Source organism: Rhizobium sp. N731 (assembly GCF_001664145.1).
GTDB lineage: Bacteria > Pseudomonadota > Alphaproteobacteria > Rhizobiales > Rhizobiaceae > Rhizobium > Rhizobium esperanzae.
In genome coordinates this window covers 3,099,458-3,211,866 of record NZ_CP013601.1, presented here as the reverse complement: position 1 = coordinate 3,211,866, position 112,409 = coordinate 3,099,458, and the positions used below count along the sequence as shown (strand labels likewise).

Here is a 112,409-nt window from a genome sequence, read left to right as displayed (position 1 = left end):
GCTGCGGGTCAGTTCAAAAGGCTGATAGAGCCGGCCGAGTGCGATTTCGGCCGCGTAGAAGGCCGGATGGAGGATGGCGACGCCGTGACCGGCGATCGCCGCATCGGCTTCCACCGCCTGCGAGCCGAGCTGGTTGCGCGGGCGCCGGTCGAGATCCGTCTCCGTGACGCCGGCTGCCTCGAACCATTGTTTCCACCAAATGTCCCCGGCGTCGAAGAGGTCGAATTTCAGGAGATCGCGCGGCTCCCTGATGCCGCCTGCCGATTCCGCCAGTTTCGGGCTCAGCATCGGAGTGAATTCAAGTCCCATCAGCCGGTGCAGCGTCAGCCCCGGCCAGTCGCCGTCGCCCCAGCGGATGCCGACGTCGATCTGCTCGCGGGCGAAGTCGATGATGTCGGAGGTCGCCTGGAACCGAACCGCGATCGCCGGATGCTTCAAATGGAAGGAGCCGAGGCGCGGCGCCAGCCATTTCGACGCGAAGGTATGGGTCGAACTGATGGCGAGCGTGCCTTCGACGCTGTCGCGCGCCGTCGCCATGGCGTCATGCAGCATGGCGAAGGCTTCAGTCACCTTCGGCGCCAGCCGCTCGCCGGTCTCCGTCAGCGCGATCTGGCGCGGGCGGCGCAGGAAGAGCGGCTCGCCGACATTCTCCTCCAGCAATTTGACCTGATAGCTGACGGCCGTCTGCGTCATGCCAAGTTCGTTGCCCGCCTTGGTGAAACTGCCGAGCCGGGCGGCGGCCTCGAAGACGCGCAGCGCATTCAGCGGGAATTGTTTCGAGAGTTTCATGGATAAGTTCTCTTGATGCAGGCAGACGGTCGTTCGATTGGAATTGCAGCATTTTTAGCGACAGACTGCAACTCATACCATCAATCTGACGAGGTGATGTCATGGATTGCCATGCTATTGAAGAGAGCCGGCCGCAACAGATCAGCAGCGTTTTCCTGCGCCTTGCCGGCTGGTTGTCAGGCAGCGCGAACCGCTTCTGCCGTCTGCCGCGGCTCGATCTTTCCGCCACACCGGACCGCGTCAAACGCGACCTCGGTTTTCTCGACGGGCGTGATCCCTATTACGAGGACGAGCGCATGCGGTAGGTCGCGAGTGCCGTCAGGATCTCGGCGGTGGTCATCGCGGCGATCACTTCCGGGCGCTTGTCGCTGACCACGGAGCCGCCGATTGGCAGCGTCAGCCGCTCCATCCAGCCGCGCTCGCCGCCGCCTTCGCGCGAAAGCCAGCTTGCAAACGTGGCGCGTTTGGTCGCCGAACCGATCATCCCGGTATAGGCGAGGTCGGTTCTCTCCAGCGCCTCGCGGGCGATGAGGAAATCAAGCGCGTGGTCATGGGTCAGGATGACGACCGCACCGCCGGCGGGAATATCTTTCACCAACGCTTCCGGCATTGGCACGAGCCGGGCCTTGGTTTCATCCGGCAGGTTGGCGAGTTCTTGCTGTCTCGTTTCGACGACCGTCACCGACAGCGGCAGCGGCGCAAGGGCTGCCGCCAGCGCTCGGCCGACATGGCCGGCACCGAAGAGAAAGACCTCCGGCAGGCGCTCGATCTCGCCGGCAAGCCTTGCCTCGAGCTCATCCGTCAGCGCCTTCGTCAGCCGCCGAAACCGCAGTTGCGTGCGCCCGCCGCAGCACTGGCCGATTTCTGGGCCGAGTGGGATGTCCATGATAAGGGCTCCGCCGGTTCCAGCCAGCATCTCACGTGCATTTGCGATTGCCATGAACTCGAACTGACCGCCGCCGATGGTGCTCCACAATGCGGTTGGCGAGACGAGCATGAAGGCGCCGGCCTCGCGCGGGGTGGAGCCTTGCGTGCCGGTGATGTCGACGAGGACGCTCTCTGGGTGGGCGGCGAGGAAGGTGTGGAGGTCGGTCATGGGAAGACAACCGATGGGTATGTGGCTGCGGCACCCCCTCTCCGCAGGTCCTGCCCAAACAACAAATCAGCCGGACGCATCCTACACCCGCTTCATCCGCTCCACCGCCATCAGCACCCGCTCCGGCGTCGCCGGGGCGTCCAGCCTCGGGCAGACCTTGTAATCCGCGACGCTCGCCACCGCCATCGACAGGGCTTCCAGCACCGAGATCGCCAGCATGAAGGGCGGTTCGCCGACCGCCTTGGAGCGGCCGATCGTGGCTTCGGCATTCTCCGACCATTCGGCAAGCCGCACGTTGAAGATTTTCGGACGGTCGGAGGCGAGCGGGATCTTGTAGGTCGATGGGGCATGGGTGCGCAGCCGGCCCTTGTCGTCCCACCAGAGCTCTTCAGTCGTCAGCCAACCCAGGCCCTGCACAAAGGCTCCTTCGACCTGGCCGAGGTCGATTGCCGGATTCAGCGAGCGGCCGACATCGTGGAGGATGTCGGTGCGGTCGATCAGATATTCGCCGGTCAGCGTATCGATTGAGACCTCGGTGCAGGCGGCGCCATAGGCGAAATAATAGAAGGGTGTCCCACGCCCGGCTTTGCGGTCCCAGTGGATCTTCGGCGTCTTGTAGAAGCCGGCGGCGGAAAGCTGGACACGGGCGAAATAGGCCTGCTTGATGAAATCGGGGAAGGAGATCTCGATCTCGCCGACGCGCACGCGGTTCGGCAGGAAAACGACGTCGGAAGGCGCCACCTCCCATTTTTCGGCGGCAAAGGCCACCAGACGTTCCTTGATCTGCCGGGCGGCATCAAAGGCCGCCATGCCGTTCAGGTCCGAGCCGGAAGAGGCGGCGGTGGCCGATGTATTCGGCACCTTGGCCGTCGTCGTCGCGGTGATTTTCACTCTGGAGATATCGACCTGGAAACTATCGGCCAGCACCTGCGCCACCTTCGTGTAGAGGCCTTGGCCCATTTCGGTGCCGCCGTGGTTCAGGTGGATCGAGCCGTCCTGATAGATATGGACGAGGGCGCCGGCCTGGTTGAAGGCGGTCATGGTGAAGGAGATGCCGAATTTGACCGGCGTCAGTGCGATGCCTTTTCTGATGTAGCGGCTGTCGCGGTTGAAGCCGATGATGGCGTTGCGCCGCGCCCGGTATTCGGCGGTTTCCTCCAGCTCCTCGACGACGCGGGCAATGATGTTGTCCTCGACCTCCTGATGGTAGGGTGTCAGCGTGCGCCCGGAGCCTGGCTGGCCATAGAAATTCAACTTGCGGACATCGAGCGGATCCTTGCCGAGGGCGTAGGCGATCTCCTCAATGAAACGTTCGGCGCCGAGCATGCCCTGCGGCCCGCCGAAGCCGCGGAAGGCGGTGTTGGAGACGGTGTGCGTCTTCAAGGGTTTCGACTGCAGATGCACATGCGGATAGAAATAGCTGGAATCGGCATGGAAAAGCGCGCGGTCGGTCACCGGTCCCGAGAGGTCGGAGGAAAAGCCGCAGCGGGCCGCATATGTTGCATCGACAGCGTGGATGCGGCCTTCGGCGTCGAAGCCCACCTCGTAATCGACGAGGAAGTCATGGCGCTTGCCGGTGGCGCTCATGTCCTCGTCGCGGTCCGGGCGGAATTTGACGGCGCGATCTAGCTTCTTGGCGGCGATCGCCGCAAGGGCTGCGAACTGGTTACCCTGGGTTTCCTTGCCGCCGAAGCCGCCGCCCATGCGGCGTACGTTGACGGTCACGGCGTTGGACGGGATGTCGAGCACGTGACCGACGATATGCTGGATCTCGCTCGGATGCTGCGTCGAGGACCAGACGGTGACCTCGTCGTCCTCGCCGGGAATGGCCACGGCGATATGGCCTTCGAGATAGAAATGCTCCTGTCCGCCGATGCGCATCTGCCCCTTCAGCCGCATGGCGGCATTCGGCATCTCCGTTTCCGGCTCGCCGCGCTGGAGCGTCATCGGCGTGATGACCAGCGGGCTGCCATTGGCGAGCGCGCCGTCGATATCGCTCCAGTGCGGCAGGTCGCGATAGTCAATCTTCGCCAATCGAGCGGCGCGGCGGGCGGCCTCGCGCGTCTCGGCGATGACGGCAAAGATCGGCTGGCCGTGGAACTGAACCAAGGTTTCGGCAAGCAGCGGCTCGTCATGGCTGCCGTTGGAACTGGTGTCGTTGACGCCGGGCACGTCCTTGCCGGTGAAGACCCAGACCACGCCGGGATAGGCGGCGACCGCGGAAAGATCGATGTTGACGATTTCGGCATGCGCCCGGTCGGAGAGGCCGAGCGCGCCGTGCAGCAGGCCTGAGGGCTCGGGAATATCGTCGATGTAATCGGCGGTTCCGGTGACATGCTTATGCGCTGAATCATGCCGCAGCGAGCTGTGCATGGGGCTTGAGATGACGACTTTGGGATCTTCGAAGGTGGATTTGTCCATTAGATGCCTCCTTCAAGAGGAGATGTTCCGGCGTGCGGCCCCCTCATCCGCCCTTCGGGCACCTTTTTCCCGAGGGGAGAAGGGGGAAAGGCGACGGCGCGGCACTCCCTTCTCCCCAGCGGAGAAAAGGTGGCGGCAGCCGGATGAGGGCGGTGGTTTGCGCAAATATGAACCGTCTTCATCAAGCCACCTCCTCGAACCGCTTCAGCTCAGCCGGCGCGCCCACCGTTTCTAGATAGAACCGCGTCAACAAATTCTTCGCCGTCAGCTGGCGGTATTCCGCCGTGGCGCGCCAGTCGGTGAGCGGCTGGAAATCGGTGTCGAAGGCAGGGCGGGCGGCCTCGACCGTTGCTTCAATCCACGGCTTGCCGATCAGTTCGGCCTCCACCATACGGGCTCGTTTCGGCGTTGCCGCCATGCCGCCGTAGGCGATGCGGATGTCGGTGACGATCTCCGCGTCGTCGAGGGTCAGCAGGAAGGCGCCGAGCACGGCGGTGATGTCCTCGTCCCGGCGCTTGGTGATCTTGTAAGCCGCAAAGTGGCTGTTGGCGGGATAGGGCACGAAGACGCTTTCGACGAATTCGCCGGGTTTGCGGTCCTGTTTGCCGTAGGCGATGAAGAAGTCTTCGAGGGGGATTTTGCGCTGGCCTTCCAGGGAGCGCAGCGTCAGCGTCGCGCCGAGGGCGATCAAGGGCGGCGGGCTGTCGCCGATCGGCGAACCATTGGCGATGTTGCCGCCGATCGTGCCCATGTTGCGCACCTGCTCGCCGCCGATGCGGTCGATCAGCCGCCCGAGCGCCGGGATTTTCCGGGTGATCGCTTCGAAGGCCTTGGTGTAGCTGACGCCGGCGCCGATGGTGACACCGTCCTCGCTTTCGGTGACCGACTGCAATTCGCTCAGCTGGTTGATGAAGACGACCGGGCTCAGCCGCCGCATCTGTTTCGTCACCCAGAGGCCGACATCGGTCGAGCCGGCAACGACGATTGCCTCGGGCTCCTGCGAGAGAACTTCGGCCAGTGCCTGGACCGAAGCCGGCACGATCAAACGGTCTTCGCCTTTGGCAATCCGGATGGTGCCGCTCGCCTGCATGGCCCAGAGCCGCGCGATGATTTCCGAGCGCGTGCGCTCCAGCGGGTCGAACAGCGCGCTCGGCCGCATCAGGCTCACCTGCTCGGCGGCCTTGACGATCGGCTCGTAGCCGGTGCAGCGACAGAGATTGCCTTGCAATGCCTTTTCGATCTCGCGGCGGCTGGGTTTTTCCTTCGTCAGCCACAGACCATAGAGCGACATCACAAAGCCCGGCGTGCAGAAGCCGCATTGCGAGCCGTGGCAATCGACCAGCGCCTGCTGCACCGGATGCAGCGCACCGTCCCGGCCGGCCAGATGCTCGACCGTCACCACGTGCGTGGCGTGCAGCGACCCCATGAAGCGGATGCAGGCATTGACGGATTCATAGGCGAGCTTGCCGTCTGCTAGCCGCCCGACGAGCACGGTGCAGGCGCCGCAATCGCCCTCCGCGCATCCCTCTTTGGTGCCGGTGAGGCGCCGCTTCAACCGCAGAAAATCGAGAAGCGTCTCGGTTGGCCCGACATCGGTAAGGTCGATGTCCTCGCCATTCAGAATGAAGCGAATGCTGTCGTTCATGATATTCCCGGTTGTTTTTCCAATGGTTAAGCCGCCGTCCAGCCACCGTCAATCGAGATGTGGGTTCCGGTCACCTGGCGGGCGGCATCGCTCGCAAGGTAGAGCGACAGCGCGCCGATCTCCTCGGCCTTGACGAAATCACGCGTCGGCTGCGCCTTGAGGATAACCTCGCTCTTCACCTGCTCCTCGGTCATGCCGCGCGCCTTGGCGGTATCGGGTATCTGCTTTTCGACGAGCGGCGTCAGCACGTAGCCGGGGCAGATGGCGTTGACCGTCACGCCGAATTCGGCAAGTTCCAGCGCCGCTGTCTTCGTGAGGCCTAATATACCATGCTTTGCCGCGACATAGGCGGATTTGAAGGGGGAGGCGACGAGCCCGTGGGCCGAGGCGATGTTGATGATGCGGCCATGCTTCCTAGCCTTCATCAGCGGAATGGCGGCGCGCATGGTGTGAAAGGAGCTCGACAGATTGATGGCGATGATCTGATCCCATTTCTCGATCGGGAAATCCTCGATCTTCTCGACATGCTGAATGCCGGCGTTGTTGACGAGGACGTCCACGGTGCCGAAGGTCCTTGCCGCCGTTTCGATCAGGTCGGCGATCTCGGCGGGCTTGGTCATGTCGGCCGAATGGTAGATCGCCCCGCCTTTCGACAATGATTCAAGCCGCGCGCCGATCGCCTTGATTTCATCGGCGTTTCCGAAACCGTTGATGACAATATTGTCGCCGGCTTCGGCGAAGGCGGTGGCGATCGCAAGGCCGATGCCGCTGGTGGAACCGGTGACGACGACTGATCTGCTCATGCTGTTTCTCCCTGAATGCCGATGCTGCGTCGCAGCGTTAGCCGCGAGGTTATTCCCAAAGCCGGCTGGCTGGCAATTCCGCTTTATTGGCTTTTCTCGCTCGCATCCGTGTCCTATTGATTTGTCATGATAATCGGCGTGGAGCATTTCCGTTTTTCTCCGAATCACGGAAATGCTCTATCTCTTTGTTCCACGCAATTCCGAACCCAAAACTGCGGCGCACTTTTGCTGGAATTGCTTTAGGGAGAGGGATTTCATGAGCGGATATGTTCTGGCGATCGATCAGGGAACGACGTCGACACGGGCGATTGTTTTTGATGGCGACATGCAGGTCGTCGGCAAGGGCCAGACGGAATTCACCCAGATCTATCCGCGCTCCGGCTGGGTCGAGCATGACCCTGAGGAGATCTGGGATTCGGTCGTCGCCACCGTCAAGATGGCGCTACGCGAAGCGAAGCTGACGGCGAAGGACATCGCCGCGCTTGGCATCACCAACCAACGCGAGACCGTGGTCGTCTGGGAGCGCGAGACCGGCCGGCCGATCCAAAATGCCATCGTCTGGCAGGACCGGCGCACGGCAAGCTATTGCGACAACCTGAAACGGCAGGATCTGGAGCGGGTTTTTACCAGGAAAACCGGCCTCATCCTCGATCCCTATTTCTCCGGTACGAAGCTCTCCTGGATGCTCGCCAACGTGAAGGGGGCGCGGACGCGTGCGGCCAGAGGCGATCTCTGCTTCGGTACGATCGACACGTTCCTGATCTGGCGGCTGACCGGCGGCAAGAGCTTCGTGACCGACGCGACCAATGCATCACGCACGCTGATGTACAACATTGCCGAAAATGCATGGGACGAGGATCTGCTCGACATTCTGAGAGTGCCGGTCGCCATGCTGCCTGAGGTCAAGGACTGCGCCGCCGATTTCGGCATGGTCGATCCGGAGATTTTTGGCGCCGAAATCCCGATTCTCGGCGTCGCCGGCGACCAGCAGGCGGCGACCATCGGTCAGGCCTGCTTTGCCCCCGGCATGCTAAAATCGACTTACGGTACCGGCTGCTTTGCGCTGCTCAATACCGGCGCCGATATGGTGCGCTCGAAAAACCGGCTGCTGACCACCATTGCCTACCGCCTGAACGGCGAGACGACCTATGCGCTCGAAGGTTCGATCTTCATCGCGGGTGCGGCCGTGCAGTGGCTGCGCGACGGGCTCGGCGTCATCGGTAGTGCCGCCGAGACCAATGTGCTTGCCGAAAAGGCCGATCCGACGCAGGAGGTCTATCTCGTCCCGGCCTTCACCGGGCTTGGCGCGCCATATTGGGATGCCCAGGCGCGCGGCGCGATTTTCGGGCTGACACGCAACAGTGGTCCAGCGGAGCTTTCCCGCGCGGCGCTCGAAGCCGTCTGCTACCAGACCCGCGACCTGCTCGACGCCATGCAGAAGGACTGGAAGAACGGCGCCGAGGATACGGTGCTGCGCGTCGACGGCGGCATGGTCGCCTCCGACTGGACGATGCAGCGCCTCGCCGACCTGCTCGACGCCCCCGTCGACCGCCCGGTGATCCTAGAGACGACGGCGCTGGGCGCGGCCTGGCTCGCCGGCAGCCGGGCGGGGGTCTGGCCTGATAGGGACGGCTTTTCGGCGAAGTGGAAACGCGATCGGCGGTTCGAGCCCGACATGGACGAGAAGGCGCGGACGGCAAAGCTCAAGGGCTGGAAGAACGCGGTCAGGCGGACATTGAGCGAGGGGTGACGAAAGGACAGGTGTTCCTGTCAGCTCAACCAGTTCTCGACATCGCGGGCCGTATACCACTGCAGCGACGAAGATGCCGTAAGGCATGGGTTCGTAGATTGCGATATAGCGCCCTTCAATGAGAATCCGCGCTGTCGGACTCAACTCAGGGCGTGGCGAGCCCATGTGCGGGTGCTCGGCGGCAAGCTCCACCTTTTCCAGGATCCGGATGAGAAGGGCGTCGGCCGCCGGGTCATTGTCTGGCGCGATGGAACGCCAGATATCGCGTAAATCTTCCTCGGCGCGGGGGGACTGAGAATACATCTAGCCACGCTTACGGGCTTTCGCCTTCAACTCTGCCAAAAGCGTGGCTGCGTCGACCTCGCGGCCTTTGCCGCTTGCCATGCCCTCGTCATAGGCCTTCTTGAGGCGGCTCATTTCCATCTGCCTGGCTTCCTCTCGCTGTTCCCACAGGCGAAGCGCATCGCGTATGACCTCATTATTGGTGGCATAGGCTCCCGACTCCACCGCATTGTGAAGACGCGCGATTTGTTGAGGGGAAAGGGAAATCGTCAGGGTTCTCATGGCCTGAATTACAAACGCGTCTAACAAGAAATAACAATTTTTCTTAGCGACGGAGGCATCCTCATTCTTGCTGATAGCAGCATGATGGCGCTTCCACTTCGTCAATAATTTTTTGATGCGGTCTGTCGGGTAAGCGGTTACTCCTTCGTCATTCGGAAAGAGGAGTGACCGATGCTTTATGCAATCCTTTGTTACGCCCATGAGGAAACCGTCTTCGCCTGGAGCAAGGAGGAGGAGGCTGCCGTCATGGAAAAGCTTTACGCCGTGCAGGAGCCGCTTGCCAAAGCCGGCAAGCTGGGGCCTGTCGGCCGGCTGATGCCGACGACGGCGGCGACGACCGTGCGCAAGGGCAAGGACGAAGCTCTCGTCATCGATGGGCCGTTCGCGGAAACGAAAGAGGCGCTTCTCGGCTTCTACGTGGTTGATTTCGATACGCTCGACGAGGCAGTCGCCTTCTCGAAACAGCTATCCGCCGTCAATCCCGGCTCCACCTCTTACGAAATTCGGCCTTTCTACGTGTTCAGGCCGGGAGATGCTGCATCATGACCGACATTGCCTGGATCGACCTCGCGCTTGCCTCTGCCCGCCCGAAGGCGCTCGGCGCGCTGTTGCGCTATTTCCGCGATCTCGATACCGCGGAAGAGGCGTTCCAGGAGGCATGCCTCAGGGCGATCCGGACATGGCCGGAAAAGGGACCGCCGCGCGATCCGACGGCCTGGCTCATTTTCGTCGGTCGCAACAGCGGTATCGATGCGGTGCGCAAACGGTCGAAGCTTCAGGCGCTGCCGGATGAGGACGTCATTTCCGATACTGAGGATACCGAAAGCGACATTGTCGAGCGGCTGGATGATTCCAATTATCGCGACGATATCCTGCGGCTTCTCTTCATCTGCTGCCATCCCGATCTGCCGGCGACCCAGCAGATCGCGCTGGCGCTGCGCATCGTGTCCGGCCTTTCGGTGACGCAGATCGCGCGCGCATTCCTGGTCTCCGAAAGCGCCATGGAGCAGCGCATCACCCGGGCCAAGGCGCGTGTCGCGAAGGCCGGCGTGCCTTTCGAAACGCCGAGCCCTGAGGAGAGGGCCGAGCGTCTCTCGATCGTCAGCACGATGATCTATCTCATCTTCAACGAGGGCTACAGCCAGGCCGATCCCAGGCATGAGGCAGCCGCCTTCAGCGATGAGGCGATCCGGCTGGGACGCCTGATGCTGCACATCTTTCCGTCCGAACCGGAGTTGATGGGGTTGCTTGCGCTCATGCTTCTGCAGATATCGCGCCGCCCGGCGCGCTTCAGCGCCGAAGGCGAGATCGTGCTGCTCGAGGATCAGGACCGCTCTCTCTGGAACCAGCTTTTCATCAATGAGGCCCTGGCGCTCCTCGACAAGGCGCTGCGCCACCGCCAACCCGGCCCCTACCAGCTTCAGGCGGCCATCGCCGCCATCCATTCCCGCGCGAAACGCGCCGAAGATACGGACTGGGTGGAAATCGATCTGCTCTACCGCGCGCTGGAACGTGTTCAGCCGTCGCCCGTCGTAACGCTCAATCGCGCGGTCGTTGTTTCTAAGCTGCGCGGGCCGCAGGAGGCGCTGGATCTCATCGATCCGCTCGGAGAGAAGCTCGGGGGCTATTTCTATTATCACGGTCTGCGGGGCGGGCTGCTGAAGCAACTTGGTCTGACCAGCCAGGCGCGCGAAGCCTTCGACCATGCCATCGCGCTTGCCCATTCGGCGGCGGAAGCCGCCCATATCCGCCGGCAGATCGACAAGATGCAGGAAGAGGCGGCGCAGCCGATTGCAAATTAAGTCAGGAAAATTGGCGCGCTGTCGGAACGGCGAAGTTTGACACGTCCTTGTAGCAACCTGACAGGCAACAGCTTTCACCGAAACGGAGAGATGTCGAAATGACCGGAAGCACGCAACATGAACTCACCCTGGTTCGCGAATTCGATGCCCCGCGCGAGAAGATCTATAAGGCGTGGACCGATTCCGAGCTGCTGAAGCAGTGGTTCGTACCGCGCCCCTGGGGTGTCGCGGATGCGACGCTGGATGTCCGCCCCGGCGGCTCCAATGTCGTCGTCATGCAAGATCCCGAGGGCAACCTCTATCCAAATCGGGGTGTCTATCTCGAACTCGTCGAGAACGAGAAGATCGTCTTCACCGACGCCTATAGCAGCGCCTGGGTGCCTGCCGAAAAACCGTTCTTCACCGGTGTCATCCTGCTCGAGGACCTCGGCAATGGCAGGACGAAATATACGGCCAAGGCGCTGCACTGGCGCGCCGAGGACAAGGACGCGCACGAGAAGATGGGTTTTCACGAGGGATGGGGCAAGGCCGCCGACCAGTTGGCGGAATTGCTGGCGAAGATCTGAGTGTCGGGACGGCGTGGTGAAGGCCGCGCCGTCTTCAAGCTTCAAGTGCGGCGTGAAGCCGTTTGGAGGATGATTCCGCTGAGGCTTGTAAGTCGTTGAATCAGATTCGAATTGGTGGCTTGGGTGGGCCAGTGTCCCTGTCGACTGGCCACGCTGCCATTAGCCCCAGACACTATCGAAACTCTCGAACATTCTGTTCCAGACTTTGTATTTGCGTTCGCCGCCGCCGGTCCTTATCTCCGGATCGAGTTCAACAGGATGCCGACGATGGAACTGGGTCTTTACACATTCGCCGATGTCAATCCCAATCCCTCCCGCAGTAAGGGAGCTGAGGGGGCCGAGCGGCTGAAGCATCTGATCGAGGAGATCGAGCTTGCCGATCAGGTGGGGCTCGACGTCTTCGGACTCGGCGAACATCATCGGCCGGATTATGCGGTATCGGCCCCCACCGTGGCGCTGGCCGCCGCGGCCGTCAAGACAAAAAACATCCGGCTGACCAGCGCCGTGACTGTGCTCTCCTCCGATGATCCGGTGCGTGTGTTCCAGCAGTTTTCGACGCTTGATCTGATTTCCAACGGCCGTGCCGAGATCATGGCAGGGCGTGGCTCTTTCATCGAGTCCTTCCCGCTGTTCGGCTACAATCTCGAGGATTACGACCAGCTTTTCGAAGAGAAGCTTGATCTGCTCCTTGCGCTGCGCGACAGCGAGACGGTGGAATGGGAGGGCGAGCTTCGCGCGCCGATCCGTGGGCGCGGCGTCTATCCCAGGCCATTGCAGGATCCGCTGCCGCTCTGGGTCGCGGTCGGCGGCACACCGCAGTCTGTGGCGCGCGCCGGGGCGCTCGGACTGCCGGTGGCGCTCGCGATCATCGGCGGCGAGCCGCGCCGTTTCGCGCCGCTCTTCGATCTCTACCGCGAGGCTGCGCGCCGGGCAGGGCAGGATCAGGCGAAGTTGAAGACCAGCATCAATGTCCATGGCTTCATCGCCGACACGACGGAGAGAGCCGCTGACCAGTTCTACGGCCCGCAGGCCGAGGTGATGAACCGTATCGGCCGCGAGCGCGGCTGGGGACCGACGAGCCGAGCGCATTTCGATTTGTCGCGCGGGCCGAACGGCGCGCTCTTCCTCGGCGATCCGGAGGCGGTTGCGGAAAAGATCATCGCCCATCACGCGATATTCAAGAACGACCGCTTCCTGCTACAGATGGCGATCGGCCTGATGCCGCATGAGCAGATCATGCGCGGCATCGAGCTCTACGGGACGAAAGTCGCGCCGATCGTCAGAAAGGCATTGACTGAAAGGGGTGAAGGGGCGAAAGCCACGGCCTAATCAGCGCAACTCCTCAGCGCGTCCTCCCGGACGCGTGCTCCAAGACGGCTGCGGCCGTCCCGCGCAAGGCCGGAAGAGACGAATGGTAATCGCAAACGACGATGAACTGACAAAGCTCAAGGAGATCGGCCGGATCTGCGCCAACGCCATCCAGGTGATGGCGGCGGCGATGGAGCCTGGCATGACGACGCTCGAGCTCGACCGGATCGGCCGCAAGGTGCTCGAGGATTCCGGCGCGCGCTCGGCGCCGGAGTTCTGCTACCAGTTTCCCGGCGCCACCTGCATCAGCGTCAACGAAGAAATCGCCCACGGCATTCCAGGCGCGCGTGTCATCCAGGCCGGAGACCTGATCAATATCGACGTCTCGGCGGAAAAGGATGGCTTCTTCGCCGATACCGGCGCTTCCTTTGCGATGCCGCCGGTCAGGCCGAAGATCGAACGCCTCTGCCGCGACGGCAAGCGGGCGCTCTGGGTGGGGCTTAATCAGGTGAAAGCGGGCGAGCCGCTGGCAAAGATCGGCACCGCCGTCGGCGCATTCGCGCAGAAGAACCGCTACACGCTGGTCGCCAATCTGGCAAGCCACGGCGTCGGCCGCTCGCTCCACGAGGAGCCGGCCGAGCTCTCAACCTGGCCGGACCCTTCGGAAAAACGCGTGATGACGGATGGCCTCGTCTTCACCGTCGAGCCGTTTCTTTCGCTCGGCGCGACCTGGGCCGAAGGCGGCGACGATGCGTGGACGCTCTATGCCGATCCGAAGGCGCCGACCGTGCAATTTGAACACACGGTGGTTGCGACGCGGAACGGACCGGTGATTCTGACCTTGCCGGATGGGCGGGGGTAGGGTTTCATCGTCAGCGCACCCGCCTCGTCCTTCGAGGCCCCTACGGGGCGCCTCAGGATGAGGCTCTCTTGGAGGCTGTTCGCATACTCCTGCGTCCGCGGTTATAAGCGCGGCATCCTCCAAAGCCCCTCATGCTGAGGTGCGCAGCCCACAGGTCGAAGCCTCGAAGCACGCCGCAACGCCGCTCCTTGCATCATCGAACTCGGAGCGCTCGCCTCATCCGTCGACTTTCGCAGAATTGATCGATCGATCAGAAATACTCGTTTGTGGCGATCGTGCTGCGGCGCGATAAGCGGTGCATGCTTTCCCGCCCCCCTCGCTCCCCGCCGAATCTCGTCTCTACCGCCGCTGCCGGCGCCATCGCCATGGCGGCGGCCATGGGCTTCGGGCGTTTCTCTTACACTCCGATCCTGCCTGGCATGATGAGCGGTGTGCCGCTTTCTGCGGCGGATGCCGGATTTATCGCTTCGGCCAATTTCGTCGGTTATCTCGTCGGCGCCGTGCTGGCGGCCTATGGTTGGGCGGCGGGGCGCGAACGGCTGGTGGCGCTCTTGGCACTGCTTGCCAACGCGATCCTGCTCGCCGCCATGGCGGCCACCGATTCCGTCGCGATCTTTGCGGTCATCCGGTTCCTGGCCGGCCTTGCCAGCGCCTTCGCAATGGTTTTCACCTCGTCGATCGTGCTCAGCCACGGGACTGCTGCCGGCAATGACCATGTGCAGGCGGCGCATTTCGGCGGGCCGGGCGCGGGCATCGCGCTTTCGTCGGTCATGGTGCTGCTGATCGGTCTTGGCTTTCACGACGAGCCGGGCGGCTGGCGCGCCGATTGGATCGGCGGGGCGCTCTATTGCGCGGCAAGTCTCGCCATTGTCTGGTGGCTCTTGCCCATGGCGCCGGCGCAATCGCTGCGGACGGGCAAGGAACCGGCGCTCAACTGGAGCCGGCCGATGGTGCTTGTCACGCTCTCCTACGGCATGTTCGGCTTCGGCTACGTTATCACGGCGACCTTCCTCGTCACCATCGCACGCATGGCGGCGACGGGGGCTTTCGTCGAATTTCTCTGCTGGTTCATTGCCGGTGTGACGGCGGCGGTGGCGCTGTTTGCCTGGAAGCCGTTGGTCAGGCCGCTCGGGCTCGGCGGCGTCTATGTCGCGGCGCTCCTCATCGAGGCGGCCGGTGTGCTCGCCACTGTAGCGCTACCGCCTTCGGTCGCACCGCTGATCGGCGGCGCGCTGTTCGGCGCGACGTTCCTGGCGATCACCGCTTACGGGCTGCAGATCGGCCGCAAGCTTTCGCCCGAGAGTCCGCGGCGGATCCTGGCGATGATGACCGCCGCCTTCGGCCTCGGCCAGATCGTCGGGCCGATCGTTGCCGGCTGGATCGCCGAACGCTCAGGCAGTTTCACCGTGCCGACGGTGATCGCCGCCGCCGCCCTTCTGGTCTGCGCGGCGCTCGTAATGCCCGTCATCAGGAAAGTCGCCTAACCGGTTACATCTGCGTAACAATCGGCCAAACCCATTGCTGCTTCCTTCGAACTGCCGTAGTTTCCGGCACAATCAGTGTTGCGACACTCCCGAGACTCACAGTTCAGGAAAGCAAAGCCCCCCGTGTTTCATTCCTTCTTCCCCCAGCCGAAAACTTTCTTCGTTTCGCTTGTCGTCTGGACGCTAATTTCAATATTGGGCTGGTATTTCTTCGCAGCCGGTCTCGGCGCGTCGCTCGGCTTTGCGCCGGTTCCGGAAGAGCAGCAGCCGATCGATCTTTCCTTCTTCTTGCTGCCCGAGAATATCTGGTTCTACAGCTATTTCTTTCTATCGGCGATCATCTTCTGCGGCGTATGGCATCTGAGGGCGCTGCACCACCCGTGGAAGCTGTGGTCGATCTGGGGTTCGGCGCTCATCATTTTCGTGACTTATTTCGGCGTGCAGATCACGGTCGTGATCAACAATTGGCGCCGCCCGTTCGGCGACCTTCTGCAGAATGCCCTGTCGAAGCAGCCGGGCATTTCAGTAGACAATTTCTATAGCCTGATGTGGGTCTTCTGTCAGATCGCATTCCTCAGCATGTTCGTGTCGATCATGACCGACTTCTTCACCAGCCACTACATCTTCCGCTGGCGCGCCGCGATGAACGATTTCTATATGTCGAAGTGGGAAAAGCTGCGGCACATCGAAGGCGCTTCGCAGCGCGTGCAGGAAGACACGATGCGTTTTTCGAGCACGCTCGAAGGTCTCGGTATCAGCCTCATCAATTCGGTGATGACGCTCGTGGTGTTCCTTCCGATCCTTCTGGCACTATCACATTATGTGACCGAGCTGCCGGTCATCGGACCGCTGGCGAATTCGCTCTTCTGGCTGGCGCTCTTCTGGTCGGCATTCGGCACGCTGCTTCTGGCGGCCGCCGGTATCAAGCTGCCGGGCCTGAACTTCCGCAATCAGCGCGTAGAAGCCGCCTATCGCAAGGAACTCGTCTACGGCGAGGACCATGCGGAGCGGGCGCAACCGCTGACGGTCAGGGAGCTTTTCAACAACGTTCGGCGGAACTATTTCCGCATGTATTTCCACTACATGTATTTCAATGTCGCCCGCTATTTCTACATTCAGGCGGACGCGCTTTTCGTGATCTTCATGCTGGTGCCGACGATCGTGGCCGGGACGATCACCTACGGTATCTTTCAGCAGATCTCGACCGCCTTCGGCCAAGTCAGCAACTCGTTCCAGTATCTGGTCAATTCCTGGACGACGATCATCGAGCTGCTGTCCATCCACAAGCGCCTCAAGGCCTTCGAGGCAGCCATCGACGACGAGCCGCTGCCTGCCATCGATCGGCACTATCTGGAGCGCGAGGCGGGTGTCGTGCATGCGGATGGTTGATGGGATTTGGCTGGCGGGCGAGGTGGTGCCGTGCGGCCCCCTCATCCGGCTGCCGCCACCTTCCCCCCGAGGGGAGAAGAGACTCGTGGCAATGCCTCGCCTTTATCCATCGCTTGAGAGAATTTTCGTCGACTTTGCGATTCCCTCTTCTCCCCAGAGGGGAGAACCCGTCAGGGCGGATGAGGGGCCACACGGCACCACCCCTCGTTCTCAAAAGCTTTCGTCAGAGCCCTGAGGTCTGCTCCAATTTCCCACGCGCCTTGATCATCGGTATGGCTTCCGAATAGCTGACGCAGCCGACATCCGCCCGGTGGCAGACGTCGCTAACCAGGCGGTCGAGCGCGCGCCAGTAGGCGCCGCCGTTCATTTCCACGAAATGGAAGCCGAGCTGGAGGGGGATGCGGTCGCCATTATATTGGCGGTCGAAAGCCTGGGAGAACGCGGCGTAGGCGCGGTTTTCGAATGCCTTCGAATCCGCGCTGTCCTCCTCACCCTTGGAATGGCGGACGAAGAGATTGTAGTCCATGCCGATGATCGGCTTTTCGTTCGGACCTTCTGGGATCAGGGGAAGGCCGAAGCGGAGGATGCCGTCTTCTTCGACAGGCACGGCCGGACCCTTGGTGACGAGGCTTGCATCATAGGTGAAGCCCGCCTTCTTCTCGGCGGCGATCATGTCGGCGCCCGCCGTCGCCGAGAGATAGGGAGCGCGAAAGCCCTTGATGCCGTGATCGACCAGATCCTGCCAGCCGGCGGGTTCATCGAGGCCGACGCTCTTCCAGGCACTTTTCAATGTGGCATGGAAGGTTGCGTATTCGGCGGACCAGTCGGCCTCGCTCCAGAGGCGGCCGTCGAAATGGCCGCAGGCATGGCTTGCTATGTCGTGACCTTCGAGATGGGCGTGCCAGATATTGCCGAGGCGCTCGCGGATCTCGTCGTCGCTCCGGGCAAAGCCGACATTGGATTTCCCGCGTTTCTGGTGCGGCGCCTGGTATGCCTTCTTCGCCGCCTCGTTCATCAGGAAGGTGCAGGAAAGGAAATAGGTGAAATGGGCGCCGTTCTTCGCCGCCATCTCGCGGCTCTTCAGCCAGAGCGCGTTGTCGTGGGCGCCGTCAAAGGAGATGATGACGAGCTGCTTCGGCCGGTCGGCCGCCTCTGCCGCCGCGGGAAGAACGAGAGAGGCAACCAGACAGGTGGCGAGGAGAGGACGAGACATGGGCACCGCGACAATTTGTTCGCGGTTTCCCTCCGATAGAATTGCGGCGAAGCTGCGGTCACAACTGGCATTTTTTCCCGCCAACCGCTAAGTCATGTCAAACTGCACGGAAGGGACCGCAATGGCACTGCTTATCGTCGGCATCATACTTTTTCTCGGGGTGCATCTGGTGCGGGTGGTGGCTCCGGATCTGCGCCGCTCGATGATCGCGCGCCTCGGCGAGAATGGCTGGCGGGCCGGGTATTCGGTTGCGAGCATCCTCACGCTAATCCTGTTGATCTATGGTTTCGGGCAGGCTCGGCAGGTGACCGGCATGCTCTACAATCCGCCGGTCTGGATGGCGCATATATCAATCACGCTGATGTTGATCGCGATGATCTGTCTCGTCGCCTCGCTGTTGCCGGCGGGGCATATTGCGACCAAGACCAAACATCCGATGGTGCTCTCGGTGAAGATCTGGGCGCTGGCGCATCTGCTTGCCAATGGCGAGACGTCGTCGGTGCTGCTGTTTGCGGCCTTCCTTGCCTGGGGCGTGATCGTGCGCATTTCGCTCAAGCGCCGCGAGCGGGCGGGGGAAATCACGCTCCGGCCCTTCGTCTCGGCCAAGTACGACGTCTATGCCGCCTTTATCGGCATCGTCCTCTGGGCGCTGATCATCTGGAAGCTGCACGAATGGCTGATCGGCGTTTCGCCGCTCGCCATGTGACGAATCTTTCACATCCCCCTTACAACGGCGGCAAAATGGGGTAGAAGGCCGGAAATGTGCGTGTCATGCACATGCGTATAGGTATTTCCGCGGCCGGAGACGAGAATGGCATTCAACGACGACAGCTTCATCCGTGAAGTCAATGAGGAATTGCGGTCAGACCAGATGAAGGGCGTTTGGCGCCGGTTCGGCCGCTATATCATTGTCGTCGCCATTCTGATCGTTCTCGGCACCGCCGGCAAGGTTCTCTACGAATATTGGGACGATACCCGCTCCTCCGGCGCCGGCGACCGGTTTCTGGCGGCGATGAAGCTTGCCGACGAGAACAAGAACGACGAGGCGCTGGCCGCGCTTGAAAAGCTGGAGAAGGAGGGCCATGGCGCCTATCCGGTGCTGGCGCGCATGCGGGCGGCGACCGTCCAGGCGCAAAAGGGCGATGCTGCTGCTGCGATCGCCGCCTTCAACGAGATCGGCAAAGACAACAGCGTTCCGGCTGCCGTGCGTGATGTCGCCAAAATGCGCGCGGGCTGGCTGCTGATCGAGAACGGCTCTTATGAGCAGGTTTCGGCCGCGATCGAAGAAATGGCCGTGCCGAGCAACGCTTTCCGCCATTCGGCGCGCGAAGCACTCGGTCTGGCCGCCTACAAGGCCGACAACATGGCGCAGGCGCGGCAATGGTTCCAGTCGATTGTCGACGACGCGGGCAGCCCGCGTCCTGTTGCCAATCGCGCGCAGATGATGCTTGATCTCATTACCGCATCCGGCAAGGCGCCCGCCGCGCAGGGCTGAGTTTTAAGGAAAAAGCATGAGTTTCACGGTCGCCATCGTCGGTCGTCCGAATGTCGGCAAGTCGACGCTTTTCAACCGCCTGGTGGGCAAGAAGCTGGCGCTCGTCGACGATACACCAGGCGTCACCCGTGACCGCCGGCCGGGTGATGCGCGGCTGATGGGACTGACCTTTACGATTATCGACACGGCCGGTCTGGAGGAAGCCGACGAGGAGAGCCTGCAGGGCCGGATGCGCGCTCAGACGGAAGCGGCGATCGACGAGGCCGATCTATCGCTTTTCGTCGTCGACGCCAAGAATGGGCTGACGCCCGTCGATACCGCTCTTGCCGAAATGCTGCGCCGGCGCGGCAAGCCGGTGGTGCTCGTCGCCAACAAATCCGAGGCGCGCGGCTCCGACAGCGGCTTCTACGACGCCTATACGCTGGGGTTGGGCGAGCCGACGCCGATTTCGGCCGAGCACGGTCAGGGCATGCTCGACCTGCGCGACGCGATCGTCGAGGCGATCGGCAAGGACCGGGCCTATGCCAAGGAGGATGTTGCCGTCACGGACGTCGATATTCCCCATTCGGCCGATGAGGGTGAAGACGAGGACGAAGAACCAGCCTACGACGAGACCAAACCACTCCGGGTGGCGATCGTTGGCCGGCCGAATGCGGGCAAATCGACCCTCATCAACCGCTTCCTCGGCGAGGATCGGCTGCTGACCGGCCCGGAGGCAGGCATTACCCGCGATTCCATTTCGGTGGAATGGGACTGGCGTGGCCGTACCATCAAGATGTTCGATACGGCCGGCATGCGACGCAAGGCGCGAGTGACCGAGAAGCTGGAGAAGCTTTCGGTCGCCGATGCCCTGCGGGCCATCCGCTTCGCCGAAACCGTCGTCATCGTTTTCGATGCGACGATTCCCTTCGAGAAGCAGGACCTGCAGATCGTCGACCTTGTGCTGCGCGAGGGGCGTGCAGCAGTGCTTGCCTTCAACAAGTGGGACATGATCGAAGACCGCCAGGCGGTGCTTGCCGATCTGCGCGAAAAGACTGACCGGCTGCTGCCGCAGGCGCGCGGCATCCGCGCCGTGCCGATCTCCGGCCAGACCGGCTGGGGCCTCGACAAGCTGATGCAGTCGATCATCGATACCGACAGGGTCTGGAACAAGCGTATTTCGACGGCGCGGCTCAACCGCTGGCTGGAGACGCAGCAGATCCAGCATCCGCCACCGGCCGTTTCCGGCCGCCGCATCAAGCTGAAATACATGACGCAGGTCAAGGCCCGCCCGCCGGCCTTCATGATCTCCTGCACCCGCTCGGATGCGCTGCCGGAATCCTATACGCGCTACCTGATCAATGGGTTGCGTGCGGATTTCGACATGCCGAGCGTGCCGATCCGCATCCATTTCCGTTCGCCTGATAATCCGTACGAGTCGAAGAAGAGGCGGACGTAGGGCTGGGCTTGTGCTGATTGGGGTCTTACGCGGCATTGTTGCGCCGTCGTGTGGCATCCCCCTCTGCCCTGCCGGGCATCTCCCCCACAAGGAGGGAGATCGGATCGGCGGACCCGCTCGCTCTAACGTTGATTATTTGATGAGATTCCATCTCCGAGTTGATCTCCCCTTTGTGGGGGAGATGTCCGGCAGGGCAGAGGAGGGTGACCTCAGGCGCGACCGTTCTCCTGCTCGTCTAGCGGCGACGACACGCTTCGCAGCGCCCTGCACAGAAAGAACTGATCAATCTCCGGATGGGAGAGGCCCGGCGGTTTCGCCGGGCTTTCTGCTTCTTGGAAGCGACTTAGCGAATTGCCAAGCCTTTTTCCACTTGGGCGTGATGACCCCATTGGCAGCGCGAATATTGTTGATGAATTGCTGCGTTGCCGCTTCCCAGGAATATTGCATGGCAAGCTCACGCGCCTTGGTGCGCGAGGCGGAGAGAGCGGCCAGGCACGCGGCCTGCAGGTCGGCGTCGAGTGCTCCGACCTCGCTGTCCTCGCCGATGATATCGAGAGGGCCGGTGACCGGGTAGGCGGCGACCGGCACGCCCGATGCCAATGCTTCGAGAATGGTGTTGCCGAAGGTGTCGGTGAGCGAGGGGAAGACGAAGACGTCGGCCTGAGCGTAGATTTTCGCCAGATCCTCGCCGAATTTCACGCCAGTGAAATGGACGTTCGGATAACGCTGCTCCAGTTCGGCGCGCGCCGGACCATCGCCGACGACGACCTTGGAGCCCGGCAGCTCGAGATCGAGAAATGCCGGCAGATTCTTTTCCAGCGCCACGCGGCCGACGGTCATGAAAATCGGCCGAGGCAGGCCAAGGGGCTCCGGCTCAAGCGGCATCGGATGGAATTGCGTGGCGTCGATGCCGCGGGTCCAGGGCATCAGGTTCTTGATGCCTCTCGCGGACAATTCGCGAGCAAGGCTTGGCGTCGCCACCATGCAGCCGGCGCCGCCATTGTGGAACCAACGCACGAAGGCGTAGAGCCAGCTCTCCGGGATCGGCAGGCGGGCGGAAACATATTCCGGAAAGCGTGTGTGATAGCTGGTGGAGAAAGGCATGCGCTTGCGCAGGCACCAGCGGCGGGCGGTCAATCCCAGCGGACCTTCAGTCGCGATATGCACATAGGTCGGATTGTGCTTTTCGATCTCTCGCGCGACACGTCGGTAACTGGCAATCGACAGGCGGATTTCCGGATAGGTCGGGCAGGGGATGCTGTGGAAACGCTCCGGGGTCACCATCGCAACCTCGACACCCATTTTCGCCAGTTCGCGATTGGTGTTCTCGATCGAGCGGACGACTCCATTGACCTGCGGGTGCCAGGCGTCGGTAACGATCACTAGCCTTTCCGGCAGGTTTCCGGCGGCTGCGGCATTGGCCCAGCTCTCGCCGCTGTAAGTATTTGCCGGACGTTGCAGCATGTCGCGATTTCCATCCGCGTTGCAGTGATCTGTCAACGCTCAACCCCAAAGCGGGGTTCCGGAACGGCGATTCCCGCCCGCTTATTTTGAGGCATGACCATGATGGAAATATTACAGCCGCTTGCCAGTGTTTTCAGGCTTTTAGCGGCTCGATCGCGCGAATATGTCAGAGGCTGATCGCAGTTTTCAGGCAGAAAGAATGACGGCGCCGGTCGGGGACCGGCGCCGCTTGGGAGGTTAGGCGGCAGCGGAAGCCGAACCGGCGAGCGGAACTTCCGAGATCGTCTTCAGGACCTGCGAAGCGATCTGATAGGGGCAGCCCTGCGAGTTCGGGCGGCGATCTTCCAGATAGCCCTTGTAGTCGTTCTTGACGAAGGAGTGCGGCACGCGGATCGAAGCGCCACGGTCGGCAACGCCGTAGGAGAACTTGTTCCACGGAGCGGTTTCGTGCTTGCCGGTCAGGCGCTTGTCGTTGTCAGGACCGTAGACGTTGATGTGGTCCATCAGGTTCTTTTCGAACTGCGCCATCAGCGCTTCGAAGTAGGCCTTGCCGCCGACTTCGCGCATGTACTTGGTCGAGAAGTTGCAATGCATGCCCGAGCCGTTCCAGTCGGTGTCGCCGAGCGGCTTGCAGTGATATTCGATGTCGATGCCGTATTTTTCGGTCAGACGCTGCAGCAGGTAGCGTGCCATCCAGATCTGGTCGGCGGCCTTCTTGGAGCCCTTGCCGAAAATCTGGAATTCCCACTGGCCCTTGGCCACTTCGGCGTTGATGCCTTCGTGGTTGATGCCGGCAGCGAGGCAAAGATCGAGATGCTCTTCGACGATTTCGCGGGCGACGTCGCCGACATTAGAATAGCCGACGCCGGTGTAGTAGGGGCCCTGCGGAGCCGGATAACCCTGCTCGGGGAAGCCGAGCGGGCGGCCGTTCTGGTAGAAGAAATATTCCTGCTCGAAGCCGAACCAGGCATCTTCGTCGTCGAGGATGGTGGCGCGGGCGTTGCTCGGGTGCGGTGTGACGCCATCGGGCATCATGACTTCGCACATGACGAGCACGCCGTTGGTGCGGGCCGGGTCGGGATAGATGGCGACGGGCTTCAGTACGCAATCGGAGCTGCGGCCTTCGGCCTGCATGGTCGACGAGCCGTCGAAGCCCCAGAGCGGAAGCTGTTCCAGCGTTGGGAATGCGTCGAATTCCTTGATCTGCGTCTTGCCACGCAGGTTCGGTACCGGGGTGTACCCATCGAGCCAAATATACTCGAGCTTATATTTTGTCATCGTGACTCTCTCAATGCGACGAAGGTGAGCAAACCCGGAGACGATCTGGGCGCGCAAACGCATCCGACCGCCAGGGGATGCACCTATCGAAGCACGTAGCGTGCCAGTTTGATTGCCGACAAAAGAAAAATCTTAAATCGGCCTGTCGATCCGCACTTTTCCCTTTCTCGAAAGGAGCCCGTTTGAACGATCGAAGGCTGATTCATCAGGAGGATAAAGAGGTTTCCTGCCTCGGAACCGGATGAAAATTTGGGCGTTAGTTCGAAATGGTGAAGTGTTGAACAAATAGGCGGAAGCTTCAGTCATAGACAGCATATGGATCAATCATAGTTACTTCATGCATATATTTTGTGCAATTTGCATAAAGTATGTGCATCATGCTATGGTCGCAGTCCTGATATCGATGCGCCGAACGGAATGGAGGCGATCTCATGCCCACCGGTTTCCATCGTGAATCCGCGACGATCTACCAGTTTCCCGTTAAGCCGACGCGGGCCGCCAACCGATTCGAACGCGCCAGGCTGATGGAGCGCGAGGCGGCTGATGTCTGCGACGCCGCGCTCGACAGCTGCTGGTATCATGACGAGGCGGTTCGCGAGACGGATCGGCCGACGAAGTCCTGATTTTTACGCCCTTAACGGGGAAGAATGCCGATAAGGCGGGAGCGCCCGCGCATGGCATACCTGCGCCGTGGTCATGCGCGGGTTCAGCGATCGCTCAACCCGAGTTTTTCTCTTGCAACCAACGCGCCATGCTCGCTGACGACGCGAGCCGCCACGCCTGCGGCGAAGCGGGCGGCTGCCGGCGCGTCCTGACTCTCAAGATATCGTGCGAGGAAGGCACCATTGAAACTGTCGCCGGCGCTGGTGGTGTCGACGACCTTCTTGACCTTTTCGGCCGGAACGAAGGTCTCCTCGCCGCCGAAATTCAAGTTGACACCGTCCGCGCCATTCTTGACCACGATATTGAGAGCGCCCAGCGCGCGGTAGCGATGAATGGTCGCCTCGATGGAATCGTCGCCGAAATGAGCGGCCTCGTCATCAAAGCTCGGCATGACGAGCACGGAGGAGCGAGCGCCTTCGCTGATCGTCGTATGCATGACATCGTAGCTCGACCACAGGCGGGGACGGATGTTCGGGTCGAACACCACGAGCTTGCCGGCTGCCTTGGCGCGGCGGATTTCGGAGAGCAGCGTTGCGGCATCCTCCTGCGGCAGGATGGCAAGGGTGATGCCGGAGAAATAAACGAGATCGGCGCTCTCCACCGCCTCGCGCAGAAGATCCGGATCGGCAGCCAGGCTACGGGCGGCCGAACTGTCGCGCCAATAGCTGAAGGAGCGTTCGCCGTTCTTCAGGTTGATCATGTAGAGGCCCGGCGTCTTGCCCTTGATGCGGCGGATGAGGTTTGTGCCGATACCCGCCCCTGCGATAAAGGCAGCCATCTCGTCCGACATGGCGTCGTCACCGAGCGCGGTGAAATAATCGACCGACCAATCGGGTCCGAGGCAAGCGCGGGCATACCAGGCGGTATTGAAGGTATCGCCGGCAAAGCCCTTGCGCAGCAGGCCGTCGCCGGCCTGAGAGAGCTCCACCATGCATTCACCGATCGACAGAAACCGTCTTCCGTTCACCTTGTCCTCCCGGCATAGGAGCGCCGCTGATGCAACAGGTCGCTCTATCGCTTTGAATTAACGCTTCATCCGCTGATACGCGGAGCCGGGCGGAGTGACAAGCGTCGATATTGCGAGCGCCATTGCGACAAGGAACCGAAAGCCGCCTTCGCGGGCAAGCGAAGGCGGGCGAGCGCGAAGGGTGTTTATTCGTGGATGGTGTAGCTGCCGAGCTCGCAAAGATCCTGCGTGTCTTCGGTGGTGTCGAGGTCCGAGTCTTCGTCGAATTCGAAGCGCATGTCGTATTTGCAGACGGTGCGGCCGTCGGCGATGGTGATGTTCACGGTCTCGCCCGGATTGAGGACATCCTCGCCGAACACGTCTTCTTCCCAGCTGTTGACGCCTGTCGGCGAGCTGTAGAAGCGCGTCAGGACGGACTTGGTCCCGTTGGTGAGCTGGAATTTCAAATCTTCGGCATGCGACGATACGGCGGAGGTGGCGACGATCGCGGCGGCAAGCGCAATCAATCCGGACAGTTTCGATTTCATATATGCAGTTCCCCATAGCCTATGATTAGGCGGAGAAAGACATAGCATATCCGCATCTAAATCTTTCTTAGCGGAGACTATAGATTCCGAAGTAACTGTGTTTTGGCCGTTTCGCCGCGAAGGGGACGTGACAAAGCGTTTGGAAAAGGCGAAGGCCCCTTCATGCGACCCTCCCTCAATCACGGTCTGTCCATATGATAACAGGCGGCCTTCTGGCCGGGCCGGACTTCCTCGGTCGGCGGCATTTCGGTGCGGCAGATGTCGGTCGCCTTCCAGCAGCGGGGAGAGAAGACGCAGCCTTTCGGCGGATTCAGCGGCGAGGGCGGATCGCCCTGTAGGCGGATGCGGGTGCGCAGGCGCGCGAGCTTCGGATCCGGGATTGGGGCCGCAGAAAAGAGCGCCTGGGTATAGGGGTGGGCGGGATGATCGAAGACGGTGGCGCAGTCGCCTGATTCCACCACGCGGCCGAGATAGAGCACCAGCACATCGTCGGAGATCAGGCGCACGACGGAGAGGTCGTGGCTGATGAAGATCAGCGTCAGGCCGAATTCCTTTCGCAGCTTGCGCAGGAGCGTAATGACCTGGCCTTGGATCGAAACGTCGAGAGCCGAAACCGGCTCGTCGCAGACGATGAGCTTCGGTTTGGTGACGATTGCCCGCGCTATCCCGATGCGTTGCGCCTGGCCGCCGGAGAATTCGTGCGGATAGCGGTTGATCATCTCCGGCACGAGGCCGACGGCGCTCATGATTTCGCGCACGCGCTGGGTACGCTCGGCCTTCGAAAGCTTCGTTTCGAAGACGGTCAGGGGCTCGGCGATGATGTCTCCGACCGTCATGCGCGGGTCGAGCGAGGCGATCGGATCCTGGAAGATGATCTGCATGTCGCGCCGCGCGGCGCGCATTTCCTCCTCCGACAGGTCGAGAAGATTGCGGCCCTGCCAGAGGATGCGGCCCTTCTGCGATTTCAACAGCCGCAGGATGGAACGGCCGAGCGTGGATTTGCCGCAGCCGGATTCGCCGACGACTCCGAGTGTGCGGCCTTCGGCGAGATCGAAGCTGACATTGTTGACGGCGGTAAGGAAGACCGGCGGCTTAAAGAGGCCTTTCGCCGGCAGTTCGAACTGGGTGGTGAGGTTTTCGACCCTCAGCAGTGATCGGTCAGCCATGGTTCAGCAACTCCTCACGGCGTGGAAAGGGATGGTAGCAGGCCGCACAGTGGCGCGGTGCCAACGGTTCGAGGGGAGGCGGACGATCGATGCAATCGTCCTGGACCTGCGAACAGCGCGGCGAGAAATTGCAGCCCTTCGGCAGGTGCTGCAGGTTCGGCGGGCGGCCGGGGATGACGACGAGGTGGTCGACATCCTGGTCCGGGCGCGGGATAGAGGCATGCAGCGCCGCCGTATAGGGATGGGCGGGACTATCGAAGAGTTCGTCGACAGGCGCTTCCTCGACGATGCGGCCGGCATACATGACGGCGACGCGGTCGGCGAGGCCGGCGACGACGCCGAGATCGTGGGTGATCATGATGAGCGCTGTGTTCATCTCCGCCGTCAGATCGTTGAAGAGATCGAGGATCTGCGCCTGGATGGTGACGTCGAGCGCCGTCGTCGGCTCGTCGGCAATCAGGAGCTTCGGCTTGGTGAGCAGCGCCATGGCGATGACGATGCGCTGGCGCATGCCGCCTGACAGTTCGTGCGGATAAAGGTGGAAGCGCCGCATCGGGTCGGGAATGCCGACGCGTTTGAGCATGTCGAGGGCAGCGTCCGATGCGGCGCGCGCCGTCAGGCCGCGGTGAACCTCCAGCTGTTCCGTCAACTGCCGGGAAATCTTCAGCGACGGGTTCAGCGCTGTCATCGGGTCCTGGAAGACCATGGCCATGTCCTTGCCGCGGATCTGGTCGAGCCCGCGCGGTTTCAGCGACAGCACGTCCTTGCCTTCGAGCAGTGCCTGTCCCGTCGTTTTGCCGTTCTTGGCGAGAAGGCCCATGATGCCGAGGAAGGTCTGGCTCTTGCCGGAGCCGGACTCGCCGACGATGGCGATGCGCTCGCCGCGCCGGACGGTGAGGTTCATGTTGGACACCGCCTTCACGTCGCCGTCTGGGGTCGCAAAGGTGATCGAGTAATCCTTGAGTTCGAGGAGGATGTCTTTTTCTTGGAGCATTCTATCGATCCTTCGGGTCGAACGCGTCGCGCAGGCCGTCGCCGATGAAAAGCAGGCTGAGCAGCAGGGCGACGAGGAAGCTTGCCGGGAAGATCAGCAGCCAGGGCATGCTTTCCATCGCATCGGTCCCTTCCGCGATCAGCGTGCCGAGCGAGGTCAGCGGTTCCTGCACGCCGAAGCCGAGATAGGAGAGGAAGCTTTCGGTGGCGATGATTTCAGGCACGGTCAGCGCCGCGAAGATGACGACGGGGCCGACGAGGTTCGGGATGATGTGCTTGACAATGATCTTGAACGGCCGCTGCCCGGATGCGCGGGCCGCTTCGATGAATTCGCGATGCTTGATCGACAGCGTCTGGCCGCGCACGATGCGGGCCATGGTCAGCCATTCCAGCGCGCCGATCGCGGCAAAGAGCAGATAGACGTTGCGGCCGAAGATCACCATCAGCAGGATGACGAAAAGGATATAGGGAAGCGCGTACATGATGTCGACGAAACGCATCATGATGGCATCGAGCCTGCCGCCGATATAGCCCGAGATTGCGCCGTAAAGCACGCCGATTACGACCGAGACGATGGTTGCCGTCAGTGCGACTGCCAGCGAGACGCGGGTGCCGTAGAGGACGCGGGCAAGCAGGTCGCGGCCGTTCGGGTCGGTGCCGAAATAATGGCCGGTTTCGATCGAGGGCGGAATGCGGAAGGCGGCCCAATCCGGGTCCTCATAGTTGAAGGGAATGAACCAGGGACCGAGGAAGGCGGCGAGGATCAGCAGCGCCAGGACGGCGATCGACAGGACGGCCGCCTTGTTGCGTCCGAGCCGGCGCAGTGCATCCTTGGTCAGCGAACGGCCTTCGGGCGCGAGGCCCTCCGCCTGCAGCAGTTCCTCGGCGAGCAGCTCGCGTTTTGCGGGGTTGAGGATCATCGGTTTCTCACTTTCGGGTCGAGCCACGCATAGGCGATATCGACGAGAAGGTTCAGGAATACGATCAGCACCATGTAGAAGATGACCGTACCGAGAACCATGCCGTAATCGCGGTTCAACGCCGCATTGACGAAGTAGCGGCCGATGCCGGGCAATCCGAAGATGCTCTCGACAACGAGCGAGCCGGTGAGAAGGTAGCTTGCTGCCGGTCCGAGATAGGAGACGACAGGCATCAGCGCAGGCTTCAGCGCGTGGCGCATTACCGTCAGCCGCGGGCCGATGCCCTTGGCCTTGGCAGTGCGGATGAAGTTCTGGTTCATCACTTCGATCATCGAGCCGCGGGTTATGCGCGAGATGCGCCCGGCATGGGGCAGGGCCAGGACGACGATCGGCAGGACAAGGAATTTGAGCGAGCCGTCACCCCAGCCGCCAACCGGAAACCAGGCGAGATGGATGCCGAAGATCAATTGCAGGATCGGCGCGATCAGGAAGTTCGGCAGCACGACGCCGATCAGGATGAGGCTGCCGAGAATGTAATCCGGCGCCTTGTTCTGATGGAGCGCCCCGAGACAGCCGACGGTCACGCCGACGAGGATGGCGAGCAGGAAAGCGGCCGTGCCGATCGTGAAGGTATAGGGCAGACCGATCATGATCTGCTGAGCGACGCTAAAATCCTCGCTGGAGAAGGAGGGGCCGAGATCGCCCTTGAGCAGATCTCCGACGTAGAGCAGGTATTGCTGGATCAGCGGCTTGTCGAGATTGTAATGGGCCGCGAGATTTTTGAGGATCACCGGCGGCAATGGCCTTTCGCCATCGAAGGGGCCGCCGGGAGCGAGGCGCAGGACGAAAAACGAGGCTGTCACGGCGATCCACATGACGGGGATCGTCGACAGCAGGCGACGGAGAGCATATTTGATCATGGTCGTGGGCCGGTCCTTCCCGCAGTGTGCGGGAAGGACCGTTTTCCCTTACTCTTTCATCGACAGCCAGCGCGTGCGGTGGATGTCCTGAATGTTGTCGACGAAGCCTTCGATCTTCGGCGAAACGACGTTCTTCGAGACATAGTAATAGATCGGCAGGGCGGCGGATTCATCCAGCGCCAGCTGCTCGGCCTTCTTGAAGATTTCGGCGCGCTTCTTCAGGTCCGTCTCGGCGTTGCCGTCCTTGATCATCTTGTCGTAATCGGGGTTAGACCAGCGGCCGTAATTCATCTGGACGCCTGTTACCAGCAGGTTCAGGAAGTTGTCCGGATCGTTGTAATCGGCAAGCCAGCCGGCACGGCCGATTTCCACCTGGCCGCGCTGCATCTGGTCGTAGTGCACCTTCGTTTCGGCATTGACGAGCTCGACATCGACGCCAAGCGGCTTCCACATGGATGCGATCGCGACGGCGATGCGCTTGTGATTGTCATTGGTATTGTAGCTGAGGACCGCGTGGAGCGGCTTATCTGGGCCGAAGCCGGCGTCGGCAAGCAGCTTCTTGGCCTCGGCGACCTTGTCCTTATAGGGCAGGTCCTTCCAGCTGACATAGGCCGGCTCGCCATAGTTCGCAGTGCCCGGCGGTACCCAGGAGTAGGCCGGCAGTTCGCCGGTGCCGAGGATCTGTGGTCCGATCACTTCGCGGTTGATCGCCATCGATAGTGCCTGGCGGACGCGCTTGTCGCTGAAGGGCGGCTTCTGCGAGTTGACGACATAATAATAGAGGCCGGAGAAGGGGGCGACATGCGCCTGGCCCGGCAGGTTCTTCTTCATCCATTCGTACTGGTCGGTCGGGAAGTCGGTGAGGATATCGAATTCGCCGGCGCGGTAACGTTTCAGCGCGGCTTCCTGATCCTCGAGCACGAAGAACTTGGCGCCGTCGATCTTCAGATCCTTGGTGCCGTACCACTGGTCGTTCTTGACTGTTGTGACGTGCGATCCGGGAACCCATTCGACCGGCTTATAGGGGCCGTTGGTGACGATGTTGCCGATCTTGACCCAATCCTGGCCCTTCGCCTCGACGACATGCTTCGGCAGCGGATAGGCCGTGTAGTGCATCAGCGCATTGAGGAAATAGGGAGTCGGATTTTCCAGGGTGATTTCGAGGGTCTTGTCGTCGATCGCCTTGACGCCGAGCTGGCTGAGATCGGTGATCTCGCCCTTGTTGATCTTTTCGGCGTTCTTGATGGTGAACTGCAGATAGGCGTAGTCGGCGGCGTTTTTCGGGTCGACGAGGCGCTGGAAGGCGAAGACGAAGTCTTCTGCCGTTACCGGCTGGCCATCTGACCACTTGATGCCGTCGCGAAGCTTGAAGGTGTAGACCTTGCCATCGGGCGAAATCGTCCAGCTTTCGGCTTGGCCGGGGACCGGATTGTCCTTGGCGTCCTCGGTGACGAGGCCTTCGAAGATGTCGCCGGCGATGCGATTCTCCCAGTCGCCTGAAAGTTTCTGCGGATCGAGTGACTGCGGGTCGCCACCATTGTGAATGTTGAGCGTCGCCGCTTGAGCCGAAAACGCCAGCAATGTGCCAAGCATTGCGGAGGCGAGAAATTTTTTCGCGAAATGGTTCATCGTGGGTCCACCTTCCTAGGCTTTGCGCCTTTATTAGACATTTGTTCCCGGGTTTGACCTTTTACGTGCAGGTCAGTGCGCACCTTATCGCAAAGGCTTTGCGTTGCAACCCCAAATCCGGAGGCTGGTTTGCGGTTGTGGACAAGCCTATATACGGCTCCCTCTTGTTGGATCGCGACGAAGCGTCGCGGCGGTTTCGGCTCCATTCATAACGGCTTCACGTGGTTGTCTTTTGTTTCGTCCGCTTTAGTGTGTCGAGCGCAAACGAGGCAGGAGATGTAGCCGATGGCATTGCAGGCAGACGGGAATGCGGACTGGTGGCGCGGAGCGGTGATTTATCAGGTCTATCCGCGCTCGTTTCAGGACACCAACAGCGACGGGCTCGGCGATCTGAAAGGGATCACCCGCCGGCTGCCGCATATCGCCAGCCTCGGCGTCGATGCGATCTGGCTTTCACCCTTCTTCAAGTCTCCGATGGCCGACATGGGCTATGACGTCTCCGATTATTGCGATGTCGACCCGATTTTCGGCACGCTCGCCGATTTCGACGAGATGATGGCCGAGGCGCACAGGCTCGGCATCAAAGTCATCATCGACCAGGTGATCTCGCACACCTCCGACCGACATCCCTGGTTCGTCGAGAGCCGGGCGAGCCGGAGCAATCCGAAGGCGGACTGGTATGTCTGGGCCGATCCGAAGCCCGATGGGACGGCGCCGAACAACTGGCTGTCGATCTTCGGCGGCCCGGGCTGGGAATGGGATGGCGTGCGCCGGCAATATTACCAGCACAATTTCCTGACTTCGCAGCCCGATCTCAATTTCCACAGCGCAGAAGTGCAGGAGGCGGTGCTGGAGACGGTAAAGTTCTGGCTCGACCGCGGTGTCGACGGCTTCCGGCTGGACACGGTTAACTATTATTTCTGCGACAGAGAGCTCAGAAGCAATCCGCCGCACGAGCCCGATACCAGTGATGGGGGCCTTGATGCGCCCGACACCAATCCTTACGGCATGCAGAACCACCTCTACGACAAGACGCAGCCGGAAAATATCGGCTTCCTCAAGCGTTTTCGGGCGCTGCTCGACCGCTATGAAGATCGCACGACCGTCGGCGAAGTCGGCGACGGTGCTCGCTCGCTGAAGACGGTGGCCGCCTATACGAGCGGCGACAACAAGCTGCACATGTGTTACACCTTCGATCTGCTGGGGCCTGATTTCACCGCCGCGCATATCCGCGGCTGCGTTGAAGCCTTCCAGAAATCGGTGACCGACGGTTGGGTCTGCTGGGCTTTCTCCAATCATGACGTCATGCGCCATGTCAGCCGGTTTGCACTGACCGAGGAGGAGCGGCCGGTTATCGCCAAGCTCGCGATCTCGGTACTTGCGGCGCTGCGCGGTTCGATCTGCCTTTATCAGGGCGAAGAGCTCGGACTAGCGGAAGCGGAGCTTGCCTTCGAGGATCTGCGCGATCCCTACGGCATCCGCTTCTGGCCGGCCTTCAAAGGCCGCGACGGATGCCGCACGCCGATGCCCTGGGAGGCCGGCAAGGCGCATGCGGGCTTCACCTCGGCTGAAAAGAGCTGGCTGCCGGTGCCTTACGAGCAGGCTGCGCTTTCCGTTGATACGCAGGAGGATAGCGACAGCTCGGTACTGCACCACTACCGCCGGACGCTGGCCTTCCGGAAGAGCCACCCCGCGCTGATCGACGGCGAGATGACCTTCATCGGCACCAATCAGGACCTGCTCGCCTTCACCCGCGAAAAGGACGGAGAGAAACTGCTGTTCGTTTTCAATCTGACGCGCAAACCGGCGGAATTCCGCCTGCCTGACGGCATGGCATTCGGAGAGCCCTTGGCCATGCCGGGCTACGAGGCTGTGGACGATGCCGGAACGGTGACGCTTGGGGCGCTGGACGGGTTTTGTGCGCGCGTTGGTGGCCTTTCGAAGCTGCTCGGGAGGGTGCCCGTTGCGAAACCTGTCGAGGGTGAATTGCCGGAGGCCTGGCAGTAAGCATCCCCAACCCCGGCGCTACTCACCCGATAAGCGCGAACTTGTCCACGTCCACCATGCCGCGGTCGGAAATCTTCAGATGCGGGATGACGGGCAGCGGCAGGAAGGCCAGTTGGAGGAAGGGTTCTTCCAGCGTGGCGCCGAGTGCCAAGGCGGCCTGGCGCAGATTGTGCAGCGTGTCGCGCACTGTCTCGTAAGGCTCGATGCTCATCAGGCCGGCGACGGGTAGGGCGATTTCGCCGGTGATCTTGCCGTCCTCAACGACGACGAAGCCGCCCTTGATCTCTCCGAGGCGATTCGCTGCGCGCGCCATGTCGTCCTCGTTGACCCCGACGACGCAGATATTGTGGCTGTCATGGCCGACGGTGGAGGCGATCGCACCCTTCTTCAGGCCGAAGCCTTGGACGAAGCCATTGGCATGATTGCCGTTCTTGCCGTGGCGCTCGATGACGGCGACCTTGATGATGTCGTTGATTAGATCGACCGTCGTCTCGTTGCCCTTGGTCGGCAGGCGGTAGCGGCGATGCTCGGTGATGATCTTGCCGGGCATGACGCCGATGACCGATGTTTCGCCCTCGGCGACCGGCACGCCGAAATGGGCGGCATTGACCGGCCGGGCCTTGACGCTGTCGAGACCGATCGGGGCGACCGGTTTGCGCGTGGCAAAAAGTGCGTCGGTGACACGGCGGCCGGCGGAAAAAACCATCTCTGCACGGCAGCTTTGCAGGCTGTCGAGAACCACGAGATCGGCGCGCCAGCCCGGCGCCACCAGGCCGCGGTCTCTAAGGCCGAAGGCGCGGGCGGCAGAGATCGAGGCGGCGCGGTAGATGGCGAGCGGCTCGACGCCGCTCGCGATCGCCGTGCGAACCATATGATCGAGATGGCCCTGTTCGGCGATATCGAGCGGATTGCGGTCGTCGGTGCAGAGCGCGAGGTAAGGTGAAAGCCGCTCGGTGATGATGGGGATCAGCGCGGCGAGATCCTTGGAGACCGAGCCCTCGCGCACCAGGATGTGCATGCCCTTGCGAATCTTTTCCAGCGCCTCGGTGGCGCTCGTGCACTCATGCTCGGTGCGGATGCCGGCCGAGAGATAGCCGTTGAGGTCGTTGCCGGAAAGAAGCGGCGCGTGGCCGTCGATATGGCCGCCCTGGAAGGCGTCGAGCTTGGCCATGCAGACGGGATCCTTGTGAATCACACCGGGGAAATTCATGAACTCGGCAAGGCCGATCACCTTGGGATGATCGCGGAAGGGCAGCAGGCGCCCGATTGGCAGGTCGGCGCCCGAAGTTTCAAGATGCGTTGCCGGCACGCAAGAGGAGAGCTGGACGCGGATGTCCATGATCGTCTCCAGCGCGGATTCGAGGAAGAATTCGATGCCCTCGGCACCGAGCACATTGGCGATCTCGTGCGGATCGCAGATGGCGGTGGTGACGCCATAGGGCACGACGCAGCGATCGAATTCATGCGGCGTCACCAGCGAGGATTCGATGTGCAGATGTGTGTCGATGAAGCCGGGAACGACTGTTCTGCCAGATATATCGATCTCGGTCTCGCCCCTATAGTCGCCTGAAGTCCCGACGATGCGGTCGGCGCCGATGGCGATGTCGGAGCGGACGATTTCGCCGGTGACGAGATCAAAGAAGCTGCCGCCCTTCAGCACGATGTCGGCGGGGATACGGCCTACACCCTGGTCGATGAGACGTTCGAGCTTGGTGGTCATGGTCTACCTCTTCGACTGGTTTCTGCTGCTGCTGTGATAAGCGCGGAAAAACTCTTGGTTATATTTCGGGCCGCTTCCGACTTGACCGTGGCAATGCTAGTGAAGCCAGAATACAGATGCTAATTCCCAACTCAAGGTCATGATATGAAAGCAATTATTTCGGCCGCCTGTGCGGCTGTTCTTTTGTTGAGCGGTTGTGAAACGACGAAGACCGCGCAAAATTCGGTTACCTTCAAGACTGACAAATACGGAAAGGTCGCCAGCGTCACGTTGGCAAAGCCGTCTGGAAGCGAGGCTATGGATGCGAGCCTCAAGCGTAGTGTCCTTGCCCAATTCCATACAATCGTTCCAAGACCTCTGCCCGATAGAACCTATAGCCAGCCATTGGTTCTCACTACACCAACCACGCTGGAGGATTACATGCGCGGTGATCTGAAGAAGACGAACTGACGCCCAAATACAAATCGGGCGCCGCAAGGCACCCGATCCTGTTTCACGAGATCCGTGAACTACTCGGCAGCGACGATCTTCCCGCCTTCCCACTTGTAGAGCGAGAAGCTCTGCGAGGTCAGGTCGCCGGTCTCGCCGTAGGTGAGCTTGCCGATGGCGGTCGGAACCTCCATGCCGCCCTTCAGAGCAGCCGCGACGGCTTCGGCATCCTCGGCGCTGCCGGCCTTTTCGATGCCGGCTTTCAGAACTTCCACCGCGGCGTAGGCGTTGAGCGTGAAGGCTTCGGCCGGGATGTTCTTGGCGGTAAGCGCTTGGGCGGCAGCCTTTGAGTCCGGATTCTTGGTGGCATCTGACGCATTGGTGAACAGCGTGCCTGCTGCCGCATCGGTGCCAATCGCCCAGAATTCGGTATTCGAGAGGCCGTCGCCGCCGATGATCATCGCGTTGGCGGAGAGGTCATGCAACTGGCGGGCGAGCAGGCCGCCTTCCGGGTGGTAGCCACCGAAATAGACGATGTCGACCTTTTCGGACTTGATACGGGTGGTGAGCGCGCTGAAATCCTTGTCGCCAGGTGTGATCGCGTCATTGACGACTTCGGTGATGCCGCCGGCATTCAGCGTCGCCTTGAAGGCGTCGGCAAGACCCTTGCCGTAGGCACCCTTGTCGTTGACGATGGCAATGCGTTTGTCCTTGAAATTCTTCAGCACGTATTTGGCGGCGACTTCGGCCTGCTGATCGTCGCGGCCGCAGGTGCGCAGCACGTTGGCGAGGCCGCGCTTGGTGAGGTCGGGGGCTGTGGCGGTCGGGGTGACCATCAGCACGCCGTTTTCAGCCAAAACATCCGACACGGGGATAGCAACGCCCGATGTCACCGGGCCGACGACAAAGCGGATGCCGTCGCCGACAACCTTGTTGGCGGCGGAAACGCCCTGCTTCGGTTCGCCGGCATCGTCGGCCAGTTCCAGCACGACTTTCTCACCGAGAATGCCGCCCTTCTTGTTGATCTCATCGACGGCAGTCTGAGCGCCGTTCTTCACCTGGTCGCCATAGGCGGCGACGGGGCCGGTCAGCGGCGCGATCAGGCCGATGGTGATATCGGCATGAGCAAGGGGCGCAAAGGCCAGTGACGCGACGAGGGCCGCCGTCAATGTCTTGAGGGTCATTGTCTGTCTCCTTGGATGGGGTCTTCGACCCGCGATGATGTGCCGCGCCGGCTTTCCCGATCATTCAACAGCCTCCAGAGGCTGGGCCAAGGACGACCGGTAACGGTGCGATCAGCGAACCCGCCGGCCATGTTTGACTCGGGGAGGGCTCATGGCAAGATTTCTAGAAATTTTGATGAGCTTGCGCAAGTTCATAACAAAATGGAAGGAAATTCGGCTGATCCGGCCGAAAATTCAGCCGGAACGGATCAATTCCTTCGGTTTTTGCATGGTTTTCAACGGCGAGGTGGCGAATGGTCACGGCCTGCCCCCGGACAAAATTACATCCGTAAGGTTGTCTTTAACTTTCCTATTAACCGATAGTTTGGCCAATGGCAGTAGTATCCAGGAGACCCCGAATACCGCCGTATTGAAACAGAGAACTATACAAAGAATTAGATAGACCTATCGGGAAACAGAGATCTGATGCTCAAGCGTATCGACGCCGGTCAGGTGTGTATCGGAATGTTTGTGGAGGTTATCGAGGGCCTGTGGCAGGATCCGTTTTTGTGCAAGCGCAGATTTTCCCTGCGGCGCGAAGTCGATGCTGCAAGAATTCGTAAATGCGGCACTGCCAGCGTCGTCATCAATACCAGCAAGGGGCTCGATACCAACGGCCTGCCGGGCCGTGACGTCGAGATCGACATTCAGGCCGCGCGAGAGACCGTCCAGAAATCAGTGCAGTTGTTGGAAGAGGCTTTCGTAAAGCTGCGAAACGGCGATGGAGTCAGCATAGATCACGTGGCGCCGGTGATTTCGTCCGTCTCCAAGTCGATGGATGAGAACCCCGCGGTGTTCCTGAGCGTCACGCGCCTGAAATCAAAGGACGAGGTAACCTTTTTGCATTCCATTTCGGTGAGCGCGCTGATGATCCTTTTCAGCCGCCATCTCGCACTCGACGAGCATACAATTCAGATGCTCGGCACCGCGGGTTTGCTGCACGATGTCGGCAAGCTTGAAGTTCCGCTTGAGGTGCTGAACAAGACGGGGCCCCTGGAAAAGGATGAGATCGGCTTACTTCGGGGCCATCCGGAGAAGGGGCACGCGATCCTGTCGCGGCAGGAGGGCATGTCGGACATCGTTCTCGACGTATGCCTCAATCATCACGAACGTATCGACGGCAAAGGCTATCCGCGCAGTTTGCCCGCCAGCGAGGTGAGCCTCCACGCGCGGATGGCCACGATCTGCGATGTGTATGACGCCATTACCTCTGTGCGGCCATATAAGGCGCCGTGGAGTGCCAGCCAGGCACTGAAATGGATGTTCGGCGCCGAGGGGCATTTCGATCGCCAGCTCCTGAAAAAGTTCGCACTCTGCCTTTCCGTCGCCTCTGTGAGCTGAGGTTTGCATTTTCAGACGAAAAGACCCGCGAGAACATTGTCCATCGCGGGTCTTTGGTACTGAGCCTCGTGAGCGTCTTCAGATGTTGTTCTGAAGGATGGTCCTCAGCTTGCCGAAGAGTTCGTCGATATGCTGCTTCTCGATGATCAGCGGCGGGGAGAGTGCGATGATGTCGCCGGTGGTGCGGATCAGAAGCCCGCTCTCATAGGCCTTCAGGAAGGCGGTGAAGGCGCGTTTCGTCGGCTCGCCGGCGATCGGGTCGAGTTCGATTGCGCCGATCAGGCCGGTGTTCCTGATGTCGATGACGTTGGGGCAGTCCCTGAGCGAATGCAGCGCGTCGGCCCAATAATCCGAAAGCTCGGCGGCGCGGGTGAGCAGACCTTCTTCCTTGTAGGTGTCGAGCGTGGCGAGGGCTGCAGCGGAAGCGATCGGGTTGCCGGAATAGGTATAGCCGTGGAAGAACTCGATCATGTGCTCCGGCCCGTTCATGAAGGCGTCATGGATCTCGGAGGTGACGAACACCGCGCCCATCGGAATGACGCCGTTGGTCAGCCCCTTGGCGGTGGTGATCATGTCGGGCTTGACGTCGTAATATTGCGCGGCGAAGGGGGCGCCGAGACGGCCGAAGCCGGTGATGACTTCGTCGAAGATCAGAAGGATGCCGTGTTTGGTGCAGATCTCGCGCAGCTTCTGCAGGTAGCCCTTCGGCGGAATCAGGACGCCGGTGGAGCCGGCCACCGGCTCGATGATGACGGCGGCGATGGTGGAGGCGTCATGCAGCGTGACGATGCGCTCGAGTTCGGTGGCGATGTCGCCGCCATGCTCGGGTTCGCCGCGGGTGAAGTTGTTCTTGCCGGGCTGGTGGGTGTGCGGCATGTGATCGACACCGGTCAGGAGCGTGCCGAACATCTTGCGGTTGGCGACGATGCCGCCGACGGAGATGCCGCCGAAATTGACGCCGTGATAACCGCGCTCGCGGCCGATCAGGCGGAAACGCGAACCGTTACCTTTCACGCGGTGATAGGCAAGCGCCACCTTGAGGGCAGTCTCGACGGATTCGGAACCGGAATTGGTGTAGAGGACGTGGTTCATGCCTTCCGGAGCGATATCGACCAGGCGGTTCGCCAGTTCGAACGCTTTGGGATGGCCGAGCTGGAAAGCCGGCGCGTAATCGAGTTCGCCCGCCTGTTCGCGGATGGCTTCGGTGATTTTCGGGCGGCAGTGGCCGGCGTTGACGCACCAGAGGCCAGCGGTACCGTCCAACACCTGACGACCGTCATGGGTGGTATAATACATGTCCTTGGCGCCGACGAATAACCGCGGCTCCTTCTTGAACTGGCGATTTGCCGTGAATGGCATCCAGAAGGCACGAAGATCGTTCGGTGCATTGAGGCGGTTGGACATGCTGTTCTCCTGGCCGTTGGCGGCCCGTTCCCGGGGGCTTGTCGCCCGAATTTTTACTGCCCGGTCAAATTATCAGGGCTTCCCAACGCGTCAACGAGAAAAGTCCCGACAAAAGCACGACCGGCAAATCGCGAGATTTGCCGGTCGTTTTGAGTTCACCTGCTGGAATACGTGCCGCGACTTCGTGTGAGCATTTCCTTCGGCGCGGCAGCGGCCAACGCTTATGTCAGCGCTATCATCAGGCTGCGGATCTGCTTCTGCTCGGAACGAGGTAGATGTCTTCGAGCGTCGCCAGGATCTTCATGACGGGCTCGGAAGTACTCGAATAGTAGATGGTCTGGGCGTCGCGGCGGGTCTTGACCAGCTTCTGCGCGCGCAGTTTCGAAAGGTGCTGTGAAAGCGCCGACTGGCTGAGGCCGACTTGTGTGGCAAGCACGCCGACGGCGACTTCACCCTTCACCAGGCTGCACAGGATCAGCAATCTTTTGGGATTGGCCATGGCTGACAATAGTGCTGCCGCCACATTCGTGTGGTCAGCCAAATCGGGGGTTTCCATATTGTTATCTTCCTAATGCGAAACGTACATCATCTATCTGGTAAGGGCTGTCTGCCGGAACCCGCGGCAAAATTAGCAACTGGGCTCGAAGATTGTATATACCTAAATTTAAGGTATCGAGTATGCTATTTTAGATATGTTTGAACAAATGTGATCGGAATCCACAGCGAGCGTTTCGAATTCGCATCGCAGCAAAAAGTCGCCGGAAATGATCTCAAAACCCGCCGGATCGATGCCGCAGATGCGCCAAGAAGCCGATTTCGGGGCTTTTAAGCGCGCTGCAAGGGCTTCCGTCACATCGGGATGGCGTTCTACTAAATCTCGCACTGTTTCGGCCGCTTTGGCGGCGATCTCTTCGTTTGCCGGCGACTGGATGATGAGATCCCCTCCGTCGAGATGGTAGGCTCGGCCGAAGCCGGCATTGAGGCTCGCCTGCTCCGGTTTGAGACGGAAGAAGAGGAAATCGGGGAAATCGATGTAGAGATTTGCCTTGGGATGGCGATCGAGAAAACGGGTGCGAATGCGCTCGTGGAACCGATGACCATGCTCAATCGGCTCCGCCATGCATTGGGTCGTCAGCCGGCTATGGGCAAGCGGATCGCCCTTGCCGGGCTCGCCGGCCAGCAGCGAGGCGCGCGGGTCTCTTGCGAGCGCCTTTGTGTGAGCCGAAAGTTTCGAAACCAGGATGACGGGGGCGCCGTCGATATCGGTGGCGAGGAGGACCCGGCTGGCAAAGGGAAAACCGGTGTCGGGATCGAGAACGGCGATCGCCGCGTACCGTGCGGAGCGCAACAGCACACGGGCGAGCCTGCGGGCCTCGTCGTCGGTTTCGCGTAAGGGCGACGGCTGATCTTTCATATCCGCTTTGTGGCAAAGCGGATCGAAAACATCAAGCGTCCTCCTTGCGGCGATGGCGCGTGAGGCCGGCGACGATATCCTGGGCGGTGATGGTGCCGATGACCGTACCGTTTTCCACGATCCCGATGCTGCCCGGCTGACGGGCGAGCACGTCGAGGACATCGACGAGCGGGGTTGCGGCACGGGCCGTGGCGCTGACGCTCATGCCGGCGGCCGTCTGGCCAAGGCCGGGCTGCATGACGTCAGCGGCGGTCAGCATGTTGATCGGATTGAGGTTCTGCACGAAGTCGGCGACATACTGGTCCGCGGGGTTCTTGACGATGTCGTGCGGTGTTCCGCACTGAATGATCCGGCCGCCCTCCATGATGGCGATGCGGTTGCCGATGCGGAAGGCCTCGTCGAGATCGTGGCTGACGAAGAGAATGGTCTTCTTCAGCCGCCGCTGGAATTCCAGGAGTTCGTCCTGCAGGCGGGTGCGGATCAGCGGGTCGAGCGCCGAGAACGGCTCGTCCATGAGCAGGATCGGGGCGCCGGTGGCAAAGGCGCGGGCAAGGCCGACACGCTGCTGCATGCCGCCTGACAGTTCGTTGACCTTGCGGTTCGCCCATTTCGTCAGGTTGACGAGTTCGAGCTGCTCACCGACGCGGGCCTTGCGTTCGGCCTCCGGCATGCCGGCGAGTTCGAGACCGAAGCCGACATTTTCGGCGACGGTGCGCCAGGGCAGGAGAGCGAACTGCTGGAACACCATGGAGACGGTGTGGGTGCGCAGTTCGCGCAGCGCCTTGGCATTGCATTTATAAGGGTTGACGAGGCCGGTGGTCGTGGAGACCGCGACGTCGCCGCGCACCACGGGAGCGAGCCCGTTGACGGCGCGCAGCAAGGTCGACTTGCCCGAACCGGAAAGGCCCATCAGCACGAGGATCTCGCCTTCCTCGATCGTCAGCGAGGCATTGGCGACGCCCAGCACCAGGCCGGTCGCGGCGCCGATCTCGTCACGCGTTTTGCCCTGGTCGGCCATGGCAAGGGCGGCTTCCGGCCGATCGCCGAAGATAATGCTGACATCCTTGAAGCTTACCGCGGTCATGCGCCGTCTCCTTCACCCGCCGTGCGGAACATGCGGTCGAGAATGATCGCCAGGATGACGATACAGAGACCGGCTTCGAAGCCTTTTGCGACATTGACGGTGTTCAGCGCACGCACGACCGGCACGCCGAGACCATCGGCGCCGACGAGTGCGGCGATGACCACCATCGACAGCGACAGCATGATGGTCTGGGTGAGGCCCGCCATGATCTGCGGCGCGGCGAAGGGAAGCTCGACCTTGCGCAGCACCTGCATCGGCCGCGCGCCGAAGGCGACGGCGGCTTCGACGAGCGAGGGCGGCGTCGAGATGATGCCGAGGCGCGTCAGCCGGATGGGGGCGGGGATCGCGAAGATGACGGTCGCGATCAGGCCCGGAACCATTCCGAGGCCGAACAGGATCAGCGCCGGGATCAGGTAGACGAATGTCGGAATGGTCTGCATCAGATCAAGTACCGGGCGCATGGCGGCATAGACCCAGGCGCGGCGGGCGGCCGCGATACCGAGTGGAATACCGATCACCATGCTGACGAAGGTGGAGGCGAGCACGAGCGCGAGCGTCTCCGTCGTCTCCTTCCAGTATCCTTGATTCATGATGAGCAGCAGCCCAAGGCAGGTAAATAGCGTGATCGCGATCGACCGCCGCAGCCAGAAGGCGAGTGCGGAAATGACCGCGATGACGATCAGCGGATGCGGCTTTTGCAGCACGAGGAGCAGGCCGTCGATGACGTGCGACAACAGAAAGGCAAGCTGGTTGAAGAACCATTCGCCATTCGAGGTCAGCCAGTCCACGAAGGATTTGGCCAATGGGCCGATGGGAATCTTAGAGTCGGTGATCCAATTCAAGAGCGCGCCTATCCAGAAAAAACTAACAATCGGACAAAAATGAAGCAGGGCGGCGAGCCGCCCCGTTCATGTGATCAAAGGCCGAGACTGGTCTTGGCGGCCGCCAGCGCGTCGCCCTTGCCGTCGCGGGTCTTGACGCCGGCGAGCCAGGGCTCGAGTGCCGACGGGTTGGCCTTAAGCCATTCGGTAGCCGCGGCTTCCGGCTCCTTGCCGTCGTCGAGGATCTTGCCCATGATCTGGTTCTCCATGTCGAGGGAGAAGGTCAGGTTCTTCAGCATCGCGCCGACATTCGGGCATTCGCCGAGGTAGCCGGCGCGGACATTCGTGTAGACCTTGGCGCCGCCGAAGTCGGGACCGAAGACGTCGTCGCCGCCTGTGAGGTAGGTCAGCTTGAAGTTGGTGTTCATCGGATGGGGTTCCCAGCCGAGGAAGACGACGGGCTTGCCTGCTTTCTCGGCGCGAGCGACCTGGGCGAGCATGCCCTGTTCGGAGGATTCGACGACTTCCATATCCTTCATGCCGAAGGTGTTCTTTTCGATCAGATCCATGACGAGGCGGTTGCCGTCATTGCCGGGCTCGATGCCGTAGATCTTGCCGTCGAGATCGTCCTTGTGGGCGGCGATATCCTTGAAGTCCTTGATGCCGAGCTCTGCACCTTTGGCGTTGGTGGCGAGCGTGTACTTGGCGCCGACCAGATTGGGGCCGAAGGATTCGACCGACTTGTCATCGATATAGGGGCGGACGTCCTTTTCCTGTGTCGGCATCCAGTTGCCGAGGAAGATGTCGATGTCCTTGTTCTTCAGCGAGGTGTAGGTGACCGGCACCGAGAGGACCTTGACGTCGGTCTGATAGCCGATGCTTTTCAGGACGACGGAGGCGGTCGCCGTCGTGGCGGTGATGTCAGTCCAGCCGACGTCGGAGAAGTGGACGGTGGAGCAGCTGTCGGGATCGGCGGCGAAGGCGGCGGTCGCAACGGAGAGGGCGGCGACGGCAGTTGCAGTGACGAGTTTGAATGTGCTTGTTGTTTTCATTTTAGACTCCCAGTCTTTAGGTCCCCAAGCCAATCACCAATAACCCAGTTTGACAAGCGACCTCAGTGTGTTTGCGTCGTATCGACGGGTGCGATTGCGACGTCTGCAGATTTTTCGCAGTCGCGGGTTTTCGCGGCTTTCAGCCGGTTTTGGGCGTCAATTCCTGTGATTATCGCCGTTGCGGGGCTTTTCTTTGCCAATCCGAGCTTTCAATAAGCCGATCAAGGAGAAATCGGATGGCAAAGCTCTATTTCAACTACTCGACGATGAACGCCGGCAAGTCGACGATGCTGCTGCAGGCCTCCTATAATTATCAGGAGCGCGGCATGCGTACGGTGCAGCTGATCGCCGCCTTCGACGAGCGCGCCGGCCGCGGCGTCATCGGCTCGCGGATCGGGCTGGAGGCGAGCGCCATTCCCTTCGAACCGGACGAGGATCTGTTCCGACTGGTCATGACGCTGAGCGGCGAAGGGGCGCCGATCTCCTGCGTCTTCGTCGATGAGGCGCATTTCATGACGCCCCTCCATGTCTGGCAGCTTGCCCGCATCGTCGACCGACTCGGCATCCCGGTCATGGTGTACGGGCTGAGGACGGATTTTCAGGGCAAGCTGTTTCCGGCCTCACAGGAGCTTTTGGCGATCGCCGACGAAATGCGCGAGGTGCGGACGATCTGCCACTGCGGGCGTAAGGCGACGATGGTGGTGCGGCTGGACGCGCAGGGAAAGGTGCTGCATGAAGGGGCGCAGATCGATGTCGGCGGCAATGAGAAATATGTCTCTCTCTGCCGCAGGCACTGGGACGACGAAATGAACGGGGCCTGGATCGCCGAGCCTGTGTGAGGCGATGAAAGGGCCGGTTTTCTTCGGCGTCTGGAGCGGCTAGCTTGGGTAGGAGATTCTCCGGGGAGATCAGGTGCGCAAACCTCCGCCATTCGACAGCCAGTACGAAGCCGCAGGCGGCCTTGCCGAAAAGATTGCGGCCGAGGGAGCCTATTGCGAAGCCTGCATCCGCGGCTTTGACAGCGACGAAACGCGGTCGGCCGACGAGGTTTTTCTCGAACAGAATGCGCGCTTCCAGACCCATATCGCCGATGGCGCAGCGCTTGATGCGTTGCTTGCCGAACTGGTCTTTACATTGGACCGGATGACGGCGGAGGTTTCGGCCGATCTCGACAGCTTCCGCGGATTGACGCTGCGCGAGAAAATGGCCGGCTGGACGTCGCGCCAGAGAATGTGGCGCATGTATACCGAACGCGTGCGCGAGGCGCCGGTCATCGAGCGGCTGCTCGACCTCCTGGCAAAATCGGACGCGCTCGCCAAGCTGATCGTAAGCCAGCGCACCTCGATCATCGAACGCCACAAGATAGCCGAACACGGTCTCGTGGGCATTGTCGAGCAACGGCGCCGGCTGGTCGATTCCATCGATATCGCCCGCCTGAAGATGAAGGAGCTCAATGCCAAGGCGCTGACGACCCAGGGCCGCATCGGCGTCTATGGCAACAGGGCGCACTGGGAGCAGATGGAGGCAGAGCGACGGGCGTTGAAGGCAGAGGCCGAGCGAATTTCGGCGGAGGAGCACGAGATGCGGGACGACAGTCAGCGGCGCGAGCGCTTCATCGGCCTGTTCCAGGCTTTCGTCGATTCGTTGAATGGCCGGATCGGTGCCTGCAACGTCTTGCTGCGCAAGCTGATGATCGATGTCGAGGAGCGGCTGATCATCTATCAGGCGCAGGTCGATACCGACCGGCCGGGCATGAAGGTCAGGATCAAGCCGGAACTCTTCGCCGATATTGCGGCCCCGATCAGGCTGTTCGAGAAGGGCATGCTGGTCGCCCAGGATCTGGAGCGGCGCAAGAGCCGGGCCGACCTCGACGTCGCCGGAAAATTTCCGGCCTATGGCGAGCCGGCACCGGAAACGCCGGCAGCGCCGCTCATCGATACGGCGCGCGGGTCCTTCCGCTTCAGGTTGCCATTCCTGCGTTCCTGATCCGTGCCCCGCGCCGTCCGCGCTGCTTTCATTCGTAAAAATCGAGGCGCTCGTGTTGTGCTCGGCCTGACGAGCGCATATGTGCATGCAGCGGGGCGGCGATGTCCCGGTGTTCGCCTCGCCTGACAGGAGACGACGATGCTTGACCGGATAGCCGGTTTTTTCAGGCTGATCGGCCAGACGATCGGCCGCTGGGCCCGCCTGTTTTTCGCCTGGGCCTTCTGGCCCTTTCTTGCCGCGCATGGCTGGTACCAGCGCCGGAGCTGGCTGATCCGGCTGCCGATCATCGCATTCGTGGCGCTCTTCGCCGTACTTTACGGCTATTTCTTCTGGCAGACGCAGGTCTGGTCGAACTTCAACACCGCCTTCGTCGACCAATACCGGTTTTCGGAACGCAAGATTGCTGCCGGGCAGGAACTGCCGTCCGCCGAGAGCGCGAGCGGAGCGGCCACCAAGACCTGTCAGCGCTCAGCCATTGTCGATGTCACGGCTGACCTTACCGATTTCAACGTCAACCAGAACGCATGGATTTCTTCCATGCTGCTCTACAAAATGGGCTTCTTCGGGATCGACTGGGATCACACGCCCTTCCTCGACAACAAGGCCTCATTCCAGCGCGGCATCAACCAGGCAGTCCGGCGTACCTCGGCGGAGCTTGTCGATACACTCGGGCGCGTGCGCGGCACGTCTGGCATCAACAACGATCTGCAGAGCGCGCGCGGCAATCTGCAGTTCGACGAATATAGCTGGTATTTCGGGCTCAATCCCTTCGGGCCTAAGACGCCGACGCCTTCCTACTACCGCTCGGCGATCGGCAGCCTACGCAAGTTCAATACTGAACTGTCCGCCTGCAACGTTATTTTCGACGGCCGCGCCGACAATCTGATGCAGTTCATTGACCGCATCGCAAACGATCTCGGCGCCACCTCCGACATGCTCGCCGAGCGCTCGGAACACCATAATCGCGGCTGGTTCGACACGCGTGCCGACGATCGGTTCTGGTTCGCCTACGGCCAGCTTTATGCCTATTACGCCATCCTGACCGCTGCGCAGGCGGATTTCTCGCAGGTGGTGCAGGAACGCAATCTCGGCGCGATCTGGAGCGGCACCACGCGACAGTTCCAGGCGGCACTGCGCATCCAGCCCTCGATCATCTCGAACGGCCGCGAAGACGGCTGGATCATGCCGAGCCACCTCGCGACCATGGGCTTCTATATCTTGAGGGTGCGCTCGAACCTCGTCGAGATCCGGTCGGTGCTCGATCGTTAGAGCGTTGCGCGTCAGCGGCGCGCCGCATGATCCTCGAAGCCAACGACGCGCAGCTTCTCGACGAATTCATAGGTGACGCCGACGATGCCGCCGCTGGCATCGTCACGGAAGCGGCCGATGCTGCGCACCAACTTGTAACCGCCGAGCCGGTTGTCGACGCGATAGACGAAATGGAAGCCGACGCCGTGAAGGCTTGCCTCCTCGAAGGTCTGGGCGATCAGGCTGCGGTCTTCGGTGTGAATGCGAGACATCAGTTCGGCCAGATTGACCGGCCGGTCGCTATAGGGGAGATCGAAGATCGCGTGCACATCCTCGCTTGCAAAGAAATGTCCGGTTTCGATGTCGATGCGCCAGAAGCCGAAAAGGCGATAGGCAGCAACCATCTGAACGATTTCCGCATCGGTGATGCCGATATGGGCGCGGGACTGTGCTATCTTGTCGACGACAGGCTGTTCGAAGCGAAGAGACACGATTCCCCCAATTCACGGGATGACGTGCTGACCCTCTTCTGATTTTTCAGCTGATCAGCTTCAATCGAATTGCTTTTGCTACCAACTGGGTGCGATTGACGCAATCGAGTTTTTTGATCGCATTGGTCATATAGGCATTCACCGTATGATCGGAGAGCGTCAGGATCTGGCCGATCTCGATCGAGGTCTTGCCCTGTGCCGTCCAGCGCACGACTTCAAGTTCCCGCGCCGACAGCGCATTGTGCGCATTTTCCTCGTTGCGCCTGACCGCATTGAATGCGTCGAGGGCATGCAGGATGATGATCGCCAGCTCGTTGACCTCGCTCTGGCCGAGCGCCGCACGTTCGCCGCAGAACCAGAAGACCAGGCGCCGGCCATCGACTGCAATGGTCGGCATGGCAATGCCTGCAGGTATCGCATGGCGCAGCATCAAGGCGCGCAGCTCGGCCGGAAAGGCCTGTCCATTGACGGCATCGTTGAGGTGCCAGGCCTGCGGCACAGCCGACTCCCTCAACCGTACGCCGAAAGGGCAACCACGCATCATGTTGGCGCGATCGAAATCTCTGATATAGGCCGCGGGAAGCGAGCTTTCGATCAGCAGCGGTTTCAGGAGGAGGTCTTCCGGCGAGGGAGCGTGCATCAGCGTCGCATAGGACAGTCCGAAGGCCGCGGAGACTCTGCCGAGTCCTTGTGCAAACAGGCCGCGCGTTCCTGCAACAGCAAGTTCCGCCGAAAGCAACGACTGTCTTTCAGAGGTGGTCATGTAAGACATTTTTACGCCCCGGCAGCCTCAATGTTAACGCTATCAAATACACAAACACTGCCGGATGCTAGCCCCAATTGCCTTATCTCAAGCCGATTAGGTCGAAAGGCGCAGAAATAGTTACGACTGCGCGCGCCCCGGTTGAGTTGCGGCCTGCGCAAGTAGCGTTGTGGTATCTTTGACCTCTGCTGCGGCGGGACAGCTGTGGATACCGCCTGCTCCGGGCAGGAAGAGAATCACGCCGGAAGAGCCTGGGCGCCGAGAGGCGCCGAAAACTGGCTTGCTGTGGCACGATGCAATTGATAGGCGTATTAACATGTATAACTGAGGCGATTTAATCGTGCGCTTTGCATTCTGCCTGCATTTCAAGCATCTGTTTTCTCTGGCAGTACTTGCTTTTCTTTTGTTGAACTTGCCGATCGATGCCGCGACCTCGCAGGCAGCCGGGCCGAAGGCGGCAGGGCAGCCGCCGATGCGCTTCATCCTCGTGCACCATCTTCTCTGCATGGAGGACTGTCCGGGATGGATATCGGCAGAGGGACGCATAACCTCCGACACGCCCGCGCAACTGCGAAAAATCCTCAAGAAGATCGGTAACCGAAAGCCGCCGATAGTCTTCCGTTCCGAGGGCGGTGATGTCGATGCCGCCTATGCGATGGGCCGGATGATCCGCAAAGCAGGTCTGGAAACGGCGGTAGGCGGCACCAGGCTGAAGGATTGCCCGCCGGACGATCTGCGCTGCGCTGCCGCCATCTCAAAGGACGGGACCGCGCTTGGTAACACCTATTCGGACGGCGCATATTGTTTTTCCGCCTGCCCGCTGGCGTTTGCGGGCGGTACGTCGCGTGTCGCGTCGCAATGGGCGTTCATCGGTGTTCACCAGATCACGACGATCTATAACAGGGTGCGCGTTTCCTACCGTATCGAATACAAGATCGTGAACGGCAGGAGGAAAGAAATCTCCCGCAAGGAAGTCGGACGCAAATCGGCCGGGCAGAGCAGCTCCACCAAGCTCGGCAAGAAGGCCAGCATCGCCCTAATGGCCTATTTGAAGGAGATGGGGGTCGATAAGGATCTGGTGGATCATATGATGAGCGCCAAGCCGGACAGCATCATGATCGTGCCGCCCGCAGAGGCAATTCGAATAGGCCTCATGACCGGCATGCTGTCTTACAGCGAGTGGCCGGGAATGCCGCTTTGCGCACCGGATGCAGCCGCCGAGGCTGTCTGCCACGGACATCGGGCGGTCAAGACGTCTGCGGCTGAGGCGCCGGTTTCCGAGACGCCCGTGCAGAATGCGTCCGGAGGCGCAAGCGAGAGCCTGCCGAAAACACGGCCCATGGATTTTCTCCTGATGTCCAATGGCAATTGTCGGGAGGAGTGCACACAATGGATTTCCGCGGATGGCTCGGCGAAAGGAAACTCCCGATCGTCCTTCAGTCCAATGGCGGGGATATGGATGCGGCTTTCGCTATGGGGCGTATGGTCCGTGCTGCAGGTCTGGAGACCTCGATCGGCAGAACGCAGTTGCCGAATTGTCCAAAGCAGGACCAGCGTTGCAAAGCCGGCACCGCCGAAAGCGGGCTGACCGAGGGCGAAGTCTTTACCAGTGGTGCGTATTGCCTTTCGACCTGTACTCTTGTCTTGATGAGCGGAGCGCCGCGGACCGCCGGATATTCAGCCATCGGCCTCGTCAGACCAAAGACGACTGAATATGCGAAATTCTTCAGCTATTTCGACGAGATGGGCGTCAGTGCCGAGCCATACCAGACGATGATGCTCGAGACGGCAATCGATCAAGCGATTATGCTTCCCTCTCAAGCGTTCAAGCTTGGCGTCATCAATGGCATCATTCCTTATGATGAAGAGCCGGGCTTGCATGTCTGTGGGCCAGAGGCAAAGGAAAGTCTCCAATGCCCGACAGTGCCGCGCGTTTTATCGGATGCGAAAGGCACGCAGTAACATTTTGAATCTACGCATCATGCTTTCCCATGATCCAGCGCGGCGGCCGCAGGGCGAGCGCTATTCACAGCATGCCGATATTTCGCTATCCCAGTCGCGAGGACAAGCGCTTTCGCGCATGCGAAAGGCCGGGACGGGGACATCCATGCCATCCATCAAATCCGATATTGAAATCGCGCGCGCCGCGGCCAAGAGGCCGATCTTCGAGATCGGGGCAAAGCTCGGCATCGCGGCCGAGCAGCTCGCCCCCTATGGTCACGACAAGGCGAAGGTCAGCGCCAAGTTCATCGCGGCGCAGGCGGTCAAGAAGGACGGCAAGCTGATCCTTGTCACGGCGATCAATCCGACGCCGGCGGGCGAAGGCAAGACGACGACGACCGTCGGCCTCGGCGACGGGCTGAATCGGATCGGCAAGAAAGCGATCGTCTGCATCCGCGAGGCGTCGCTCGGTCCCTGCTTCGGCGTCAAGGGCGGGGCGGCCGGCGGCGGTTATGCGCAGGTTGTGCCGATGGAAGACATCAACCTGCATTTTACCGGCGATTTCCATGCGATCACCTCGGCCCACAATCTGCTGGCTGCGATGATCGACAACCACATCTATTGGGGCAACGAAGAGAATATCGACATCCGCCGCATCACCTGGCGGCGTGTCATGGACATGAACGACCGGGCGCTGCGCAGCATGGTCTCCTCTCTCGGCGGCGTCGCCAACGGTTTTCCACGCCAGGGCGGCTTCGACATCACCGTCGCCTCCGAAGTGATGGCGATCCTCTGCCTCGCCACCGATCTCAAGGATCTGGAGCGGCGGCTCGGCGACATCATCATCGGCTACCGCTTCGACAAGACGCCGGTGCATGCGCGCGATCTGAAAGCCGACGGCGCCATGGCCGTGCTGCTAAAGGATGCAATGCAGCCGAACCTGGTGCAGACGCTGGAAAACAACCCGGCCTTCGTGCATGGCGGCCCGTTCGCCAATATCGCCCATGGCTGTAATTCGGTGACGGCGACGAAGACGGCGCTGAAGCTCGGAGAGTATGTCGTGACGGAAGCGGGATTCGGGGCCGATCTCGGGGCTGAAAAATTCTTCAACATCAAATGCCGCAAGGCCGGGCTGAAGCCGGACGCGGCCGTCGTCGTCGCGACCGTCCGGGCGCTGAAGATGAATGGCGGCGTGAAGAAGGAGAATCTCGGCACGGAGGACGTCGCAGCGCTGAAGAAGGGCTGCGCCAATCTTGGCCGGCACGTTGCCAATGTGCGCCGCTTCGGCGTGCCCGTCGTCGTCGCGATCAATCATTTCGTCACAGATACCGATGCGGAGATCGCGGCGGTGAAGGAATTCGTCTCGCGGCTCGGCGCCGAAGCGATCCTCTGCCAACACTGGGCCAAAGGTTCGGCCGGCATCGAGGAACTGGCGCATAAGGTGGTGGAATTGGCCGAATCGGGTCAAGCGAAATTCCAGCCGCTCTACGGCGACGACATTTCGCTGTTCGAGAAGATCGAGATCGTCGCCTCGAAAATCTACCATGCCGGCGAGGTGACCGCCGACAAGGCGGTGCGCGATCAGTTGCAGACATGGGAGGAGCAGGGCTACGGCAAGCTGCCGGTCTGCATGGCGAAGACGCAATATTCCTTCTCCACCGATCCGAACCTGCGCGGCGCGCCGGAAGGCCATATCGTTTCGGTGCGCGAGGTGCGGCTTTCAGCCGGCGCCGGCTTCGTTGTCGCCATCACCGGCGAGATCATGACGATGCCTGGCCTGCCGAAATCGCCCTCAGCGGAACGGATTTTTTTGAATGAGCAGGGTTATATTGAGGGGTTGTTCTGATTAGGCGTGGGGAAGGGACGGGATGCGGCCTCTCGATCCTGCCTTCTCCCGAGGGTAGAAGAGGATATGCTCCGCACCGTCTCCGTTCCCCGCCAGTTCTCGCTTGATGACGGGATTCTAGCCCTTCAACCGTCAATAACAATAACGATAGCCGCCCTTCCTTTCGATGACGTCGAGATGGAAATGGGTTTCGTGGGCCGCGTCGCTTTCCGGGTCGAGGACGGTGGTGAAATAGAGGCAGCCGGCGGCGCTGACGGCGCGCTGGAAGGCGCCGGTAAGTGTCGAGTCCTCGCGGCGGGAGCGGACGGCGACATCCTCGCCCTTTTGGAAATGGAAGCTGGCAATATCGATGGCGTTGCCGCGGGCGTGTTCGGAGATCTTGCCTGTTTCGGCGCCGTTGCGCAGGCGGCACATATAGGCGGTAGCCTGGTTGACGGCGGTGATACGGCCCTGCTCAGGCAGGGCGGCGGAAGCGGCAGGGATGACGCTCTCCTTCAACCAGCGGGCAAGTGCGAGTGCCGCCGGGCAGCGGATCGTTGCCTCCGGCTTGAGGGCGATACCGGGCAGAGCCTCGGAGACGATGATCGGTTTGTCGATGCCGCAGCCGTTGCCGTCATCGATGCGCGGCGTTTCCTTGAAGACGACACCCAACTCCTTGAGTGCGGCCGTGCATTCGGCATGCTCAGCGTCGCTTTCGGATTCGATCGTCAGATGCTGCTCTTCAAGCGTCTGCTCGCCGGGCGGCTTTTCTTCCGGCGGAGTCTGCGGGCTTTCGACCTGGCCCGGCGGAAGCGGCGGGCCCTGCATGGGTTCTGCAGGCTCAGGCTTTGCCGGTTCGGCTGATGGAGCAGGCGGCTGGTCCGGTTCGGATGTCTCCGGCTCCTTTACCTCAGGTTTCGGCTGAGGGGTCGGCACCTGCTCAGGCGCGGAGGGTTCCGCTTTTTCCGAGGACGGTGGAGTGGGACCGGTCGTCTGCCCGTCATCGGGCCGCGGCTCGGGCAATGGACCGTGGGGGGGCAGGCGGGCGCCGGCAAGAAAGGCGGTAGCGGCGAGCAGGATCGCCAATGTCGAAAATTTTCTCAATCCATCCGGTTCCTGGTATTGGTGGCTAGAAGCAACGCATGAGAGCGGTTTTCGTTGCAATTGTGCAAGGCTTTCAATAACGGCATCAATCTGCATGCCTCGCTTGCCTATGCCTACGGCAGGAATGAAGAAACCACCCAGCGCCTGCGCTCGGTGGCGCCGTTCAAGGCGATTGTCGGCGGCGGCTGGAGCAATGACACCTTCGGCTTCGATCTGTCTTCGACGCTATCTGCCGGCATGCTCACCGACCATCTCAATGCACCCGGTTATGCAATTGTCGACTTGACCGGCTGGTGGACGCCGGAACAGTTGCCGGGCCTACGCGTTCAAGCCGGTGTCTACAATATTTTCGACCGGAAATATTTCAACGCGTTGGCCGTACGCGACGTCAACCTGGTCTCGACCGCATCGCAGCCTCGTGATTGGTATTCCGAGCCGGGCCGTACCTTCAAGGTGTCGCTCACGAAGACCTTCTGACTGCCGGCGACACACCTTCACGGCTGGGGAGGGGCGGTTTTCGGGCCGCCCTTTTTCATTGCGCAATCGCCTCTTGCGCGGCGGCTGATCTCAGGCTAACAATTTTTCCATGATCACGTCCTTGAACATTGCTGTTTGGTGGTGGGCTCGCTGAGGCGGCCTCGACCAATCGTGTCCAAAGACGACGACGAGTGAGCCGCCCGAAACTTCGAGGCGGCTTTTTTGTTTTATCGCTGCCTGTCGTCCGGGCCCGATAACGGAGTGGAACAATGGTAACGATCCTGCGGGATGATGGTGCGGAAATCTACGAGACCAAGGGCGGCATATCCGTCACCCGGCAGCGTCGGGCGATCCCTTACGGCGATGCGGTCTCCTCCTATATCGATAAGCTCGACGAACGCCGCGGCGCGGTGTTCTCGTCGAACTACGAATATCCGGGCCGTTATACGCGCTGGGATACCGCCGTTGTCGATCCGCCGCTCGGCATCTCCTCCTTCGGGCGCGACGTCTGGATCGAGGCCTATAACGAGCGCGGCGAGGTGCTCCTCGGCTTCGTGACGGAGCGGCTGAAGACAGTGTCCGATCTCGTGCTCGGCGCTTCCTCCGCCCGCCGCCTCGACCTCTCCGTCAAGGCGCCGGACCGGGTGTTCACCGAGGAAGAGCGCTCGAAGATGCCGACCGTCTTCACGGTGCTGCGCGCTGTCACCGACCTCTTCTATTCGCAGGCCGATGCGAGCCTCGGGCTCTACGGCGCCTTCGGCTACGACATCGCCTTCCAATTCGATGCGATCGATCTGAAGCTGACGCGGCCTTCCGACCAGCGCGACATGGTGCTCTACCTGCCGGACGAAATCCTTGTCGTCGACAACTATGCCGCCAAGGCCTGGATCGACCGCTATGATTTCGCGAAGAACGGCGTGACGACCGAAGGCAAGGCGGAAGATATCGCGCCCGAGCCCTTCAAGCAGACGGATGCCATACCGCCGAAGAGCGACCACCGGCCGGGCGAATATGCCGAACTCGTCGTCAAAGCCAAGGAAAGCTTCCGCAAGGGCGATCTTTTCGAAGTCGTGCCCGGGCAGAAGTTCATGGAGCGCTGCGAAAGCAAGCCTTCGGATATTTCCAGGCGGCTGAAGGCGATCAATCCGTCGCCCTATTCCTTCTTCATCAATCTCGGCAATCAGGAATATCTGGTCGGCGCCTCGCCCGAGATGTTCGTGCGCGTATCCGGCCGCCGCATCGAGACCTGCCCGATCTCGGGCACGATCAAACGCGGTGACGATCCGATCGCCGACAGCGAGCAGATCCTGAAGCTCCTGAATTCCAAAAAGGACGAATCCGAGCTTACCATGTGCTCGGATGTCGACCGCAACGACAAGAGCCGCGTCTGCGAGCCGGGCTCGGTCAAGGTGATCGGCCGCCGGCAGATCGAAATGTATTCGCGCCTCATCCACACGGTGGATCATATCGAGGGGCGGCTGCGCGACGACATGGATGCCTTCGATGGGTTCCTCAGCCACGCCTGGGCGGTCACCGTCACCGGTGCACCGAAGCTCTGGGCGATGCGCTTCATCGAGAGCCATGAAAAGAGCCCGCGCGCATGGTATGGTGGGGCGATCGGCATGGTCGGCTTCAACGGCGACATGAATACCGGCCTGACGCTGCGCACGGTGCGCATCAAGGACGGCATCGCCGAAGTGCGCGCCGGCGCGACGCTACTCAACGATTCCGACCCGCACGAAGAAGAAGCCGAAACCGAACTGAAGGCCTCCGCCATGCTTTCCGCCATCCGAGACGCCAAGATCGGCAATTCCGGCAAGATTCAGCGCGACGTTGCTTCCGTTGGCAAGGGCGTCAGCATCCTGCTCGTCGACCATGAGGACAGCTTCGTTCATACGCTGGCCAATTATTTCCGCCAGACGGGAGCGACGGTTTCGACCGTGCGCACGCCAGTGCCGGAGGAGATCTTCGACCGGCTGAACCCGGATCTCGTCGTGCTGTCGCCCGGGCCGGGGACGCCCAAGGATTTCGACTGCAAGGCGACGATCAAGAAGGCGCGGGCGCGCAACCTGCCGATCTTCGGCGTCTGCCTTGGCCTGCAGGCGCTCGCCGAAGCCTATGGCGGGGAACTGCGCCATCTGGCCCTGCCGATGCACGGCAAGCCGTCGCGCATCCGCGTGCTGGAGCCGGGCATCGTCTTCTCCGGCCTTTCGAAGGAGGTGACCGTCGGCCGCTACCACTCGATTTTCGCCGATCCCTCGACGCTGCCGCGTGAATTCATCATCACGGCTGAAAGCGAAGACGGCACGATCATGGGCATCGAACACGCCAAGGAGCCGATCGCCGCGGTGCAGTTCCACCCGGAATCGATCATGACGCTCGGCGGCGATGCCGGCATGCGGATGATCGAGAACGTCGTGGCGCATCTGGCGCGCAAGGTGAAGACGAAGGCGGCTTGATTGGCAATTCCGGTTCGCCCTTCCTGACCACGGGAAGGGGCTAGGAGCGGCGTCGAGTGTGTCCTTCGAGGCGATCCAGCGGATCGCGCCTCAGATAAAGGACGTTGGAGGAGGCGGCTATTGCCCCTCACCCTCACCCTCTCCCTGTAAAACGGGGCGAGCGGACGTGCCCCGGGAGGCCAACGAGGAACGGAGAGGTTGCGGCGTGTTCCCTTCCCCCGCTGGCGGACGCTGGCGGGGAGCAACCATGTTTCATTTTTGCTGGTATTGTGGCGTCCATTCGGTCTTTCGAGAGAGGATTGTGTTGGCGAGAACGATGAGTTTGCGTGCGACGGCTATGACGGCGCACAGGTGATCCTTTCCGTTCTGACGCAAGCGGGCGTAGAAAGAGGCGAGATCCGGATTGTGCCGGGTTGCCGTAAACGCGCACATGAACAGGCTCTTTCGCAGGCGTTCGCGACCACCCTGGATGCGGCGTCTGCCATGATATTTTCCGCTATCATCGTCATAGGGTGCGACGCCGGCAAGGGCGGCGATCTCGGCGCGGCTGGCATGGCCGAGCTCGGGCAGCCGAATGATCAGGCACAGGGCGCTGCGCAGCCCGATGCCCTTAATAGAGGTCAGCAGATCGAGCCGTTGCGAAAGGTCACAATCGTCGCGAACCATCTTTTCGAGCCGCAGCAGATGGGCCTTTCGGCAGGTTTCGAGGCGGGCGACCTCGCGCGCATGACGGCGCTTGATCGCCTCCGACAAGGCGGTCTCGGCAAAGGTTTTGATCAGGGCGATCTGCTGCTCGATCTGTTCCAGATAGGTCAGTTCGGCCGCCAGTTTGTCGAGGCGTGCATCCGGCAGCGCCGGCAACTGCTCGAGACTTGCCGTGAAGAGCGCAATCAGCACGGCATCGAGGCGATCGTTCTTGGCTCGCTTGAGCCGGCTCTTGGCAAAGAAGCGCAATTGCGCCGGCTGCAGACGCGCCGCCGGCCGCTTGCCGGCCCGCAGATGCGCCAGCAACCGCCATTCATAGCCGCCGGAGGCTTCGAAGCCGATGCGGCTGACGTCATGCTCTTGAAGAAAGGCGTCAAGCGCCTTCAGGCCAGCAGCGTCATAAGTGACCCTCAGCCTTGCGCGGCCGGGATGGAGGGCAATGTCGAGATGGCTTTTGCCGACATCGATTCCGGCACAAATCATGCTATTATCGGTCATCTTCGTCGTCCCTGTCTTGGATACGAACCCCAAGGTTCCTGCAACCACACGGGCCAGATGAAGAGCCGGTTGCGATCCTGCTCCCCACAGCCCCTAACGGCTAAGAAGGTGACGATCCGACAACCAGCTGCCGGGCGGGCGGCCACCCGCCCGGCAGGCATCAGTATCCTACATTTTGCTCATCCAAGAAGGTGGCGGCAGCCGGATGTGGGGCGCAGCAGGGTTCTGCGGTAATTGCTGCTCCAGCGCTCAAGATAGCCTCGCCCTGCGTGGCCGGAGGCGAAGCCTCGAAGGGCGGGCGGGCATTCCGACCTGGATATGACAGGGCAACCCGGCAGGTGGTCCTTCAAAGCGGTTGACTTTATCAGTCAAATCAGAACATTTCAGGAACGATCAACCGGAACCCATCACCGTGGCCAATGCTGAAAAGTTCATCGTGCTCCCTTACCGCAAGAACCGCGGCAATCTTGTGCCCGGCGAAATGCGCCAGGCATCGAATGCCGTCAGCGCGGAAAAGATCGCTTCGGCGATGGCCGAGCGTTTCGTCGGGGTCGCGGCCTACGCCGTCGTCGTCGACGAGGAAACCGGCGACATGAGCTCCCCGCGACTGCTCGCGCGATATGGCGAGATTGCCGATCTCAACGCTGCCTGAGCGCGATTTCCCATGGAGACATCGCTCTACCTGCCGGTAAAAACCTTCCTGGAGGCAGCCGGTTATGCCGTCAAGGGCGAGGTCGGTGGATGCGATCTCGTTGGCTTGAGCGATGGCGAGCCGCCGGTCGTGGTCGTCTGCGAACTGAAGCTCACCTTCAATCTCGAACTGCTTCTCCAAGCGGTCGATCGCGCGGCGATGAGCGATGAGGTCTGGATCGCGGCGCGCGTTTCGGCCAAGGGGCGCGGGCGAGAGACGGACAAGCGCTACCGCGACCTCTGCCGGCGGCTCGGCATCGGCATGCTCGGTGTCTCGGATGGCGGCGAGGTCAGCGTCATCGTCAGTTCCATTTCGCCGATGCCGCGAACCAATCCCAAGCGGCGTTCACGCCTCGTCAAGGAGCATCAGCGCCGTCGCGGCGATCCTGCCGTTGGCGGCGGCTCGCGGGCGCCGATCATGACGGCCTATCGACAGCAGGCGCTGCTCTGCGCGGCCGCGCTCGACCGGGGAATTGTGCGCCCGCGGGATATGAAGGCGCTTACGCCGAAGGCCGGTCCGATCCTGCGCGACAATGTCTACGGATGGTTCGAGCGCCAGGAAAAGGGCGTCTATGCCCTGACGCCGGCGGGACAGGCCGCTCTTCTGCGATGGCCGCAGTCTGTCCAGCCCGATCCGGCTCTCTCGGCGCTGTAGCGGGATTGCGCATCCTGCGCCCGCGCTTGTCTGTCGGGGCGGCAACATCTGTGAGGGACGTGTCATTCTCTTTGACAAATCCTCCATCATCGCCCATATCACCCTCAACTGGGCCGCCTTCGCGACATTCGCGTGGGCGGTTTTGCATTTCAATGGCTTAGACCCTGCAATTCATTCGCAACCGCAGGAGGACGATATGAGCGACAACGGCGATCTGACGGTTCGGACGCTGGCGATGTGGGGGATTCCATTGTCGCTCGGCGTCATGGGGCTGAAGATGGTGGCCTGGTGGGTCACCGGCTCGGTGGCGCTGCTGTCGGACGGACTTGAATCGACGGTTAACGTCGTTGCCGCGTTCATCGCTTTCTTTGTCATCCGCTATGCGCAGAAGCCGGCCGATCACGACCATCCCTTCGGCCATCACAAGGCGGAATATCTCTCTGCCGTCACCGAGGGCGTACTGATCGTCGTCGCCGCGCTGCTGATCGTCAACGAGGCGGTCGGCTATCTCGCTGCGCCGCGCATGCTCGATGCACCGGTGCTCGGCCTTGCGATCAATCTGGCGGCTGGCGTCATCAATGCGGTGTGGGCGCAACTTTTGATCCGCGCCGGGCGCAAACACCGCTCGGCGGCACTGGCGGCGGATGGGCAGCATATCATGTCGGATGTGGTGACATCCGTGGGCGTGCTCGTCGGGCTGCTGCTGGCGCTGGCGACGGGTTACGCGATTTTCGACCCGGTGCTTGCCATCCTCGTGGCCTGCAACGTTCTCTATCAAGGCTGGAAGGTGATCTCGCAATCGATCAGCGGTCTGATGGACCAGGCGGTCGAGCCGCAGGAAGAGGAAGCGATCAAGCAGGCGATCGCCACCCATGCGGCGGGTTCGATCGGCGTGCATGACCTGAAGACGAGGCGGGCCGGCACCGTCACTTTCATCGATTTTCACATGGTGGTGCCCGGCACTATGTCCGTGCGACAGGCGCATGATATATGCGACCGCCTTGAGGATGCCATCAGAGCGGTGCATGAGGGCGCTAAAATAGCCATTCATGTGGAGCCGGAGGGCGAAAAGGCCCATGGCATCCGCGTCAAAGTCGTCAAGGAGGCATGATGCCGAATACCGATGTTTCCAGCCTGTCGATGCTGGGTCAGCAAGCCGAAACTGCGAAATCGCCGGAAGAGGCGGTGCTGGAAAAAGTGCCGTCCAATCATGCCGGCACCGACTATGTCGTGCGCTTCACCGCGCCGGAATTCACCTCGCTCTGCCCGATGACGGGGCAGCCGGATTTCGCCCATATCGTCATCGACTACATCCCCGGCGAATGGCTTGTGGAATCGAAGTCGCTGAAACTCTTCCTGTTTTCCTTCCGCAATCACGGCGCCTTCCACGAGGATTGCTCGATTTACATCGCCAAGCGCATCGTCGAACTGCTCGACCCCAAGTGGCTTCGCATCGGTGCTTACTGGTATCCGCGTGGCGGCATTCCGATCGACGTCTTCTGGCAGACGGGTAAGCCGCCGGAAGGTGTGTGGCTGCCGGAGCAGGGCGTCGCCACCTATCGTGGCCGTGGGTGAGGAGCGGTCGGGCAACGCCCGAGCAATCGATCCAGTGAATCGATTGCAGGGACGAACGCCCTGAGCCCAAGCGAAGGGCCGGGATACGGTGCGGCAATGTAAAACCAACTGCCGGCCATTTCGGCCCGTTAAACCTCAAACATCCGTAACGTCGCCGGACGAGTCATCACTGTAATCGTCCCCATCGTCGTAATCGGCCTGCTGCACATTGTCGTCATTATCATTACCGGCATTATCAGAGGCCTGGCGCGTGTCGTCGTTGCCGTAATAATTGTTAATGACGGTCTCTTCGGTTGGCGCGGCCACATTGCCGAAAGGGTTGGCGCCGAAAGGCGAGCCCCAGCCGAGCGAGGACATGTGGTTGCCGAAGATGCCGCTCAAGGAGTTGGCAAGCAGCATGCCGCCGGCAACACCCGCGGCTGTGCCGAGTGCGCCACGCAGGAAGCTGCCGCCGGCAGACGGCACATAGGCCTGCTGGCTCCAGGGGCCGGTGGGCTGCTGCTGCGCCTGGCGATCGTAGCCGCGCGGCTCGTCATAGGCGCGGGACGGCTGCCCCCAGGGGCCGGGATTGGAGGGGACAGGCGCGGGCTGCTGTGTCTGGGTATTGCCGAAGATCGAGCTCAGGAAGCCGCCGCCCTGTTCGGCCTGGTGGTGCTCGCTGGCTCCGGCTTCAAACTGCCGGACGCGCTCCTCGAGTTCCTTGATGTGGTTGGCGGCCGCTTCAAGCCCCTTTTCCTGCACGATGACCGCCTGGGCGAGATAATAAGTGGCTGACGGCTGCTCGCGCGTCGCCTGCTCGATCAGGGCTTCGGCCTCGCGATCGCGCGGCTGGGCTTGCGCCGTGCGCACGCGGTCGAAGAGGGCGGTCAGCAATTGGCGTTCTTCCGGTGACATGTCCGGTCTCCTGTTGATCTCGTTTGGCGGTTGCCATGTGAGAGGTGAGGTAGGAACCGATTCCGGCTTTTCAAAGCCTTCCACCGTTACATTTCAGTAAGGCTTGCGGAACGGTGCGCGGCTTCTTAAGGATATCTCCATCGCTTCGGTGCCTTGTGTTTTTCCCGCATTGTTTTAGGCATTGAGTCGCACTATGTGCGAGGAACCCGAATTCATCTCCGAGAGGTTCGAATGAACGACGAAGAACAGGACGACAAGACGAAGGAACTGCCGCTCGGCAAGGAAACGGAGGCGAATCTTTTCAAGTCGCGTTCGATCTTCATCTATGGACCGATCAACCAGGAACTGGCGCAGAAGGTCTGCTCGCAGCTCGTCGCACTTGCTGCGGCGAGCGACGAAGACATTCGCATCTATGTCAATTCGCCCGGCGGTCACGTCGAATCCGGCGATTCCATCCATGACATGGTCAAGTTCATCAAGCCGAAGGTGTGGATGATCGGCACCGGCTGGGTCGCTTCGGCCGGCGCGCTGATCTATGTCGCGGCTCCCAGGGAAAGGCGCCTGTGCCTGCCGAACACGCGCTTCCTGCTGCACCAACCGTCGGGCGGCACGCGCGGCATGGCATCCGACATCGAGATCCAGGCACGTGAGATCATCAAGATGAACGAGCGCCTGAACAAGATCATGGCGGAGGCCACCGGCCAGCCGCTCGAGAAGATCGCCAAGGACACGGATCGCGACTACTGGCTCTCGGCCGAAGAGGCGAAGGACTACGGCCTTGTCTCGCGGATCGTGACGTCGCAAGCCGACATCTGAGTTTTCTCGGTCGGAACCTTCGAAACGCCCTTGCCTGCCGACCGCGGGTGAGGGCGTCTTGATTTCGGATGGTGCTTGCGGTCATCGACCGGCAGAGCTGGACGGAAAGGCCTCAATCTGGACTTGCGCGGGCGGCAACCATTATGCTCCATGCGCCATTCCAGCAGCTCAGAGTCCGCCATGCTCAAAGATTTTTCCGTCCAGGCCCTGTTCATGGGTCTGCTTACCGCTTTCGTCGGCTCCGCCAGCTCCTTCGCCGTCGTGCTGCACGGGCTGCAGGCGGTGGGTGCGACGGATGCGCAGGCCGCTTCGGGGCTGATGGCATTGTCGATCTCTATGGGCGTCTGCGCGATCGTGCTCAGCGCCGTGACTCGACTGCCGATCAGCGTCGCCTGGTCGACGCCGGGGGCGGCGCTGCTCGCAAGCACAGGCGCAATCGAGGGCGGCTTCAATGCGGCGGTCGGCGCATTCCTCGTCTGCGCCGTGCTGATCATCATTGCCGGGCTGTTCAAGCCGCTCGGCCGGGCGGTGGCCGCCATTCCCGCGCCGCTCGCCAACGCGATGCTCGCCGGTGTGCTGATCGGTCTCTGCTTTGCGCCGGTGAAGGCGATCGGCTTCAATCCGCTGCTCGGTCTGCCGATCGTCATTTCCTGGATCGTCGTCGGCGCGTTCCGGCGTCTCTGGGCGGTGCCGGCCGCGCTTGCAGCCTTCGTGCTGGTGCTCGCCTTCGGCGTCGACATTCCCGACGGTGCTTTCGCCTCGCTCGAACGATCGCTGGTGCCAGCTGCGGAAATCGTCCGCCCGGTGTTCAGCCTCGCAGCCTTCATCTCGATCGCGCTGCCGCTTTTCATCGTCACCATGGCCTCGCAGAACATTCCCGGTATCGCCGTGCTGAAGGTCAATCACTACGATCCGAAGCCAGGTCCGCTCTTTGCCGTCACAGGCTTCTTTTCGTTGCTGTCGGCGCCTTTCGGTGGACACGCCGTCAACCTGGCGGCCATCACCGCGGCAATGTGCGCCGGGCATGACGCCCATGCCGATCCCAAGCGGCGCTATTGGGCGTCGCTGATCGCTGGCGTCGGTTATGTGATCCTCGGGCTGCTCGCAGGCGCGGTGACGGCCTTCGTCGCCTTGGCGCCGCCTATTCTGATCGAGGCGGTGGCGGGGCTGGCGCTGGTCGGGGCCTTCTCATCCTCGGCGATGTCGGCTTTCCAGGCGCCGGAATCGCGCGAGGCGGCGGCGATCACTTTCCTCGTAACGGCATCGGGCGTTTCGTTCGGCGGCATCTCAGGCGCCTTCTGGGGATTGATCGCCGGCGGGTTGATGCTCGCGCTGTCGCAGCTGGTGAGGATTTGGAAACGACAGTCTCAGTCGAAGTAACGGAAGGGGGTGGGCCGCGAGGGCTTGCCAGTTTCACCGCCCAAGGTTATAAGCGCGGCCATGAAGACCTCTGGCGCCAAGATTTCCGACACGATTGCACGCGGCCGCATCGCCCTGCGTGACGTCTCGAGCGCCGTGACCTCGCTTCTTCTCCTCGGCCTTACGCGCGGTTGCCGGGTCCGTTGAGGAGCGCCCGGCGGCCGAAAGCCCGCCCGGTATCGCTCCTCGCGACTCACTTTCAAAATTGACCTAACGACCGACGAAGGTCCGCATTTGTTTATCGCCAAGTCCGATTCGATCGGCTAAGAGGCGGGGCAAATGCCGGGACGAGGAGACAAGACAATGGACAATACCAACAGCCGATCCTCCGCGAAGGGCATGCCCGATGCCGCGACGAAATACCGGCCCTATCCGCAGGTGAATATTCCCGACCGCACTTGGCCGACAAAGACTATCACCAAGGCGCCGGTGTGGTGCTCGGTCGATCTGCGCGACGGCAACCAGGCGCTGGTCGACCCGATGGGCCACGATCGCAAGGCCCGGATGTTCCATTTGCTGCTGGAGATGGGCTTCAAGGAAATCGAGATCGGCTTTCCCTCCGCCTCGCAGACGGATTTCGATTTCGCCCGCTGGTGTGTGGAAGAGGGCAACGTGCCCGCCGATGTCTCGCTGCAGGTGCTGGTACAGTGCCGCCCGGAGCTCATCACCCGCACCTTCGAAGCGCTGGAAGGCGCAAACCGGCCGATCGTGCATTTCTATAACTCGACCAGCGAGCTGCAGCGCCGCGTCGTTTTCGCCAAGGATGTGCAGGGCATCAAGCAGATCGCCGTCGATGCCGCCAAGATGATCACCGACATGGCCGCCAAGGCCGGCGGCGGCTATCGTTTCGAATATTCGCCCGAGAGCTTCACCGGCACGGAGCTGGAAGTGGCGCTGGAGATCTGCAACGCCGTCATCGAGGTGGTGAAGCCGACGCCCGACAACAAGCTCATCATCAACCTGCCGTCCACCGTCGAGATGGCGACGCCGAACGTCTATGCCGACCAGATCGAATGGATGTGCCGCAACCTCGACAATCGCGAGAACCTGATCGTCTCGCTGCATCCGCATAACGACCGCGGCACCGGCATCGCCGCCGCCGAACTGGCCTTGCTGGCAGGCGCCGACCGCGTCGAAGGCACGCTGTTCGGCAATGGCGAGCGCACCGGCAATGTCGACGTCGTGACGATGGCGCTCAACATGTTCACGCAGGGCGTCGATCCCGGGATCGACTGCTCGAACATCGAGCGCATCAAGGAAGTATTCGAATATTCGAACCAGATGGCGATTGCCGAGCGTCACCCTTATGTCGGCGAGCTGGTCTATACGGCTTTCTCCGGCTCGCATCAGGATGCGATCAACAAGGGCATGAAGGCCGCACAGGTCGCCAATCATCCTGTCTGGGAAGTGCCTTATCTGCCGATCGATCCGCGTGATGTCGGCCGTTCCTACGAGGCGATCATCCGTATCAACTCGCAGTCCGGCAAGGGCGGCATCGCCTATATCCTGCAGCAGGATTACGGGCTCAACCTGCCGCGCAACCTGCAGGTCGAGTTCCGTGAAGAAATCCAGCGCATCACCGATGTCGAGGGCAAGGAGCTTCCCTCGAAGCGCATCTACGACCGCTTCATCGAGCGCTACGTGACGCAGCCCGAGGCGCGCCTCAAGTTCGTCGACCACCACACCTATCCCGACACCGAGCGCAAGGGCCAGCGGATCGTTGCAGCTGAAATCACCGACAATGGCGAGATCAAGCGCATCGAAGGGCGCGGCAACGGCCCGATCGACGGCTTCATCAACGCACTGTCGCATTATCTCGGCATCGAAATGTCGGTCGAGGACTATTCGGAGCATTCGCTGCAGCACGGCTCGAACGCGGCGGCGATCTCCTATGTCGAGACCTCCTATCCCGGCGGCAAACTCTTCGGCGCCGGCATCAACACCAACATCGTCGCGGCATCGCTGGAAGCGATCGTCTCGGCGGCCAACCGGGTGCTCGAGGTGAAAGCTGGCAAGGCTTGATCGATAGGTGACGTAATATCAGTGCTTTGATCAGGATTGCCCGTTGCGGATGCTCGGGCATTCGCTCCTGTGGGCCACGTCAAATCGTCGATCTGCCGATCAGATCGCGGTGGCGATCTTCATGGCGAGCTGGCCGAGGTTGGCTTCGGCGGAGGGGCCGGCGAGAACATAGGAGGTGCCGGCATTGTGCCAGGTGACCAGGCCAATCTCGTCCTTGATCGTTTCCTTGAAGTCGTCGGTCTCAGACGGCTGCGCGTCCTTCCGAAAGCAGATGGAGATGATGTCGCCGTCGCTGTTGGAATAGACGAGCTGACCGACAGGCCGGTTGTCGCCGAGGATGACGCGGGCACCCTGGAAGGTCCAGGATTCGGTGCTGAGATCCGGCACACGGAAAGGCACACCGATGGCGGTCGTCAGCCAGCTGGAGATTTCTTCGGCCTGTGAGGCCGGCACTTCGACGAGGTGACGGGGCTGGCGGATCAGCAGGCGTTGATAGGCGGTGACGTCGCCGAGCCAGTCATTGGTATTGGCGGGCGCCGTGGCGGTCGTGGTGGCGATCTCGTCGGCATCCGGGGTGGTGGCGGCAAAATAGCCAATGCCGCAACCGACGACGAACAGGATCAGAGCGGCTGCCAGCGCCTGTGGGCCGCTGGGAGCCAGTTTCACCTGGGGGCGTATGGCGCGCTGGGTGATCGGGGTCTTTGGCGGCTGCGTGCTCTTGATCGAGCGGACGAGGGCGAGCGGCACCGGCTCCTTCAGGACATCGTCCAGGCGGCGGCGGCCGAAATCGGCGCCATGGCGCAGCTTTTCATGCAGACGCCGCGCGCTCTCGTCGCTAGCCAGACGCTGTTCCAGTTCGTGCCGCTGTTCGGGAGAGACCTCGCCGTCGAGAAGGGCGGTGAGCTGGGCTTCTAGCGGCAATTTCCTAAGATCGAGCAATTCAGTACCTGTGGATGGGGTGGGTGCCGGCAAGTCCGGCGAAATGCAGCCTTGCGGTCGCCAGCTGGGAGACGACGCTTACCGTCGAAATGCCCATGATGTCGGCCGCCTGCTGATAGCTGTGACCTTCGACATCGACGAGCAGGAAGATCGAGGAAACGCCCTCAGGCATTTCGGCGATCATGCGATGGATGGCGTCGGGATCGACCAAGGCCGAGCGTTCACGCGCAGCCTCTCTGATATCGGTGACGTTGCCGCGTGCCGACGCCTTCGGCTTCCGCTTGCGGCTGTCCTCCGTCCACTGCTGGCGGGCAAGCGTGTAGATCCAGCTTTCCAGTCGGCCCTCGCCATTCCACTGATGCCCCCTGGCAATGGCGCGCAGACAGACGGCTTGGACAAGTTCGTCGGCCACACCGGCTTCGCCCGCGAGCGTGATCGCGAAGCGGCGAAGGTGGGGCAGAAGGCCGACGAGATCACGCCGGAGGTCGATGGTCGTTGCGGGCTGACGCATTGTCTATCCAAGAAGCATTCACAATGGTTTCGCGGACGAAAGCTTCGCCATCGGACGCGAAACCGGCTTTGTTGGCACCGGAGATGCAGATGCTTTATGAAGCAAATCCACTGCACTTCGCAAGCATTCGGTCATCCTATCCCCTTTCCCAAGGGGTTTTCCCAATCTAGCCCGCAAAGCTTGCGTCAATATGTCTTGTAACCGTTCAAGCTTTGCAGCAGAGCGCGATAGGCCCAGGTGTCTTCGCCGCCGCGGTCGCGAATTTCGACGAGCTGGACGCGCGCTCCCTGGATGTCTCCTTGTTCCACCAGTGCCATGCCCATGTAGGAGCGGGCGAGAATATAATTCTCATCCGCCTGCAATGCCTTGCGGTAATAGGACATGCCGAGCTCCATGCGACCGGCCTTGCGATTGGCATAGCCAAGATAGTTCAGAATGCGGGGGTCGTTCTGATTAAGGGCAAGATTGAGCACGGCGATGGCATTCTCATACTGGCCGGCATAGGCGAATTCGCGGGCGAACTTATAGAGATCGTCGTCGTTGAAGCTGTTCTTCTTCGGAGTGACGCATTCCTTCTTGGCCTTGTCCCAGACCTTGCCGCCGGTGCAGGTCTTGGTCGTCTGCGTCTTCGGCGGCGGATTGGTGTCGTCGTTGCTGTCGCCGACCGCGAAGGCGGCGCTTGCCATGCCGAAGACAAAGCCGGCGGCAAGTGTTGTTCTGCACAGGCGATGGAAGGGGGAAGTCATTGGCGGCTCCGTTCTGAGGCGATGCAGTCGGCTGGATTGTACGCTTACCGGTAAAAATACCAAGAGGGTAGGCCGCCTCCATGACAAATGTTGCGACGGTGGCGAAGCGCTTTCCGAGATTGATTCAAGTGCCGCATAAACAGAGTCCGAAGTCAGCGCTAAGGCGCGAAAATATCGACGCTTTCCGACATCATCGCATCGCCTGTCCTGTTCAGGCTGAAGCGCTCGCCGGTGAGTTCCCAGGCGCCCGGAGAGCCGTCGATGGAAAAGAGGTTGTAGGCGGCCGGCGGCTTTATGCTGCCCGGCCCCTGCGAGGCCGACGCGATGCCGACGACAGGCACCGGCTGCACCTGGCCGCGCAGCCAGTGCAGCGTATTCAGATGCGTGTGGCCGTGCAGCACGAGCTCGGCGCCGCCGGTCGAAATCACGGCCGCGAAGCGGCGGATGCCGATCATGCGTTTGTGGAAGGCGGTGGCGCCGCGGATCGGCGGATGATGGATCATGACGACGCGGAAGAGACCGGCTTCGCCCGCCGCGCGCAGCATGTTCACCGTGTCGCGGGCCTGGCGGGCGCTGAAAAAGCCGGAGGCGGCGAAAGGGGGCGTGGCGACGGCCGTGGAGCAGCCGACGATCGCAACTTTGTCGCGGACACGCAGATAGGGAAAGATGCGGCGGTCTTCCTGCCATTGCGGCGAGGCGAGATCGCCGCGGACATAATCGTACCAGGCCCGCATCGATTTCTCATAGGCACCCGGCACATAGGCGTCGTGATTGCCGGGAACGACCGAGGTTTCGGCGGGATCGCCGAGCGCGCGCAGCCAGGCGGCGGCGGCGCGGATCTCGATGCCGCTCGCCAGGTTGACGAGGTCGCCGGTAACGGCCAAATGATCGGCCTGATGGGCGCGGATGTCATCGAGAAGCAGATCCAGCGTGCTGGCGAAAAGGTGCTTGCGTCGATTTCGATGCCAGTTCACAAAGCCGGTTATGCGTTTGGAAAACAGCTCTTGAATGGAAAGACGAGGCAGTGGTCCGAGGTGGACGTCGGAAATATGCGCGAGCTTGAACATGCTACGAGACATAGACCAGCTTATTGACAAATCAAACACATCCGGCGCGATGAAGAGCCGAAACGGAACGATGGTGGATAAAGAGAAGCGGCCCCCTCACATCAGGCTGGCGCTACGCCTCCTGCATGTCTATTTCTCCTTCGCCCGCGGCATGACGATGGGGGTCAGGGCCGCCTGCTTCGATGCGGACGGCCGGATCTTTCTCGTGCGCCACAGCTATATCGGCGGCTGGCATATGCCCGGCGGCGGGCTGGAACGCAACGAGACGGCCGAAGAAGCGCTGATCAAGGAACTGCGCGAGGAGGGCAACCTCAGAATCATCGGAAAACCCCAGCTGGTCCAGGTCTATTTCAACACCACGACCACCCGGCGCGACCACGTCGTATTCTATCGCGTAACCGTCGAGCAGACGGCACCGCGGCCGCCGGATTGGGAGATTTCCGACAGTGGGTTCTTTTCGCTCGACAGCCTGCCCGAGGGTACGACCGAGGCGACGTATCGCCGCCTCGCCGAGCTTCGGGGCGAGCAGGAGCCAGACCACCGCTGGTGAGAAGCTTCAGGCTGCATTCAGCCCGCTGCATAATTTCTTAAGTCGGAATCGATTTAAGAGTAAATTATGCGGCAATTTAAAGTTCTACAGCGTCCTTTGCGCGTCTAAAAAGACGCGCGGCGCTGTAGCGCGGCCATGCGGGCTGTCGAGATCGAGCGCCGGGCCGATGGGGACGATGCCGGTCGGGTTGATCGTCTTGTGACTGCGGTAGTAGTGCTGCTTGATGTGCTTCAGGTTTACCGTCTCGGCAACGCCTGCCGTCTGATAGAGATCCCTGAGATAGCCGGGCAGATTGCGATAATCGGCGATGCGGCGGATGTTGCACTTGAAGTGGCCGACATACACCGTGTCGAAACGCACCAGCGTGGTGAAGAGGCGCCAATCAGCCTCGGTCAATCTGTCGCCGAAAAGGTAGCGGCCCTTGCCCAGGCGTTCGTCGAGAATATCGAGTGTTTCGAACAGTTTGCCGACATTTTCCTCGTAAGCTTCTTGAGTTGTGGCAAAGCCCACCTTGTAGACGCCGTTGTTGACGGTGTCGTAGACGGTGGCGTTCAGCGTGTCGATCTCGGCACGGAGATCCTCCGGATAGAAATTGGCCTTCGAACCCGTCAGCCCGTCGAAGGCGCTGTTGAACATGCGGATGATCTCGGCCGACTCGTTATTGACGATCGTGCCGGTCTGCTTGTCCCAGAGGACGGGAACGGTAACACGGCCGGAATAGTGCGGATCCGCCTTGACGTAGATCTGCCAGAGTGTCCCAGCGCCAAAGAGATGATCGCCGGTAGCGCCGTCACCGATCTTGAACTCCCAGCCATTCTCGAGCATCAGCGGATCCACGACAGAAACCGAAATCAGCTCCTCCAGCTTCTTCAGTTTGCGGAAAATCAAGGTGCGATGGGCCCAAGGGCAGGCGAGAGAGACATAGAGATGATACCGCCCGGCCTCGGCCTTGAAACCGCCGCTTCCGGAAGGCCCGGCCTCGCCATCTGCTGTCACCCAGTTGCGAAATTGCGAGGGCTGCCGTTTGAAGTGGCCCTTGCTCTCCCTCGTGTCGTACCAGACGTCATGCCAGACGCCGTCCACAAGCATTCCCATGATTTTCATTCCCTTGATTGGCGTGTTGGAATTGACGTTAGCTGAGATAGCGGGGCTTTGCAGGCGGTAAAGATTGAACAGTGCGTCACGCCCCCGCGCCAGCAGGATCGGGTGTGCATTTTGCGTTGGACGGCGGAAATTTTTCCTGCTATCGGCCTTTTCACGATTTGAGGAACGCCTGTCTGATGTTCATTTCCAGAAACCTGCGACGACGCTGATGCTCCGAACGCCGAAGGCGTATTCGAGACCCATCAATCTGTCCAACCGGTTTCTGTCATCATGTACAAGCACGATCTCGTCTACCTCACCGAAGACGCGTCCCACGACGCCGCCATCGAACACATCAATGAAGAAGCCTTCGGTCCGGGCCGGTTCACGCGTGCCGCCGCGCGCATCCGCGAGCAGGGGCCGCATGATCTGTCGCTTTCCTTTATCTGCGCCGACGACGGCGAGACGATCGCCTCCGTGCGCATGACGCCGGTGCTGGCCGGCACGGTGAAGGGGCATCTTCTTGGCCCGCTTGCCGTTCGACCCTCGCACAAAAATATCGGTATCGGCCGGGAACTGGTGCGGATCGCGGTGGAAGCTGCGCGGCGCAAGGGTTCGGAAGCCGTCATCCTGGTCGGCGATCCGCCCTATTACGGCCCGCTCGGCTTCGAGAAGGTGGCCTATAACGCGCTTGCCTTTCCAGGTCCCGTCGATCCCGGCCGGGTGCTGGTCGTTCCGATCGCCGAGGGTGTGCACGAGCGGCTGAAAGGCATAATCGCTTGGCGCGGATGATCAGAGATTTTTCCGGAGGAAGCTGCGGGTGCGGCCTTCCGGGAGATCCTCAAGCTCGCCGAAGATTTCATAACCCTGGCGCAGATAGGCGCGGAGAGCCTGCGGGTTGAAGGTATCGATCCAGGCGCCACGACATCCTCGCGCCTTGGCCTCGTCTTCCGCCATTGCGAGGATCTTGCCGGCTATGCCCGTCCCGCGCAGCGTATCGGGGATATAAAGCACTTGGGTGAAGAGCCAGCCCCAGGCGGTAAAGCCCGACAGGCCGCCGGTCACCTTGCCGGCGGTATCGCGGATGAGCACGGCGAGCGGCTGGCGGTCCGAAGGGCCGACATCGCTGTTATTGAAGGCCGAGAGTGCATCGGTGATTGCCGCGACTTCCCCAGCCGAAGGCGATGCCGTGAGCTCGAACTCCGGCATGCGACTATCGCCCTTCGCGCCACCACATGGCGCCGAAAGCGAGCAGCAGGATGCCGACGCCGGCGAAGCCGGCAAAGAGCGGCAGCGTGTTGATTCCCTTCAGGACCGTTTCGTTGGTCATGCGGATCATCATACGCTCGTTATCGGAGACGCGGACCTGACCGCGCACCGGCAGGATCGGCGGAACGCTGATCGCGCCCTTTTCGCTGGCGACACGGGTCACGAGACCTTTGCTCCTGTCGACGACAGGCTTCAGCACGTCGGTCGTCGAGATCATCGCCTTGAATTCGGGCGCATCGACAGCGCCGATATGCACAAGCGTCGATAACTTGCCGTTACGGATTTCGAAGAGGCCGACTTCGTTCATGCGTTTCTCGGCCTTGTAGAGCCCCGGTTCCGTCTGGGTGAGCGGCAAGGTTTCGGTCTTGCCGGAGGGGTAACGCACGGTGGCGTTACCAGGATTGTCGCCGATCGTCTGGCGCGTGACTTCGAGCGTTCGGCCGGAGGCGCGCGCCGTCAACGCTTCTTCCTCGAGCGCTGGTTCCTTCATTAGCCAATGAGCGATGCGGCGATACAGCGAGACATTTGGACCGCCGCCTTCGAAGCCGCGCGCCCACAGCCAGCCCTGATCGGAAAGCAGCATGGCGACGCGGCCTTGGCCGGCGCGGTTCAGCACCAGCAACGGATGGTTGTCGGCGCCAACCATGATCGTTTCGCCCTGCGGCCGTTCGACATCGACGCTGCGGAACCAGCGGCCCCAATGCGGCGGGTCCTCGCCGGAGCCGTCCAAGCCGCGTGTGACCGGATGCTTGCGCCCTTCCTCGGAGAGGCGAGGATAGAAGGCCTTTTCGATCATCCGGCCGGTCGGCTCTGCCGGCAGCACAGAGGCGAGCGGCGTCATCGCGATCGACTCTGGGCTCGCGTGTTCCGGACCGGCGGCGATCAACAGCGCGCCGCCGTTCTCCACGTACTGGGCGATGTTGTCATAGTAAAGCATCGGCAGCACGTTGGCGCGGTCCTGATAGCGGTCGAAGATGATCAGGTCGAAATCCTTGATCTTGTCGATGAAGAGTTCACGCGTCGGGAAGGCGATCAGCGACAGCTCGTTGATCGGCGTGCCGTCCTGCTTTTCCGGCGGACGCAGAATGGTGAAGTGAACGAGATCGACCGAGGCGTCGGATTTCAGTAGGTTGCGCCAAGCGCGCTCGCCGGCATGCGGCTCGCCGGAGACGAGCAGGACGCGCAGATTCTGGCGAATGCCGTCAATGACGTGGACGGCGCGGTTGTTGGCGGTGGTGACTTCGCCGGGAAGCGCGGCGACGGAGAATTCGAGCACGTTGCTGCCGCCAGCCGGCACCTTGAAGGAGAAAGGCGTATCCTGACCGGGCGTTGCCTGCAAGGTAGCGATCTCGTCGCCGTTCAGCTTCACCGTGACGTCGGCCGTGCCGCCGGGGCTCGGACCATCGTCGAAGACGCGCAGGACGACCTGCTGCTCCTCGTTGACGATGCCGAAGCGCGGTCCCTTGATGACTTCGATGCGACGGTCGAATTCCTTGGGCTTGCCGGTGACGAGACCATGGATCGGCGCATCGAAGCCAAGCGCCTGATTGGCGGCCGGGACATCATGGACTTCGCCGTCGGTCAGCATGATGGCGCCGCCGATGCGGGTGGCCGGGACATCGGCGATGTTGGCTGCCAGCGCATCGAACAGGCGGGTGGACGGAACGTCGGAATTGACGTCGCCTTCGACTTCGACGAAGCGGGGTTCTATCTGGGGGAAGCGGGCAAGCTGCCCTTTCAATGCCGCAAGCGCGTCATCGGTCATCTTCATGCGCTCGGGTGTCTGCTGGCTTTGGCTCCGATCGACGATGACGGGGACGATCGTCGACAACTGATCCCGATCCTCCTGCAGCAGTACGGGGTTGGCAAGGGCGCTCAGCAGGGCGAGGGCGGCCAGTGTCCTGATCCAGGCGCCGCGAATGCCGCGGAAGATCGCAAAGGCGGCGATGAGAGCACTGGCGGCGGCCAGTGCCGCTAGAATCGGCCAGGGCAGGAAGGGTGAAAAATCGAAGGTCATCTCATTGCCCTAACCGTTCGAGGAGGTCGGGAACGTGGACCTGGTCGGTCTTGTAGTTGCCGGTCAGCATGTACATCATGATGTTGACGCCGGCCCGGTAGGCATATTCACGCTGCCCTTCATCCGAGGGCACAGTCGGCAGCATCGGCGTACCGTTTTCGTCGACTGCCCAGGCGCCGGCCAAATCATTGCCGGTGATCAGGATCGGCGAAACCCCGTCGGCCGTAGCCGCCGATTTTTCGGTCGTTTCCCGGCCGCTATGCCGGGCCTCGATCCAAAGCGGGCTGCCGGCATAGCGGCCGGGAAAGCTCGACAGGAGATAGAAGGATTTCGTCAGCACGTGATCCGAGGGGACCGGTTCGAGCGGCGGGATATCGAGATTGGCGAGGATTTCCTGCAGCCGCTGACCGTTGGCGCTGACATCGCCGCCATTGTCCAGAGCGCTGAGCTGGTCGCGCGTGTCGAAAAGCACAGTGCCGCCGTTGCGCATATAGGCGTCGATGCGGCTGATCGCGGCTGATGACGGCATGGGCGCCGTTGCCGAAACCGGCCAATAGATGATCGGATAGAAGGTGAGTTCGTCCCTGGTGAGGTCAAGGCCGACGGGCGGCGCCGGCTCCAGCGTCGTGCGGAAGGTCAGGAACTGGGTCAAGCCCTCAAGGCCGCGCTCGGATATATTGTCGACTTCCTGCTCGCCGGTGACGACATAGGCGAGGTGCGTGTTGTCAAGCCTCTCCAGAATGAGGTCGTCATCGGGCCGAGAGTCGTTGGCGTGAAGTGTGCCGGGCTGCAGCAGGAAGCCTGCGCCGAGTACGACCGCGATCACGCCCACGGCGCGAGCGGCCGGGCGCAATCGCGAGAAAGCGCCGTTCATGAAGAGGACGATCAGGCTGTCGGCGAGCAGCAGCAGAAAGGCGACCAGGAAAAGAGCCGGCTTTGCCGACCAGCTTTCGCCGCCGATCAAGCCTTCGCGCACGGCATTGGTTCCAGCGGTATCGAGCGGCTTCAGTTCGGCGTTGTCGGGCAGCACGTTCAATGAGGTGAAACCTTCTTCAGAACCGTAGAGGCCGGGCGGATTATCGAAATTCGCCGTCGGTTCGGCTCCGGCCCTGGGGATCAGAGGTCGCGCCGAGCCAGTCTCGGAAACGAGCACACCCTTGGCCGTCAGCATGCGGTAGGGAGGAAGGGTCTCGGAGACACGCGCGCTGCTGCGGGCCTCGGACGTCACACCGCCTGAGCGCGATATCTGCAGGAGGTGACGCAGCATATCGACGAAAGTGCCCGAGATCGGCAGATCGGACCAGGTCGCTTCCGCTGTGACGTGGAAGAGGACGATCTGGCCGGATGCCAGCTGCTTCATCGTGACCAGTGGCGTGCCGTCGGCGAGGCTTGCCCAGGTGCGTTCGGCAAGGTCGGGTGTCGGCTCGGCGAGCACCTGCCGTTTGACGACGACATCGGCGGGACGCGGTATGCCCGCGAAGGGGCCGATGCTCGGAAATTCGGCCAGCGACTGCGGTTCGCTCCAGGACAAGGTGCCGCCCAGCGCTCGTTCTCCCTGGCGTAGGATGACGGGAATGAGCGGATCGTCGGCAGGTGCCGCCGCCATGCGCGGGCCGGCGAAACGCAGGAGCATGCCACCATTCGATATCCAGCGTGTCAGAGGTTCGTAGGTCTCCTCCGGCAGGCGGCCGATATCGGCCATGATGATGATCGAAGGGTTGCTGGCGAGAAGTTTCGGTATTGCGACCGCCAGATCGGAATCGCTGGGCTGGATGAGGTCCGCATAGGGCTGCAGCGCCCGCTGGATATAGTAGAGCGGCGAGAGCAGCGGCTGGAATTCATCGGCTCCGGTACCGGACAGCAGGACGACGCGGCGCCGCTTGAACGCGTCGTCGAGAAGGTGGACCGCGCCTGCCGTCGCGCCGTTGTCGACGCTGATGCGGGCGAAATCGTTGCGCATCTCGAAGGGAGCGGTGATCGAACTCGTGGCGACGCTCTGGCCGGGACGGAAATCCACCCTGCCGTTGGCGATCGAGCGGCCCTGGGCATCGACGGCGTTCAGCGCCACGGATGCGGGGCGCGAACTGTCGAGCCGCGTGACCTTGACCGTCATGGCGTCGGCCGCATTGCTGGCGGCGGTGACGGCAACCGTCTTCGTGGCATCGCCCTCGATCAGGCGCAGATCAGCGGGCTGGAGCTCGGCGAGCCTGCGCACCGTCGGATCATCGGCTTTGGCGGCGGCGCCGTCGGTCAGGAAGGCGAGGGTACCGGGCTTGACGCCGTTGAGCGCCGCGCGCAGCGCCTGAAAGGCGCGCTCGCGATCGGGGACCAGCGGCCGCGGCTCGGCAGCACGCAGCTTGTCGCGGGCGCTGGCTGCGGTGCCGGGCACGGCATCGTTGGTGGGATCGGCGGTGAAGGCGATCGCTACCGGCGTGCCGGCGGATTCGGCATCGTCCACCAGCGCGTCGGCAGTCTGGACGCGACGCTCCCAATCGGGCGATGCCGCCCAGCTGTTGTCGACGAAGAGGACGAGCGGGCCACCCGATGCCAGCGAATTGGTGCGCGGATTGAAGACCGGATCGGCAATCGCAAGGATGATGATGGCAGCGAGCAGCATGCGCAGAAGCGTCAGCCACCAGGGGCTTTGCGCCGGTGTTTCCTCGCGCTTCAATACCGATGCAAGGATCTTCAGCGGCGGAAAGACCTCCGTTTTCGGGCGTGGCGGCGTCAGCCGCAACAGCCACCAGATGACCGGCAAGGCTATGAGGGCGCCGAGAATGGCGGGATAGGCGAAAGCGAAGGGAAGGGCGTTCATAGCAGCCCTCCATGCGTTGCCTTGGCCGGCATGCCGGACAGGTACATGTGGACCGCGACCAGCGCCTCCGAGGCAAGATGATCGGTGCGGTGGGTTGTAAAGGTCCAGCCGAGATGGCGCAGCGACTGGCCGAGGCTGTCCCTACGGGCAAGGTAGGCGTTGCGATAGGTCTCGCGGACGTGTTCGGCGCGGCCGGAAATCAGCTTGGCGCCGGTCTCCGGATCGATGAATTCGGTGCGGCCGCTATAGGGAAAGATCTCTTCGGCGGGATCTGCTATCTCGACCACATGGCCGTGCAGGCCGCGGCGGGCAAGCGGGCCGAGCCGCTCCATGATAACAGGAGCGTCGTCGAGGAAATCGCCGATGAGCACGAGGTCACTCCAGCCGCGGATCATCGCTGTTTCCGGCAGTCCGCCGGTCAGCGGCGCGTGCATGAGCGCGGCTGCGAGGCGTTCGGCGGCATTACGGGTGGAGACGGGTTCCATGATGCCGGGGCAGCCGATGCGCTCGCCGGAGCGGGCGAGGATTTCAGCAAGCGCCAGCATCACGACCAGCGCCCGGCTTTCTTTGGAGACGCTGCCGTAGCTCGACTTGTACATCATCGAAGGCGACATGTCGCACCAGAGCCAGATCGTGTGCGCCGCCTCCCATTCGCGCTCGCGCACATAGGTATGATCGTCGCGGGCGGAGCGGCGCCAATCGATGCGCGACAGGCTTTCACCTTCGGCATAGGGTCGGAACTGCCAGAAATTCTCGCCGATGCCGCGCTTGCGGCGGCCGTGCCAGCCGGCAATCACCGTATTGGCGATGCGCTTGGCTTCCACCAGGCAGTCCGGCATCAGGGAGGCCCGCTGCCTGGCGCGGGAAAGGGCATCGCTGCCTGACGTCGGGTTGACGGTCTGTCCGATAGGTGCCACGCGTCCGGCTTCCTTATCCCTTTGCCTGCCTGACCAGTCCGGCGATGACGTCGCGCACCGACATGCCTTCGGCGCGGGCAGCGAAAGTCAGCGCCATGCGGTGCTGGAGAATGGGTTCGGCAAGCGCGAAGACATCATCAAGGGACGGAGCGAGGCGGCCTTCATAGAGCGCACGGGCACGGGCGCAGAGCATCATCGCCTGGCCGGCGCGCGGGCCAGGACCCCAGGCGACGTTCTTGTCGGTCGAGGCATTGCCCTGGCCGGGGCGGGCGGAGCGCACCAGCGAAAGGATGGCGTCGACGACGGTCTCGCTTACCGGCATCTGGCGCACCAGGGTCTGGATCTCGATCAGCCGCTGCGCGTCTATGATCGCTTCCGGCCGGGTTTCGTTGAGGCCTGTCGTCTCGAGCAGGATCTGGCGTTCGGCGGCGAGCTCGGGATAGTTGACGTCGACCTGCAGCAGGAAGCGGTCGAGCTGGGCCTCGGGCAGGGGATAGGTGCCTTCCTGCTCCAGCGGGTTCTGGGTGGCGAGCACATGGAAGGGAGCCGGCAGGTCATAGCGCTGCCCGGCGATGGTGATGTGATATTCCTGCATCGCCTGCAGAAGTGCCGACTGGGTGCGCGGCGAGGCGCGGTTGATTTCGTCGGCCATCAGGAGTTGAGCGAAGACTGGGCCTTTGACGAAACGGAAGGAACGGCGGCCGCTGTCGTCCTGATCCATCACTTCGGAGCCGAGAATATCCGAAGGCATCAGGTCGGGCGTGAACTGGATGCGGTTGGCGGCAAGCCCCAGCACCTCGCCGAGCGTGGTCACCAGCCTGGTCTTGGCAAGGCCGGGGACGCCGACAAGCAGGGCATGACCGCCTGACAGCACAGCGAGGATGGTGTTCTCGACGACGCTCTCCTGACCGAAGATCACTTTCGAGACTTCCCCGCGGATGGCGGCGATATCGGAGAGCGCCCTTTCGGCTGCGGCGACGATCGCCTTTTCATCGAGGCTGGCTTCGGTCTTCATCATACCCACGGGCATCTCCAACGGCTGAAATCATTCGGCAGCGAATCGGCGGACTTATACATCTGCCTCATACTCGATAGAGTTATGGAGATGCGACGGGCTGACAAGTTCGTTACGAATGACTATCTCGTGACTTCACTTCGTTAAGGACAAACCGGGACGGAAGAATGGCAGCCGAAGAAATCAGCGGACAGGCGGATGCGGCGGGGCTTGCCGCGCTGATCTCGCGCGCCTCCGCCGAAAACAGCGGTAAAAAACGCGGGCTACCGCCGGTCGAGCGGTGGAATCCGCCTTTTTGCGGCGATATCGACATGGAGATCAGGGCCGACGGCACCTGGTTCTACATGGGTACGCCGATCGGCCGTCCCGCGCTGGTGCGGCTGTTTTCGACAGTCTTGCGCAGGGACGAGGACGAAAAGACCTACCTCGTAACTCCTGTGGAAAAGGTGGGGATCAGGGTCGTCGATGCGCCGTTCATCGCCGTGGAGATGAGCGTGACGGTGCGCGAGGGCCGCCAGGTGCTGACGTTCCGCACCAATGTCGGCGATGTCGTCGAGGCGGGAGGAGAGCATCGGCTGCGCTTTGCCATTGCGGGCGAGAATACCGAATTGAAACCCTATCTGCACGTTCGCGGGCGGCTGGAGGCGCTGGTGTCGCGTGCGGTAATGTACGAACTGGTCGCGCTCGGCGAGACGCTCGACGTGGAGGGGCGGGCGATGTTTGCGATCTGCTCTGCCGGCGAGGTCTTCCCCGTCATGCCGGCCGATGAACTGGATGCACTTAGCCGATGAACGATGCGATCGCCCAACGTTATCCGCTGTTCTCAGCAGCCGAATTCCGCCGCCGCGCGCTCAACCAGAATGGCGGGCCGGTGGACCAAGCCTGGCGCGATCACGGCGACCATGTCCTCAATCCTGATATCGTGGAGGAGGTGGCGACCTTCAAGCTGCGCGACGCCGCCGTGCTCGTGCCTGTCGTCGACGACGGCGAGGAAGCGCATGTGATCTTCACCAAGCGCACGACGACGCTGCGCAAACATTCCGGCCAGATCGCCTTTCCCGGCGGCTCGATCGATCCGGCCGATATCTCGCCTGAAATGGCGGCGATCCGCGAGACGGAGGAGGAGATCGGCCTGGCCGCTTCCTTCGTCGAGACGGTCGGGCGGCTGCCGAACTATCTCGCCTCGACCGGTTTCCGCATTACGCCCGTGCTCGGCGTCGTCGAGCCGGGTTTCGCGCTGAGGCTGAACCCGGCCGAGGTGGACGACGTGTTCGAGGTGCCGCTTTCCTTCCTGATGAACCCGGCCAATCACCGCCGCGACAGGCGCGTCATCGACGGCATCGACCGGCATTTCTACCGCATGCCCTATGAAACCAGGATGATCTGGGGCATCACCGCCGGCATCGTCCGCACGCTCTACGAAAGGCTTTATGCATGACCGGCATTGCCGACCAGGCATGGTTCCGCGATCCGGCCCTCGGCCGGGTCCTTGCGCTTCTCAATGCCGATGAGGGGGAAGGGCGAGTGGTCGGCGGCGCGGTGCGCAACAGCCTGATGGGCCTGCCGGTCAGCGATATCGACATCGCCACGACGCTGAGGCCTGAAATCGTCATGGAGCGGGCGGCGGCGGCCGGCGTCAAGGCAGTGCCGACAGGATTGCAGCACGGCACGGTGACGCTCGTCATCGATGGCAAGCCTTTCGAGGTGACGACGCTGCGTACCGATGTGGAGACCGACGGGCGCCACGCCAAGGTCGCTTTCAGCACCGACTGGAAGGCCGATGCCGAACGGCGGGATCTGACAATCAACGCGCTCTATGCAGACGCCGAGGGCGAAGTGGTCGATCTCGTTGGCGGACTTGCCGATATCGAAACGCGCAACATCCGCTTCATCGGCGATGCGGCAAGGCGTATCGCCGAGGACAATCTGCGCATTCTGCGCTTCTTCCGTTTTTTTGCCTATTACGGCTCCGGACGGCCCGATGCGGAGGGCCTGAAGGCCTGTGCGGCGGCGCGGTCGAAACTGAAGACGCTGTCGGCCGAACGCGTCTGGTCGGAGCTCAGAAAACTGCTCGGTGCTGCCGATCCCGGCCGGGCACTTCTCTGGATGCGGCAGGTGGCGGTGTTGACGGAAATTCTGCCGGAATCGGAACGTTGGGGGATCGATGCCATCCCTTCGCTTGTCGCCACCGAGAGGGCGCTCGGCTGGGCGCCCGATCCGCTGCTGCGCCTGATGGCGATTGTACCGCCCGATGCGGCGCGGTTGGAGGCGCTTGCGGCCCGGCTGAAACTCTCCAATGCGGAAGCGGCCACTCTCAAGGCCTGGGCGACGGCGGCGCCGGTCAACGACGAAATCTCGCCGGCCGCTTTCGAACGGCTACTTTACCGCAACGGCCCTGACGGCATAACGACGCGGCTGAAGCTAGCGCTTGCCGTTGCGCGCGGCAAGGCTGAGGGCGATCTTGGCGAAATGGCGCGTTCGGCGCGGCTCGGCAAGCTCATGGATCAGGCCGCGAACTGGAAGAAGCCGCAGTTTCCTCTGAATGGCGGCGACGTGCTTGCGGCGGGTGTCGCATCTGGCCCTCGCGTCGGCGAACTGCTTGCGGTGCTGGAAAATCAGTGGGTGGAGGAAAATTTCACCTCCGATCGGACGGTGCTGCTCGCCCGGCTGCAGGAACGAACGCAATAGCCGACATCGCGTCGCATCGGATGGATGCGGCGCGGCTCCCTTGTTGCCAGGACTCGGTCACCGGCCGTCAGGCGGCGGTGGCTTCGTCGCGGATGCGTGCCTTGATGTTATCAACCATGTTTTCGCGTATGATCGTTTCGCCGTGAGCAGTCTTCAGGTGCTCGACTGCGCGGCGAACCACCTCTGCGTCATTATCCGCCCGGGTGTGCCAGGCGCAGCCGGGAACGAGCGTGCCGCATTCGAAAAGTCGCATGGTTTTCTCCTCTGTCTGGAACGCAACGGCCATCGCGCTTTCACGCGATTGATGAAATGTACGTGCGAAGAGAAGGTTCCGGCCGGCAGGAGGTGGCGACCGGAGAAGGTGCTTCAGTCGGGCATTGCCCAAGCTTTGTAGGTTTCCGAGAGATGGCCGGGCGTGTTGCTGTTGGCTGCGTCATTCTGCAGATCCTCCGGCGACTTTCCGCCGGCCAGTTGCAGCTTGACCTGCTCGATGAAGCAGGACAGCGGCAGATCGGAGCCACTCTTGGCCCGCAGTTTCTCGGCAATGCGGATCAGGAACTCGGGTGTGTCGATTGCACGGAATGTTTCCTGGGCATCCGTGGACGCAGGCGAGCCGCTTTTTGTCGTCATGACAATCCTCCTCCGATTGTTACGCACGTACATATAAAGTTAGGACTCACTGAATTTTTATGAAGGTCCTTCAGCTCGAATTATCGATGAGTTTTTACAGTCTCACGGCCAGCGTACTACCGGAGGCAGTGACGAGAGAATGGATTCGACGTTGCCGCCAGTCTTCAGGCCGAAGATCGTGCCGCGATCATACAGCAGATTGAATTCGACGTAACGGCCTCGGCGGATCAATTGTTCGTCGCGGTCGGCTTCCGTCCATTGCTTGTTGAAGTTGGAGCGAACGATCTTCGGATAGACCATGGCGAAAGCCCTGCCGACGTCCCGCGTGAAGGCGAAATCGGCATCCCAGCCGCCGGCTTCTCCGCTCGAATGCAGCCAGTCATAGAAGATGCCGCCGATGCCGCGAGGCTCGTTGCGGTGCTTCAGGAAGAAATAGTCGTCGCACCAGGCCTTGTAAGCGTCGTAATCGGCGACGGCGTGATTGCGGCAGGCGATCTCCATGGCCTTGTGGAAGAGCCGGCTGTCCTCGTCCTCCTGCGTGCGGCGGCGCGACAGCACCGGCGTCAGGTCGGCCCCTCCGCCGAACCAGCGGCTTGTGGTGACCACCATGCGGGTGTTCATATGGACCGTGGGAACATTGGGGTTGACGGGATGGGCGATCAGCGAGATGCCCGAGGCCCAGAAGCGCGGGTCGTCCTTGGCGCCCGGTATCTGCGCCCGGAATTCCGGAGAGAATTCGCCATGGACCGTTGAGGTATGGACACCGACCTTCTCGAAGACGCGGCCTTCCATCATCGACATGCGGCCACCGCCGCCGGCGCCTTCTTCGCGCGACCAGTTCTTGGCGACGAAGCGGCCTGGCTCCTGATCGGAGAGGGGGCCTTGCAACTCGTCTTCGAGAGCTTCGAAGGAGGCGCAGATCGTATCGCGCAGCCCTTCGAACCAGTTGCGGGCGGCCGTCTTCTTCTCTTCGATATCCTCAGGCAAGCCGATTGGCAGTTCCGGTCTTTCCATGTCACGCCTCCGCGGCCGGCATCCGTTGAGGATGCGACTCGCTCATTCCTTGTTGCCCGCCACATCTAGCAGGCGGCGCCGCCCCTCGCCAAGCTGCGGCCAGGGCATCGAGATTCGACTCGCAAAACAAGGGTTTCGATACTATCTTTTCGACAGAGGTAGGGTTGATGGCAAAAATTCCAGGACCTCCGTCCTTCGACGGCCTGAAACGCAGAATGGCGAGACACCGGGCGGAAAACCCTGCCCGTAAGAAAGACCATTTCGTGCGTGAGACATATTGCCTCGGCCTCCTCGACGCCCGCGCCAAGGCGCGCGAATGGTTCGACGAATATCCGAAAGCCGCCTATTGGACCGAGGTGGAAAGCTGGCGTCAGCTCGACGGTGACCAGATCGAATTCACCATGCGCCGCCTGCCTTCGGCCGACTGACCGTCACTCCGCGACGGCGCGCACGCGGCTTTCGATCAGAAGGCCGCTTTCATCCAGGATTGGATGCGCCACCGAGACGATGTGTGCGTTGATCCTCTTCAGGTCACGCAGCATATCGAGATGCAGCGAGCTTGTCTGCAGACTGTCGGCGCGTCCGTCACGCAGGCGCTCCAGATGGTGTTCGGCCGACTGTTTCTCCATGCGCCGGACCTCCACCTTTGTCTCCATCATCTGACGCGCAAGATTGAAATCGCGAGTGACGAAGATCGTCTGGGCAACACGAAGATTGTCGATCGTCAGGTCGAACAGCTTACGCAATTCCTGATGACCGTCGTCGGAAAACCTGAGCCCAAGCGAGATCTTCTTCGATACCTGCTCCAGCAAGCCCTTCTCGATGATATCGCCCATATGTTCGAGATTGATGGCATAGTCGATGACAACGATCGAGCGGCGGGCGTTTTCGTCGCTGAGCCCCTCGCGGCCGAGCTTCGAGAGATAAACCTTCACCGCCTGCTGCAGCTTGTCGACGCGCTCTTCAAGGGTCGCGATTTCGGAAAGCTTGGAAGAGTCATTGCCTTCGAAGGCCTCGGAGACCCGGATCAGCATGCGCTCGATGAGGTCGCCGATGCCGAGCACTTCGCGGGTGGCACTGGTCAAAGCAATGACGGGCGTCGAAAGCTCATGAGCGTCCAGATATTTCGGAGCCGTGTCCGGCTCGGCCTGATCCCGAACCAGGCGAGTCATCAGCGTGGCGAGCGGCCTCGAAAAGGGCCAGGCGAGGGCGGCGAGCAGAACATTGAAGAGCAGATGCGCATCGACTGGGAGCTTTGACGGTCCGAAGGGCAGCATCTGGATGAATTCCGCGCCGTAGTCGGCGAGTGGCAAGGCGATGATGCAGCCGAGCGCACGGACGGCGAGATTGCCGAATGTGACGCGTCGCGCCGAAACCGGCCCGGACATCGTCGCGACGACGGGCGGTATCGCGCCGCCGAGATTGGCGCCGAGCACGAGCACGATCACGAGTTCGGCAGAGATCAGGCCGGCCGAGGCCAGCGACAGGATTAGCACCACCACCGCTAGGCTGGACGATGAGACGAAGGCGAGCGCTGCCGAGAAAAGGAGCGCCACGGGCAGAGCGCCATCCAGCAGGCTGATGAAAGCGGCCAGAGCGGGTGAGGCGCGCATCGGCTCCGTCGCAAGGCTCAGGAGATGCAGCGACAACAGCATCAGGCCGATGCCGATCAGCGCTGCGCCGCCGCCCTGGCGGGTGCTGGAGCGGCCGCGGTAAAGCACGATGCCGGAAAGGATCAGGAGCGGGGAGAGCCATTCGATGCCGGTCGCGACGATCCATGCAGTGATCGCCGTGCCGACATTGGCGCCGAGCAGGACGATCTGGGCCATGCGCGGCTTGATCAGTTCACGTTCGACGAAGGAGGCGGTCATCAGCGCTGTTGCCGTCGAGCTCTGCAGCGCGACGGTCGCGACCAGTCCCGACAGGAATGAGCGAAGGCCGCCGCGCGTGCCGGTCGCCAGCCCCGTTCTCAGCCGGGCGCCGAAGGCCCTGGACACGCCGTCCTTCACCTGCGCGAGGCCGAACAGCAGCAGCGCCACGGCTCCGAACAGGTTGATCATGATGATCGTGGAATCCATTTTCTTGTTTTATTCTGCTTTCATCAGTCTACGGGCGTCGGCCTTGTGGCTAATCTTCCCAAGTTATTGAAATTGTGAAGGTCGTGTGGGATGTTTGATTGTCCGGCTAATAAATATACGCCGGTTTGATCGATTGACAATGTCGATTTTCGACACTTCCCGATATATTCGGCAATCGGTTTCGAGCAGGCGCCAATCAAGCCCAGACGGTTTGGCGCATCGCCTCGCCGACGATCATGGCTGCCGAGACTGCGACATTGATCGACCGCTGGCCTTCGACCATCGGGATGAGGATGCGGGCGTCGGCTCTCGCGTGCACGTGATCCGGCAGGCCGGCGCTTTCGCGCCCGAAAAGCAGGACATCGTCCGGACGGAAGGCGAAATCGGTGTAGCGGTCGGCGGCCTTGGTCGAGGCAAGGATCAGACGGCGGCCTGACGTGGTGCGCCATGCCTCGAAGCGGTCCCAGTTGACATGGCGGGTCAGCGCGGCGGCGGCGATATAATCCATGCCCGATCGTTTCAGATTGCGGTCGGAGACATCGAAGCCGGCGGGCTCGATCAGGTCGACGGCGAAGCCGAGGCAGGCGGCAAGGCGCAGGATCGTGCCGGTATTGCCGGGGATGTCCGGCTGGTAGAGTGCCAGTCTGAGGTTCGTCATTCAGGCGCCGCCCGTTGGTTTCGAAGCGGGAGGCCTAATACAACTGTGATTTCAGCGCAACAGGGCGCAGTTTGGCCCAGAAACGTTCTATTCGCGCCAGTTCGGGGCTGGAAATTTCGCAGTTTTCGCGTTATGCATGCACATCTTCGAACGCCAGCAGGGAGGGCCACATGAATATTTTGCTTATTATGCGCTTTCCCGCCGTAATGCCGATCAAGGCGACATGGCGCCGCTAGAGCGGGCTTCTTTCTTCCCTTTTGATCCATTGCGCGGCTGATTCAGCCTCGCCCCTTGAACGTCCGGTTCCCATATGTGCTTGCATGGCGCCGAGATGGCGCGAAGCCAGGAGCCGGAACGCTGATGTTTCGGAGCAATTTCATGTTTGGCTGGTTCGAACAGCGACTCAATCCCTTTCCGAGCGAGGAGCCCGTTGCGCCCCCGAAAGGTCTCTTTGCCTTCTGCTGGCATTACAGCAAGCCGGCAGCACCCTGGCTCGGCCTGATGGCCGTGCTGACGTCGCTGATCGCCGTCGGCGAAGTGGCGCTTTTCCAGTTCCTCGGCGACATCGTCGACTGGCTGACCAATGCCGATCGCGCCACTTTCCTGCAGACCGAAGGCCACAAGCTGTTCTGGATGGCGGCGCTGGTGCTTCTGGGCCTGCCGCTGGCGGCCGGGCTCGATTCCCTCATCATGCATCAGATGCTGCTCGGCAATTATCCGATGATGGCGCGCTGGCAGATGCACCGCTTCCTGCTGCGCCACAGCATGACGTTCTTCGCCAACGAATTTGCCGGGCGCGTCGCGACCAAGGTGATGCAGACCTCGCTTGCCGTGCGCGAAACGGTGATGAAGATCCTCGACGTCTTCGTCTATGTCGTCAGCTATTTCCTGACGATGATCATCGTGATTGCCGCGGCCGACTGGCGGCTGATGATCCCGATCCTCGTCTGGCTCTCCGTCTATGTCAGCATCGTCTCTTATTTCGTGCCGCGGCTTCGCAAGATTGCGGCGACGCAGGCGGATGCGCGCTCGATGATGACGGGGCGCGTGGTCGACAGCTATACGAATATCGCCACCGTCAAGCTTTTCTCGCATGCCGGCCGTGAGGAGGTCTATGCGAGGGAGGGCATGGACGAGTTCCTGCAGACCGTGCACAAGCAGATGCGCAAGGTGACGCTCTTCCACATCAGCGTCTATCTCAACAACTGCGTCGCGCTCTTCGTCGTCTCGGGCCTGTCGATCTGGTTTTGGCTGAACGGGGCGATCTCGGTCGGCGCGATTGCCATCGCCATCGGTCTTGCCATGCGCGTCAACGGCATGTCGCAATGGATTATGTGGGAAGTCTCGGCGTTGTTCGAGAATATCGGCACGGTCTATGACGGCATGGAGATGATGAGCAAGCAGCACGACATCGTCGACAAGCCGAATGCGCCTGACATGACGGCGAAGAAGGGGGCGATCCATTACGATCGCATCCGCTTCCACTACGGCAAGGGCAAAGGCGTCATCGACAATCTGTCGCTCGACATCAAGGCCGGCGAGAAGGTGGGTCTGGTTGGTCGTTCCGGCGCCGGCAAGACGACGCTGATGAACCTCTTGCTGCGCTTCTACGACCTGGAGGCCGGCCGCATTACCATCGACGGGCAGGATATATCAGGCGTCTCGCAGGAAAGCCTGCGCTCGCTGATCGGCGTGGTGACGCAGGACACGTCGCTGCTGCACCGCTCGATCCGCGACAACATCGCCTATGGCCGGCCGGAGGCCACCGACGCTGAAGTGATCGAGGCCGCCAAGCGCGCCAATGCCTGGGAGTTCATCGAAGGGCTCGTCGACATGCAGGGCCGCCAGGGCCTCGACGCGCAGGTCGGCGAACGCGGCGTCAAGCTCTCCGGCGGCCAGCGGCAGCGGATCGCCATCGCTCGCGTCTTCCTGAAGGATGCGCCGATCCTGGTGCTCGACGAGGCGACCTCGGCGCTCGATTCGGAAGTGGAGGCGGCAATCCAGGAAAACCTCTTCGCCCTGATGGAAGGCAAGACGGTGATCGCGATCGCCCACCGGCTTTCGACGCTGACGGAGATGGACCGGTTGATCGTGCTCGACAAGGGCCGGATCATCGAGGCCGGTTCGCACGGCGAACTGATCGAAAGCGGCGGCATCTATGCCGACCTCTGGAATCGCCAGTCCGGCGGCTTCCTCTCCGATCACGCCGAGGAGGCGGAAGAGGCTGCGGAATGAGAGAAGCCCTCCCGGCGCAAGCGGGGAGGGCCTTTTCAATTGTTAAATTGATTTACTTGCCAATGGGAACAGGGCGCCGTTTGCCTGCTCAAAGGCTGTCGGCCCAGTCGATCACGCGGTCATGTTCGACGACGACGATGGTGTTGGCAGCTGCAAGGGTGCGCAGCGCCACGATGCGGCGGCGTTCCTCGCTGTCGAGCCAGGCGGCGATAGCCTCGATGACGATCTCGTCGCGCGGCAGCGCCAGGTCGAGAGCCAGGGCATCCAACCTTTCCGCAAGCGGAAGCGGAATATGCGCATCGAGCATTTTCGTTTCCATGACCTTCTCTCCGGTGAAGCGCGATCCTATCGTCAGATTGTGACGGGTTCGGAGGCAATCAATGGCAATGCCGCCGATGTTATCGTTTATTACCAAAATATTAGGTTGCGTCCGCTTTCCATTCCCTTTGCCGCTCCCCTCAATCCGCCTATATCGCTTCCATGTTCCTGCGACCCATCTTCCGCCTGTTCGAAACCTGGATCGATCCGTTCCGCCCGCGCGACAACTTGCAGCCGCCGCGTGCTACGCTCGGTTTCATCTGGTTTTACATCGGCCAGGCGAAGATGCCGTTCATCGCCATGCTCATTCTCGGCGGGACGTCGGCGGCCATCGAGGCCGCACTCTTCTGGTTCGTCGGACGCCTCGTCGATATTCTCGCCAGCATTAAGCCCGGCGTCGGCTGGAGCGGTCTTCTTGCGGCTCATGGCGGCGAGCTGTTCGGCATGCTCGCTCTCATCGGGCTCGTGCGCTTCGTCGTCGCCTTCATGATTGCCCTCGTCGATCAGCAGGTGATCACGCCGGGCTTCTACAATCTAGCACGTTGGCAATCTTATCTCCACGTCTCAAGGCAATCATTGTCGTTCTTTCAGAGCGATTTCTCCGGGCGTATCGTCACCAAGGTCTGGTCCGCCGGCCAGGCAACCGGCGATCTCGTCACGTCGCTGATGGAAAGCGTCTGGTTTGTCGGAATTTATGCGGTAACGACGCTCGTGCTCGTCGCCCGGCTGGACTTTACACTCGCCGCCGTCGTGCTGTTCTGGCTTGCCGCCTTCAGCCTGCTTGCCCGCCACTTCGTCCCGCGGATCCGCCATCATTCCCGCGAAACGGCGGAGGCCGGATCGATGCTGAACGGCCGGATGGTCGACTCCTACAGCAATATGCAGACGCTGAAGCTGTTCGCACGCGATGAAGAGAGCGATCGCTACATGCGCCAGGGTTTCGATATCTATCAGGACACGGTGCTGCGCTTCACGCGGTTCATCACCGGCGTGCGGGCCTCCATGGCCCTGCTCTCCGGCCTGATGATCGTAACGATGGCGGGCTTGAGCGTCGATCTCTGGCTGCGCGGCTTGATCAGTACCGGCGCGGTGGCATTTTCGCTGGCGCTGGTGCTCCGGCTGAATTTCCTGCTCGGCAGGCTGATGACGCAGTTCAACGGCATCATGCGCAATCTCGGCACCATCCAGAATTCAGCGGAACTGATTTCCCAGCCGCTCGGACTCGTCGATCGGCCCGATGCGATGAGCCTGGTGATCCGCCATCCCGGCATTCGCTTCGATAATATCTCCTTCCACTACGGCAAGGGTCAGCAGCCCGTCGTCGAGAATTTCTCCCTGACCATCCGCCCGGGCGAGAAGGTCGGAATCGTCGGGCGTTCGGGCGCCGGCAAATCAACGCTGATGAACCTGCTGCTGCGTCTCTATGACATCCAGGACGGCCGCATTCTGGTCGACGGCCAGGATATATCGGCGGTGACCCAGGAATCGCTCAGGATGCAGATCGGCGTCGTCAGCCAGGATACGTCGCTGCTGCATCGTTCCGTGCGCGACAATATACTCTTCGGACGGCCAGATGCCGGCGAGGAGCGGCTGATCGAGGCGGCCCGGCGCGCCGAGGCCGTCGACTTCATCGCCCGCCTTCAGGATCAGCAGGGCCGCAGAGGCTTCGATGCGCATGTCGGCGAACGCGGCGTCAAACTGTCGGGCGGGCAGCGGCAGCGCATCGCCATCGCGCGAGTCATGCTGAAGGACGCGCCGATCCTGGTCCTCGACGAAGCGACGTCGGCGCTCGATTCGGAAGTGGAGGAGGTGATCCAGTCCAATCTTCATCGGATCATGGAGGGCAAGACAGTGCTCGCGATCGCCCACCGGCTGTCGACGATCGCCGCTCTCGACCGGCTGATCGTCGTCGACCTTGGCCGGATCATCGAGGAGGGCAGCCACGACGAGCTGCTGCGCCGCGGTGGGCTCTATGCCGAACTTTGGGCACGCCAATCCGGCGGCTTTCTCGCGGCCGACGAGGTTGCAGGCTCAAGGATCGAGGATGAATTCCGCCATGAGGCCAAAATGGTTTGATCCGAAACTGTTCTCTATGCGGCGGACCGATTTCAGCCGCAGGGGCGCTTTGCTGAAGACGTGATCGATAGAAATGCCGAAGGGGCCGGCAGCGATCGGCCATGTCGCAGGCTCCAGCGATGCCGTGCCCAAGCCCTGGCTGCGCATGAGATACTGCACATCCGGTGCCAGAATCGACGTATTGAAATCGCCGGCAAGCACGAGTGGTCCCGGCAGCGAAGGGATAATCTCGGCGAGATCTTCGACTTCCAGCCCATGGAATTCGTCATAATAGGGTTTGGTCAGGTGCGCGGCGAGGAAGTTGACCTTCTGGCCGTCGAAATTGATGGTCGAGATCGTCAGCCGGTTGCGCCAGAGCAGGCCAAGGCTGCGGATGCGAGGTTCGATCAGCGGACGCTTCGACAAGACGAGCGTATCGCATTGCTCCATGCCGACGCCGCAGCCGACGTAATAGGGGTAGGTCTTGAGCAGTCGCGGCAATTCGGAAAATACCGGTTCGGCCTCCAGGATATTGACGACATCAGCGCCCGAACCGATCGCCATGTCGGCGATGTCAGCGCCGTTTGCGAAATTGTCGTTCTCTATATTGAAGGACAGCAGCTTGAAGAGGGCAGGGCGGCTCTCGTCTACCGCAGGCTCGACGAATTCACGTGTCATCACTTTGCCGTGGACGACGAGAACCATCGATGCGCCGAGTGTCAGCAGCGCGTACCAATGCCGCTTGAAGAGGAGGGCTATGCCGGAGGCTACTGCTGCGGCCGCTGCCAGATGGATCTGGAAGCTGTAAAAAAGAGAAAGCAGATAGAAATCTTTGACATAGCGCAGCGAGATTATGGCGAGGACGAGGGTTGTGAGAACGCTCATTACGCAAAAGATCGTGTCTCTCATCCGCTCGGGTCCGGCTGGCTGGCATCGTTGCGGTTGCGCCTAACACGGCGGCTTTTTTGTTGCAATGCAACATAAGGGCAAGCGGGTCTTTGCCGTAAAAAATTCATCTGAAATTTCCCGCGACATTGTGCCCTCATCCCCTTGTCAAGGCTGGACATAATTTGCGATCAAGCTTAGAACGCGCCGGATTGCCGGGGAATCTATGGCCGAAATGTGTCCAGATCGATTCGCCAGCAGAGGGGGCGGGGCGGAATTCCGCGATAATTGCGCAGAGGATGGTTAAGCCGTGAGCGAACACGTAACGACAAGCGAGGCTTCAGCAGAGCCCACTCGCCGTGATTTCCTTTATCTCACCACTGGTATGGCGGGCGCTGTCGGCGCTGTTGCTGTCGCATGGCCGTTCATCGACCAGATGCGTCCGGATGCATCGACGCTGGCGCTGGCCTCCATCGAAGTCGATGTCGCGAGCCTCGAGCCCGGCATGTCACTGACGGTCAAGTGGCGCGGCAAGCCGATCTTTATCCGCAACCGCACACCGGAGGAAGTGAAGGCGGCAGCCGATGTTCCGCTGGCGGATCTCAAGGATCCGATCGCGCGCAATGCCAACCTTCCGCCTGAAGCGCAGGCGACCGGTGTTGACCGTTCGGGCGGCAAGGACAAGGAAAACTGGATCGTCATGATCGGCACCTGCACCCATCTCGGTTGCGTTCCGCTCGGTCAGGCCGGTGAATACAATGGTTGGTTCTGTCCCTGCCATGGCTCGGTCTACGACACGGCCGGCCGCATTCGCAAAGGCCCAGCGCCGCAGAACCTGGCGATTCCGACCTTTTCATTTGTGTCCGATACCAAAATCAAGATCGGTTGAGGGGAGACTGATTTATGAGTGGCCATTCCAGCTACGAACCATCAACCGGCTTCGAAAAATGGGTCGATGCGCGCCTGCCGCTGCCGCGCATGGTCTATGACAGCTTCGTGGCATATCCGGTTCCCAGAAACCTGAACTATGCCTATACCTTCGGCGCGATGCTTTCCGTCATGCTGATCGTGCAGATCCTGACGGGTGTCGTGCTCGCCATGCACTATGCCGCCGACACGACGATCGCTTTCAACTCCGTTGAAAAGATCATGCGCGACGTCAACCACGGCTGGCTGCTGCGCTACCTGCATGCCAACGGCGCTTCCTTCTTCTTCGTCGCCGTCTACCTGCACATTGCCCGGGGCCTCTATTATGGCTCCTACAAGGCGCCGCGCGAAATCCTCTGGATCCTCGGCGTGGTCATCTACCTGCTGATGATGGCGACGGGCTTCATGGGCTACGTCCTGCCCTGGGGGCAGATGTCTTTCTGGGGCGCGACCGTCATCACCGGTTTCTTCTCGGCCTTCCCTCTGGTCGGCGAATGGGTGCAGCAGTTCCTGCTTGGCGGCTTTGCCGTCGATCAGCCGACGCTGAACCGCTTCTTCTCGCTGCATTACCTCCTGCCTTTCATGATCGCCGGCGTCGTGGTCCTGCATATCTGGGCGCTGCACGTCACAGGCCAGACGAACCCGACGGGCGTCGAGGTCAAGACGAAGACCGACACCGTGCGCTTCACACCCTATGCGACGATGAAGGATGCCCTCGGCGTCTCCGTCTTCCTGCTCGTTTATGCCTATTTCGTCTTCTACCTGCCGAACTTCCTCGGTCACGCCGATAACTACATCCCGGCCGATCCGTTGAAGACGCCTGCCCACATCGTTCCCGAATGGTACTTCCTGCCGTTCTACGCGATGCTGCGTTCGATCACCTTCAACATCGGCCCGATCGACTCCAAGCTTGGCGGCGTGCTCGTGATGTTCGGCGCGATCATCGTGCTCTTCTTCCTGCCGTGGCTTGACACCTCGAAGGTCCGCTCGGCGGTCTATCGTCCCTGGTACAAGCTGTTCTTCTGGCTGTTCGTGCTCAACGCGATCATCCTCGGCTGGCTCGGTTCGCAGCCGGCGGAAGGCAGCTACGTCATCGTGTCGCAGATCTGCACGCTTCTCTACTTCGCCTTCTTCCTGGTCGCGATGCCAGTTCTGGGTCTGGTGGAAACGCCGCGCCGCATCCCGAACTCGATCACTGAAGCGGTGCTTGAAAAGCGCAACAAGACCACTGGCGCCACCGCGGCGGCCAATGCGTAAGCGAGCGACGGAAGGGAATAGAACTATGAAAACGCTTGTTGCAAGCATTCTGCCGCTTGCCGTCGCCGCTCTCCTTGGCAGCGCCGCTTTCGCCGAGGAAGCGACGCCCGCGAATGGTGCAGCTCCTGCGCATCACGAGGAAGGCGCGACGCCGCACTATCCGCTGAAGGAGCCAAAGGAGCAGGAATGGAGCTTTGCCGGCCCGTTCGGCCACTACGACAAGGCTCAGCTCCAGCGCGGCCTCAAGGTCTACACGGAAGTCTGTTCTGCCTGCCATTCGATGAGCCTCGTGCCTTTCCGCACGCTCGACGAACTCGGTTATTCCGAGGCACAGGTGAAGGCATTCTCTGCCAATTACGAAGTTCAGGACGGGCCGGACTCGGCCGGCGAAATGTTCACCCGCAAGGCAGTCCCTTCGGATCATTTCCCATCGCCCTTCGCTAATGCTGAAGCGGCGGCCGCGTCCAACAACGGTGCGGCTCCGCCTGATTTTTCGCTGATCGCCAAGGCCCGCGAAGTCGAGCGCGGCTTCCCGCAATTCGTCTTCGACATCTTTACGCAGTATCAGGAAAGCGGTCCGGACTACATCTACTCGCTGCTGACCGGTTATGAAGAGCCGCCCGCCGGCTTCCAGGTGGCGCAGGGCGCGCATTATAACCCGTATTTCCATGCTGCCGCCGTTCTCGCTATGCCGAAACCGCTTTCCGACGGCCAGGTAACCTATGACGACGGCGCGCCGGCGACCGTCGACCAATACGCCAAGGATGTTTCCGCGTTCCTGATGTGGGCCGCCGAACCGCATCTCGAGGAGCGCAAGCGCACCGGCTTCATGGTGATGGTGTTCCTGGCGATCTTTACCGTGCTGATCTATCTGACGAAGCGCTCGGTTTACGCCAACAAGGAACATTGAGCGTTCCGTGCCTGAATTCGAAAGGCGGCTTGCGAGCCGCCTTTTTTGTTGGTTCCACCCTCGGCAATTGATAGGGTGCGGCCGGTTTTATGTGCTCGCAGATACGGACGTTCCATGGGCAATACAATTTCGGAGCTCGCAGCCAGCATTCGCTCCATCCCCGACTACCCCAATCCCGGCATCATCTTCCGCGACATCACCACGCTGCTCGGCAACCCCCGTGCTTTCCGCCGGGCGGTCGACGAGCTGGTGCAACCCTATGCCGGCACGAAGGTCGACAAGATCGCCGGCATGGAGGCGCGCGGCTTCATCCTCGGCGGTGCGGTGGCGCACCAGCTTTCCTCGGGCTTCGTACCGATCCGCAAGAAGGGCAAGTTGCCACACGACACCGTGCGCATCGCCTACAGCCTGGAATATGGAGTCGACGAAATGGAGATGCATCGCGATGCGGTCCAGCCCGGCGAGAAGGTGATCCTGGTCGATGATCTCATCGCCACCGGCGGCACGGCCGTGGGTGCGACGCAGCTTTTGCGCCAGATCGGCGCGGAGGTGGTTGGCGCCTGCTTCGTCATCGACCTGCCCGACCTTGGCGGCCGCAGGAAGCTGGAAGAGCTCGGCGTCGTCGTCCACACGCTGGTCGAATTCTCCGGGCATTGAGCCTGCATTGCGACGGCGTCAGTCGAATTCCAGGACGCCGCTTTCGAAGCGCATGACGGGATCGCCGTTCTGATTGACGCCCTCGCAGAGGATGGTGTTGAGGTGCCAGCCCGGCCGCGATGCGAGCGGTCGGCTGGACAGAAAGGCGACGGAATAGGTCACGACGTCGCCTGCAAAGACCGGCCGCAGCCATTGCAGTTTCTGGAAGCCGGGCGAGGGGCCGAGCTTGGGCGCCGTCAGCCCCTCTTCGGCGAGAATGACGCTTTGCTTTTGCCAGAAGGCGAGGAAGGTCCGCATCCAGGCGGCCGTGGTGTGCCAGCCCGAGGCGCAAAGCCCGCCGAAGAGCGTGTCTTTCGCGGCTTCCTTATCGACGTGAAAACGCTGCGGGTCGTGGCGGGTTGCGAAGCGGATGATGTTTTCTTCGGTGAAGGTGTAGCTGCCGATCTCGGCTTTTTGACCGACGGCGTAAAGCTCGGACATTCTCATACTGATGGCTCCGAGCTCACGTTGGCATCCTCCGGAGTGGGGCGCATGCGGATCATCACGGAATTCTCCGAGAGGCAGACGAGTTCGCCGCGCTGGTTTTCCACCGTGTGGCGGAATTTGACGATGCCCATGCCGGGGCGCGAGCGCATCGGCCGGGCTTCGAGAACGGTCGAATGGCCCTGCAGCGTATCGCCTGCAAGCACCGGCTTTCGCCATTCCATCAGATCGATGCCCGGCGCACCCTCGCAAAGCGCGTTCAGCACGTAGCTGTCCGCCATCATGCGCATGAGCATTGCCGAGGTATGCCAGCCGGAGGCGGCAAGCCCGCCGAGGATGCTGGCGCGGCCGGCGGCTTCGTCGAGATGCATTGGCTGCGGGTCGAATTCGCTGGCGAACTCGATGATTTCTTCGGTGAGCACCAGTTTCGGGCCGAGGGCGAAACGGCGGCCGGGTTCAAAATCCTCGAAAGACAGCTTTTCTGCCGGCATTCTCTCCTCCGCCATATCAAGCGCCTAGAACAGGATGTTTTTAGGCCGGTCGGCCTACAATCTGAATCTTGTTCTACATTAAAGAGTTAGAGCATGATGCCGTCAGAAAACCGCTTACACTTTTCGGCATCATGCTCTAGTGCTTACAATAGCATCCGCGCGGGCTCAATGATTCCCGGGAGACAAACCGGTATGACGGAACTGAGGTCGATACTTGACGAGGCGGCGCGCCAGGGGCTGATTTCGTCGGAAGCGGGCGGGCGGCTTCTGCCGTTTCTGACCGAGCGTGGCGTGTCTGTTGTTAAGACGCAGAAGGCAGTCGCAGCCGACGAGCGGGCCTGGTCGGACACCGAGACGCCGCGCTTCGTGCGCGGCTTTCACGACGTGCTGATCACCATCGGTGTTATCGTCGCGCTCGTCGGCCTCTGGGGCCTGGCGCCGCTTTACGCCGTGCCGGTCGCTATCATCGTGCTTTCGGAAATCCTGGTGCGCCGCCAGCGGCTCGCCTTGCCGGCTGTCAGCCTGACGGTCGCGCTGTTCTGCTGGACATTTTTGCTGATGTCCCGCGTCTTCACGCCGTGGACCTCCGAAATCGGTGCGGATCTGACGCAGTTCGTCGCCGGCTTTCCGATTCTGCTCTGCGTCTATTATGCCCGCTATCGCGTGCCCTTGTCGCTGGCGCTCACTATCATGTCGACGCTTGCCTTGGTGCTCACGCTGCTTTTACGCCTGGTGCAATGGCTAAGCGGCAATCCCGCGTTTTTCGTCGATCATCTTGGCGTGCTGGCCGCGGTCGCTTTCGTCTGTGCGCTCGGCCTGTTCGCGACGGCGCTTTATTTCGATCTCGGCGACCGGCTGCGGCGGACGACGCGTTCGGATATCGCTTTCTGGCTGCATCTCGGTGCGGCGCCGGCGCTGCTCTACAGCACCGTCTCCCTGCTGTCGTTCGGGGAAGCCGGCCATATCTTCGACCTGGCGAACATGTCGGCCCGGACTCCTGTGGTCGTCGCGACCGTGGCGGCGTTGATGCTGATCGGCCTCGTCATCGATCGTCGCGCCTTCGTCACGTCGGGGCTGCTGTCCCTCGGCGTTGCGATCTTCAGCGTGGTTCGGAAGGGAAATGCGACTGTCGACACCTACATCTTCACGACGCTGATCGTCGTCGGCGCGATCGTGCTCATTATCGGAACAGGCTGGATGCCGCTTCGGCGGCTAGTGCTCAGGGCACTACCGCCGGCAATCGCAAACAGGCTGCCGCCCGGTTAAGGCGGCAGCGATTTGATCAGGTGTTGAAACGGAAGTGGATGACGTCGCCGTCCTGGACGACGTATTCCTTGCCTTCGTCGCGCGCCTTGCCGGCATCCTTGGCGCCAACTTCGCCGTTGTACTTGATGTAATCGTCGTAGGCGATGGTGTTGGCGCGGATGAAGCCGCGTTCGAAATCCGAGTGGATGACGCCGGCGGCCTGCGGCGCCTTGGTGCCGCGCTCGATCGTCCAGGCGCGCGTTTCCTTCGGGCCGACAGTGAAATAGGTGATGAGGTCGAGCAGCTTATAGCCGGCGCGGATCAGCCGGTCGAGGCCCGCCTCGTCAAGGCCTAGGGCAGAGAGGAATTCCTTGGCTTCCTCTTCGGCAAGCTGGGCGACCTCAGCTTCGATCGCCGCCGAGATGATGACGGTTTCGGCACCCTGCTCCTTCGCCGTGGCGGCGACGGCGGCGGTGAATTCGTTGCCGGTTGAGGCATCGGCTTCGGCGACGTTGCAGACATAGAGCACCGGATGCGAGGTGAGGAGGTTGAGGCCCTTGAGGATGGCGATCTCCTCGGCATCGAGCTTCGACAGCAGCGTGCGCACCGGCTTGCCCTCGTTGAGCAGCGTCAGCGAGGCTTCCATGATCGGTAGCATCGCCATCGACTCCTTGTCCTTGCCGGTGGCGCGCTTGCGCGTCTGCTCGGTGCGGCGCTCCAGGCTTTCGAGATCGGCGAGCATCAGCTCGGTCTCGATCGTCTCGGCATCGGCGACCGGATTGATGCGGCCCTCGACATGGGTGATGTCGCTGTCTTCGAAGCAGCGCAGCACATGCACGATGGCGTCGACTTCGCGGATATTGGCGAGGAACTGGTTGCCGAGACCCTCACCTTTTGAGGCGCCGCGCACCAGGCCGGCGATGTCGACGAAGGAGATGCGGGTCGGGATCAGTTCCTTCGACTTGGCGATGTCGGCAAGCTTGCGCATGCGCGGATCGGGTACGGCGACTTCGCCGGTATTCGGCTCGATGGTGCAAAAGGGATAATTGGCCGCTTGTGCCGCCGCCGTCTTGGTGAGTGCGTTGAAGAGGGTCGATTTGCCGACGTTTGGCAGACCGACGATGCCGCATTTGAAGCCCATGGCTAAAACCTGCTGTTCTTGAATTTCTTGCTGGTGCCTATGGGATAAAGGAGCAATATGGTCAAGTCTTAGCGAGCTTTTAACGTTGCTCACTTGCCCAAGGAACGGCGCCGGCCTATTTTCGAGGGCGATCGCGGTTTCGATGCATTGCGGATTTCGTCAACTGCACGATCGCTGTTGCCGGCCGCAATGACATCCGGCTTCAACTCGGCGAATTTCCTGCTTCAAGGTGGGGCAGCCACGGCGCACCGTCGAAAATTCGTCATCGACAATGATTAGTTGTTCTGAAGAACCCTGACCATGTCATCAACGGGTGGATTTTCCGATGAGTGACAATGACGTTGCCCTGAAACCGAAGACCAAGGTCAGGCCGAAGCTGGACAAGCCGAAGCTCTACAAGGTCATTCTCGTCAACGACGATTACACGCCGCGGGACTTCGTCATCGTGATCCTGAAGGTCGTCTTCCGCATGAGCGAGGAGACCGGCTATCGGGTGATGATGACGGCGCACAAGCTCGGCTCCTGCGTGGTCGTGGTCTGCGCCAAGGACATTGCCGAGACCAAGGCCAAGGAGGGTATCGACCTTGCCAAGGAGATGGGTTTCCCGCTGATGTTCACCACCGAGCCAGAGGAATAGCCCTTCAGCTCACAGCCGGCGGATCTGATAGCCGGTCTTGTCCTGCAGGAAGCCGCAATTTTCGTAGAAGCGCAGCGTCGCCGGGTTCTTCGAGCCGGTGAGCAACATCACCTTATAGCAGCCGGCCTTCCAGGCCTCATTCACCGCATGGCCGATGACGGCGTTGGCGTAGCCGCGCCGGCGGTGCCCGGCGTGGGTGACGACGTTTTCGATCAGTGCATAATAGGCGCCGCCGCGCGTCAAGTTCGGCACGATGATCAGCGTGACGGTGGCGGCGGCGTGAGCGCCGGCAAAGCCGATGAATACGGTCATGCCCGGCTGAGCGAGAATGGCGGAAAAGCGCTCCTTGGCCATGGTCCCGTCGAGAATGGGATCGGTCGGATTCAGATGCCGGTAGAGGACGGTCAGCCCCTCGAGATCATCGGGAACGGCACTGCGGATGGTAAAATCCTGGTCTGGCACCGCCGTCATTCCCCCTTGTTGCCGAACATCTTCTTCAGCATGTCGGCCATCGGGCCGGTGGCCGGCAGCTTTGGCTGGCTGTTGTTGCGGGCCTGGCGGATATGCGACTGGCCGGCCGGCTTCTTCTCGCTCTCCCTGCTTTCCTTCCGCGGCTTTTCCTCGTCCGCCTTGCCGCCGAGCGCCAGCGCGATCTTGTTCATCAGCTGTGAATCCTCGTTTCGCACCAGCATATCGGCATTTTCGGCCAGCGTATCGAGAAGCGGCTCCAGCCATACCTTGTCGGCCTTGGCGAAGTCGCCGAGCACATGGTTCTGCACCATTTCCTTGACGCCGGGATGGCCGATGCCGAGGCGCAGTCGCCGGTATTCCTTGCCGCAATGGGCGTCCAACGATCTAATGCCGTTATGGCCGCCATGGCCGCCGCCGGTCTTCAGCCGCGCCTTGCCCGCGGAAAGGTCGAGCTCGTCATAGATCGCGACAAGGTCGGCGGGCTGGAGCTTGTAAAAACGCATCGCCTCGCCGACGGCTTCGCCGGAAAGGTTCATGTAGGTCTGCGGTTTGATCAGCAGCACCTTTTCGCCGCCGAGTTCGCCCTCGGCGATCTCGGCCTTGAACTTCTTTGACCAGGGGGAAAAGCTGTGGCGCCGATGAATGGCGTCAACAGCCATGAAGCCGATGTTGTGACGGTTACCGGCGTATTTGCTGCCGGGATTGCCGAGACCTGCAATGATCAGCATGGCCTGTCATCCTCGCTTATGCGTTTCCCGACGTTCACCATCCGGAAACGACAGTAAAGTCAAGCGGAAACGGCGAGCCCGGCGGCAGCATCATTCCGAGAGGTTCATGCCATATTTCAGGAAGATCTGCTTCTGGTCGCCATCGGCGATCAGCTTGTCGAGGGCAGCCTGCATCTTGGCGTGCAGATCGTCGGGAAAGCTCTTCTCGCAGGCGATGCCCATGGGCTGAGAGGAGAGCACGGTTACGATCTCCACCTGCTGATCGGCCTTCAGCTTTTCGAAATAGAGTTCGGAGATCGGCATCATGTCGATGCGACCGCTGAGCAGCTTGCGCAGCGTGGCGTTGAAGTCACTGGCGACGTCCAGCTTGGTGAAACCCTTCTCCTTCAGGATCGTCTCGGTGTAGTCCTCGCGCTGGGTGCCGATCGTATATTTTTTTGCCTCTTCGAGATTGCTGGCGGTGATGCCGGAACCCTTACGGGTGATCAGGATGTTTCGGTCGATGAGCAGCGGCTCGACCCATTTGAACAATGGATCGCGCGCGCTGTTGTGGGCGGTGGCGAAAACACATGTCATCGGCGCAGTGCGGGCAAGGCTGAAAGCACGCGCCCAAGGCATGACTTCGATCGTGTAGTCGACGCCGATCGCGGCCATCACCTTTTCGACCTGCTCGACCGTCGCGCCCTTGATCTCTTTGCCTTCGCGATAGTTGAAGGGGGCGTAATCCTCGGTCGTGAAGGCAACCGTCTGTGCGTGAGCCGCGCAGGGCAGTGCCAGGCATGCGAGAAGCAGGAGCTTTTTCATGGTGTCGTCTCCTTCGTTCTTCGTTTACGAGGCGCGCGCGACGGCCGACTGCGGGGCCATCAGTTCCTCGATGAGTGCGGCTGCGTGCTGCGGACGATGGAAGAGATAGCCCTGGCCGTAGTCCAGACCCATCTGGTGAAGCGTGCGGCATTCCTCTTCCGTCTCGATGCCCTCGGCGATGACGGTGCAGTTCATCTTGTGGGACAGGGTGGTGATGCCTTCGATCAGCATGCGGCTCTTCTGGCGCACCTCGTCGTCGCCGTCGTTGATCGCGCGGGTGAAGGACTGGTCGATCTTGATGATATCGACAGGGAAACGGTTGAGGTAGCTGAGCGACGAGTAGCCGGTGCCGAAATCGTCGAGCGCGATGCGGCAGCCGAAGCGGCGAAGCTCGGTGACGATCATGCGAATCTGCGGGTTGTCGTGCATCAGCACGGCTTCCGTGATCTCGACGACGATGTGCTCGGGGCGGATGCCGTGGCGACCGACGATTGCGGCGAGACGGGCCGGCAGCGCCGGTTCGAACTGCAGCGGCGAGAAGTTGATGGCGAGGTAGGTATCCTGCATCCCCGATATCCGAGAGATTTTCGCGAGGTTGGAAATCGCCTTTTCCATGATGACGTTGCCGACGCGGACGATCTTGCCCGTCTCCTCAGCGACGCTGACAATTTCGGCCGGCGGCATCAGACCTTTGTGCGGATGGTTAAGGCGCATCAGCGCCTCGAAACCGGCAATGCCGCGGCCGTTCAGATTGACGATCGGCTGCAGGAAGGCTTCGAACCAGTTCTCGGCGAGGCCGGCTTCGATGTTGGCCTCGATCTCGGCGCGACTGCGGGCGCGGTCGAGCATGGCTTTGTCGAAGAGCTGCGCGCCGTTCTTGCCGTCGCGTTTCTTGGCATACATCGCCATGTCGGATTTCTGCAGCAGCTCGGCCGCGGTCGCGGCGTGATGCGGGTAGATGGCGATGCCAATGGACGCGCTCAGATGCATGTCCGGGGCAAATGGCGTTTCGAAGATGGAGGCGATCTGCTCGCACATCGCCTTGGCGCGCTTTTCGGCGTCCTTCGCCGGCAGCAGAATGGCGAACTCATCGCCGCCGAGACGGGCCGCTTCGTCGGAGGGAGCAAGACGGGTTTTCAGGCGCTCGACGAGCTCGATCAGCGCCATGTCGCCGGCGGCATGGCCCATATTGTCGTTGATCCACTTGAAGCGGTCGAGATCGACGAAGAGGCAGGCGAGTTCCTGGCCGGCGGCGTCCGCGGCAGCGATCTTGTTATCGAGCACGACTTCAAAACCCTGGCGGTTGAGAAGCCCGGTGAGGTGGTCGGTGATGGCCTGACGATGGTTGCGGTCCTCGGAAGCCTTGAGCTCGGTCACATCCGTCATGACCGACAGCGACAGGCGATCGTGAGCGCCGGCGCCGGCTTCCGATTCCATGATGAGGACGTCCATGGTGCGGCCGTCCAGGCAGACGAACTTGACGGTCACCGCCATGCCGCTTTCGGCCTGGCGACGCCTGACGAACTTGTCGCGGGTGGATGAGGTGACCAGATTGGCGAAGTTGCGGCCGATGACGGCGGCGCGACTATAACCGGTGGCAAGCAGCCAGTAGTCGCTGACGGCGGTGATGCGGTCTTCCTCATCGAGCGAGAAGAGCATGGCGGGCGTCAGATTGTAGATATCGGTGGCGCGGCGATGGGCGAGCTTCAGCTCCTTCTCCTCGCTTTCGAGCTTGGTTTGCATCTCGTTGAAGCTGCGGGCAAGCCGTCCCATCTCGTCGTTCGACTGCCAATCGACGTGATGGCGGGAGCCGAGCTGACGGGTCGCCTCGATCGCCGCCGTCAGCCGCATCAGCGGCTGGATGACGAAGAAGCGGTTGCCGATCAGCGCGGTGCCGAAAACGGTCAAAACCGCAAAGATGAAGATCGAAATGAAGACGACCTCTTCCTGCTTCAGGCCGGAAAACAGGCCGAGGGCGGGATAGTAGACGCTGATGCTGCCGAGGTTCCTCGGACCGTCGACGGTGTTGTAGATGATGGCACGCGACACCTGCACGAGCTTGCCGTCAAAGGAACGCGGAATAGTGGATTGGCTGACGTCGAGTTGGCCCGACTGATCACGCACCTCGACCTTGACGATGGCGCCTTGGGAAACGACCGTCGCGCTGATCTGAGTGACGCTTTCCTCATCGAGGTCCCAGAGCGGTTTTGCCAGCGCCTGAGCGTTGGCGACAAGAAGAACAGAGATATGGTCGCGTATTTCTTTATCGGCGCGTTCCGAGGAAAGAAAGAGGAAGAGAACAAAAAGCGGAGCGACAAAAACAAGCAGCGCTCCGCAAACAATCCCAAAAAACCTGTTCTCAACGGAATTGTTCATGGTTCCGTCTACTCCCCCAGGCCGGCATATTTGCTGTCGCGCGTTCGGGCCGGCTTCTTCGCAGCTGACGGGGCATGCTTTCACGAATATGTTAAATGTTGCTGAAACGGAGGCTTGGCGGGCTATGAAAAGCCCGCCTTCCCCGTGACTCGGCTCTCGAAAGTTGGACTTTCGGGAGCCAGTTCACCGGTAAGGCGGGCCATATGCTTTCAATTGGTCGAAGCGATCAGGCTTCGGCTTCGCCTTCAGCTTCCGCGCCGCTCTCGTCGACGCCGCCAGCCGGAGCGACGATGGTCGCGATCGTGAAGTCGCGGTCGATGACCGGGCTGACGCCCTTCGGAAGGGTGACTTCCGAAATATGGATGCTGTCGCCGATCTTCTTGCCGCTGAGGTCAATGTTGAAGAATTCCGGGATCGAATCGGCCGGGCAGTGAACTTCAACTTCGTGGCGGACGATGTTCAGGACGCCGCCGACCTTGAGGCCCGGAGACTTCGCTTCATTGATGAAGTGAACCGGGATTTCGACGGTCACCTGGGTGTTGCCGGAGACGCGCAGGAAATCGACATGCAGCGTGAAGTCGCGAACCGGATCGAGCTGATAGTCCTTCGGCAGAACCTTGTACTTCTTGCCGTCGACTTCGATGGTCGCTACGGTGGTCATGAAGCCACCGGCGTGAATGCGCTTCGTCACCTCATTGGTGTTGATAGCGATGGCAATGGGGGCCTGCTTGTCACCATAGATGACAGCGGGAATCAAACCGTTGCGGCGAAGTTCACGGGCGGACCCCTTACCAACCCGTTCGCGCGCCTCGGCCTTGAGCTCGTAAGTTTCCTGGCTCATGGCTTTTCCTTTCGAGGTTATTTGGAGAGTTCGGCGGCAGGCAAAAGCCTTGTCCCGTCGAACCGGAGGCGGGTTTTCCCATCCTCATCCGCGTTGCCTCCAAGGGTGTCTACGCGGACCGGTGGCCTATAGTATAAGTCGCTCGGAAACGCAAGTTGCCGATTGCACCGGTTTTTCGGCGATGGAGGGGCTTTCGCCGGGCCGCTTCATCATCGAGAACAGCGAGCTCGCCCAGATTGCATCCGCACCCATCCCAGGGCGAGAACCTTGTTGAAATCACTCGCGAAATGCACCTGGTCAAAGGCAAAATTGCCAGTGCTCATCGCTACTTGGCTTGACATCGGTGCGCTTCGCATCTTTGGATGGCCGCAATCAAAAAGCGGCTGAGGAGAAAACCAGACTATGCGTCTCAAACTTGTCACGGCAACGAGTATGCTTGCCCTTTGCCTTTTCACCGGGGCCGAGGGCGCGGAGATCAACCAGGAGGGCGCCAACGCGGTCAAGGAGACCCTGACGAAGCTGCTTCCGCAGGATTTGGCAAAAAGCGGCCTCATCACCGTCAATCCGGCCGGCACGCGCTATGAGGTCGTCTACGATCTGGCGAAGCTGCTTACCAAGGCCGATCCGGCGACGTTTACGATCACAGGACTCACACCGTTTTCGATGTTCGCCACGCCGCTCGACAGTGGGCTCTGGAACGTCGAAGGCGACAACAAACTCAATGTCTCCGGCCATTTCAAGGGCCCAGACCAGAAGCCGACGGATTTCACCTATTCCATCGCGTCGCTTGTTTATTCCGGCGTCTTCGACCCGGCGATCAGCTATCTGCGCTCCGGCACCTTCGCGGCCAAAGACATCAAGATGGCCAGCAAGTCCGAAACCGAGGAGGTCCATGCCAGCATCGCCAGCATGGACCAGAAGCTGAGTTCGACCGACAGCGCAGGCGGCAATGGACGGATCGATTTTGCCGGCAGCGGTTCGATGTCTGATTTCGTCGAGCAGGTTTCCGGCCTGCAAATGCCGCCCATCGAACTTCGTGCCGGCTCGATCGATGTCGAGGCCAAGGTGAACGGCCTGCCGGCCAAGCATATTCGCGAGATGGTCTTCTTCGTGCTCGACCATCTCGATGAGAAGGAATTGAGTCCGGAAAACAGCGACAAGATAAAGGGAATAGTGAAGGAAGCCTTCCCGCTTCTGACTTTGTTCAGCGAGACGATCGGGGTCAACGACCTGACCGTCAGCAGCGAGATGGGCAAGGGCGGCGCCAAGGCATTCGGCTACAACCTCGCCATCGAGGGGCCGAGTGACGCCATGCGTTTCGGCTTCGGCATGGATGCGCAGGAGATCAGCCTCGACACGCCGCTAATGCCGGCAAACTATTCGGCCTTCATGCCGACCAGCTTCGATTTCCAGCTCGCGCTTCCGAATCTGGATTTCGCAAGCTTCGGCGACGCCCTCATGGCGGTGGATTTCAAAGATTCGGCGTCCGAGAAGACCGGCGAGGAGATGGCGAAGAAGCTCTTCCGCGATGGCCGGCTTGCCGTCGAGTTTCCGAAGATCAGTGCCAAATCGCAGGTCTATGACGTCGATATAACCGGCAAGATCGAAGGGCGCGTCGATACGGAGAAGGATTATTCGATGGAGGCGACGATCCTTGCCCGCGATCTCGACAAGACGATCGCGGCGGTTCAGGAGCTTGCCAAGACGGATCCCGATCTCAACCAGGTCTCCTTCGGAATCATGATGGTGAAGGGCTTTGCCAAGACCGATCCGGATGGCCGTTCGCGCTGGGACGTCAGCATCAGTCGAGATGGTTCCGTGGCGGTCAACGGCCAGCAGATCAAGGGACCGGATGGTCCGGATCAGGATCAGGGGCTGGAGCCGGACCAGGAGCAGGAACCGGATCAAGGTCAGGATGCACTACCTGCGCAGCCTCAGCAGCCTTGAACGTTCTCGATTGGCAGAAATGAAAGAGGCCGGCCTTGTGCCGGCCTTCAGGCTGCTGACAAATCACTGCAAAAGCTTTGGCGTCATCCTCGACCTTGTTCCCAGGATCTGCGGCCGATTAAGTATTTGAGAATAAGCGCTTTTCCGCCAACGGTCAGATGCTCGGCACAAGGCCGAGCACGACGGAGGAGACTTTTTAGTCGAAGAGGCTGGTTAATCGAAGAGGCTGGAGACGGACTCTTCCTGGCTCGTGCGGCTGATGGCTTCGCCGATCAGGGGGGCCGTCGTCACGACGCGGATATTGTGCGCTGAAAGCACCGCCGTTGTCGGCTGGATCGAATCCGTGATGACGAGTTCACGCAGCTTCGAGGAGGTGACGCGGGTGACCGCGCCGCCCGAGAGAACGCCGTGCGTGATATAGGCGGTGACGCTGGAGGCACCCTGGGCGAGCAGTGCGTCGGCCGCATTGCAGAGGGTGCCGCCGGAGTCGACGATGTCGTCGATCAGCAGGCAGTCCTTGCCGGTGACGTCGCCGATGATGTTCATGACTTCGGATTCACCTGGCCGATCGCGACGCTTGTCGACGATGGCCAGAAGACAGTCCAGCCGCTTGGCGAGCGCGCGGGCGCGCACCACGCCGCCGACATCGGGCGAAACAACCATGACGTTGCTGAGGTCATAATGGCTCTTGATGTCGCGCGTCAGCACGGGCAGGGCGAAGAGGTTGTCTGTGGGTATATCGAAGAAGCCCTGGATCTGACCGGCATGAAGATCGAGCGTCATGACGCGATCGGCGCCGGCTTCGGTAATGAGGTTGGCAACCAGCTTGGCGGAGATCGGCGTGCGGCCGGATGCGCGGCGGTCCTGACGGGCATAGCCGAAATAGGGAAGAACGGCGGTGATGCGGCGTGCCGACGAACGACGCATCGCGTCGATCATGATCAGCAGCTCCATCAGGTGGTCGTTGGCGGGAAAGGCAGTGGGCTGCACGAGGAAGACGTCCTCGCCGCGCACGTTTTCCTGGATTTCCACGAAGATTTCCTGGTCGGCAAACCTTCGGACACTGGCTCTTCCCAAAGGAACATTGAGATAGTTGCAGATCGCTTCGGCGAGTTGCCGGTTCGAATTGCCTGCGAAAACCTTCATTTTGGTCCGCCTGTTATGCGCTGATAGCCGCGCTTTTTAGTCAGCTTCCCAGTGAATGCAAGGGCAAAGGCGCCACAGACTTTCATATTTGCAAAAAGTTTGTGACTAACCGCCCTGAGTTTGCCGCCAGGAGGTGAATTCCGCGATGGTTTTCGAGGCGATCTGCTGCATCACCGAAGCCGGGACACCCGCCCAGGGGTCGGCCGCGGCCGTCGGCACGCTTTCCTGCCCCTGGATGCGGTGCAGCCGGGCGCCGCCGCTGTCGAGAACGTCCCAGACGTAGACCACGGTGACCTTGCCGTCGTCACTGAAGGCTGAGAGATAACCTTTGAGGATGTAATCGCTGCTCGTATCGTTCGAGCTCTTGATGGAAAGACCGTTGGCGCGCGCCTCGGCGCCGAGCTGGCGCGAGAGCGGAGTCACAGCTTGCACCGGCGCCCCGATGATCGGCAGGAAGCGCACGGTATTGCCGCGCGCGGATGATGTCCCGGGGGTGAGGGCGGCGGTCTGCTGCGGGTGCTGCGTGTCAAGCCGCTGGTCGGGCTGTGTTGGCGATCCGGCGCCGGCGGCAGCCGGCGGCAGCGCCTGTCCCTCGATCGGGGCGGAGGCGGCGGGCGAGGAGCCGTTCCTCGACAGCGCGTCTGCCTGCTCCTGCATCGTCGTCGGCGGCGCGCCGCTGCCGGGTCGATAGGTTCTTTGCGACTGATCATAGGCCGGATGATAGCCACTCGGCTGCGTGCTCCCGGCAAAAACCGGCTGGCGGGCGCCGGCCAGACGTTCTGCCTCGCCCTGCGTCACCGGGCTTGACGGCGGAGCTCCGGAGGATTCGCCGATGCCGACTTGTGGCGTCAGCGCGTCGGTGGTGTTGCAGGCGGTCAGCAGAGCCATGACGAACAGGAGCGTGGGCACAGTCGCAGCTCGCGTCATCCCGTGATCCGTCCTTCCCACAATCGCATCAGCCCGCCCGGATTTATGCGGGCGGGGACGGTCCTCTGTCAATTCCGGATTCTCACCGGTCAGTCCCGGTGTTCAAAGGCCGATGAAATCGAGCGAATGACGGGAAAGTGTGTGCGGCGCATCCGCCGTCGTCAGATAGGTCTGGCCGAGCGTCATTGCCGTGCCGGTATCGGAATCGGCAATGATCATATGCACGAAGAGCGACATGTTCGGCTCGATCGGCTGCGGATTGCCGGCATGGAACATCTGGTGCTCCATCCAGGAGGGCGAGAAGCGGGCGCCGAGCGAATAGCCGCAGGCATTCAGCCGGTGGCGGGCGAGGCCGCGCTCGTCCATGATCCTGGCATGCATGTCGAAGACGTCGCCGAAGGTGTGGCCGGGCTTCAGCACGGTCTCGATCGCCTCGATGGTTTCGCGGCAGGCATTGTAGAGCTCGCGATGGCGCTGCATCGGCTCGCCGATAACGATCGTGCGCATCATGGCGGCATGATAATGCGCGTAGGCGCCGGCCCATTCGAGCGTCAGCTGGTCGTTGGCGTCGAGCTTGCGGCGGCCGGCCTTGTAGCGGCAGAGCAGGGCGTCGGCAGCGGAGCCGATGATGAACTCGTTGGCGGGATAATCGCCGCCGCCGGAAAAGACCGCACCCTGCATGGCGGCGAGGATATCGGCCTCGTCGGCGCCCGGTTTCGTCAGCCGGATTGCGGCGTCGAGCGCGTCGTCGGCGAGAGCGGCAGCGCGCTCGACATAGGCGACCTCCGTCGGGCTCTTGACGAGACGGAGACGGCTGACGAGATAGGAAGCGTCGACGATCTGGCCGAAAGTGGTCAACTGCGCGTCGAGCAGGCGGGCGACGCGGCCGGTCATGCCGTGCGTATCATATTCGACGCCGATGCGTGCGCCGAGCAGATCCATCTCGACCAGCAGGTTCTTCAGGTCGAGCGTCGGATCGGCATTGACCCTGTCGACCCAGATGTGGACGTCGTCGAGGATCGATGTGTGTTTGGCCTGGCGAAGATCCGCCGAGCGGGTGATCAGCGCCATGGTGCCGTCGCTCTTGACGATCAGCGTCTGGAAAAAGCAGTAGCCGAAGGTGTCATAGCCGGTCAGCCAGTACATGCTTTCCTGGGCGAAGAGCAGCAGGGCGTCGAGCTTTTCTTCCTTCATCTTTTCGGTGAGGCGCGCAAGCCGGCTTGTGTACTCGGCCTTTTCGAAGTGCAGTGCCATTCTGCTCAAGTCTCCCTGATTGATATCGCCGATATCTGACGGCCGTAGTCCGGCTCGTTGCGATGTGTCGTCCTGCGATAGGAAAAGAAGCGCTCGTTATCCGGATAGGTGCAGATCCCGAGGCTTTCGGCCTGCACGCCAGCCCGCGTCAGCCTGTCGATGGTCAGTGCCGGCAGGTCGAACATGGCCCGGCCCGGCGTTGCGGACGGCTTGAAAAAGCGTTCGTAGTCAGGATTTTCGGCGACGAAGCGATCGACGAATTCCGGCCCGACCTCGTAACTCGCCTGACTGATCGAGGGGCCGAGGCAGGCCAGCATGCTGGCACGGTCTGCCCCCAGGGCTTCCATGGCCGCAATGGTGTTTTCGAGAACACCGGTCAGCGCGCCCTTCCAGCCGGCATGGGCGGCGCCGATGACGCGATTTTCGGGGTCGGCAAAGAGGACCGGACCGCAATCGGCGGCCAGCACGCCAAGGGCAATGCCGGGAACTGCCGTCACCATTGCGTCCGCGTCGGGGCGGGCGCCGTCGTAATCGGCGCCAATCGTCACGACGTCGGGCGAATGCACCTGATGGACAGTTGCCAGCCGCTCGAGCGGCAGATCGAACCAGGCGGCGACGCGGCGGCGGTTTTCCACGACGTTCCCGCGTTCGTCGTTGGAGCCGAGGCCGACATTGAGACCGCGATAGATCCCTTCGGAGACGCCGCCCGCCCGGGTGAAATAACCGTGGCGGATGGCGGCGCCCGTCGCTTCGTTCAGCAGCGCGCTTTGGATCGGTGCGGGAGAGGCCGCGTCCTGCATCTGTAATTCCGGGTTTTTCGAGGGGTTTGTTTTGTCCCGAGCGCAGCGCATCGCGGCGCGCTTCAAGTTCCTGTTTCGCGCGGATGTTGGCTCAGCCGCGTGCGCCCTGTCAATCCACCGGACGAAAGGGCATGAGATCGACGGCAGGATGGGAGACCGCCATGACCTTGAAGAGTTCGCCCATCCGACCCTCACCGGCGCCGGCAAGCCTGTCGACCGCCGACTGGATGACCTGCTGGGTCTGCGGTTCGCGGTCACGCCCGAGAGCGGCGGCGCGTTCGAGAATGCCGAGGCCGGTCAGAAAGTCGCCCTGGTGCAGGGCGCCGTTCAGATGGAGGCCTGATGTCAGCGCCGTCTCGGCGAGCTGCTGGAAATCGACATGGCTCGTCAGGTCGGCTTCGCCGGGATGGGCGAGCGGCGGGTCGAATTCATGCATGCGCACCGCCTGCAGCGTATCGCCGAAGCCGGTGACGAGATGCCCGTAGTCGATGACCAACGCCGTGCCGCCGAAGGCGCGCAGCCGCTCGCAGATCGCCATCATCACGGCCTGGCGGGCGGGCGAGATCTCGAAGAGCGTGCCGAGCGGCAGGTTCTGCACCGGCTCCGGCAGTAGGGCAGGATCGAGGCCCGCGACACCTGCGGCGAAGGTCAACTCACCATCGGCGTCAAGCCCGACCATGCGCTCGCGGAAGCCCGTTTGCGTGCGCACGAACTGCCGGATCGGAATCGCGTCAAACAATTCGTTGGCGGCAATCAGCGTGAAGCCGGGCGGGACCTCATCGAAGCCGTCGTGCCACGCGATCCGCTCGCCATAAGCTGCGAGTGTCTGGCTCTGGACGTCGCGCAGGCGCTCGCTGGTTTCGACGAGATGCAGGCTCATCGTGTCAAAGAGCGGCGGGGCGATGCGGGCGATGACACGCAGCATATCCGCCATCATCGTGCCGCGGCCGGGGCCGATCTCGACCAGGCGCACATCTGCCGGCGTGCCGTGGCGCTGCCAGGCATGGACGAGGAAGACGCCGATCATCTCGCCGAAGATCTGGCTGACTTCGGGCGCGGTGACAAAATCACCCGAACGGCCGAACGGTTCGCGGGTGCGGTAATAGCCGTGCTCGGGATCGGCGAGGCAGAGCGAGAAATAGTCGGTGACGCTGATCGGGCCGTTGGCCTGTATAATCGCCTTGATCTTTTCGCCTAGAGCGGTGGTCATGTCGCGCGTCCTGCCGGTTTAGAGCTGCGGCGCAGCCTGGCGGCGGGCCCGCAGGATCGCCCAGAGGCCGAGCAGGATCATCGGAGAGGAGAGGATCATGCCCATGGTCAGCCAATTGGTGCCGAGGAGGTAACCGAGCTGGGCGTCCGGCTCGCGGAAGAACTCGACGAAGATGCGCGACAGTGCATAACCGCAGACGAAGACGCCCGTGATGAATCCAGGGCTTTTCAGCGCACGCATGCCGTAGACGAGGGCGGCAAGCACCAGGAGCAGAACGATGCCCTCGAGGCCGGCCTCGTAGAGCTGGCTCGGATGGCGGGCGAAGGGACCGCCGGTCGGGAAAACCACGGCCCAGGGGACGTCGGTCAGCCGGCCCCAGAGCTCGCCGTTGATGAAATTGGCGATGCGGCCGAAGAACAGACCGAAGGGAACGACGGCGGCGACGATATCGAACAGACTCCAGATCGGAATGGCATTGCGGCGGGCAAAGATGATCATGGCAATCGTCGTGCCGGTCAGGCCGCCGTGGAAAGACATGCCGCCGTTCCAGATTTCGACTGCGCGAATGGGATCGCGCAGGACAGCGGAGAGGTCATAGAAGAAGATATAGCCGAGGCGGCCGCCGAGCACGACCCCGAGGGCGGCCCAGACGATGAAATCGTCGAGCTGCGTCTTCGTCATCGGCGATGTATTGCCCGGCCAGAGACTGTCGTTGGCGGCGAGGCGGCGCGCATAGGCCCAGCCGAGCAGGATGCCGGCGACGTATGCCAGGCCGTACCAGTGAATCGCCAACGGACCGATCGAAAAAGCGATCGGATCGATGTCCGGGAAAGGCATGATGGCAAGGAGATTGGCTGCTGTCGGCAAGGTTTTCCCATCCGTTGAGGTCGGCGGAACATGCCGCCGCGATCCCGGACGGTCAAGTGCATTGTTCGCGATCGCTCCTCTGCTGCCCGCTTCAGGATAAGGCTATCCCGTGCAAAGCGCTTGCATCGCGGGTAGCGAAGCCCTACCTCAATCTTCGAGGCCCTGAAGGGCTGAATTCACCTTATACGAAGGGAGAAAAACGCCATGACGACCGGAACGAACCGCATCATGGACGAGTTCGCCAAGCTGATGACCGACGCGGCAGGTGCCGCCCAGGGTGTCCGCAAGGAGATCGAGACGGCTTTCAACGCCCAGGCCGAGCGTTGGTTAAACAGCATGGACGTCGTCAAGCGCGAGGAATTCGAGGCCGTGCGCGAGATGGCGATCAAGGCGCGTGATGAAAACGAGGCGCTGGCCGCCCGTATCGCGGCGTTGGAGGCCAAGCTCGCCGGCGAGGCACACTAAATCCCCATAGGGCACAGATGCGGCGTTGCCGTCATGCCACACGCCGCATCTGTCACAAAAAATTCCAGGTGAGTTTTCCACCTGTGGACACTGCCAAAAAAGCCAATACGCAGAGTCGTT

The 112,409-nt window shown here is 61.5% G+C and carries 107 protein-coding genes and 3 pseudogenes (1 of these 110 cut by a window edge); 49 read left to right on the top strand and 61 right to left on the bottom strand.

Annotated elements, in window-relative coordinates; genetic code table 11:
• Positions 1–789 carry the 5' portion of a LysR substrate-binding domain-containing protein gene (locus AMK02_RS15790; RefSeq protein ID WP_064804228.1) on the bottom strand. Its footprint begins 108 nt before the window's first position, so only the first 789 of its 897 coding nucleotides appear in the window; it begins with the start codon at positions 787–789; its stop codon lies off the left edge, out of view.
• A 101-nt stretch (positions 790–890) separates the two neighbouring features.
• On the opposite strand from AMK02_RS15790, the gene AMK02_RS15785 reads away from it, so the two are divergent.
• Positions 891–1,094, top strand: coding sequence for a hypothetical protein (locus AMK02_RS15785; RefSeq protein WP_064804226.1), 204 nt, complete (start codon positions 891–893; stop codon positions 1,092–1,094).
• Here the strand turns inward: AMK02_RS15785 and xdhC are convergent.
• The 4 genes from xdhC to AMK02_RS15765 all read right to left on the bottom strand — a co-directional run bounded on the left by xdhC (position 1,070) and on the right by AMK02_RS15765 (position 6,754).
• On the bottom strand, positions 1,070–1,885 hold the full coding sequence (gene xdhC / locus AMK02_RS15780; RefSeq protein ID WP_064804224.1) for a xanthine dehydrogenase accessory protein XdhC: 816 nt from the start codon (positions 1,883–1,885) through the stop codon (positions 1,070–1,072). The two genes, AMK02_RS15785 and xdhC, sit on opposite strands and share 25 nt — an antisense overlap.
• 81 nt (positions 1,886–1,966) lie before the next feature.
• Complete coding sequence (xdhB, locus tag AMK02_RS15775) at positions 1,967–4,306, bottom strand: xanthine dehydrogenase molybdopterin binding subunit (protein ID WP_064804222.1); 2,340 nt, start codon at positions 4,304–4,306, stop codon at positions 1,967–1,969.
• A gap of 181 nt (positions 4,307–4,487) precedes the next feature.
• Complete coding sequence (gene xdhA / locus AMK02_RS15770) at positions 4,488–5,951, bottom strand: xanthine dehydrogenase small subunit (RefSeq protein WP_064804221.1); 1,464 nt, start codon at positions 5,949–5,951, stop codon at positions 4,488–4,490.
• Positions 5,952–5,977: 26 nt separating this feature from the next.
• On the bottom strand, positions 5,978–6,754 hold the full coding sequence (locus tag AMK02_RS15765; protein ID WP_064804219.1) for a 3-hydroxybutyrate dehydrogenase: 777 nt from the start codon (positions 6,752–6,754) through the stop codon (positions 5,978–5,980).
• A 256-nt stretch (positions 6,755–7,010) separates the two neighbouring features.
• Here AMK02_RS15765 and glpK point away from each other — a divergent pair, with 256 nt between their 5' ends.
• Positions 7,011–8,504, top strand: coding sequence for a glycerol kinase GlpK (glpK, locus tag AMK02_RS15760; RefSeq protein WP_064804218.1), 1,494 nt, complete (start codon positions 7,011–7,013; stop codon positions 8,502–8,504).
• 147 nt (positions 8,505–8,651) lie between these two features.
• On the opposite strand, the pseudogene AMK02_RS32575 reads toward glpK, so the two are convergent.
• Together AMK02_RS32575 and AMK02_RS15755 are read right to left on the bottom strand one after the other, a co-directional pair.
• A pseudogene (locus AMK02_RS32575) lies at positions 8,652–8,807 on the bottom strand (type II toxin-antitoxin system RelE/ParE family toxin); the annotation flags it as partial.
• Positions 8,808–9,173, bottom strand: a complete 366-nt coding sequence (locus AMK02_RS15755; RefSeq protein WP_442966358.1) for a ribbon-helix-helix domain-containing protein — start codon at positions 9,171–9,173, stop codon at positions 8,808–8,810. It abuts the pseudogene before it with no gap.
• Between the two features lie 66 nt (positions 9,174–9,239).
• Between AMK02_RS15755 and AMK02_RS15750 the strand changes: the two genes are divergently transcribed.
• From AMK02_RS15750 to sbmA, 7 genes are all read left to right on the top strand, one after another.
• On the top strand, positions 9,240–9,614 hold the full coding sequence (locus AMK02_RS15750) for a YciI family protein (RefSeq protein WP_064804216.1): 375 nt from the start codon (positions 9,240–9,242) through the stop codon (positions 9,612–9,614).
• Entirely contained in the window at positions 9,611–10,870 is a 1,260-nt protein-coding gene (locus tag AMK02_RS15745) for an RNA polymerase sigma factor (protein WP_064804214.1), read from the top strand. Before AMK02_RS15750 ends, AMK02_RS15745 begins: the two co-directional genes overlap by 4 nt.
• Before the next feature lie 98 nt (positions 10,871–10,968).
• Positions 10,969–11,436, top strand: a complete 468-nt coding sequence (locus AMK02_RS15740) for an SRPBCC family protein (protein WP_064804212.1) — start codon at positions 10,969–10,971, stop codon at positions 11,434–11,436.
• A 267-nt stretch (positions 11,437–11,703) separates the two neighbouring features.
• Complete coding sequence (locus tag AMK02_RS15735) at positions 11,704–12,765, top strand: LLM class flavin-dependent oxidoreductase (protein ID WP_064804210.1); 1,062 nt, start codon at positions 11,704–11,706, stop codon at positions 12,763–12,765.
• An 82-nt stretch (positions 12,766–12,847) separates the two neighbouring features.
• A complete protein-coding gene (gene map / locus AMK02_RS15730) occupies positions 12,848–13,606 on the top strand; it encodes a type I methionyl aminopeptidase (RefSeq protein WP_064804208.1) in 759 nt (252 codons plus the stop codon).
• Between the two features lie 299 nt (positions 13,607–13,905).
• The gene (locus AMK02_RS15725) at positions 13,906–15,090 is read left to right on the top strand and encodes a YbfB/YjiJ family MFS transporter (RefSeq protein ID WP_064806266.1); all 1,185 of its coding nucleotides are present in this window, start codon (positions 13,906–13,908) and stop codon (positions 15,088–15,090) included.
• A 123-nt stretch (positions 15,091–15,213) separates the two neighbouring features.
• The gene (gene sbmA, locus AMK02_RS15720; RefSeq protein ID WP_064804207.1) at positions 15,214–16,479 is read left to right on the top strand and encodes a peptide antibiotic transporter SbmA; all 1,266 of its coding nucleotides are present in this window, start codon (positions 15,214–15,216) and stop codon (positions 16,477–16,479) included.
• 223 nt (positions 16,480–16,702) lie between these two features.
• On the opposite strand, the gene AMK02_RS15715 is transcribed toward sbmA, so the two are convergent.
• On the bottom strand, positions 16,703–17,692 hold the full coding sequence (locus AMK02_RS15715) for a hypothetical protein (protein WP_064804205.1): 990 nt from the start codon (positions 17,690–17,692) through the stop codon (positions 16,703–16,705).
• Positions 17,693–17,813: 121 nt separating this feature from the next.
• Between AMK02_RS15715 and AMK02_RS15710 the strand changes: the two genes are divergently transcribed.
• From AMK02_RS15710 to der, 3 genes are all read left to right on the top strand, one after another.
• Positions 17,814–18,398 (top strand): NnrU family protein, encoded by a 585-nt coding sequence (locus AMK02_RS15710; RefSeq protein ID WP_064804203.1) that lies wholly within the window; start codon positions 17,814–17,816, stop codon positions 18,396–18,398.
• Between the two features lie 105 nt (positions 18,399–18,503).
• Positions 18,504–19,187 (top strand): tetratricopeptide repeat protein, encoded by a 684-nt coding sequence (locus AMK02_RS15705; RefSeq protein WP_064804201.1) that lies wholly within the window; start codon positions 18,504–18,506, stop codon positions 19,185–19,187.
• Positions 19,188–19,203: 16 nt separating this feature from the next.
• Positions 19,204–20,625: a ribosome biogenesis GTPase Der gene (der, locus tag AMK02_RS15700; RefSeq protein WP_064804199.1), complete on the top strand. Its 1,422-nt coding sequence runs from the start codon at positions 19,204–19,206 to the stop codon at positions 20,623–20,625.
• A 282-nt stretch (positions 20,626–20,907) separates the two neighbouring features.
• Here der and AMK02_RS15695 read toward each other — a convergent pair whose 3' ends face one another.
• On the bottom strand, positions 20,908–22,089 hold the full coding sequence (locus tag AMK02_RS15695) for a glycosyltransferase family 4 protein (RefSeq protein ID WP_064804197.1): 1,182 nt from the start codon (positions 22,087–22,089) through the stop codon (positions 20,908–20,910).
• A gap of 237 nt (positions 22,090–22,326) precedes the next feature.
• Positions 22,327–23,367: a glutamine synthetase beta-grasp domain-containing protein gene (locus AMK02_RS15690; RefSeq protein WP_064804195.1), complete on the bottom strand. Its 1,041-nt coding sequence runs from the start codon at positions 23,365–23,367 to the stop codon at positions 22,327–22,329.
• Between the two features lie 431 nt (positions 23,368–23,798).
• Between AMK02_RS15690 and gstI the strand changes: the two genes are divergently transcribed.
• Entirely contained in the window at positions 23,799–23,990 is a 192-nt protein-coding gene (gene gstI / locus AMK02_RS15685; protein WP_064804193.1) for a glutamine synthetase translation inhibitor GstI, read from the top strand.
• Between the two features lie 83 nt (positions 23,991–24,073).
• Here gstI and AMK02_RS15680 read toward each other — a convergent pair whose 3' ends face one another.
• The 7 genes from AMK02_RS15680 to AMK02_RS15650 all read right to left on the bottom strand — a co-directional run bounded on the left by AMK02_RS15680 (position 24,074) and on the right by AMK02_RS15650 (position 31,152).
• Positions 24,074–24,961 carry a sugar kinase gene (locus AMK02_RS15680; RefSeq protein ID WP_064804191.1) on the bottom strand — a complete coding sequence of 296 codons (888 nt, stop codon included), beginning with the start codon at positions 24,959–24,961 and terminating at the stop codon, positions 24,074–24,076.
• Positions 24,962–25,182: 221 nt separating this feature from the next.
• Entirely contained in the window at positions 25,183–25,524 is a 342-nt protein-coding gene (locus AMK02_RS15675; RefSeq protein WP_064804189.1) for a hypothetical protein, read from the bottom strand.
• Positions 25,525–25,703: 179 nt separating this feature from the next.
• Positions 25,704–26,690: an ABC transporter ATP-binding protein gene (locus tag AMK02_RS15670; RefSeq protein WP_064804187.1), complete on the bottom strand. Its 987-nt coding sequence runs from the start codon at positions 26,688–26,690 to the stop codon at positions 25,704–25,706.
• Positions 26,683–27,684: an ABC transporter ATP-binding protein gene (locus AMK02_RS15665; RefSeq protein WP_064804185.1), complete on the bottom strand. Its 1,002-nt coding sequence runs from the start codon at positions 27,682–27,684 to the stop codon at positions 26,683–26,685. Before AMK02_RS15665 ends, AMK02_RS15670 begins: the two co-directional genes overlap by 8 nt.
• 1 nt (position 27,685) lies before the next feature.
• Positions 27,686–28,603, bottom strand: a complete 918-nt coding sequence (locus tag AMK02_RS15660; RefSeq protein WP_064804183.1) for an ABC transporter permease — start codon at positions 28,601–28,603, stop codon at positions 27,686–27,688.
• Positions 28,600–29,523, bottom strand: coding sequence for an oligopeptide ABC transporter permease OppB (gene oppB, locus AMK02_RS15655; protein WP_064804180.1), 924 nt, complete (start codon positions 29,521–29,523; stop codon positions 28,600–28,602). The genes AMK02_RS15660 and oppB overlap by 4 nt, the downstream gene beginning before the upstream one ends.
• Before the next feature lie 48 nt (positions 29,524–29,571).
• The gene (locus AMK02_RS15650; protein ID WP_064804178.1) at positions 29,572–31,152 is read right to left on the bottom strand and encodes a peptide ABC transporter substrate-binding protein; all 1,581 of its coding nucleotides are present in this window, start codon (positions 31,150–31,152) and stop codon (positions 29,572–29,574) included.
• A gap of 285 nt (positions 31,153–31,437) precedes the next feature.
• On the opposite strand from AMK02_RS15650, the gene bglA reads away from it, so the two are divergent.
• Positions 31,438–33,159, top strand: coding sequence for a beta-galactosidase BglA (gene bglA, locus AMK02_RS15645; protein WP_064804176.1), 1,722 nt, complete (start codon positions 31,438–31,440; stop codon positions 33,157–33,159).
• Between the two features lie 22 nt (positions 33,160–33,181).
• Here bglA and ade read toward each other — a convergent pair whose 3' ends face one another.
• The gene (gene ade, locus AMK02_RS15640) at positions 33,182–34,879 is read right to left on the bottom strand and encodes an adenine deaminase (RefSeq protein ID WP_064804175.1); all 1,698 of its coding nucleotides are present in this window, start codon (positions 34,877–34,879) and stop codon (positions 33,182–33,184) included.
• A gap of 144 nt (positions 34,880–35,023) precedes the next feature.
• Here ade and AMK02_RS15635 point away from each other — a divergent pair, with 144 nt between their 5' ends.
• Positions 35,024–35,329 (top strand): TonB C-terminal domain-containing protein, encoded by a 306-nt coding sequence (locus AMK02_RS15635; RefSeq protein ID WP_064804173.1) that lies wholly within the window; start codon positions 35,024–35,026, stop codon positions 35,327–35,329.
• Positions 35,330–35,388: 59 nt separating this feature from the next.
• Here the strand turns inward: AMK02_RS15635 and AMK02_RS15630 are convergent, their stop codons facing one another.
• Positions 35,389–36,492, bottom strand: a complete 1,104-nt coding sequence (locus AMK02_RS15630) for a branched-chain amino acid ABC transporter substrate-binding protein (protein ID WP_064804171.1) — start codon at positions 36,490–36,492, stop codon at positions 35,389–35,391.
• A gap of 151 nt (positions 36,493–36,643) precedes the next feature.
• Here AMK02_RS15630 and AMK02_RS15625 point away from each other — a divergent pair, with 151 nt between their 5' ends.
• Together AMK02_RS15625 and AMK02_RS15620 are read left to right on the top strand one after the other, a co-directional pair.
• Entirely contained in the window at positions 36,644–36,934 is a 291-nt protein-coding gene (locus AMK02_RS15625; RefSeq protein WP_064804169.1) for a hypothetical protein, read from the top strand.
• A 23-nt stretch (positions 36,935–36,957) separates the two neighbouring features.
• Positions 36,958–37,872: an HD-GYP domain-containing protein gene (locus AMK02_RS15620; protein WP_064804167.1), complete on the top strand. Its 915-nt coding sequence runs from the start codon at positions 36,958–36,960 to the stop codon at positions 37,870–37,872.
• Positions 37,873–37,950: 78 nt separating this feature from the next.
• Here the strand turns inward: AMK02_RS15620 and AMK02_RS15615 are convergent, their stop codons facing one another.
• From AMK02_RS15615 to AMK02_RS15590, 6 genes are all read right to left on the bottom strand, one after another.
• Positions 37,951–39,276, bottom strand: a complete 1,326-nt coding sequence (locus AMK02_RS15615; protein ID WP_064804165.1) for an aspartate aminotransferase family protein — start codon at positions 39,274–39,276, stop codon at positions 37,951–37,953.
• 238 nt (positions 39,277–39,514) lie between these two features.
• Positions 39,515–39,832 carry an ArsR/SmtB family transcription factor gene (locus AMK02_RS15610; RefSeq protein ID WP_064684394.1) on the bottom strand — a complete coding sequence of 106 codons (318 nt, stop codon included), beginning with the start codon at positions 39,830–39,832 and terminating at the stop codon, positions 39,515–39,517.
• 108 nt (positions 39,833–39,940) lie between these two features.
• Positions 39,941–40,690 (bottom strand): HugZ family pyridoxamine 5'-phosphate oxidase, encoded by a 750-nt coding sequence (locus AMK02_RS15605; protein WP_064804163.1) that lies wholly within the window; start codon positions 40,688–40,690, stop codon positions 39,941–39,943.
• 31 nt (positions 40,691–40,721) lie between these two features.
• Positions 40,722–41,774 carry a choline ABC transporter ATP-binding protein gene (choV, locus tag AMK02_RS15600; protein ID WP_064804161.1) on the bottom strand — a complete coding sequence of 351 codons (1,053 nt, stop codon included), beginning with the start codon at positions 41,772–41,774 and terminating at the stop codon, positions 40,722–40,724.
• Entirely contained in the window at positions 41,771–42,616 is an 846-nt protein-coding gene (gene choW, locus AMK02_RS15595) for a choline ABC transporter permease subunit (protein ID WP_011426322.1), read from the bottom strand. The genes choV and choW overlap by 4 nt, the downstream gene beginning before the upstream one ends.
• A 74-nt stretch (positions 42,617–42,690) precedes the next feature.
• A complete protein-coding gene (locus tag AMK02_RS15590) occupies positions 42,691–43,647 on the bottom strand; it encodes a choline ABC transporter substrate-binding protein (protein ID WP_011426321.1) in 957 nt (318 codons plus the stop codon).
• Between the two features lie 236 nt (positions 43,648–43,883).
• Here AMK02_RS15590 and AMK02_RS15585 point away from each other — a divergent pair, with 236 nt between their 5' ends.
• From AMK02_RS15585 to AMK02_RS15575, 3 genes are all read left to right on the top strand, one after another.
• Positions 43,884–44,486: a thymidine kinase gene (locus AMK02_RS15585; RefSeq protein WP_011426320.1), complete on the top strand. Its 603-nt coding sequence runs from the start codon at positions 43,884–43,886 to the stop codon at positions 44,484–44,486.
• Positions 44,487–44,559: 73 nt separating this feature from the next.
• Positions 44,560–45,633 (top strand): hypothetical protein, encoded by a 1,074-nt coding sequence (locus tag AMK02_RS15580; RefSeq protein ID WP_064804159.1) that lies wholly within the window; start codon positions 44,560–44,562, stop codon positions 45,631–45,633.
• 138 nt (positions 45,634–45,771) lie between these two features.
• A complete protein-coding gene (locus AMK02_RS15575; protein ID WP_064804157.1) occupies positions 45,772–46,902 on the top strand; it encodes a DUF2333 family protein in 1,131 nt (376 codons plus the stop codon).
• Between the two features lie 11 nt (positions 46,903–46,913).
• On the opposite strand, the gene AMK02_RS15570 is transcribed toward AMK02_RS15575, so the two are convergent.
• Positions 46,914–47,372: a PAS domain-containing protein gene (locus AMK02_RS15570; protein WP_064804155.1), complete on the bottom strand. Its 459-nt coding sequence runs from the start codon at positions 47,370–47,372 to the stop codon at positions 46,914–46,916.
• Positions 47,373–47,418: 46 nt separating this feature from the next.
• The gene (locus AMK02_RS15565) at positions 47,419–48,144 is read right to left on the bottom strand and encodes a helix-turn-helix transcriptional regulator (RefSeq protein WP_064804153.1); all 726 of its coding nucleotides are present in this window, start codon (positions 48,142–48,144) and stop codon (positions 47,419–47,421) included.
• A 331-nt stretch (positions 48,145–48,475) separates the two neighbouring features.
• Between AMK02_RS15565 and AMK02_RS15560 the strand changes: the two are divergent.
• Both AMK02_RS15560 and AMK02_RS15555 read left to right on the top strand, forming a co-directional pair.
• Positions 48,476–50,097, top strand: a pseudogene (locus AMK02_RS15560) (hypothetical protein).
• A 145-nt stretch (positions 50,098–50,242) separates the two neighbouring features.
• Entirely contained in the window at positions 50,243–51,922 is a 1,680-nt protein-coding gene (locus AMK02_RS15555; protein ID WP_064806264.1) for a formate--tetrahydrofolate ligase, read from the top strand.
• 132 nt (positions 51,923–52,054) lie between these two features.
• Here AMK02_RS15555 and AMK02_RS15550 read toward each other — a convergent pair whose 3' ends face one another.
• Positions 52,055–53,065, bottom strand: a complete 1,011-nt coding sequence (locus AMK02_RS15550; protein ID WP_064804151.1) for an extensin-like domain-containing protein — start codon at positions 53,063–53,065, stop codon at positions 52,055–52,057.
• Between the two features lie 6 nt (positions 53,066–53,071).
• On the opposite strand from AMK02_RS15550, the pseudogene AMK02_RS15545 reads away from it, so the two are divergent.
• A pseudogene (locus AMK02_RS15545) lies at positions 53,072–53,482 on the top strand (TonB-dependent hemoglobin/transferrin/lactoferrin family receptor); the annotation flags it as partial.
• Between the two features lie 269 nt (positions 53,483–53,751).
• The gene (locus AMK02_RS15540; RefSeq protein ID WP_064804147.1) at positions 53,752–55,941 is read left to right on the top strand and encodes an anthranilate synthase; all 2,190 of its coding nucleotides are present in this window, start codon (positions 53,752–53,754) and stop codon (positions 55,939–55,941) included.
• A gap of 252 nt (positions 55,942–56,193) precedes the next feature.
• On the opposite strand, the gene AMK02_RS15535 is transcribed toward AMK02_RS15540, so the two are convergent.
• Positions 56,194–57,144 carry an IS110 family transposase gene (locus tag AMK02_RS15535; RefSeq protein WP_064800413.1) on the bottom strand — a complete coding sequence of 317 codons (951 nt, stop codon included), beginning with the start codon at positions 57,142–57,144 and terminating at the stop codon, positions 56,194–56,196.
• 412 nt (positions 57,145–57,556) lie between these two features.
• Here AMK02_RS15535 and AMK02_RS15530 point away from each other — a divergent pair, with 412 nt between their 5' ends.
• From AMK02_RS15530 to queF, 4 genes are all read left to right on the top strand, one after another.
• Positions 57,557–57,796 carry a hypothetical protein gene (locus AMK02_RS15530; protein ID WP_064804145.1) on the top strand — a complete coding sequence of 80 codons (240 nt, stop codon included), beginning with the start codon at positions 57,557–57,559 and terminating at the stop codon, positions 57,794–57,796.
• A gap of 12 nt (positions 57,797–57,808) precedes the next feature.
• Positions 57,809–58,489, top strand: coding sequence for a DUF2161 domain-containing phosphodiesterase (locus AMK02_RS15525; protein WP_064804144.1), 681 nt, complete (start codon positions 57,809–57,811; stop codon positions 58,487–58,489).
• Between the two features lie 196 nt (positions 58,490–58,685).
• Positions 58,686–59,600 carry a CDF family cation efflux transporter EmfA gene (gene emfA, locus AMK02_RS15520; protein WP_064804142.1) on the top strand — a complete coding sequence of 305 codons (915 nt, stop codon included), beginning with the start codon at positions 58,686–58,688 and terminating at the stop codon, positions 59,598–59,600.
• A complete protein-coding gene (queF, locus tag AMK02_RS15515; protein WP_064804140.1) occupies positions 59,600–60,064 on the top strand; it encodes a preQ(1) synthase in 465 nt (154 codons plus the stop codon). Before emfA ends, queF begins: the two co-directional genes overlap by 1 nt.
• Before the next feature lie 135 nt (positions 60,065–60,199).
• Here queF and AMK02_RS15510 read toward each other — a convergent pair whose 3' ends face one another.
• Complete coding sequence (locus AMK02_RS15510; protein WP_064804138.1) at positions 60,200–60,958, bottom strand: DUF2076 domain-containing protein; 759 nt, start codon at positions 60,956–60,958, stop codon at positions 60,200–60,202.
• Between the two features lie 231 nt (positions 60,959–61,189).
• Here AMK02_RS15510 and AMK02_RS15505 point away from each other — a divergent pair, with 231 nt between their 5' ends.
• The 4 genes from AMK02_RS15505 to leuA all read left to right on the top strand — a co-directional run bounded on the left by AMK02_RS15505 (position 61,190) and on the right by leuA (position 65,215).
• Positions 61,190–61,774, top strand: a complete 585-nt coding sequence (locus AMK02_RS15505; protein WP_011426306.1) for an ATP-dependent Clp protease proteolytic subunit — start codon at positions 61,190–61,192, stop codon at positions 61,772–61,774.
• Positions 61,775–61,924: 150 nt separating this feature from the next.
• Positions 61,925–63,154 (top strand): benzoate/H(+) symporter BenE family transporter, encoded by a 1,230-nt coding sequence (locus AMK02_RS15500; RefSeq protein WP_064804136.1) that lies wholly within the window; start codon positions 61,925–61,927, stop codon positions 63,152–63,154.
• Positions 63,155–63,214: 60 nt separating this feature from the next.
• Entirely contained in the window at positions 63,215–63,340 is a 126-nt protein-coding gene (locus AMK02_RS32470) for a hypothetical protein (protein ID WP_257784615.1), read from the top strand.
• A gap of 156 nt (positions 63,341–63,496) precedes the next feature.
• Positions 63,497–65,215, top strand: coding sequence for a 2-isopropylmalate synthase (leuA, locus tag AMK02_RS15495; RefSeq protein ID WP_064804134.1), 1,719 nt, complete (start codon positions 63,497–63,499; stop codon positions 65,213–65,215).
• A gap of 99 nt (positions 65,216–65,314) precedes the next feature.
• On the opposite strand, the gene AMK02_RS15490 is transcribed toward leuA, so the two are convergent.
• From AMK02_RS15490 to AMK02_RS15475, 4 genes are all read right to left on the bottom strand, one after another.
• Positions 65,315–66,154 carry an anti-sigma factor family protein gene (locus tag AMK02_RS15490; RefSeq protein ID WP_064804132.1) on the bottom strand — a complete coding sequence of 280 codons (840 nt, stop codon included), beginning with the start codon at positions 66,152–66,154 and terminating at the stop codon, positions 65,315–65,317.
• A 1-nt stretch (position 66,155) separates the two neighbouring features.
• Positions 66,156–66,665, bottom strand: coding sequence for an RNA polymerase sigma factor (locus AMK02_RS15485; protein ID WP_064804130.1), 510 nt, complete (start codon positions 66,663–66,665; stop codon positions 66,156–66,158).
• 185 nt (positions 66,666–66,850) lie between these two features.
• Complete coding sequence (locus AMK02_RS15480) at positions 66,851–67,411, bottom strand: tetratricopeptide repeat protein (RefSeq protein ID WP_064804128.1); 561 nt, start codon at positions 67,409–67,411, stop codon at positions 66,851–66,853.
• Positions 67,412–67,569: 158 nt separating this feature from the next.
• Complete coding sequence (locus AMK02_RS15475) at positions 67,570–68,478, bottom strand: metallophosphoesterase family protein (protein ID WP_064804127.1); 909 nt, start codon at positions 68,476–68,478, stop codon at positions 67,570–67,572.
• A gap of 70 nt (positions 68,479–68,548) precedes the next feature.
• Here AMK02_RS15475 and AMK02_RS15470 point away from each other — a divergent pair, with 70 nt between their 5' ends.
• Positions 68,549–69,028: an NUDIX domain-containing protein gene (locus tag AMK02_RS15470; RefSeq protein WP_064804125.1), complete on the top strand. Its 480-nt coding sequence runs from the start codon at positions 68,549–68,551 to the stop codon at positions 69,026–69,028.
• 84 nt (positions 69,029–69,112) lie between these two features.
• Here the strand turns inward: AMK02_RS15470 and AMK02_RS15465 are convergent, their stop codons facing one another.
• Positions 69,113–70,123, bottom strand: a complete 1,011-nt coding sequence (locus AMK02_RS15465; RefSeq protein ID WP_064804123.1) for a glutathione S-transferase family protein — start codon at positions 70,121–70,123, stop codon at positions 69,113–69,115.
• A 279-nt stretch (positions 70,124–70,402) separates the two neighbouring features.
• Here AMK02_RS15465 and AMK02_RS15460 point away from each other — a divergent pair, with 279 nt between their 5' ends.
• A complete protein-coding gene (locus AMK02_RS15460) occupies positions 70,403–70,903 on the top strand; it encodes a GNAT family N-acetyltransferase (RefSeq protein WP_064804121.1) in 501 nt (166 codons plus the stop codon).
• On the opposite strand, the gene AMK02_RS15455 is transcribed toward AMK02_RS15460, so the two are convergent.
• Genes AMK02_RS15455 through AMK02_RS15435 form a run of 5 tightly spaced genes read right to left on the bottom strand, consistent with a single transcriptional unit; the run spans position 70,904 to position 78,153 of the window.
• Positions 70,904–71,320, bottom strand: coding sequence for a GNAT family N-acetyltransferase (locus AMK02_RS15455; RefSeq protein ID WP_064804119.1), 417 nt, complete (start codon positions 71,318–71,320; stop codon positions 70,904–70,906).
• A gap of 4 nt (positions 71,321–71,324) precedes the next feature.
• Complete coding sequence (locus tag AMK02_RS15450; protein WP_064804117.1) at positions 71,325–73,397, bottom strand: hypothetical protein; 2,073 nt, start codon at positions 73,395–73,397, stop codon at positions 71,325–71,327.
• Position 73,398: 1 nt separating this feature from the next.
• Entirely contained in the window at positions 73,399–76,212 is a 2,814-nt protein-coding gene (locus AMK02_RS15445) for a DUF4159 domain-containing protein (RefSeq protein WP_064804116.1), read from the bottom strand.
• Positions 76,209–77,129 carry a DUF58 domain-containing protein gene (locus AMK02_RS15440; RefSeq protein WP_064804114.1) on the bottom strand — a complete coding sequence of 307 codons (921 nt, stop codon included), beginning with the start codon at positions 77,127–77,129 and terminating at the stop codon, positions 76,209–76,211. The genes AMK02_RS15445 and AMK02_RS15440 overlap by 4 nt, the downstream gene beginning before the upstream one ends.
• A 13-nt stretch (positions 77,130–77,142) precedes the next feature.
• Positions 77,143–78,153: an AAA family ATPase gene (locus AMK02_RS15435; protein ID WP_064804112.1), complete on the bottom strand. Its 1,011-nt coding sequence runs from the start codon at positions 78,151–78,153 to the stop codon at positions 77,143–77,145.
• A gap of 158 nt (positions 78,154–78,311) precedes the next feature.
• On the opposite strand from AMK02_RS15435, the gene AMK02_RS15430 reads away from it, so the two are divergent.
• The 3 genes from AMK02_RS15430 to AMK02_RS15420 are packed head-to-tail and all read left to right on the top strand — an operon-like array spanning position 78,312 to position 80,832.
• Positions 78,312–78,935, top strand: a complete 624-nt coding sequence (locus tag AMK02_RS15430; RefSeq protein WP_064804111.1) for a DUF1285 domain-containing protein — start codon at positions 78,312–78,314, stop codon at positions 78,933–78,935.
• On the top strand, positions 78,932–79,582 hold the full coding sequence (locus AMK02_RS15425) for a CoA pyrophosphatase (protein WP_064804109.1): 651 nt from the start codon (positions 78,932–78,934) through the stop codon (positions 79,580–79,582). Before AMK02_RS15430 ends, AMK02_RS15425 begins: the two co-directional genes overlap by 4 nt.
• Positions 79,579–80,832 (top strand): CCA tRNA nucleotidyltransferase, encoded by a 1,254-nt coding sequence (locus tag AMK02_RS15420; protein ID WP_064804107.1) that lies wholly within the window; start codon positions 79,579–79,581, stop codon positions 80,830–80,832. The genes AMK02_RS15425 and AMK02_RS15420 overlap by 4 nt, the downstream gene beginning before the upstream one ends.
• 67 nt (positions 80,833–80,899) lie before the next feature.
• Here the strand turns inward: AMK02_RS15420 and AMK02_RS15415 are convergent, their stop codons facing one another.
• The 3 genes from AMK02_RS15415 to hemF form a co-directional block, all read right to left on the bottom strand.
• Positions 80,900–81,085, bottom strand: a complete 186-nt coding sequence (locus AMK02_RS15415) for a DUF1059 domain-containing protein (RefSeq protein ID WP_064806262.1) — start codon at positions 81,083–81,085, stop codon at positions 80,900–80,902.
• 113 nt (positions 81,086–81,198) lie between these two features.
• Complete coding sequence (locus AMK02_RS15410; protein ID WP_064804105.1) at positions 81,199–81,462, bottom strand: hypothetical protein; 264 nt, start codon at positions 81,460–81,462, stop codon at positions 81,199–81,201.
• A gap of 102 nt (positions 81,463–81,564) precedes the next feature.
• Entirely contained in the window at positions 81,565–82,476 is a 912-nt protein-coding gene (gene hemF, locus AMK02_RS15405; protein WP_064804103.1) for an oxygen-dependent coproporphyrinogen oxidase, read from the bottom strand.
• 167 nt (positions 82,477–82,643) lie between these two features.
• Here hemF and AMK02_RS15400 point away from each other — a divergent pair, with 167 nt between their 5' ends.
• Positions 82,644–82,904, top strand: coding sequence for a hypothetical protein (locus AMK02_RS15400; protein ID WP_064804101.1), 261 nt, complete (start codon positions 82,644–82,646; stop codon positions 82,902–82,904).
• Between the two features lie 3 nt (positions 82,905–82,907).
• Here AMK02_RS15400 and AMK02_RS15395 read toward each other — a convergent pair whose 3' ends face one another.
• Positions 82,908–84,554 carry a Na/Pi cotransporter family protein gene (locus AMK02_RS15395; protein ID WP_064804100.1) on the bottom strand — a complete coding sequence of 549 codons (1,647 nt, stop codon included), beginning with the start codon at positions 84,552–84,554 and terminating at the stop codon, positions 82,908–82,910.
• A gap of 196 nt (positions 84,555–84,750) precedes the next feature.
• On the bottom strand, positions 84,751–85,212 hold the full coding sequence (locus tag AMK02_RS15390; protein ID WP_064804098.1) for a tRNA (cytidine(34)-2'-O)-methyltransferase: 462 nt from the start codon (positions 85,210–85,212) through the stop codon (positions 84,751–84,753).
• A 136-nt stretch (positions 85,213–85,348) separates the two neighbouring features.
• Between AMK02_RS15390 and AMK02_RS31760 the strand changes: the two genes are divergently transcribed.
• Positions 85,349–85,489, top strand: coding sequence for a hypothetical protein (locus AMK02_RS31760; RefSeq protein WP_189636973.1), 141 nt, complete (start codon positions 85,349–85,351; stop codon positions 85,487–85,489).
• A gap of 101 nt (positions 85,490–85,590) precedes the next feature.
• A complete protein-coding gene (locus AMK02_RS15385) occupies positions 85,591–87,447 on the top strand; it encodes an ABC transporter ATP-binding protein (protein WP_064804096.1) in 1,857 nt (618 codons plus the stop codon).
• 88 nt (positions 87,448–87,535) lie between these two features.
• Here the strand turns inward: AMK02_RS15385 and AMK02_RS15380 are convergent, their stop codons facing one another.
• Complete coding sequence (locus tag AMK02_RS15380; protein ID WP_064804094.1) at positions 87,536–87,766, bottom strand: hypothetical protein; 231 nt, start codon at positions 87,764–87,766, stop codon at positions 87,536–87,538.
• A 161-nt stretch (positions 87,767–87,927) separates the two neighbouring features.
• Here AMK02_RS15380 and AMK02_RS15375 point away from each other — a divergent pair, with 161 nt between their 5' ends.
• Entirely contained in the window at positions 87,928–89,841 is a 1,914-nt protein-coding gene (locus AMK02_RS15375; RefSeq protein ID WP_064804092.1) for an ABC transporter ATP-binding protein, read from the top strand.
• Here AMK02_RS15375 and AMK02_RS15370 read toward each other — a convergent pair.
• Positions 89,797–90,729 carry an endonuclease/exonuclease/phosphatase family protein gene (locus AMK02_RS15370; protein ID WP_064804090.1) on the bottom strand — a complete coding sequence of 311 codons (933 nt, stop codon included), beginning with the start codon at positions 90,727–90,729 and terminating at the stop codon, positions 89,797–89,799. The two genes, AMK02_RS15375 and AMK02_RS15370, sit on opposite strands and share 45 nt — an antisense overlap.
• A gap of 286 nt (positions 90,730–91,015) precedes the next feature.
• Between AMK02_RS15370 and petA the strand changes: the two genes are divergently transcribed.
• The 4 genes from petA to AMK02_RS15350 all read left to right on the top strand — a co-directional run bounded on the left by petA (position 91,016) and on the right by AMK02_RS15350 (position 94,456).
• A complete protein-coding gene (gene petA, locus AMK02_RS15365) occupies positions 91,016–91,594 on the top strand; it encodes a ubiquinol-cytochrome c reductase iron-sulfur subunit (RefSeq protein WP_011426278.1) in 579 nt (192 codons plus the stop codon).
• 14 nt (positions 91,595–91,608) lie between these two features.
• On the top strand, positions 91,609–92,889 hold the full coding sequence (locus AMK02_RS15360; protein WP_064804088.1) for a cytochrome b: 1,281 nt from the start codon (positions 91,609–91,611) through the stop codon (positions 92,887–92,889).
• A 25-nt stretch (positions 92,890–92,914) separates the two neighbouring features.
• The gene (locus tag AMK02_RS15355) at positions 92,915–93,799 is read left to right on the top strand and encodes a cytochrome c1 (protein ID WP_064804087.1); all 885 of its coding nucleotides are present in this window, start codon (positions 92,915–92,917) and stop codon (positions 93,797–93,799) included.
• 114 nt (positions 93,800–93,913) lie between these two features.
• A complete protein-coding gene (locus AMK02_RS15350) occupies positions 93,914–94,456 on the top strand; it encodes an adenine phosphoribosyltransferase (protein WP_020921912.1) in 543 nt (180 codons plus the stop codon).
• Positions 94,457–94,474: 18 nt separating this feature from the next.
• Here AMK02_RS15350 and AMK02_RS15345 read toward each other — a convergent pair whose 3' ends face one another.
• Both AMK02_RS15345 and AMK02_RS15340 read right to left on the bottom strand, forming a co-directional pair.
• Positions 94,475–94,942 carry a MaoC family dehydratase gene (locus AMK02_RS15345; RefSeq protein ID WP_064804085.1) on the bottom strand — a complete coding sequence of 156 codons (468 nt, stop codon included), beginning with the start codon at positions 94,940–94,942 and terminating at the stop codon, positions 94,475–94,477.
• Positions 94,939–95,430, bottom strand: coding sequence for a MaoC family dehydratase (locus tag AMK02_RS15340; RefSeq protein WP_064804083.1), 492 nt, complete (start codon positions 95,428–95,430; stop codon positions 94,939–94,941). The genes AMK02_RS15345 and AMK02_RS15340 overlap by 4 nt, the downstream gene beginning before the upstream one ends.
• Before the next feature lie 192 nt (positions 95,431–95,622).
• Here AMK02_RS15340 and AMK02_RS15335 point away from each other — a divergent pair, with 192 nt between their 5' ends.
• Positions 95,623–96,696, top strand: a complete 1,074-nt coding sequence (locus tag AMK02_RS15335) for a hypothetical protein (protein ID WP_064804081.1) — start codon at positions 95,623–95,625, stop codon at positions 96,694–96,696.
• A 16-nt stretch (positions 96,697–96,712) separates the two neighbouring features.
• On the opposite strand, the gene ychF is transcribed toward AMK02_RS15335, so the two are convergent.
• The gene (gene ychF, locus AMK02_RS15330; protein WP_064804079.1) at positions 96,713–97,816 is read right to left on the bottom strand and encodes a redox-regulated ATPase YchF; all 1,104 of its coding nucleotides are present in this window, start codon (positions 97,814–97,816) and stop codon (positions 96,713–96,715) included.
• Positions 97,817–98,141: 325 nt separating this feature from the next.
• Between ychF and clpS the strand changes: the two genes are divergently transcribed.
• Positions 98,142–98,453: an ATP-dependent Clp protease adapter ClpS gene (gene clpS / locus AMK02_RS15325; protein ID WP_064804078.1), complete on the top strand. Its 312-nt coding sequence runs from the start codon at positions 98,142–98,144 to the stop codon at positions 98,451–98,453.
• 9 nt (positions 98,454–98,462) lie between these two features.
• On the opposite strand, the gene AMK02_RS15320 is transcribed toward clpS, so the two are convergent.
• The 5 genes from AMK02_RS15320 to AMK02_RS15300 form a co-directional block, all read right to left on the bottom strand.
• Positions 98,463–98,924: a GNAT family N-acetyltransferase gene (locus AMK02_RS15320; RefSeq protein WP_064804075.1), complete on the bottom strand. Its 462-nt coding sequence runs from the start codon at positions 98,922–98,924 to the stop codon at positions 98,463–98,465.
• On the bottom strand, positions 98,921–99,652 hold the full coding sequence (pth, locus tag AMK02_RS15315; RefSeq protein ID WP_064804073.1) for an aminoacyl-tRNA hydrolase: 732 nt from the start codon (positions 99,650–99,652) through the stop codon (positions 98,921–98,923). The genes AMK02_RS15320 and pth overlap by 4 nt, the downstream gene beginning before the upstream one ends.
• Before the next feature lie 90 nt (positions 99,653–99,742).
• Complete coding sequence (locus AMK02_RS15310) at positions 99,743–100,456, bottom strand: substrate-binding periplasmic protein (protein WP_064804071.1); 714 nt, start codon at positions 100,454–100,456, stop codon at positions 99,743–99,745.
• A 24-nt stretch (positions 100,457–100,480) separates the two neighbouring features.
• Positions 100,481–102,832, bottom strand: a complete 2,352-nt coding sequence (locus AMK02_RS15305) for a putative bifunctional diguanylate cyclase/phosphodiesterase (RefSeq protein WP_064804069.1) — start codon at positions 102,830–102,832, stop codon at positions 100,481–100,483.
• 226 nt (positions 102,833–103,058) lie between these two features.
• Positions 103,059–103,673, bottom strand: coding sequence for a 50S ribosomal protein L25/general stress protein Ctc (locus AMK02_RS15300; RefSeq protein ID WP_064804067.1), 615 nt, complete (start codon positions 103,671–103,673; stop codon positions 103,059–103,061).
• 402 nt (positions 103,674–104,075) lie between these two features.
• Here AMK02_RS15300 and AMK02_RS15295 point away from each other — a divergent pair, with 402 nt between their 5' ends.
• The gene (locus AMK02_RS15295; protein WP_064804065.1) at positions 104,076–105,620 is read left to right on the top strand and encodes a hypothetical protein; all 1,545 of its coding nucleotides are present in this window, start codon (positions 104,076–104,078) and stop codon (positions 105,618–105,620) included.
• 213 nt (positions 105,621–105,833) lie between these two features.
• Here the strand turns inward: AMK02_RS15295 and AMK02_RS15290 are convergent, their stop codons facing one another.
• The 6 genes from AMK02_RS15290 to lgt all read right to left on the bottom strand — a co-directional run bounded on the left by AMK02_RS15290 (position 105,834) and on the right by lgt (position 111,824).
• Entirely contained in the window at positions 105,834–106,766 is a 933-nt protein-coding gene (locus AMK02_RS15290) for a ribose-phosphate pyrophosphokinase (RefSeq protein WP_011426263.1), read from the bottom strand.
• 105 nt (positions 106,767–106,871) lie between these two features.
• Complete coding sequence (locus AMK02_RS15285) at positions 106,872–107,693, bottom strand: hypothetical protein (RefSeq protein ID WP_064804063.1); 822 nt, start codon at positions 107,691–107,693, stop codon at positions 106,872–106,874.
• 102 nt (positions 107,694–107,795) lie between these two features.
• Positions 107,796–108,947: a M24 family metallopeptidase gene (locus tag AMK02_RS15280; RefSeq protein ID WP_064804061.1), complete on the bottom strand. Its 1,152-nt coding sequence runs from the start codon at positions 108,945–108,947 to the stop codon at positions 107,796–107,798.
• Positions 108,948–108,952: 5 nt separating this feature from the next.
• Positions 108,953–109,747 (bottom strand): peptidoglycan editing factor PgeF, encoded by a 795-nt coding sequence (gene pgeF / locus AMK02_RS15275; protein WP_064804059.1) that lies wholly within the window; start codon positions 109,745–109,747, stop codon positions 108,953–108,955.
• Between the two features lie 109 nt (positions 109,748–109,856).
• Positions 109,857–110,957: a class I SAM-dependent methyltransferase gene (locus tag AMK02_RS15270; protein ID WP_064804057.1), complete on the bottom strand. Its 1,101-nt coding sequence runs from the start codon at positions 110,955–110,957 to the stop codon at positions 109,857–109,859.
• 18 nt (positions 110,958–110,975) lie between these two features.
• Entirely contained in the window at positions 110,976–111,824 is an 849-nt protein-coding gene (gene lgt / locus AMK02_RS15265) for a prolipoprotein diacylglyceryl transferase (RefSeq protein ID WP_064804055.1), read from the bottom strand.
• Positions 111,825–112,028: 204 nt separating this feature from the next.
• Here lgt and AMK02_RS15260 point away from each other — a divergent pair, with 204 nt between their 5' ends.
• Complete coding sequence (locus AMK02_RS15260) at positions 112,029–112,289, top strand: accessory factor UbiK family protein (RefSeq protein WP_011426257.1); 261 nt, start codon at positions 112,029–112,031, stop codon at positions 112,287–112,289.
• Positions 112,290–112,409 lie beyond the last annotated feature (120 nt).

Excerpts from the sequence above, each read along its gene's own strand:
- AMK02_RS15280 (WP_064804061.1), bottom strand. The coding sequence starts at position 108,947 with ATGGCACTGCACTTCGAAAAGGCCGAGTACACAAGCCGGCTTGCGCGC.
- ychF (WP_064804079.1), bottom strand. The coding sequence starts at position 97,816 with ATGGGCTTCAAATGCGGCATCGTCGGTCTGCCAAACGTCGGCAAATCG.
- AMK02_RS15605 (WP_064804163.1), bottom strand. The coding sequence starts at position 40,690 with ATGAAAGATCAGCCGTCGCCCTTACGCGAAACCGACGACGAGGCCCGC.
- AMK02_RS15670 (WP_064804187.1), bottom strand. The coding sequence starts at position 26,690 with ATGGCTGACCGATCACTGCTGAGGGTCGAAAACCTCACCACCCAGTTC.
- AMK02_RS15415 (WP_064806262.1), bottom strand. The coding sequence starts at position 81,085 with ATGCGACTTTTCGAATGCGGCACGCTCGTTCCCGGCTGCGCCTGGCAC.
- AMK02_RS31760 (WP_189636973.1), top strand. The coding sequence starts at position 85,349 with ATGCACATCTTCGAACGCCAGCAGGGAGGGCCACATGAATATTTTGCT.
- glpK (WP_064804218.1), top strand. The coding sequence starts at position 7,011 with ATGAGCGGATATGTTCTGGCGATCGATCAGGGAACGACGTCGACACGG.
- pgeF (WP_064804059.1), bottom strand. The coding sequence starts at position 109,747 with ATGCAGGACGCGGCCTCTCCCGCACCGATCCAAAGCGCGCTGCTGAAC.
- AMK02_RS15635 (WP_064804173.1), top strand. The coding sequence starts at position 35,024 with ATGAAAGCAATTATTTCGGCCGCCTGTGCGGCTGTTCTTTTGTTGAGC.
- pth (WP_064804073.1), bottom strand. The coding sequence starts at position 99,652 with ATGCTGATCATTGCAGGTCTCGGCAATCCCGGCAGCAAATACGCCGGT.
- AMK02_RS15690 (WP_064804195.1), bottom strand. The coding sequence starts at position 23,367 with ATGACAAAATATAAGCTCGAGTATATTTGGCTCGATGGGTACACCCCG.
- AMK02_RS15360 (WP_064804088.1), top strand. The coding sequence starts at position 91,609 with ATGAGTGGCCATTCCAGCTACGAACCATCAACCGGCTTCGAAAAATGG.
- AMK02_RS15285 (WP_064804063.1), bottom strand. The coding sequence starts at position 107,693 with ATGACGCGAGCTGCGACTGTGCCCACGCTCCTGTTCGTCATGGCTCTG.
- AMK02_RS15395 (WP_064804100.1), bottom strand. The coding sequence starts at position 84,554 with ATGGATTCCACGATCATCATGATCAACCTGTTCGGAGCCGTGGCGCTG.
- AMK02_RS15290 (WP_011426263.1), bottom strand. The coding sequence starts at position 106,766 with ATGAAGGTTTTCGCAGGCAATTCGAACCGGCAACTCGCCGAAGCGATC.
- AMK02_RS15540 (WP_064804147.1), top strand. The coding sequence starts at position 53,752 with ATGGTAACGATCCTGCGGGATGATGGTGCGGAAATCTACGAGACCAAG.
- AMK02_RS15310 (WP_064804071.1), bottom strand. The coding sequence starts at position 100,456 with ATGAAAAAGCTCCTGCTTCTCGCATGCCTGGCACTGCCCTGCGCGGCT.
- AMK02_RS15375 (WP_064804092.1), top strand. The coding sequence starts at position 87,928 with ATGTTCCTGCGACCCATCTTCCGCCTGTTCGAAACCTGGATCGATCCG.
- AMK02_RS15500 (WP_064804136.1), top strand. The coding sequence starts at position 61,925 with ATGCGCCATTCCAGCAGCTCAGAGTCCGCCATGCTCAAAGATTTTTCC.
- AMK02_RS15745 (WP_064804214.1), top strand. The coding sequence starts at position 9,611 with ATGACCGACATTGCCTGGATCGACCTCGCGCTTGCCTCTGCCCGCCCG.
- oppB (WP_064804180.1), bottom strand. The coding sequence starts at position 29,523 with ATGATCAAATATGCTCTCCGTCGCCTGCTGTCGACGATCCCCGTCATG.
- AMK02_RS15380 (WP_064804094.1), bottom strand. The coding sequence starts at position 87,766 with ATGGAAACGAAAATGCTCGATGCGCATATTCCGCTTCCGCTTGCGGAA.
- AMK02_RS15335 (WP_064804081.1), top strand. The coding sequence starts at position 95,623 with ATGACGGAACTGAGGTCGATACTTGACGAGGCGGCGCGCCAGGGGCTG.
- AMK02_RS15300 (WP_064804067.1), bottom strand. The coding sequence starts at position 103,673 with ATGAGCCAGGAAACTTACGAGCTCAAGGCCGAGGCGCGCGAACGGGTT.
- AMK02_RS15705 (WP_064804201.1), top strand. The coding sequence starts at position 18,504 with ATGGCATTCAACGACGACAGCTTCATCCGTGAAGTCAATGAGGAATTG.
- AMK02_RS15735 (WP_064804210.1), top strand. The coding sequence starts at position 11,704 with ATGGAACTGGGTCTTTACACATTCGCCGATGTCAATCCCAATCCCTCC.
- AMK02_RS15460 (WP_064804121.1), top strand. The coding sequence starts at position 70,403 with ATGTACAAGCACGATCTCGTCTACCTCACCGAAGACGCGTCCCACGAC.
- AMK02_RS15475 (WP_064804127.1), bottom strand. The coding sequence starts at position 68,478 with ATGTTCAAGCTCGCGCATATTTCCGACGTCCACCTCGGACCACTGCCT.
- AMK02_RS15270 (WP_064804057.1), bottom strand. The coding sequence starts at position 110,957 with ATGACCACCGCTCTAGGCGAAAAGATCAAGGCGATTATACAGGCCAAC.
- ade (WP_064804175.1), bottom strand. The coding sequence starts at position 34,879 with ATGACCACCAAGCTCGAACGTCTCATCGACCAGGGTGTAGGCCGTATC.
- leuA (WP_064804134.1), top strand. The coding sequence starts at position 63,497 with ATGGACAATACCAACAGCCGATCCTCCGCGAAGGGCATGCCCGATGCC.
- AMK02_RS15710 (WP_064804203.1), top strand. The coding sequence starts at position 17,814 with ATGGCACTGCTTATCGTCGGCATCATACTTTTTCTCGGGGTGCATCTG.
- AMK02_RS15505 (WP_011426306.1), top strand. The coding sequence starts at position 61,190 with ATGAACGACGAAGAACAGGACGACAAGACGAAGGAACTGCCGCTCGGC.
- AMK02_RS15295 (WP_064804065.1), top strand. The coding sequence starts at position 104,076 with ATGCGTCTCAAACTTGTCACGGCAACGAGTATGCTTGCCCTTTGCCTT.
- AMK02_RS15660 (WP_064804183.1), bottom strand. The coding sequence starts at position 28,603 with ATGATCCTCAACCCCGCAAAACGCGAGCTGCTCGCCGAGGAACTGCTG.
- choV (WP_064804161.1), bottom strand. The coding sequence starts at position 41,774 with ATGACCGCGGTAAGCTTCAAGGATGTCAGCATTATCTTCGGCGATCGG.
- xdhB (WP_064804222.1), bottom strand. The coding sequence starts at position 4,306 with ATGGACAAATCCACCTTCGAAGATCCCAAAGTCGTCATCTCAAGCCCC.
- gstI (WP_064804193.1), top strand. The coding sequence starts at position 23,799 with ATGCCCACCGGTTTCCATCGTGAATCCGCGACGATCTACCAGTTTCCC.
- AMK02_RS15750 (WP_064804216.1), top strand. The coding sequence starts at position 9,240 with ATGCTTTATGCAATCCTTTGTTACGCCCATGAGGAAACCGTCTTCGCC.
- AMK02_RS15740 (WP_064804212.1), top strand. The coding sequence starts at position 10,969 with ATGACCGGAAGCACGCAACATGAACTCACCCTGGTTCGCGAATTCGAT.
- AMK02_RS15590 (WP_011426321.1), bottom strand. The coding sequence starts at position 43,647 with ATGAAAACAACAAGCACATTCAAACTCGTCACTGCAACTGCCGTCGCC.
- map (WP_064804208.1), top strand. The coding sequence starts at position 12,848 with ATGGTAATCGCAAACGACGATGAACTGACAAAGCTCAAGGAGATCGGC.
- AMK02_RS15470 (WP_064804125.1), top strand. The coding sequence starts at position 68,549 with ATGGTGGATAAAGAGAAGCGGCCCCCTCACATCAGGCTGGCGCTACGC.
- AMK02_RS15565 (WP_064804153.1), bottom strand. The coding sequence starts at position 48,144 with ATGTCTTACATGACCACCTCTGAAAGACAGTCGTTGCTTTCGGCGGAA.
- AMK02_RS15350 (WP_020921912.1), top strand. The coding sequence starts at position 93,914 with ATGGGCAATACAATTTCGGAGCTCGCAGCCAGCATTCGCTCCATCCCC.
- AMK02_RS15355 (WP_064804087.1), top strand. The coding sequence starts at position 92,915 with ATGAAAACGCTTGTTGCAAGCATTCTGCCGCTTGCCGTCGCCGCTCTC.
- AMK02_RS15260 (WP_011426257.1), top strand. The coding sequence starts at position 112,029 with ATGACGACCGGAACGAACCGCATCATGGACGAGTTCGCCAAGCTGATG.
- AMK02_RS15485 (WP_064804130.1), bottom strand. The coding sequence starts at position 66,665 with ATGCGTCAGCCCGCAACGACCATCGACCTCCGGCGTGATCTCGTCGGC.
- AMK02_RS15525 (WP_064804144.1), top strand. The coding sequence starts at position 57,809 with ATGGAGACATCGCTCTACCTGCCGGTAAAAACCTTCCTGGAGGCAGCC.
- AMK02_RS15445 (WP_064804116.1), bottom strand. The coding sequence starts at position 76,212 with ATGAACGCCCTTCCCTTCGCTTTCGCCTATCCCGCCATTCTCGGCGCC.
- AMK02_RS15400 (WP_064804101.1), top strand. The coding sequence starts at position 82,644 with ATGGCAAAAATTCCAGGACCTCCGTCCTTCGACGGCCTGAAACGCAGA.
- AMK02_RS15455 (WP_064804119.1), bottom strand. The coding sequence starts at position 71,320 with ATGCCGGAGTTCGAGCTCACGGCATCGCCTTCGGCTGGGGAAGTCGCG.
- AMK02_RS15725 (WP_064806266.1), top strand. The coding sequence starts at position 13,906 with ATGCTTTCCCGCCCCCCTCGCTCCCCGCCGAATCTCGTCTCTACCGCC.
- AMK02_RS15715 (WP_064804205.1), bottom strand. The coding sequence starts at position 17,692 with ATGTCTCGTCCTCTCCTCGCCACCTGTCTGGTTGCCTCTCTCGTTCTT.
- AMK02_RS15420 (WP_064804107.1), top strand. The coding sequence starts at position 79,579 with ATGACCGGCATTGCCGACCAGGCATGGTTCCGCGATCCGGCCCTCGGC.
- AMK02_RS15385 (WP_064804096.1), top strand. The coding sequence starts at position 85,591 with ATGTTTGGCTGGTTCGAACAGCGACTCAATCCCTTTCCGAGCGAGGAG.
- queF (WP_064804140.1), top strand. The coding sequence starts at position 59,600 with ATGCCGAATACCGATGTTTCCAGCCTGTCGATGCTGGGTCAGCAAGCC.
- AMK02_RS15585 (WP_011426320.1), top strand. The coding sequence starts at position 43,884 with ATGGCAAAGCTCTATTTCAACTACTCGACGATGAACGCCGGCAAGTCG.
- hemF (WP_064804103.1), bottom strand. The coding sequence starts at position 82,476 with ATGGAAAGACCGGAACTGCCAATCGGCTTGCCTGAGGATATCGAAGAG.
- AMK02_RS15675 (WP_064804189.1), bottom strand. The coding sequence starts at position 25,524 with ATGAAATCGAAACTGTCCGGATTGATTGCGCTTGCCGCCGCGATCGTC.
- AMK02_RS15320 (WP_064804075.1), bottom strand. The coding sequence starts at position 98,924 with ATGACGGCGGTGCCAGACCAGGATTTTACCATCCGCAGTGCCGTTCCC.
- AMK02_RS15425 (WP_064804109.1), top strand. The coding sequence starts at position 78,932 with ATGAACGATGCGATCGCCCAACGTTATCCGCTGTTCTCAGCAGCCGAA.
- AMK02_RS15345 (WP_064804085.1), bottom strand. The coding sequence starts at position 94,942 with ATGAGAATGTCCGAGCTTTACGCCGTCGGTCAAAAAGCCGAGATCGGC.
- AMK02_RS15480 (WP_064804128.1), bottom strand. The coding sequence starts at position 67,411 with ATGACTTCCCCCTTCCATCGCCTGTGCAGAACAACACTTGCCGCCGGC.
- AMK02_RS15575 (WP_064804157.1), top strand. The coding sequence starts at position 45,772 with ATGCTTGACCGGATAGCCGGTTTTTTCAGGCTGATCGGCCAGACGATC.
- AMK02_RS15680 (WP_064804191.1), bottom strand. The coding sequence starts at position 24,961 with ATGGTGGAGCTCTCTCAGGCCGGCGACGGCCTGCTGCGCAAGGGCTTT.
- AMK02_RS15695 (WP_064804197.1), bottom strand. The coding sequence starts at position 22,089 with ATGCTGCAACGTCCGGCAAATACTTACAGCGGCGAGAGCTGGGCCAAT.
- AMK02_RS15785 (WP_064804226.1), top strand. The coding sequence starts at position 891 with ATGGATTGCCATGCTATTGAAGAGAGCCGGCCGCAACAGATCAGCAGC.
- clpS (WP_064804078.1), top strand. The coding sequence starts at position 98,142 with ATGAGTGACAATGACGTTGCCCTGAAACCGAAGACCAAGGTCAGGCCG.
- AMK02_RS15390 (WP_064804098.1), bottom strand. The coding sequence starts at position 85,212 with ATGACGAACCTCAGACTGGCACTCTACCAGCCGGACATCCCCGGCAAT.
- AMK02_RS15510 (WP_064804138.1), bottom strand. The coding sequence starts at position 60,958 with ATGTCACCGGAAGAACGCCAATTGCTGACCGCCCTCTTCGACCGCGTG.
- AMK02_RS15305 (WP_064804069.1), bottom strand. The coding sequence starts at position 102,832 with ATGAACAATTCCGTTGAGAACAGGTTTTTTGGGATTGTTTGCGGAGCG.
- AMK02_RS15535 (WP_064800413.1), bottom strand. The coding sequence starts at position 57,144 with ATGACCGATAATAGCATGATTTGTGCCGGAATCGATGTCGGCAAAAGC.
- AMK02_RS15615 (WP_064804165.1), bottom strand. The coding sequence starts at position 39,276 with ATGTCCAACCGCCTCAATGCACCGAACGATCTTCGTGCCTTCTGGATG.
- AMK02_RS15630 (WP_064804171.1), bottom strand. The coding sequence starts at position 36,492 with ATGACCCTCAAGACATTGACGGCGGCCCTCGTCGCGTCACTGGCCTTT.
- xdhC (WP_064804224.1), bottom strand. The coding sequence starts at position 1,885 with ATGACCGACCTCCACACCTTCCTCGCCGCCCACCCAGAGAGCGTCCTC.
- AMK02_RS15450 (WP_064804117.1), bottom strand. The coding sequence starts at position 73,397 with ATGACCTTCGATTTTTCACCCTTCCTGCCCTGGCCGATTCTAGCGGCA.
- AMK02_RS15430 (WP_064804111.1), top strand. The coding sequence starts at position 78,312 with ATGGCAGCCGAAGAAATCAGCGGACAGGCGGATGCGGCGGGGCTTGCC.
- AMK02_RS15665 (WP_064804185.1), bottom strand. The coding sequence starts at position 27,684 with ATGCTCCAAGAAAAAGACATCCTCCTCGAACTCAAGGATTACTCGATC.
- AMK02_RS15340 (WP_064804083.1), bottom strand. The coding sequence starts at position 95,430 with ATGCCGGCAGAAAAGCTGTCTTTCGAGGATTTTGAACCCGGCCGCCGT.
- AMK02_RS15620 (WP_064804167.1), top strand. The coding sequence starts at position 36,958 with ATGCTCAAGCGTATCGACGCCGGTCAGGTGTGTATCGGAATGTTTGTG.
- AMK02_RS15370 (WP_064804090.1), bottom strand. The coding sequence starts at position 90,729 with ATGAGAGACACGATCTTTTGCGTAATGAGCGTTCTCACAACCCTCGTC.
- AMK02_RS15555 (WP_064806264.1), top strand. The coding sequence starts at position 50,243 with ATGCCATCCATCAAATCCGATATTGAAATCGCGCGCGCCGCGGCCAAG.
- AMK02_RS15610 (WP_064684394.1), bottom strand. The coding sequence starts at position 39,832 with ATGGAAACCCCCGATTTGGCTGACCACACGAATGTGGCGGCAGCACTA.
- AMK02_RS32470 (WP_257784615.1), top strand. The coding sequence starts at position 63,215 with ATGAAGACCTCTGGCGCCAAGATTTCCGACACGATTGCACGCGGCCGC.
- xdhA (WP_064804221.1), bottom strand. The coding sequence starts at position 5,951 with ATGAACGACAGCATTCGCTTCATTCTGAATGGCGAGGACATCGACCTT.
- AMK02_RS15765 (WP_064804219.1), bottom strand. The coding sequence starts at position 6,754 with ATGAGCAGATCAGTCGTCGTCACCGGTTCCACCAGCGGCATCGGCCTT.
- AMK02_RS15625 (WP_064804169.1), top strand. The coding sequence starts at position 36,644 with ATGGCAAGATTTCTAGAAATTTTGATGAGCTTGCGCAAGTTCATAACA.
- AMK02_RS15650 (WP_064804178.1), bottom strand. The coding sequence starts at position 31,152 with ATGAACCATTTCGCGAAAAAATTTCTCGCCTCCGCAATGCTTGGCACA.
- AMK02_RS15410 (WP_064804105.1), bottom strand. The coding sequence starts at position 81,462 with ATGACGACAAAAAGCGGCTCGCCTGCGTCCACGGATGCCCAGGAAACA.
- der (WP_064804199.1), top strand. The coding sequence starts at position 19,204 with ATGAGTTTCACGGTCGCCATCGTCGGTCGTCCGAATGTCGGCAAGTCG.
- bglA (WP_064804176.1), top strand. The coding sequence starts at position 31,438 with ATGGCATTGCAGGCAGACGGGAATGCGGACTGGTGGCGCGGAGCGGTG.
- AMK02_RS15465 (WP_064804123.1), bottom strand. The coding sequence starts at position 70,123 with ATGGGAATGCTTGTGGACGGCGTCTGGCATGACGTCTGGTACGACACG.
- emfA (WP_064804142.1), top strand. The coding sequence starts at position 58,686 with ATGAGCGACAACGGCGATCTGACGGTTCGGACGCTGGCGATGTGGGGG.